General features: G+C 67.8%; 95 protein-coding genes and 4 tRNA genes (1 of these 99 running past the window's edge). 65 read left to right on the top strand and 34 right to left on the bottom strand.

Translation table 11 applies throughout. The features are described 5' to 3' along the window. From ACTCB7_RS02425 to ACTCB7_RS02415, 3 genes are all read right to left on the bottom strand, one after another. Positions 1 to 290 carry the beginning of an OmpA/MotB family protein gene (locus ACTCB7_RS02425; RefSeq protein WP_463005424.1) on the bottom strand. 352 nt of this gene lie to the left of the window's left edge, so only the first 290 of its 642 coding nucleotides appear in the window; it begins with the start codon at positions 288 to 290; its stop codon lies off the left edge, out of view. After that, complete coding sequence (locus ACTCB7_RS02420) at positions 283 to 1104, bottom strand: motility protein A (protein WP_463005423.1); 822 nt, start codon at positions 1102 to 1104, stop codon at positions 283 to 285. The genes ACTCB7_RS02425 and ACTCB7_RS02420 overlap by 8 nt, the downstream gene beginning before the upstream one ends. 83 nt (positions 1105 to 1187) lie before the next feature. Beyond that, positions 1188 to 1943 (bottom strand): glycerophosphodiester phosphodiesterase family protein, encoded by a 756-nt coding sequence (locus ACTCB7_RS02415; RefSeq protein ID WP_463005422.1) that lies wholly within the window; start codon positions 1941 to 1943, stop codon positions 1188 to 1190. Positions 1944 to 2033: 90 nt separating this feature from the next. Here ACTCB7_RS02415 and ACTCB7_RS02410 point away from each other — a divergent pair, with 90 nt between their 5' ends. Beyond that, the gene (locus ACTCB7_RS02410; RefSeq protein ID WP_463005421.1) at positions 2034 to 2606 is read left to right on the top strand and encodes a hypothetical protein; all 573 of its coding nucleotides are present in this window, start codon (positions 2034 to 2036) and stop codon (positions 2604 to 2606) included. 19 nt (positions 2607 to 2625) lie between these two features. Here ACTCB7_RS02410 and kduD read toward each other — a convergent pair whose 3' ends face one another. Further along, positions 2626 to 3384, bottom strand: coding sequence for a 2-dehydro-3-deoxy-D-gluconate 5-dehydrogenase KduD (gene kduD / locus ACTCB7_RS02405; protein ID WP_463005420.1), 759 nt, complete (start codon positions 3382 to 3384; stop codon positions 2626 to 2628). A gap of 145 nt (positions 3385 to 3529) precedes the next feature. Between kduD and ACTCB7_RS02400 the strand changes: the two genes are divergently transcribed. Beyond that, entirely contained in the window at positions 3530 to 4507 is a 978-nt protein-coding gene (locus ACTCB7_RS02400) for an NADPH:quinone reductase (protein WP_463005419.1), read from the top strand. Between the two features lie 111 nt (positions 4508 to 4618). On the opposite strand, the gene ACTCB7_RS02395 is transcribed toward ACTCB7_RS02400, so the two are convergent. From ACTCB7_RS02395 to betI, 4 genes are all read right to left on the bottom strand, one after another. Further along, complete coding sequence (locus tag ACTCB7_RS02395; RefSeq protein ID WP_463005418.1) at positions 4619 to 7069, bottom strand: acyl-CoA dehydrogenase; 2451 nt, start codon at positions 7067 to 7069, stop codon at positions 4619 to 4621. A 153-nt stretch (positions 7070 to 7222) separates the two neighbouring features. After that, positions 7223 to 8914, bottom strand: coding sequence for a choline dehydrogenase (betA, locus tag ACTCB7_RS02390; RefSeq protein ID WP_463005417.1), 1692 nt, complete (start codon positions 8912 to 8914; stop codon positions 7223 to 7225). Positions 8915 to 8989: 75 nt separating this feature from the next. After that, positions 8990 to 10459: a betaine-aldehyde dehydrogenase gene (gene betB / locus ACTCB7_RS02385; RefSeq protein ID WP_463005416.1), complete on the bottom strand. Its 1470-nt coding sequence runs from the start codon at positions 10457 to 10459 to the stop codon at positions 8990 to 8992. Positions 10460 to 10507: 48 nt separating this feature from the next. Further along, a complete protein-coding gene (gene betI / locus ACTCB7_RS02380; protein ID WP_463005415.1) occupies positions 10508 to 11107 on the bottom strand; it encodes a transcriptional regulator BetI in 600 nt (199 codons plus the stop codon). 212 nt (positions 11108 to 11319) lie between these two features. Between betI and ACTCB7_RS02375 the strand changes: the two genes are divergently transcribed. The 6 genes from ACTCB7_RS02375 to folE all read left to right on the top strand — a co-directional run bounded on the left by ACTCB7_RS02375 (position 11320) and on the right by folE (position 13755). Continuing rightward, entirely contained in the window at positions 11320 to 12273 is a 954-nt protein-coding gene (locus ACTCB7_RS02375) for a choline ABC transporter substrate-binding protein (protein WP_463005414.1), read from the top strand. A 91-nt stretch (positions 12274 to 12364) separates the two neighbouring features. Then, positions 12365 to 12441 (top strand) — tRNA-Met (locus tag ACTCB7_RS02370). Positions 12442 to 12578: 137 nt separating this feature from the next. Beyond that, a tRNA-Asn gene (locus ACTCB7_RS02365) sits at positions 12579 to 12654 on the top strand. 70 nt (positions 12655 to 12724) lie between these two features. Beyond that, positions 12725 to 12800: transfer RNA gene (locus ACTCB7_RS02360), tRNA-Asn, on the top strand. 28 nt (positions 12801 to 12828) lie between these two features. After that, positions 12829 to 12904 (top strand) — tRNA-Asn (locus ACTCB7_RS02355). Between the two features lie 188 nt (positions 12905 to 13092). Then, positions 13093 to 13755 (top strand): GTP cyclohydrolase I FolE, encoded by a 663-nt coding sequence (gene folE, locus ACTCB7_RS02350; protein ID WP_463005413.1) that lies wholly within the window; start codon positions 13093 to 13095, stop codon positions 13753 to 13755. Between the two features lie 65 nt (positions 13756 to 13820). Here the strand turns inward: folE and ligB are convergent, their stop codons facing one another. After that, positions 13821 to 15551: an NAD-dependent DNA ligase LigB gene (gene ligB / locus ACTCB7_RS02345; RefSeq protein ID WP_463005412.1), complete on the bottom strand. Its 1731-nt coding sequence runs from the start codon at positions 15549 to 15551 to the stop codon at positions 13821 to 13823. A gap of 94 nt (positions 15552 to 15645) precedes the next feature. Next, the gene (locus ACTCB7_RS02340) at positions 15646 to 17700 is read right to left on the bottom strand and encodes a carboxy terminal-processing peptidase (protein ID WP_463005411.1); all 2055 of its coding nucleotides are present in this window, start codon (positions 17698 to 17700) and stop codon (positions 15646 to 15648) included. A 124-nt stretch (positions 17701 to 17824) separates the two neighbouring features. On the opposite strand from ACTCB7_RS02340, the gene ACTCB7_RS02335 reads away from it, so the two are divergent. Continuing rightward, positions 17825 to 19123: a M18 family aminopeptidase gene (locus ACTCB7_RS02335; protein WP_463005410.1), complete on the top strand. Its 1299-nt coding sequence runs from the start codon at positions 17825 to 17827 to the stop codon at positions 19121 to 19123. A 100-nt stretch (positions 19124 to 19223) separates the two neighbouring features. On the opposite strand, the gene rne is transcribed toward ACTCB7_RS02335, so the two are convergent. Further along, a complete protein-coding gene (gene rne / locus ACTCB7_RS02330; protein WP_463005409.1) occupies positions 19224 to 22451 on the bottom strand; it encodes a ribonuclease E in 3228 nt (1075 codons plus the stop codon). A gap of 693 nt (positions 22452 to 23144) precedes the next feature. On the opposite strand from rne, the gene ACTCB7_RS02325 reads away from it, so the two are divergent. The 3 genes from ACTCB7_RS02325 to sppA are packed head-to-tail and all read left to right on the top strand — an operon-like array spanning position 23145 to position 25851. After that, positions 23145 to 24101, top strand: coding sequence for an RluA family pseudouridine synthase (locus ACTCB7_RS02325; protein ID WP_463005408.1), 957 nt, complete (start codon positions 23145 to 23147; stop codon positions 24099 to 24101). Next, positions 24098 to 24769, top strand: a complete 672-nt coding sequence (locus ACTCB7_RS02320; protein ID WP_463005407.1) for an HAD-IA family hydrolase — start codon at positions 24098 to 24100, stop codon at positions 24767 to 24769. Before ACTCB7_RS02325 ends, ACTCB7_RS02320 begins: the two co-directional genes overlap by 4 nt. A gap of 23 nt (positions 24770 to 24792) precedes the next feature. Beyond that, positions 24793 to 25851 carry a signal peptide peptidase SppA gene (gene sppA / locus ACTCB7_RS02315; RefSeq protein WP_463005406.1) on the top strand — a complete coding sequence of 353 codons (1059 nt, stop codon included), beginning with the start codon at positions 24793 to 24795 and terminating at the stop codon, positions 25849 to 25851. Positions 25852 to 25870: 19 nt separating this feature from the next. Here the strand turns inward: sppA and ACTCB7_RS02310 are convergent, their stop codons facing one another. Continuing rightward, positions 25871 to 26455, bottom strand: a complete 585-nt coding sequence (locus ACTCB7_RS02310) for a Maf family protein (RefSeq protein ID WP_463005405.1) — start codon at positions 26453 to 26455, stop codon at positions 25871 to 25873. A 116-nt stretch (positions 26456 to 26571) separates the two neighbouring features. On the opposite strand from ACTCB7_RS02310, the gene ACTCB7_RS02305 reads away from it, so the two are divergent. The 16 genes from ACTCB7_RS02305 (at position 26572) to ACTCB7_RS02230 (ending at position 40323) form a co-directional block, all read left to right on the top strand. Further along, positions 26572 to 27099, top strand: coding sequence for a YceD family protein (locus ACTCB7_RS02305; protein WP_224414738.1), 528 nt, complete (start codon positions 26572 to 26574; stop codon positions 27097 to 27099). Between the two features lie 31 nt (positions 27100 to 27130). Continuing rightward, positions 27131 to 27301 carry a 50S ribosomal protein L32 gene (gene rpmF / locus ACTCB7_RS02300; RefSeq protein ID WP_163650092.1) on the top strand — a complete coding sequence of 57 codons (171 nt, stop codon included), beginning with the start codon at positions 27131 to 27133 and terminating at the stop codon, positions 27299 to 27301. A gap of 36 nt (positions 27302 to 27337) precedes the next feature. After that, positions 27338 to 28429, top strand: a complete 1092-nt coding sequence (gene plsX, locus ACTCB7_RS02295; protein WP_463005404.1) for a phosphate acyltransferase PlsX — start codon at positions 27338 to 27340, stop codon at positions 28427 to 28429. Between the two features lie 5 nt (positions 28430 to 28434). Then, positions 28435 to 29400: an ACP S-malonyltransferase gene (fabD, locus tag ACTCB7_RS02290; protein WP_463005403.1), complete on the top strand. Its 966-nt coding sequence runs from the start codon at positions 28435 to 28437 to the stop codon at positions 29398 to 29400. A 14-nt stretch (positions 29401 to 29414) separates the two neighbouring features. After that, on the top strand, positions 29415 to 30158 hold the full coding sequence (gene fabG, locus ACTCB7_RS02285; protein WP_463005402.1) for a 3-oxoacyl-ACP reductase FabG: 744 nt from the start codon (positions 29415 to 29417) through the stop codon (positions 30156 to 30158). Positions 30159 to 30257: 99 nt separating this feature from the next. After that, a complete protein-coding gene (gene acpP, locus ACTCB7_RS02280; protein ID WP_031383713.1) occupies positions 30258 to 30491 on the top strand; it encodes an acyl carrier protein in 234 nt (77 codons plus the stop codon). Between the two features lie 171 nt (positions 30492 to 30662). Continuing rightward, positions 30663 to 31901 (top strand): beta-ketoacyl-ACP synthase II, encoded by a 1239-nt coding sequence (fabF, locus tag ACTCB7_RS02275; RefSeq protein WP_463005401.1) that lies wholly within the window; start codon positions 30663 to 30665, stop codon positions 31899 to 31901. Positions 31902 to 31906: 5 nt separating this feature from the next. Beyond that, positions 31907 to 32716, top strand: coding sequence for an aminodeoxychorismate lyase (gene pabC / locus ACTCB7_RS02270; protein ID WP_463005400.1), 810 nt, complete (start codon positions 31907 to 31909; stop codon positions 32714 to 32716). Positions 32717 to 32770: 54 nt separating this feature from the next. After that, positions 32771 to 33772 (top strand): endolytic transglycosylase MltG, encoded by a 1002-nt coding sequence (gene mltG / locus ACTCB7_RS02265; RefSeq protein ID WP_463005399.1) that lies wholly within the window; start codon positions 32771 to 32773, stop codon positions 33770 to 33772. Positions 33773 to 33786: 14 nt separating this feature from the next. Further along, the gene (tmk, locus tag ACTCB7_RS02260; protein WP_463005398.1) at positions 33787 to 34431 is read left to right on the top strand and encodes a dTMP kinase; all 645 of its coding nucleotides are present in this window, start codon (positions 33787 to 33789) and stop codon (positions 34429 to 34431) included. Next, on the top strand, positions 34419 to 35405 hold the full coding sequence (locus ACTCB7_RS02255; protein ID WP_463005397.1) for a DNA polymerase III subunit delta': 987 nt from the start codon (positions 34419 to 34421) through the stop codon (positions 35403 to 35405). The genes tmk and ACTCB7_RS02255 overlap by 13 nt, the downstream gene beginning before the upstream one ends. Positions 35406 to 35427: 22 nt before the next feature. Beyond that, entirely contained in the window at positions 35428 to 35763 is a 336-nt protein-coding gene (locus tag ACTCB7_RS02250; protein WP_463005396.1) for a PilZ domain-containing protein, read from the top strand. A gap of 43 nt (positions 35764 to 35806) precedes the next feature. Continuing rightward, on the top strand, positions 35807 to 36634 hold the full coding sequence (locus tag ACTCB7_RS02245; RefSeq protein ID WP_463005395.1) for a TatD family hydrolase: 828 nt from the start codon (positions 35807 to 35809) through the stop codon (positions 36632 to 36634). Positions 36635 to 36658: 24 nt separating this feature from the next. Continuing rightward, on the top strand, positions 36659 to 37228 hold the full coding sequence (locus ACTCB7_RS02240; RefSeq protein WP_463005394.1) for a DUF1285 domain-containing protein: 570 nt from the start codon (positions 36659 to 36661) through the stop codon (positions 37226 to 37228). Continuing rightward, positions 37228 to 39432, top strand: a complete 2205-nt coding sequence (locus tag ACTCB7_RS02235; protein ID WP_463005512.1) for an ATP-dependent helicase — start codon at positions 37228 to 37230, stop codon at positions 39430 to 39432. The genes ACTCB7_RS02240 and ACTCB7_RS02235 overlap by 1 nt, the downstream gene beginning before the upstream one ends. A gap of 66 nt (positions 39433 to 39498) precedes the next feature. Beyond that, positions 39499 to 40323: a sulfurtransferase gene (locus tag ACTCB7_RS02230; protein ID WP_463005393.1), complete on the top strand. Its 825-nt coding sequence runs from the start codon at positions 39499 to 39501 to the stop codon at positions 40321 to 40323. A 140-nt stretch (positions 40324 to 40463) separates the two neighbouring features. Here ACTCB7_RS02230 and ACTCB7_RS02225 read toward each other — a convergent pair whose 3' ends face one another. Next, the gene (locus ACTCB7_RS02225; protein ID WP_463005511.1) at positions 40464 to 42107 is read right to left on the bottom strand and encodes an electron transfer flavoprotein-ubiquinone oxidoreductase; all 1644 of its coding nucleotides are present in this window, start codon (positions 42105 to 42107) and stop codon (positions 40464 to 40466) included. A gap of 323 nt (positions 42108 to 42430) precedes the next feature. Here ACTCB7_RS02225 and ACTCB7_RS02220 point away from each other — a divergent pair, with 323 nt between their 5' ends. The 8 genes from ACTCB7_RS02220 (at position 42431) to ACTCB7_RS02185 (ending at position 49432) form a co-directional block, all read left to right on the top strand. Further along, positions 42431 to 43180, top strand: coding sequence for an electron transfer flavoprotein subunit beta/FixA family protein (locus ACTCB7_RS02220; RefSeq protein WP_463005392.1), 750 nt, complete (start codon positions 42431 to 42433; stop codon positions 43178 to 43180). 14 nt (positions 43181 to 43194) lie between these two features. Further along, positions 43195 to 44121 (top strand): electron transfer flavoprotein subunit alpha/FixB family protein, encoded by a 927-nt coding sequence (locus ACTCB7_RS02215; protein WP_463005391.1) that lies wholly within the window; start codon positions 43195 to 43197, stop codon positions 44119 to 44121. A 152-nt stretch (positions 44122 to 44273) separates the two neighbouring features. Next, positions 44274 to 45110 (top strand): DUF3450 domain-containing protein, encoded by an 837-nt coding sequence (locus tag ACTCB7_RS02210; RefSeq protein WP_463005390.1) that lies wholly within the window; start codon positions 44274 to 44276, stop codon positions 45108 to 45110. After that, the gene (locus ACTCB7_RS02205) at positions 45107 to 46519 is read left to right on the top strand and encodes a MotA/TolQ/ExbB proton channel family protein (RefSeq protein WP_463005389.1); all 1413 of its coding nucleotides are present in this window, start codon (positions 45107 to 45109) and stop codon (positions 46517 to 46519) included. The genes ACTCB7_RS02210 and ACTCB7_RS02205 overlap by 4 nt, the downstream gene beginning before the upstream one ends. After that, a complete protein-coding gene (locus ACTCB7_RS02200; RefSeq protein WP_463005388.1) occupies positions 46503 to 47036 on the top strand; it encodes a MotA/TolQ/ExbB proton channel family protein in 534 nt (177 codons plus the stop codon). Before ACTCB7_RS02205 ends, ACTCB7_RS02200 begins: the two co-directional genes overlap by 17 nt. Further along, complete coding sequence (locus ACTCB7_RS02195) at positions 47029 to 47433, top strand: ExbD/TolR family protein (protein WP_463005387.1); 405 nt, start codon at positions 47029 to 47031, stop codon at positions 47431 to 47433. The genes ACTCB7_RS02200 and ACTCB7_RS02195 overlap by 8 nt, the downstream gene beginning before the upstream one ends. Further along, positions 47433 to 48194 (top strand): energy transducer TonB, encoded by a 762-nt coding sequence (locus tag ACTCB7_RS02190; protein ID WP_463005386.1) that lies wholly within the window; start codon positions 47433 to 47435, stop codon positions 48192 to 48194. Before ACTCB7_RS02195 ends, ACTCB7_RS02190 begins: the two co-directional genes overlap by 1 nt. Before the next feature lie 8 nt (positions 48195 to 48202). Beyond that, a complete protein-coding gene (locus ACTCB7_RS02185) occupies positions 48203 to 49432 on the top strand; it encodes a tetratricopeptide repeat protein (RefSeq protein ID WP_463005385.1) in 1230 nt (409 codons plus the stop codon). 7 nt (positions 49433 to 49439) lie between these two features. On the opposite strand, the gene xthA is transcribed toward ACTCB7_RS02185, so the two are convergent. Beyond that, on the bottom strand, positions 49440 to 50255 hold the full coding sequence (gene xthA, locus ACTCB7_RS02180) for an exodeoxyribonuclease III (RefSeq protein ID WP_463005384.1): 816 nt from the start codon (positions 50253 to 50255) through the stop codon (positions 49440 to 49442). Next, positions 50255 to 50494: a hypothetical protein gene (locus tag ACTCB7_RS02175; protein WP_463005383.1), complete on the bottom strand. Its 240-nt coding sequence runs from the start codon at positions 50492 to 50494 to the stop codon at positions 50255 to 50257. Before ACTCB7_RS02175 ends, xthA begins: the two co-directional genes overlap by 1 nt. Before the next feature lie 144 nt (positions 50495 to 50638). Between ACTCB7_RS02175 and rhlB the strand changes: the two genes are divergently transcribed. Further along, on the top strand, positions 50639 to 51913 hold the full coding sequence (gene rhlB, locus ACTCB7_RS02170; RefSeq protein WP_163650114.1) for an ATP-dependent RNA helicase RhlB: 1275 nt from the start codon (positions 50639 to 50641) through the stop codon (positions 51911 to 51913). Positions 51914 to 52055: 142 nt separating this feature from the next. Next, entirely contained in the window at positions 52056 to 54197 is a 2142-nt protein-coding gene (dinG, locus tag ACTCB7_RS02165; RefSeq protein WP_463005382.1) for an ATP-dependent DNA helicase DinG, read from the top strand. 71 nt (positions 54198 to 54268) lie between these two features. On the opposite strand, the gene ACTCB7_RS02160 is transcribed toward dinG, so the two are convergent. After that, positions 54269 to 55348, bottom strand: a complete 1080-nt coding sequence (locus ACTCB7_RS02160) for a 3-deoxy-7-phosphoheptulonate synthase (RefSeq protein WP_463005381.1) — start codon at positions 55346 to 55348, stop codon at positions 54269 to 54271. Between the two features lie 271 nt (positions 55349 to 55619). On the opposite strand from ACTCB7_RS02160, the gene rpoE reads away from it, so the two are divergent. From rpoE to pdxJ, 10 genes are all read left to right on the top strand, one after another. Next, complete coding sequence (rpoE, locus tag ACTCB7_RS02155) at positions 55620 to 56225, top strand: RNA polymerase sigma factor RpoE (protein WP_463005380.1); 606 nt, start codon at positions 55620 to 55622, stop codon at positions 56223 to 56225. 181 nt (positions 56226 to 56406) lie between these two features. Beyond that, positions 56407 to 57111 carry a sigma-E factor negative regulatory protein gene (locus tag ACTCB7_RS02150; RefSeq protein WP_463005379.1) on the top strand — a complete coding sequence of 235 codons (705 nt, stop codon included), beginning with the start codon at positions 56407 to 56409 and terminating at the stop codon, positions 57109 to 57111. Next, the gene (locus tag ACTCB7_RS02145; protein ID WP_463005378.1) at positions 57111 to 58082 is read left to right on the top strand and encodes a MucB/RseB C-terminal domain-containing protein; all 972 of its coding nucleotides are present in this window, start codon (positions 57111 to 57113) and stop codon (positions 58080 to 58082) included. The genes ACTCB7_RS02150 and ACTCB7_RS02145 overlap by 1 nt, the downstream gene beginning before the upstream one ends. A 397-nt stretch (positions 58083 to 58479) precedes the next feature. Next, complete coding sequence (locus ACTCB7_RS02140) at positions 58480 to 59910, top strand: DegQ family serine endoprotease (RefSeq protein ID WP_463005377.1); 1431 nt, start codon at positions 58480 to 58482, stop codon at positions 59908 to 59910. A gap of 196 nt (positions 59911 to 60106) precedes the next feature. Further along, a complete protein-coding gene (gene lepA, locus ACTCB7_RS02135; protein WP_463005376.1) occupies positions 60107 to 61924 on the top strand; it encodes a translation elongation factor 4 in 1818 nt (605 codons plus the stop codon). 14 nt (positions 61925 to 61938) lie between these two features. Further along, positions 61939 to 62742 (top strand): signal peptidase I, encoded by an 804-nt coding sequence (gene lepB, locus ACTCB7_RS02130; RefSeq protein ID WP_463005375.1) that lies wholly within the window; start codon positions 61939 to 61941, stop codon positions 62740 to 62742. A gap of 43 nt (positions 62743 to 62785) precedes the next feature. Continuing rightward, on the top strand, positions 62786 to 63475 hold the full coding sequence (gene rnc / locus ACTCB7_RS02125; protein ID WP_463005374.1) for a ribonuclease III: 690 nt from the start codon (positions 62786 to 62788) through the stop codon (positions 63473 to 63475). Then, complete coding sequence (gene era / locus ACTCB7_RS02120; RefSeq protein WP_463005373.1) at positions 63472 to 64371, top strand: GTPase Era; 900 nt, start codon at positions 63472 to 63474, stop codon at positions 64369 to 64371. The genes rnc and era overlap by 4 nt, the downstream gene beginning before the upstream one ends. 152 nt (positions 64372 to 64523) lie before the next feature. Beyond that, positions 64524 to 65237, top strand: a complete 714-nt coding sequence (gene recO / locus ACTCB7_RS02115; protein ID WP_463005372.1) for a DNA repair protein RecO — start codon at positions 64524 to 64526, stop codon at positions 65235 to 65237. A gap of 62 nt (positions 65238 to 65299) precedes the next feature. After that, positions 65300 to 66094, top strand: coding sequence for a pyridoxine 5'-phosphate synthase (gene pdxJ, locus ACTCB7_RS02110; RefSeq protein WP_463005371.1), 795 nt, complete (start codon positions 65300 to 65302; stop codon positions 66092 to 66094). Here pdxJ and ACTCB7_RS02105 read toward each other — a convergent pair whose 3' ends face one another. Then, positions 66095 to 68755, bottom strand: a complete 2661-nt coding sequence (locus ACTCB7_RS02105) for an ATP-binding protein (RefSeq protein ID WP_463005370.1) — start codon at positions 68753 to 68755, stop codon at positions 66095 to 66097. Positions 68756 to 68916: 161 nt separating this feature from the next. On the opposite strand from ACTCB7_RS02105, the gene cysM reads away from it, so the two are divergent. From cysM to ppc, 5 genes are read left to right on the top strand one after another with little or no spacing between them, the layout of a single operon-like run. Further along, on the top strand, positions 68917 to 69813 hold the full coding sequence (gene cysM, locus ACTCB7_RS02100; RefSeq protein ID WP_463005369.1) for a cysteine synthase CysM: 897 nt from the start codon (positions 68917 to 68919) through the stop codon (positions 69811 to 69813). A gap of 1 nt (position 69814) precedes the next feature. Further along, positions 69815 to 71182: a TRAM domain-containing protein gene (locus ACTCB7_RS02095; RefSeq protein ID WP_463005368.1), complete on the top strand. Its 1368-nt coding sequence runs from the start codon at positions 69815 to 69817 to the stop codon at positions 71180 to 71182. Between the two features lie 54 nt (positions 71183 to 71236). Further along, a complete protein-coding gene (gene relA, locus ACTCB7_RS02090) occupies positions 71237 to 73498 on the top strand; it encodes a GTP diphosphokinase (RefSeq protein ID WP_463005367.1) in 2262 nt (753 codons plus the stop codon). Further along, positions 73495 to 74349 carry a nucleoside triphosphate pyrophosphohydrolase gene (mazG, locus tag ACTCB7_RS02085; RefSeq protein WP_224414765.1) on the top strand — a complete coding sequence of 285 codons (855 nt, stop codon included), beginning with the start codon at positions 73495 to 73497 and terminating at the stop codon, positions 74347 to 74349. The genes relA and mazG overlap by 4 nt, the downstream gene beginning before the upstream one ends. Further along, positions 74342 to 76990 (top strand): phosphoenolpyruvate carboxylase, encoded by a 2649-nt coding sequence (gene ppc, locus ACTCB7_RS02080; protein WP_463005366.1) that lies wholly within the window; start codon positions 74342 to 74344, stop codon positions 76988 to 76990. The genes mazG and ppc overlap by 8 nt, the downstream gene beginning before the upstream one ends. Positions 76991 to 77183: 193 nt before the next feature. Here ppc and ACTCB7_RS02075 read toward each other — a convergent pair whose 3' ends face one another. From ACTCB7_RS02075 to ACTCB7_RS02065, 3 genes are all read right to left on the bottom strand, one after another. Further along, positions 77184 to 78071 carry a ketopantoate reductase family protein gene (locus ACTCB7_RS02075; RefSeq protein WP_463005365.1) on the bottom strand — a complete coding sequence of 296 codons (888 nt, stop codon included), beginning with the start codon at positions 78069 to 78071 and terminating at the stop codon, positions 77184 to 77186. Beyond that, positions 78068 to 80134: a DNA topoisomerase III gene (locus ACTCB7_RS02070; RefSeq protein ID WP_463005364.1), complete on the bottom strand. Its 2067-nt coding sequence runs from the start codon at positions 80132 to 80134 to the stop codon at positions 78068 to 78070. Before ACTCB7_RS02070 ends, ACTCB7_RS02075 begins: the two co-directional genes overlap by 4 nt. Positions 80135 to 80228: 94 nt before the next feature. Next, entirely contained in the window at positions 80229 to 82136 is a 1908-nt protein-coding gene (locus tag ACTCB7_RS02065; protein WP_224414769.1) for a hypothetical protein, read from the bottom strand. Positions 82137 to 82269: 133 nt separating this feature from the next. On the opposite strand from ACTCB7_RS02065, the gene ACTCB7_RS02060 reads away from it, so the two are divergent. Beyond that, entirely contained in the window at positions 82270 to 84096 is a 1827-nt protein-coding gene (locus ACTCB7_RS02060) for an SEC-C domain-containing protein (protein ID WP_224414770.1), read from the top strand. Here ACTCB7_RS02060 and ACTCB7_RS02055 read toward each other — a convergent pair whose 3' ends face one another. Beyond that, the gene (locus ACTCB7_RS02055) at positions 84097 to 85464 is read right to left on the bottom strand and encodes an AmpG family muropeptide MFS transporter (protein ID WP_224414771.1); all 1368 of its coding nucleotides are present in this window, start codon (positions 85462 to 85464) and stop codon (positions 84097 to 84099) included. Between the two features lie 156 nt (positions 85465 to 85620). On the opposite strand from ACTCB7_RS02055, the gene rfaH reads away from it, so the two are divergent. Continuing rightward, entirely contained in the window at positions 85621 to 86163 is a 543-nt protein-coding gene (gene rfaH, locus ACTCB7_RS02050) for a transcription/translation regulatory transformer protein RfaH (protein WP_163650137.1), read from the top strand. 48 nt (positions 86164 to 86211) lie between these two features. Further along, entirely contained in the window at positions 86212 to 86721 is a 510-nt protein-coding gene (locus tag ACTCB7_RS02045; RefSeq protein ID WP_163650138.1) for an FKBP-type peptidyl-prolyl cis-trans isomerase, read from the top strand. Between the two features lie 235 nt (positions 86722 to 86956). Here ACTCB7_RS02045 and ACTCB7_RS02040 read toward each other — a convergent pair whose 3' ends face one another. The 5 genes from ACTCB7_RS02040 to ACTCB7_RS02020 form a co-directional block, all read right to left on the bottom strand. Beyond that, on the bottom strand, positions 86957 to 88339 hold the full coding sequence (locus ACTCB7_RS02040; RefSeq protein WP_163650139.1) for a putative bifunctional diguanylate cyclase/phosphodiesterase: 1383 nt from the start codon (positions 88337 to 88339) through the stop codon (positions 86957 to 86959). A 93-nt stretch (positions 88340 to 88432) separates the two neighbouring features. After that, positions 88433 to 89020: a lytic transglycosylase domain-containing protein gene (locus ACTCB7_RS02035; protein WP_163650140.1), complete on the bottom strand. Its 588-nt coding sequence runs from the start codon at positions 89018 to 89020 to the stop codon at positions 88433 to 88435. After that, positions 89001 to 90710, bottom strand: a complete 1710-nt coding sequence (locus ACTCB7_RS02030; protein ID WP_463005363.1) for a proline--tRNA ligase — start codon at positions 90708 to 90710, stop codon at positions 89001 to 89003. The genes ACTCB7_RS02035 and ACTCB7_RS02030 overlap by 20 nt, the downstream gene beginning before the upstream one ends. Positions 90711 to 90807: 97 nt before the next feature. Then, positions 90808 to 91719: a carbon-nitrogen hydrolase family protein gene (locus ACTCB7_RS02025; RefSeq protein ID WP_463005362.1), complete on the bottom strand. Its 912-nt coding sequence runs from the start codon at positions 91717 to 91719 to the stop codon at positions 90808 to 90810. Then, on the bottom strand, positions 91716 to 92324 hold the full coding sequence (locus ACTCB7_RS02020) for a GNAT family N-acetyltransferase (protein ID WP_463005361.1): 609 nt from the start codon (positions 92322 to 92324) through the stop codon (positions 91716 to 91718). The genes ACTCB7_RS02025 and ACTCB7_RS02020 overlap by 4 nt, the downstream gene beginning before the upstream one ends. 226 nt (positions 92325 to 92550) lie before the next feature. Here ACTCB7_RS02020 and ACTCB7_RS02015 point away from each other — a divergent pair, with 226 nt between their 5' ends. Then, entirely contained in the window at positions 92551 to 94068 is a 1518-nt protein-coding gene (locus ACTCB7_RS02015; RefSeq protein ID WP_463005360.1) for an acetyl-CoA hydrolase/transferase family protein, read from the top strand. A 79-nt stretch (positions 94069 to 94147) separates the two neighbouring features. Continuing rightward, the gene (locus ACTCB7_RS02010; RefSeq protein WP_463005359.1) at positions 94148 to 95194 is read left to right on the top strand and encodes a zinc-binding metallopeptidase family protein; all 1047 of its coding nucleotides are present in this window, start codon (positions 94148 to 94150) and stop codon (positions 95192 to 95194) included. 20 nt (positions 95195 to 95214) lie between these two features. Here the strand turns inward: ACTCB7_RS02010 and ACTCB7_RS02005 are convergent, their stop codons facing one another. After that, on the bottom strand, positions 95215 to 96204 hold the full coding sequence (locus tag ACTCB7_RS02005) for an alpha-E domain-containing protein (protein WP_463005358.1): 990 nt from the start codon (positions 96202 to 96204) through the stop codon (positions 95215 to 95217). A gap of 5 nt (positions 96205 to 96209) precedes the next feature. Next, positions 96210 to 97664, bottom strand: a complete 1455-nt coding sequence (locus ACTCB7_RS02000) for a circularly permuted type 2 ATP-grasp protein (protein WP_463005357.1) — start codon at positions 97662 to 97664, stop codon at positions 96210 to 96212. Between the two features lie 213 nt (positions 97665 to 97877). Here ACTCB7_RS02000 and ACTCB7_RS01995 point away from each other — a divergent pair, with 213 nt between their 5' ends. From ACTCB7_RS01995 to ACTCB7_RS01985, 3 genes are all read left to right on the top strand, one after another. Next, the gene (locus ACTCB7_RS01995; protein WP_463005356.1) at positions 97878 to 101207 is read left to right on the top strand and encodes a transglutaminase family protein; all 3330 of its coding nucleotides are present in this window, start codon (positions 97878 to 97880) and stop codon (positions 101205 to 101207) included. 131 nt (positions 101208 to 101338) lie between these two features. Next, positions 101339 to 103969 carry a circularly permuted type 2 ATP-grasp protein gene (locus ACTCB7_RS01990; RefSeq protein ID WP_463005355.1) on the top strand — a complete coding sequence of 877 codons (2631 nt, stop codon included), beginning with the start codon at positions 101339 to 101341 and terminating at the stop codon, positions 103967 to 103969. Next, positions 103966 to 104862: a transglutaminase family protein gene (locus ACTCB7_RS01985; RefSeq protein WP_463005354.1), complete on the top strand. Its 897-nt coding sequence runs from the start codon at positions 103966 to 103968 to the stop codon at positions 104860 to 104862. The genes ACTCB7_RS01990 and ACTCB7_RS01985 overlap by 4 nt, the downstream gene beginning before the upstream one ends. Positions 104863 to 104900: 38 nt before the next feature. On the opposite strand, the gene ACTCB7_RS01980 is transcribed toward ACTCB7_RS01985, so the two are convergent. Further along, positions 104901 to 106139 carry a benzoate/H(+) symporter BenE family transporter gene (locus tag ACTCB7_RS01980; protein WP_463005353.1) on the bottom strand — a complete coding sequence of 413 codons (1239 nt, stop codon included), beginning with the start codon at positions 106137 to 106139 and terminating at the stop codon, positions 104901 to 104903. A 112-nt stretch (positions 106140 to 106251) separates the two neighbouring features. Between ACTCB7_RS01980 and ACTCB7_RS01975 the strand changes: the two genes are divergently transcribed. Beyond that, positions 106252 to 106854, top strand: coding sequence for a helix-turn-helix domain-containing protein (locus tag ACTCB7_RS01975; RefSeq protein ID WP_463005352.1), 603 nt, complete (start codon positions 106252 to 106254; stop codon positions 106852 to 106854). Here the strand turns inward: ACTCB7_RS01975 and ACTCB7_RS01970 are convergent. Both ACTCB7_RS01970 and ACTCB7_RS01965 read right to left on the bottom strand, forming a co-directional pair. After that, positions 106851 to 107774: a diguanylate cyclase gene (locus ACTCB7_RS01970; protein ID WP_224421162.1), complete on the bottom strand. Its 924-nt coding sequence runs from the start codon at positions 107772 to 107774 to the stop codon at positions 106851 to 106853. The genes ACTCB7_RS01975 and ACTCB7_RS01970 overlap by 4 nt on opposite strands. A gap of 108 nt (positions 107775 to 107882) precedes the next feature. Next, positions 107883 to 108785 carry an NAD(P)-dependent oxidoreductase gene (locus ACTCB7_RS01965; RefSeq protein ID WP_463005351.1) on the bottom strand — a complete coding sequence of 301 codons (903 nt, stop codon included), beginning with the start codon at positions 108783 to 108785 and terminating at the stop codon, positions 107883 to 107885. 136 nt (positions 108786 to 108921) lie between these two features. On the opposite strand from ACTCB7_RS01965, the gene trxC reads away from it, so the two are divergent. Both trxC and ACTCB7_RS01955 read left to right on the top strand, forming a co-directional pair. Beyond that, positions 108922 to 109356, top strand: a complete 435-nt coding sequence (gene trxC / locus ACTCB7_RS01960) for a thioredoxin TrxC (protein ID WP_463005350.1) — start codon at positions 108922 to 108924, stop codon at positions 109354 to 109356. Positions 109357 to 109372: 16 nt separating this feature from the next. Beyond that, positions 109373 to 109936, top strand: a complete 564-nt coding sequence (locus ACTCB7_RS01955; RefSeq protein WP_463005349.1) for an O-acetyl-ADP-ribose deacetylase — start codon at positions 109373 to 109375, stop codon at positions 109934 to 109936. Positions 109937 to 110027: 91 nt separating this feature from the next. On the opposite strand, the gene ACTCB7_RS01950 is transcribed toward ACTCB7_RS01955, so the two are convergent. Together ACTCB7_RS01950 and ACTCB7_RS01945 are read right to left on the bottom strand one after the other, a co-directional pair. Further along, positions 110028 to 110615 carry an NAD(P)H-dependent oxidoreductase gene (locus tag ACTCB7_RS01950; RefSeq protein WP_463005348.1) on the bottom strand — a complete coding sequence of 196 codons (588 nt, stop codon included), beginning with the start codon at positions 110613 to 110615 and terminating at the stop codon, positions 110028 to 110030. Positions 110616 to 110743: 128 nt separating this feature from the next. Further along, a complete protein-coding gene (locus ACTCB7_RS01945) occupies positions 110744 to 111292 on the bottom strand; it encodes a thioredoxin family protein (protein ID WP_463005347.1) in 549 nt (182 codons plus the stop codon). Between the two features lie 269 nt (positions 111293 to 111561). Between ACTCB7_RS01945 and ACTCB7_RS01940 the strand changes: the two genes are divergently transcribed. Further along, complete coding sequence (locus ACTCB7_RS01940; protein ID WP_463005346.1) at positions 111562 to 113766, top strand: OsmC domain/YcaO domain-containing protein; 2205 nt, start codon at positions 111562 to 111564, stop codon at positions 113764 to 113766. 63 nt (positions 113767 to 113829) lie between these two features. Here ACTCB7_RS01940 and ACTCB7_RS01935 read toward each other — a convergent pair whose 3' ends face one another. Beyond that, positions 113830 to 114312, bottom strand: a complete 483-nt coding sequence (locus tag ACTCB7_RS01935) for a hypothetical protein (protein ID WP_463005345.1) — start codon at positions 114310 to 114312, stop codon at positions 113830 to 113832. Positions 114313 to 114422 lie beyond the last annotated feature (110 nt).

The raw sequence follows: 114422 nt of genomic DNA, 5'->3' as shown, positions 1-114422 counted from the left end.
ATGCGCAGGTTGAGCCCCGCATCGCTGCGCGACACGCTGACACCATCGAGCCGGGGCAGCAGGCCGGTGAGGTCGGGCTGCGTCCCCGTGGCACGGGCCGGGACGGCGACGGCCGCCATGGATGTGGGAGCCGCCGCCGTCTCCGCGGTGGGATCGGTCAGGGTCAGCAGCAGCACGAACAACGTGATGAGCAGCGTCAGCACGTCGAGATAGCTCAGCAGCCAGCTTTCACCGTCCTCGCCCGATGCCTTGCCCTGCCCGGGCAGCAGGTTGTCGTGCCCGTCACCCATGCGAGCCGTCCTGCATGGGGTCGATAGCGGGTGCCGGTTCGCCGTCGTCGCGAATCTCGTCCTGATGATCGGCCATGAAGGAGTTAAGGGTCTCCTCGATGAAGGAAGGCAGGCGCCGCCGCGAAATCAGCGAAACCCCTTCGAGCACCATGTTCATGGCGATCAGGCGTTCCTCGGTGCGGCGTTCGAGCTTCACGGCGATCGGCTTGAACACCAGATTGGCCAGCAGGATGCCGTAGAAGGTGGTCAGCAGCGCCACCGCCATGCGCGGGCCGATATCCGCCAGGCTGCCGCCGTCCATGACCTCGAGCATGTTGACCAGCCCCACCAGGGTACCGAGCATGCCGAAGGCCGGCGCATAGGCGGCCATGGTGCGAAAGATCTGCGCCTCGGCATGTTCCCGTGCCTTGAGGCGCGCGATGCGCCAGCGCAGCAGGTCGAGAATCTCTTCCTCCTTGGTATTGGCGATGACCAGCTGGATGCCGCTGCGCAGGAAGGGGTTGCGGGTCTTTTCCAGCGCGCGCTCCACGGCCCGGACGTCACCCTTGAACCACAGCCGCGCCATGTCCACCAGTTCCTGGATGTCATCGCGGACATGGCTGTCCTCGCGGCGAAAGACCAGGCCCACCAGGCGCACGACGCGTACCACCTCCTTCAGGGGATAGCTGATGAAGGTCGCCGCCATCGTGCCGGTCAGCACGATGGCCAGGCCGGGCAGGTTGAGAAAGCTGTCGGGAGACTCGGCCGTGAGAAACAGCACGCTGGCCAGCAACAGACAGCTGACCACCATGCCGATCAGCGTGGAGGGGTTCATCGGGGCTCCTTGGATGACGATCGTTTATCGTTCTATCGGCTTCGGCCCCGAAAAGTTGAGGAGAGCCGGCCGCGGGCCCGCGATCACTTGATGTCAGTCAATTTTTTCGGGTCATCGCTGATCAGCGAGTCGGCGCCCCAGGCATACAGGCGTCGGGCGACGTGCGGGTCGTTGACCGTGTAGGCGACCAGCCGGCAGGGGCTCGCGGCCACGGCACGGGCCTGTTGCTCGCGCAGGCGTCGCCAGTCCAGATGCAGGCTGAAGGCGTCGAGCGCACGGATGTCCTCCCGCCAGCTACGGGGCAGGCGCTTGGCGATGAGGCCCAGGCGCAGCTGGTGCGGATCGGGTCGATGACGGCGCAGGGCGTGCAGCGCCCGACGATCGAAGGAAGAGGCCAGCCAGCGCGAGGGCGGCAAACAGCGTTCGACCGGCGGCAGCACCGCGTCCACCAGGGCGGCCGGATCGCGCCCCCGGTTGACCTTGAATTCCAGGTTGAGGCCCAGCTCGAGCGAGACGATCAGGTCAAGCATCGCCTCGAGGGTGGCCATCCGCTCGCCGTTGAACTCGGCGGAGAACCAGCCGCCCACGTCGAGTCGTCGGGCGGTGGCCAGGCTCAGCCCGGCCAGGCGCCCCCGTTCGCCAGTGCAGCGCTTGATTCCGGCGTCGTGCCAGATCACCGGTGTGCCGTCGCCAAGCAATTGAACGTCGAGCTCGACCCAGCGGCAGCCGGCGGCATGGGCGGCGCGAACGGCGGCCAGGGTGTTTTCCGGCGCGTGGGCCGACAGGCCGCGATGAGCCATGACGGGCGGTAGTTCGTCGGGCGGCGGAGCGGGTGGCATGCGGGTTCCTCGGGCGGGAGCGGAAAGCGTGGGGCGGCGCCGGCCGGTATGCTAGTCTGCCCCGCCGATCATCTCGCGAATGGAGAGCCCATGAAAGTCGTGAACGTGAACGATGCCCGGCAGCGCGAGGCCTGTCTGGCGCGCCTGTGTGCCGAAGTCTATGGCCGCGACGCCGGCCTCGTGCCGCTGGCGAGCTTCGCCGGCACCCTGGGCGTGCTGGTGCGCCAGGACGCGGCGCGTATCCTGGCGCTGACCGACGACGACGGCCGCCCGGCGGCACTGGCGCTGCTGGTATCCGATGCCCGCGGCGAGAGCATGGAACTGGCGCTGCTCGGCGTTCTGCCCGAGACGCCGGTCGAGAACGCTGCCGAACGCCTGGTGGCGGAGCTCGCCACGCGGGCGCCGCTGCGCGTCAACGCGGTCGACGCCGACCAGGAAACCATGTTCCACCGCGCCGGCATCGAGCGCTGGCTGAGCGGGCCGGAGGGCCAGCGCATCGGGCTGGCACCCCGCCACCCGGAAGCCGGTCCCGACACGCTGCCCGTGAGCCTGAATTTCGACGTCAACGCCGTGGTGCAGTCCTTCAAGCAGGACCGCGAGCTGTTCGACGGCTACAAGGCGCGCTTCGTGCGCGGCCTGGAGCAGTTTCCCGCGCAGCTGTGAACCCGGCCGCGGCGCGGGGTCAGCGCGCCAGCCAGCCGCCGTCCACCGCCAGCGCATGACCGTGGACGTAATCGGCGGCCGACGAGGCGAGAAAGACCGCGGCGCCGGCGATGTCCTCCGGTTCTCCCCAGCGCTCGGCGGGGATGCGCGCCAGCAGCTCGGCGTTGCGCTGCGGATCATCGCGCAGCGCCTGGGTGTTGTCGGTGGCCATGTAGCCCGGGGCGATGGCGTTGACGTTGATGCCGTGGGCGGCCCATTCGTTGGCCATCAGCCGGGTGAGGCCGAGCAGGCCGCTCTTGCTGGCGGTGTAGGAAGGCACCCGAATGCCGCCCTGAAAGGAGAGCAGGGAGGCGACGTTGATGATCTTGCCGCGGGCGCCGCGCTCGATCAGGTGACGCGCGACGTGCTGGGCTAGGAAGAAGGCGGCCTTGAGGTTCACATCGATGACCGCGTCCCAGTCCGCTTCGCTGAACTCGATGGCCGGGGCGCGGCGAATCAGACCGGCGTTGTTGACGAGGATGTCGAGCTGGCCCGCCGCGGCGACGGCGTCCTCGACGATGGCGGCCGGGGGTGTCTCGCCGAGCGCGGCGGTGACGCTGTGGTAGCGGCGTCCCTGCGCTTCGACGGCTTCCCGGGTGGTAGTGTCGTCGCTGCGATTGACGCCGACGATGTCGGCGCCGGCCTCGGCCAGGGCGACGGCCATGGCGCGGCCGAGCCCCTTGTTGCAGCCGGTGACCAGGGCGGTTCGCCCGGCGAGCGAGAAACGGGTCAGGGACATGAAGACTCCTTGTCGGCAATCCGTGGTTGCGGGTGTTCCCAGCGTAGGCGATGCCACGGCGCTTGCCGAACCGCGGGGACTGGCCTTGATCGGCGGACGCTTGTAAGGTGAGCCGACTCCGTCAGTTGAACAAGGATTGCCGGCCATGGCCAAACGTATCCAGTTTTCCCGCACCGGTGGCCCCGAGGTGCTCGAGCTCGTCGACGTGACACCCGCCGCTCCCGGACCGGGTGAAGTGCGCGTCGCCAACCGGGCGATCGGCCTGAACTTCATCGATATCTACTTCCGTACCGGCCTCTATCCGGCGCCGGGCCTGCCTTCCGGGCTGGGCACCGAGGGGGCCGGCGTGGTGGACGCCGTCGGCGAGGGTGTGACCCACCTCAAGCCGGGCGATCGCGTCGCCTATGCCCAGGGACCGCTGGGCGCCTATGCCGAGCAGCATGTGCTGCCCGCCGATAAGGTCGTGGTGCTGCCCGACGGCATCGATTTCGAGACCGCCGCGGCGTCGATGCTCAAGGGGCTGACCGTGCAGTACCTGCTGCGCCAGACCCATCGGGTCGAGGCGGGCGAGACGATCCTCTTCCACGCCGCGGCCGGCGGGGTCGGCTCGATCGCCTGCCAGTGGGCCAGGGCGCTGGGCGCCAAGCTGATCGGCACTGTCAGCTCGCCGGAGAAGGCCGAGCTGGCGAAGAAGAACGGCGCCTGGGCGACCATCGACTATACCCGCGAGAACGTGGTCGAGCTGGTGCGCGAGCTGACCGGCGGCGAGATGGTGCCGGTGGTCTACGACTCGGTGGGCAAGGACACTTGGGAGACCTCGCTGGACTGCCTGAGCAAGCGTGGCCTGATGGTCAGCTTCGGCAATGCCTCGGGGCCGGTGGAGGGCGTCAACATCGGCATCCTCAACCAGAAGGGATCGCTGTTCGTGACCCGCCCCAGCCTCAACGGCTACGCCGATACCCGCGAGCGCTTCGAGATGATGTGCCGCGACCTGTTCGAGATGCTCGAGAGTGGCAAGGTCAAGGTGGACATCGGCCAGCGCTATCCGCTTGACAAGGCGGGCGAGGCCCAGGAAGCCCTGGCCTCGCGGCGCACCACCGGTTCGACCGTCCTGCTGACCTGAGGCCGGCCGGCACCGGGCTGGATGTCGGTGCCGGTTTCCTTCCGGGCATCAAAAGCGCCCTGCCCGTCGTTGCGACGGGCAGGGCGCTTGCGTATCGCGATGTTGCGGCGTCTATGCCGCGTCGTGGTGGGTTGCCTGCGACGGCTGGCTGGCGAAGGCGTCGAACGCGAAATCGTCAACGGTAAGCATGTCCAGCACTTCGGCCTCGAAGGCGCTCAGGAAGGCGGCATCCTCCTCGCCGATCAGCCCGGCGGCGAGCGCCGCCTCGGTGCGCTGCTCGGGGTGCAGGGCGTCGGCGGGCAGCTCGCCGCCGGCATAGGCCTTGTTGATGGTGCGATACAGCGGCTCGGCCCGCGGGTAGTCGGCCAGCAGGGCGTTGTAGCGGGCCAGGGGGTTGTCGACGTCGCCTTCCGCCTGGGTATTCCAGGTGCCGGCCAGCAGCTTGTCGCGCAGCGGCGTGGCGGTGGAAATGGCGTGGGCGATCTCCCGGGTGAGGGAGTCCTCGGGGGCCTTCCAGCGCCGCCCGAGCGGCATGATGATGGCCGACAGGCTGCGTCCCAGGGCCCGGTTGGGCAGGTTGTCGAAGAGCTCGACGAAGGCCTGCTCGGTGCGGTGGAGCAGGGTGCGGCAGCTGTAATGAAGCAGCGCCGCTTCATGCTCGACACTGGTGTCGTCGTGCCACTGCTTGAGCACCATCGACAGCAGATAGAGATTGGCGAGCACATCGCCGAGTCGGGCCGAGAGCATCTCGCGCTTCTTGAGGCTCGAGCCCAGGCTGGCCATGGCGGCATCGGCGCACAGTCCGAAGCCGGCGGAGAGGCGGCTGACCTCACGGGCATAGGGGGCGGCCAGCTCGTCGAAGGGCACCCGGGACTTGCCGAGGCCCAGCGCCTGGGTGAAAGCACGGGCGGCGTTGCCGGCAATCAGCCCGGCATGCCCGAAGAAGGCCCGGTCGAAGGCATCGAGGTCGTCGTTGTCGGCGGCGGCGAGCTCCTCGAGCACGTAGGGGTGACAGCGGATGGCGCCCTGGCCGAAGACCATCAGATTGCGGGTCATGATGTTGGCGCCCTCGACGGTGATCGACACCGGCACGGCGCTCCAGGCGAGCCCCAGGTAGTTGCGCGGTCCCAGCGTCACCGCCTTGCCGCCGTGGACGTCCATGGCGTCGGCAAGGATGCGCCGCTGGAACTCGGTCAGCTGGCTCTTGAGGATCGCCGAGGGGACCGCCGGCTTGACGCCGTGATCGATCAGGTTGGCGGTCTGATACACCGCGGCCTGGGCGATGTAGGCATGCGCCGTCAGGCGAGCCAGGGCTTCCTGCACGCCTTCCATCTCGGCGACCGGCAGGTTGAACTGGCGGCGAATGCGGGTGAACCCGCCGGACCAGCCGGCGGCGTAGCGGCCGACCCCGGCGGCGCCGGAGGGCAGCGTGATGCAGCGGCCCACCGACAGGCACTCGACCAGCATCCGCCAGCCCTGGCCGGCCATCGACGGGCCACCGATGATGCAGTCGAGCGGCACGAAGACGTTGCGGCCGACGATCGGCCCGTTCATGAAGGGGCTGCCGATCGGGTGATGGCGACGGCCGATCTCCATGCCCGGCGTGTCGCGGGGGATCAGTGCGCAGGTGATGCCCAGGTCGCTTTCCTCGCCGAGCAGATGGTCGGGGTCGAACAGCCGGAATGCCAGACCCACCACGGTGGCGATCGGGGCCAGGGTGATCCAGCGTTTCTCGAAGGTCAGCTCGAGCCCCAGCACCTCCTTGCCCTCGACCTCGCGCTTGACCACCACGCCGACGTCGGGCAGCGAGGTGGCGTCCGAGCCGGCACGCGGCCCGGTGAGGCCGAAGCAGGGAATCTCGCGGCCGTCGGCCAGCCGCGGCAGGTAATGGTTCTTCTGTTCCTCGGTGCCGTACTTGAGCAGCAGCTCGCCCGGGCCGAGCGAGTTGGGCACACCTACCGAGATCATCAGCGTTTCGTTGACCACCAGTTTCTGCAGCACCGCCGACTGGGCCTTGGCCGAGAAGCCCAGGCCGCCGTATTCCTCGGGGATGATCATGCCGAAGAAGCGTTCCCGCTTCAGGTAGTCCCAGGCTGCCTCGGGCAGGTCGGCGCGCTCGCGGGCCACATCCCAGCCGTTGCACAGGCCGGCGACCTCCGCGCACTGATGCTCGAGAAAGGCGCGCTCGGCGTCGCTCAGGCCGTCGTCACGGTAGGCCAGCAGGTGCTGCCAGTCGGGACGCCCGGTGAACAGCTCGCCGTCCCAGGACACGCTGCCGGCTTCCAGGGCCACGCGCTCGGTATCCGAGACGCGCGGCGCCACCCGGCGAAAGCGGGCGAACAGGCGCGGGGTCAGCCAGCGCCGGCGCAGTGCGGGCAAACCGCCGGCGGCGATGACCAGCGTCGCCAGCAGCAGGAGTACAGCGGTGACCGGGGCGCCGAGCACGACCCCCAGCAGGCCGGGTATACCGGTGGCGGCGAGTGCCGCCGGGGCGCCGGCCTCGTGGCGCATGACTTCGATCAGGCCGATGGCGGCCAGCACGATGAGCAGCAATGACAGCATCGAGATTCTCCGAAGCGGACAATGAGGTGATTCGAACGTACGTTTGAATGCTATCAGCCTAGAGGATTTGGTCGGGCCTGACCAGAGCGGCGCGGAACACGACGCCAAAAAAAGCCCCGCGAAGCGGGGCAAACAAGGGGAAAAGGGCTTGAATCAGGCCGGGCGTTCGGGCGCGCGTTGCCGGGCCGGTGCGCCATCGGCGACGTAGTAGGGGGCGTTGCTCTTCGGCAGCGGCTCGCGGCCGCGGATCTTGTCGGCCATCTTCTCGGCCAGCATGATCGTCGGCGCGTTGAGATTGCCGGTGGGAATCACCGGGAACAGCGAGGCGTCGACCACCCGCAGGGCTTCCACGCCGTGAACGCGCCCGGCGCCATCGACCACGCTGTCGTCGCCGGCGCCCATGCGGCAGGTTCCGCAGGGGTGATAGGCGGTCTCGGCATGCTGGCGGACGAAGGCGTCGAGCTCGGCGTCGGACTGCACGTCCGGCCCCGGGGAGATCTCGCGGCCGCGGTATTCGTCCATGGCCGGCTGATTGATGATCTCGCGGGTCAGGCGGATGGCGTCGCGAAACTCTTGCCAGTCCTTCTCGGTGGACATGTAGTTGAACAGGATCGAGGGCGCGGCCGCGGGGTCCAGCGAGGTCAGGCGCACCCGGCCCTCGCTCTCGGAACGCATGGATCCGACGTGGGCCTGGAAACCGTGGGCCTGCACCGCGCTCTTGCCGTTGTAGCTGATGGCGATGGGCAGGAAGTGGTACTGCAGGTTGGGCCACGCCTCCGCGTCGCGGGTGCGGATGAAGCCGGCGGCCTCGAACTGGTTGCTGGCGCCCATGCCGGTGCCGAACAGCATCCATTCGGCGCCGATCTTCGGCTGGTTGTACCACTTCAGCGCCGGGTACAGGGAGATCGGCTTTGTGCACTCGTACTGGATGTACATCTCCAGGTGGTCCTGGAGGTGTGCGCCGACGTTGTCGTTGACCTGAACCGGCGTGATGCCGAACTCGTCGAGCACGTCCTGCGGGCCGATGCCGGAGCGCTGCAGGATCTGCGGCGAGGCGATGGCGCCGGCGCACAGCAGCACCTCGCGGCGCGCCCTGACCTCCCGGGTCTGGCCGCCGCGCGCGTAGCGCACGCCGCTGGCACGCTTGCCCTCGAAGGTGATCACGTCGGTGGTGGCGCGGGTCTCGATGGTCAGGTTGGGCCGCGGCCTGGCGATGTCCAGATAGCCCCGGGCGGTGGAGGCACGCCGGCCGTTCGGGGTCACGAACCGGTCCATGGGGCCGAAGCCTTCCTGCTGGTAGCCGTTGACGTCCTCGGTGGCCGGGTAGCCGGCCTGGATACCCGCCTCGATGAAGGCATGATAGAGGGGGTTGTTGCCTGCCTTCGGAGTGGCGACGCAGACCGGTCCGTCACCGCCGTGGTAGTCGTTGGCGCCGATGTCGCGGGTCTCGGCCTTCCTGAAGTAGGGCAGGCAGTCGGCGTAGGTCCAGTCCTCGAGCCCCTCGCGCCTGGCCCAGTTGTCGTAGTCCAGGGCGTTGCCGCGGATGTAGCACATGCCGTTGATCAGCGACGAGCCGCCCAGGCCCTTGCCGCGGCCGCACTCCATGCGCCGGTTGTCCATGTGGGGTTCGGGGTCGGTCTCGAACGCCCAGTTGTAGCGCTTGCCCTGCAGCGGGTAGGCGAGCGCCGCCGGCATCTGAGTGCGGAAGTCGAAACGGTAGTCCGGGCCGCCGGCTTCCAGCAGCAGCACCTGCACGTCGGGGTCCTCGGTCAGTCGCGTGGCGAGGACGTTGCCGGCGGAGCCGGCGCCGATGATGATGTAGTCGTATTCACGAGCCTGCGTCATGAGCGGCCCTCCTGCGTGAAGTCGGGATCGAAAAGCGGCTGACGACGGGCCGGCCCTCGGGCCGGCCCGGGCAGGTCAGAAGACCGGCGGGAAGGGGCCCATCTCGACCTGGACCGACTTGATCTGGGTGTACTGGTCGAGTGATGACAGGCCGTTCTCGCGACCGATGCCGGACTCCTTGTAGCCGCCCACCGGCATCTCGGCCGGGGAGTCGCCCCAGGTGTTGATCCAGCAGATTCCCGCCTGCAGGCGGTGGATGACGCGATGCGAGCGGTTCAGGCTCTCGCTGAACAGGCCGGCGGCCAGGCCGTAGGTGGTGTCGTTGGCGCGCCGCACGACCTCGTCCTCGTCGTCGAAGACCAGGATCGACATGACCGGGCCGAAGATCTCCTCGCGGACGATGCGCATGTCGTCGCGGCAGTCGGTGAACACCGTGGGGGCCGCCCAGGCGCCGGCGGCGAAGTCGCCGTCGTTCCAGCGCTCCCCGCCGACCAGCACGCGGGCGCCTTCCTGCTTGCCCAGGTCGATGTAGCCCTGGACCTTCTCGAGGTGCTCGAAGCTGACCAGCGGGCCGAAGTTGACGTCCGGGTCGAGCGGGTCGCCGGCGCGGATGCGTTCCACGCGCTCCTTGATGCGGGCCTCGAAGGCGCTCTTGATCGAGCGGTGCACGAAGACGCGGGTGCCGTTGGTGCAGACCTGACCGCTGGAATAGAAGTTGGCGATCATGGCGGCGTCGGCAGCCCGATCCAGGTCGGCGTCGTCGAAGACGATCAGCGGCGACTTGCCGCCCAGCTCCATGGTCACTTCCTTGAGAGTCGAGCCGGCCGCGGCGGACATCACCTTCTTGCCGGTGCCGGCTTCGCCGGTGAAGGTGATCTTGTCGATGTCGGCATGGTGCGTGAGCAGTTCGCCGACGCGTCCGTCGCCGTGGACCACGTTGAACACGCCGTCGGGCAGACCGGCTTCGGTGAAGATCTCGGCCAGCTTCAGGGTGGTCAGCGGCGTGACCTCGCTGGGCTTGAAGACCACGGCGTTGCCGGCGGCCAGCGCGGGTGCGCTCTTCCAGCAGGCGATCTGGATGGGGTAGTTCCAGGCGCCGATGGCCCCGATCACGCCCAGCGGCTCGCGGCGCGTGTAGACGAAGGAGTCTTCGCGCAGCGGGATCTGCGTGCCCTCGATGGCAGGCGCCAGCCCGGCGTAGTACTCCAGCGAGTCGGCGCCGGTGACGATGTCCACCGCCTGGGTCTCGCTGATCGGCTTGCCGGTATCCAAGGTTTCCAGATGCGCCAGCTCGTCGTTGCGCTCACGAAGCAGGGCGACGGCACGCAGCAGGATGCGGCTGCGCTCCATGCCGGTCATTGCCGCCCAGACCTGCTGGCCCCGGCGGGCCGAGGCGACGGCGCGATCGATGTCGTCGCGTGATGCCTGCTGAACGCTGGCCAGCACCTCACCGTTGGCGGGATTGACGGTGTCGAAGGTTTCACCGGAGGTGGCGTCCACGCGACGCCCGTCGATGTAGAGTGGCTGAGTTTCGAGTGTGGCCATGTTGCCTCCGCGAAAAGGAATGAGTGATTCACGCCGCCGAATTCGCCCTCAGGCGGGGCATTCGGCGTGCGCCAGTTGTTCTTCCAGGTAGTCGTAGGCCAGCTGGCGGGCCCGGTCGACGTCCAGACCCTCGGGTGCCAGGGCGCCGCGCAGCCACAGACCGTCGATCATTGCCGCCAGGCCGCGGGCGGCACGGCGGGCCTCGGCGCGCGGCAGGCAGCGTCGGAACTGACAGCAGAGATTCGAGTAGAGCCGCCGGTCGTTGACCCGCTGCAGCCGCTGGAGGTCGTGCTTGTGCATGCTCGAGGCCCAGAAGGCCAGCCAGGTCTTCATCACCGACTGGCTGACCTGACTGCGATCGAAGTTGCCGTCGATGATCGCGCGCAGGTGGGCCGCCGGCGTGTTATCCGCAAGGCGGGCGCGCCGCGTGGCCACGGCGGTGCCCAGGTCGTAGAGGATCTGGCGCATGGTGGCTTCCAGCAGGCCGTCCTTGCCTCCGAAATAGTGGCTGATGATGCCGGCCGAGACACCGGCCTGCCGGGCGATGCGCGCGACGGTGGCGTCCGCCAGACCGACGTCGTCGATGGCCTGCATGGTGGCGTTGATCAACTGCCGCCGGCGTATGGGCTCCATTCCGACCTTGGGCACGAGCCTCCTCCTTACCTGTCGCGAGACGGACGACGTTGAATCGTGATTCGGGCCGTCCACGCCTCATTGGTCTATAGTGTGCAATGTTTTTATTGAACGTTCAATCAACAAAAACTATTGTATAGTGGAATGCGTGGTTGATTATCGCATAATTAATCGTTATCCAACGTGTCGCAAGGCGGCACGCCACTTCGTCCGCAGGAGAAACGTCAATGTACAAGACATCCTCTCTGACTCTGGTCGCCGGCAGTCTGCTGGCTTCGATGGCTCCCCTGGCCGCCGCCGAGGTGCCGGAACAGTGCCGGACGGTACACTTCGCCGAGGTCGGCTGGACCGACATCACCGCGACGACCGCGATGACCAGCGAGGTGCTCGACGGGCTGGGCTATGACGTGACCAGCGATACCGTGTCGGTGCCGATCGCCTACTCCGGGTTGAAGAACGGCGACTTCGACGTCTTCCTCGGCAACTGGATGCCGTCGATGGCCTCGATCAGCGATCCCTACATCGACAAGGGCCAGGTCGATCGGGTCGGCGCCAACCTCGAGGGGGCCAAGTACACGCTGGCCGTGCCGCAGTACGTCTACGATGCCGGCGTGACCTCGGTGGCCGATCTCGACAAGCATGCCGACCAGTTCGGCAAGCGTCTCTACGGGATCGAGGCCGGCAACGACGGCAACATGATCATCCAGGACATGATCGATGACGATGCCTTCGGCCTGGGCGACTGGGAACTCGTCGATTCCTCCGAGGCGGGCATGCTCGCCGAGCTCAAGTCGAAGGTGGGCGACAAGCAGTGGATGGTGTTCCTGGGCTGGGAGCCGCACCCGATGAACACCAACTTCGACATGGCCTACCTGTCCGGCGCCGACGACTACTTCGGCCCCAACTACGGCGGTGCGACGGTCTACACCAACACCCGTGCCGGTTTTGTCGACGATTGCCCCAATGCCGGCCGGCTGCTCAAGAACCTGACGTTCACCCTGGACATGGAGAACGAGGTGATGGGGGCGATCATGGATGACGGCAAGAAGCCGCGTGTCGCGGCCCGCGAGTGGCTCCAGGCCCATCCCGACGTGCTGTCTGACTGGCTCGATGGCGTGACCACCGTTGACGGCGGCGAAGGGCTGCCGGCCGTGAAGAAGGCACTGGGAGTCAAGCAGTAATCCGTGAGCAGGGGTTGCCAAGAGGGCGGCCCCTGTGCATAATTCGCAACCGCTGTACCGGGGCAGAAAGCCTCGGCGCGGTAGGTGACATGGCTACGTAGCTCAGCTGGTTAGAGCACATCACTCATAATGATGGGGTCCCCTGTTCGAATCAGGGCGTAGCCACCAGGATTCCGAAGGCCCAGCGCTTTGCCGCTGGGCGTTTTCGTCAAGGAAAGCCGAGGGTTGCGACGGGCCGGGCGGCGATTACACGCCTTGACGATTGAAAAGGAATCCGTATACTACGTCGCGAGCTCAAGTGATGTTCCCCGATAGCTCAGTTGGTAGAGCAAATGACTGTTAATCATTGGGTCGCAGGTTCGAGTCCTGCTCGGGGAGCCAAGCATCGCAACGTGCACTGTCGAGTCATTCGTCAAGGGCGCGAAAAATAGAGCTTATACATCGACGGTATTCCCCGATAGCTCAGTTGGTAGAGCAAATGACTGTTAATCATTGGGTCGCAGGTTCGAGTCCTGCTCGGGGAGCCAACATCGATGTCCTTCCGTATTCAGGTATTCCCCGATAGCTCAGTTGGTAGAGCAAATGACTGTTAATCATTGGGTCGCAGGTTCGAGTCCTGCTCGGGGAGCCAATCCTTCCGCTGTCTTCCTGATCGCCGGCGTTTCCTGACGGTCGCGTGGCGATAGCCCGTCCGGGCGCGATATTATTTCAGTATCCCTCTGATTTCACGGCCTTTGTTCGTACAGGCAAGCCGATGGGGACCCGTCGTGGACGATCGTGATATGATTCGGCAACCAGGTTGCTCGACAACCTCTGTCCATGGTTTCCGTCCGGCCGGGCGGAAGTCGCAAGCATGAGCGGGATTGCACGAGGATAAGCATGGCATCGACAGCGCCGAGCCGTGAAGAGGCCGAAAACGCCGTCCGGACATTGATACGCTGGGCTGGAGACGACCCGGATCGCGAGGGGCTCGTGGATACCCCCGCTCGGGTGGCGCGGGCCTATGAGGAGTTCTTCGCCGGCTACACCTCCGATCCGGTCGGTGTGCTCGAGCGAACCTTCTCCGAGGTGGAAGGCTACGACGAGATGATCGTCATGAACGACATCCGCTTCGAGAGCCACTGTGAGCATCACATGGCGCCGATCATCGGCAAGGCCCATATCGGTTACATTCCCGATCGTCGGGTGGTGGGCATCTCCAAGCTGGCCCGGTTGGTGGAGATCTATGCCAAACGCCTGCAGATTCAGGAAAAGATGACCGTGCAGATCGCCGACACCCTGCATGAGGTGCTGCAGCCGCAGGGGGTGGCTGTGGTCATCGAGGCGTCTCACCAGTGCATGACGACTCGCGGGATTCACAAGCCCGGGGCCAGCCTGGTGACCAGTCGCATGCTGGGTACCTTCCGCAAGAACCCGGCGACGCGGCGCGAATTCCTGAGGATTCTCCGGCTCTCGGGCGGCGAGGCTCCGGCCATCAGCTGATTCCCGCTTTTGTGGTACCGACGACGCCATGCCGCCCGGCATGGCGTCGTCGTTTCCGAAGGGGTTCAGCGGGCAAGGATACCGCGCTCGACCAGGGTATCCAACAGTCTCCGGGTTCCGGGGTCGTGAAAGAAACGCCACAGCGCGTTGGCGCCCACCTTGCCGACGCCGTCGATGCGTTGCCAGTCGCTGCGGCGGCGGGACGAGAGTCGCTCGAGCCCGGCAAAGTGGCCCTCGTGTTCCAGGGCTACCGGAGTGATGCTCGGCAGGCCCAGGGCGCGCAGCCAGACGGCATCGTCGGCCTGCCGGGCCCGGTCGAACGCGGCCATCCAGTTGGCGGCTCTGGCGGGGCCCACGCCGTCCAGGCGTTTCAGCGCCGGTGCGCGCAGATCCAGCCAGTCCAGCAGCGAGGTGACCAGCCCTGCCTTGACCAGCTGCCGCCAGCGACTTTCGCCGAGCCCGTCGATATCAAGCCCTTCATTGCTGGAGAGCCATTCGAGCCGGGCCAGGAACTGCCGGCGGCAGCCGGGCGCCGGGTTCAGGCAGCTGAAGGCGTCGTAATCCTCGGGGTCGGGGACGTCCACGGTGGGGCGGGGATCGCTGCGCAGGACCACGCTGTCGAGATGCGGAATGGTCAGGCCGGCGAGGGAGACCTGCACCTGATCGCCGGGATGCACGTCCAGCGCCTGCCAGTGCTCGAGCGAGCCCAGGCTGACCCGCGAAATGGTGCGATCGTTTAGAGTGACCGGTGCCAGCGCCACCACGGGGGTGATGCGCCCGGTTCGGCCGATCGAAAAGGTGACGCGCTCGACATCGGCCAGGGTGCGTTGTGCCGGATATTTCCAGGCCAGCGCCCAATCGGGCGGTTCGGGTTGCCAGGTCGCTGCCGCGGGGCGTCGCCCCTGGCGCAGCACGATGCCGTCGCTGGCGAAGGGCAGGGGATGGCGGTACCAGGCCTGGCGCTGCTGTATCACGTCGCGCAGGCTGCGCACCCGGTGAGTATCGCGACTGGCATCGTGAAAGCCCCAGGCCGACAGCTGCTCAAGCCGTGCGGCCATGTCGGCCGGGCCGTTCGGCCAGTCCCATACGAACAGGCCGATGCGCTTCGCCGCCTCGGCATCGAGAGTATCGCGCGCCATCAAACCGCTGATCGCCGCACGGGCACCATCGGTGCCGTCGCGCGACTGCACATGGCCGGGGCGCTTGTCGTAGAGCTCGCCCTGCAGTACCACCCGTGGCGGGGCATCGGGCAGTCGTTCGGGAATTGCCGTGATCCTGCGCGCTCGGGGCAACCAGTTCTGGCCGTGCACCCCGTCGCCCCGGCTGACCGCGGCGGTGAGTCGACCCTGTTCATAAAGCAGGGTGACGGCGACCCCGTCGACCTTGGGCTGGATCCAGAGCTTGTGATCGCGCCGGGCGCGCAGCCATGCGGCGACCGCCTGGCGGGAGTCGGCCTTGTCCAGACCGGTCTGCACGACGGGATGTCGCACCTTGCCGCCGGTCGGGGCGTGAGGGTGCGGTGCCGGGGCGGGAATGTCGAGGCACTGGCGCCAGCGTGCCTGACGACGCCGGGCGGCTTCGTAGACACCGTCCTCGACCAGTCGGGTACCGTGCTGATAGTAGGCGTCGGCCCAGCGCTGGATGCGCGCCGTCAGTCGGGCGAGATCATGCTGCAGCTGTTCGGACGGCCGTTCCGGGCAGGTGTCGGAGGCGCCCTGTGCGGGCGAGACGGCCAGCAGCAGGGCGAGCGTCAGAAGAATGATGAAGGGTGGGTGAGAGTGGCGGCAGGCGGTCATTAACGGCTCCCCCGGCTTGTTCGCGTGGCCGCCGCCCGCCGGGGCGGGCGGCGGCTGTCTTCACCTGGCAGCGACGACCTGACGAGGCGGGGCGTCAGTCCGGCTGGCTGAGTCGGGCGTAATCCAGCACGATCTGCGAGCCTTCGACCACCTGGGCGCGATCGATCGGGGCCGGGTCCTCTTCACCATTATCGCTCGCGTCGGTATTGCGCGCATCGACCCAGTGCTCGAGCGGGTCAAGGCCCAGTGCGCGCCGCCGGCGGTTCTCCAGGGCCAGCTCCTCTTTCTCCTGGGCTTCCATCTCGCGCTTGCGCTGTTCGCGATTGAGGCTGACGCTGGTCTGCTGCTCGCGCAGCTTCTTGATCAGGCTGGCCTGCTGTTCCAGGTAGAGGAAGTTCGGCTCCTGCTCGACGCGCTGGCGGTGGTCTGCCTTGAGCGTGTCGAGATAGGCGCCCGGGTTGCCATAGCGGCGGTACTGCACGGCGCGTACGGTGTCCCAGGGCAGGGCGTTGTCGAGGCTGCTCTCGCCGATGGTCTGCGGGTCGATCAGGCTGGGGAAGCTGATGTCCGGAGTAACCCCCCGCAGCTGGGTGCTCTCGCCCGAGACGCGGTAGAACTTGGCGCGGGTCAGCTTGATCTGCCCGTGGCTCAGATCGCTGAGCGTCTGCACGGTGCCCTTGCCGAAGGTCTGGGTACCGATGATCAGGCCGCGCCCGTAATCCTGAATGGCGCCGGCGAAAATCTCCGAGGCGGAGGCGGAGAGGCGGTTCACCAGCACGCCCAGCGGTCCGTCATAGGCAACGCCACTGTCGGTGTCGCCATACAGGCTGATGCGTCCCCGGGCGTCGCGAACCTGAACGGTGGGGCCGCGGTCGATGAACAGGCCCACCAGTGAGTTGGCTTCCTGGAGGGCCCCGCCGCCATTGTTGCGCAGGTCCAGCAGGATGCCCTCGACGTTCTGGGCCTTGAGCTTCTTGATTTCCTTGGCGACGTCGCGGGTCGAGCTGCGATAGTCCTCTTCCCCGGCCTGCCAGGCATCGAAGTCGACATAGAAGGTAGGGATCTTGATCACGCCGATGCGATGGTCGCCGTCGTCGCGATGCAGGGTCACCACGTCGCTGCTGGCGGCCTGATCTTCGAGCTCGACGGTGTCGCGGACGATCTTCACCACATGCGAGCGAGTCACATCCACCGCCTTGGCGGGAATGACGTCGAGGCGCACCGTGGAGCCCTTCGGCCCACGGATCAGCTCGACCACGTCATCCAGGCGCATGCCCACCACGTTGACCATCTCGCCGCTGTCGCCCTGGCCCACGGCGACGATGCGGTCGGCAGGTTGCAGTACGCCGCTCTTGGCGGCGGGGCCGCCGGGGACCAGGCTGGCCACCTTGACGTATTCACCTTCGGTCTGCAGCAGGGCGCCGATACCCTCGAGCGACAGGCGCATCTGGATGTCGAAGGACTCGCTCTGGCGCGGCGAGAAGTATTCGGTGTGCGGATCCACTGTGCCGGTGACGGCGGCCATGAACAGTTCCAGCACGTCTTCCGGCTTGGTCTGGCTAACCCGCGACAGCTGGCCTTCGTAGCGGTCGTGAAGTGTCTTCTTTACCGCTTCGGGTGACTGGTCGCTGAGGCTCAGTGACAGGGCGGCATTCTTCAGGCGCTTGTGCCACAGGGTGTCGAGTGCGCCCTCGTCGCCGGCCCAGCCGGCCGATTCCCGATCCAGCGCCAGGCGCGCCTGGGACGTGTAGTCGAAGTCGAGGCCGTCGTCGACACGCGCGAGCAGCCATTTCAGACGTGTCTCGACACGCTGCTGGTAGCGGTCGTACAGGGCATAGACGCGCGTCAGCTTGCCCTGGGTGACGGCGTCATCGAGCGAGGTGCGCAGGTCGCTGAAAGCGTCGACATCGCGTTGCAGCAGGTAGGCACGCTGCGAGTCGAGCACGTCGAGAAAGCGGTCGAAGGCGCGCCGCGACCAGGCATCATCGAGCGTGACGTCGGCATAGTGGCCGTATTCCAGTGAGTCCGCGACTTCAATCGACGCCTGGCGCTGGGCATCCGTGGGGGTGGGGCCGGCAAGGGCCGGTACACCCAGCGCGATCAACAGGAAAAAGATCGTCACGCGCTGGATGACTGCAGTCAGGCTCATCGATGAAGCACTCCCGGTTTCATGTACACTCTATTCCCTGGTGACCGGCACGCGGATGCCGCACAAGCCGGTCTGGCATTGTAGCAGCCTGTATCGCCAGACATAGACCCCGACGAGGATGAGCATGCCCCAAGATCCGACCCTGGAACGCCTTCTGACATTCCTGGCCCGCTCGCCGACCCCCTGGCACGCGACCGCCAACATGGCCCGGCGGCTGGAAAGCGCCGGCTATCGTCGTCTCGATGAGACTCAGGTGTGGTCGCTGTCACCGGGTGAGCGGGTGTTCGTCACGCGTAACGACTCGTCATTGATCGCCCTGCAGCTGCCCGAGGGGCGCCTCGAAACGCTGCGCATGATCGGCGCCCACACCGACAGCCCCGGGTTGCGACTAAAGCCCAGTGCGGCGTTGCGCAATCGCGACTGGCTGCAGCTGGGGGTCGAAGTCTACGGCGGGGCGTTGCTGGCACCCTGGTTCGACCGTGACCTGGGGCTTGCCGGGCGCGTGCATGTGCGCCGCGAGGACGGCCGCACCCAGGGCGTACTGATCAACGTGGACCGCCCCGTGGCGACGATTCCGAGTCTGGCCATTCACCTCGATCGCGAAGCCAACAATGGGCGTGCCCTGAACGCACAGACCCAGATGGCGCCGGTGCTGTTGCAGGGCGGTGGCGACTCGGATTTCACGGCGTTGCTCAAGCGCTGGCTCTACGAGCAGCAGGGGCTGGAAAACGTCGAACCGCTGGCCTTCGAGCTGTGCCTCTACGATGTCCAGCCGCCCAGCCGGGTTGGTATCGAGGAGGAGCTGATTGCCGGCGCACGTCTCGATAACCTGCTGTCGTGCTTCTGCGGCCTGGAAGCGCTGCTGGCGGCCGATGGCCGCCAGGGCGCGCTGCTGGTGGCCAACGACCACGAGGAAGTCGGTAGTGCCAGTGCCTGTGGCGCTCAGGGGTCGTTCCTGGCCGATGTGCTGCGTCGCGTCAGCGCCCAGTGCGGCGAGGCCGGCGAGGAAGGGCTGGTTCGGCTGATTCAGGGATCGCGCCTGATCTCCTGCGACAACGCCCACGCGCTGCATCCCAACTTCCCGGACAAGCATGACGCCGCCCACGGTCCGGCGATCAACGGCGGGCCGGTGATCAAGGTCAATGCCAACCAGCGTTATGCCACCACCAGCGAGACGGCGGCGCTGTTCCGTGAACTCTGCCGCGAGGCGGGAGTGCCGGTGCAGAGCTTTGTCACGCGGGCGGACATGGGGTGCGGCAGCACCATCGGGCCGATCACCGCCGGCGAGATCGGCGTGCCCACGCTGGATGTGGGCGTGCCGCAGTGGGCGATGCACTCGATCCGCGAGACGGCCGGTACCCACGATATTGTCTACCTGATTCGCGCACTGACGACCTTCGTCAATCGCTCGCGGCTGAGTTGAGTTGGGCTGAGCCCGGGCCACATCCCGGCCATATAAAGACGCCCGCCATCCTTGCGGATGGCGGGCGTTGTTGCGTTGCCGGGGCAGTTTTGCCCCTGGATCAGCGGTCGCTCTCGGTCTGGCTCGAGGAGGCTTCGGCCGCGCTCGAGGCTTCCTCGGCCTGTGCCGGAGTTTCCTCGGCGGAGGGCTGTTGCTCGCGGCGGCGTTTCTCGCGCGGGTCGTTGTGCGCGCGCCGACGGCGCGGACGACGCTCGGCCTTGGCCGGCGCGGCCGGCTGCTCGGTGGGTGCCGCTTCCGCTTTCTCCGGCTCGCCGGTCTTGTCGGTGCCTGCGGCAGCCTCGGCCCGAGCGGCCTCGCTCGTCTCGGGCTCGGCATGGCTTGCGGCCTGCGGGGTGGCGTCGGCGGACGGGGCCGTCTCGGAGGCGGTCGCTTCAGCCTGATCTGCCGGCGTGTCATCGGTCTGCGGTGTCGAGGCGGTTTCCGGTGCCGGTGCGTCGGAACGAGCCTGGGGCTCGGTGCCGGTGGCTTGCGGTTCCTCCGGAGCGGAGGAGGCCTCGGCGGGAGCTTCGGAGCCGGTGGTCGGCGCGGCGCTCTGGACGGATGCATCGACAGCCGTTTCGGCAGTCGCCTGTTCCTCGTCGCTCCCGGCGGACGCCGGGGATGCCTTGTCGTCACTCCTGGTTGCCGCTTTCGCCTTGTCGCCTTCGCCACGACGCTTGCGCTGGCGGCCTCGGGTGGCCGGCTTGTCGGTGGAGGCCCTGGCAGTATCGTCGCTCGTGTCGTCAGCGGCCGGACCGTCGGTCTGGGACGATGTTTCCTTTTCCGCTTTTGCCGTCGGTGCCGTTTCGCCGGTACTTTCGTTCGCCGCAGCCTTGCTCGGCTCGGCCGCGGTGGCCGGTTCGGCGTTGGCGGTGGCCGACGTCTCGGTGGTCTGCGGCTGGGCGGCTTCGTCTGCTGCCGGCGCCTCGGCCTTCAGACGCTCCTGCTCGGCGACGGACTCGGGGTTGATGGCATGCTGCCGACGGCGCTGGCGCGGATTGTTGCGAGTGCGCTTGGGGCGGCTCTCCGTGCCTTCCGTTGACTCGTCATCGGGCTTGACAGGCTTGCTCGGCTTGGCGGCCTTCTGGGTATCGGCCTTTTCCGGCTTGGCGGACTTTTCCGGCTGACCTGAGGTGTTGCCTTCCGTCTTGTCCTTCGGCGCCTGACGGGAGCCTTTGCGGCCGCTGCCGTCCTTGCCGCTGCCCTGGCGAGCGGATTTGCCGTTCTGGCCGCTTTCGCGCTTGTCGTCGCGGCTTTCATCGCGCGACGGCGCCTCGTCGCGGCGACGGGTGCTTTCGCGACGCTCATCGCTACGCTGGGCGTCGTCACGTCGGACGTCGTCACGTTGGGCATTGCGGCGACGGCCGCCCTCGCGACGCTCGTCACCACGGTTGTCGTCCCGTTCGGCGTCACGACGACCCTCACTGCGCTGGCCTTCCTGGCGACGACGGCGTTGGCCGCCGTTGCCACGGCTCTGCTCGTCACGGGAGCCCGAGCCGGCATGGTTGCCGGAGGCCCGGTCGCCGCCACGCTGGGTGGTTCCGGCGGTTTCCTCTTCCGGCGTGCCGATCAGCTTGCCGAGCCCCTTGAAGAAGCGTGACAGCAGGCCGGTGGGCGCGGGGAGGGTGGCGCTGTCCTGATGGCGCGTCTCGTCCTCGATCGGCTGCTGCAGTGAGGCCGGCGCCGGTGCGTTGTGAGCCACGCTCTTGACCGCCGCCTCGGTGCGCTGGATCGGCTTGGCCAGTGTCAGGTCGGGTTCCTTGCCGACCTCGGTGTCGGTGGAGAGCTCGAAGCTGGACTTGTGCTCGCCTTCCTCGTTGACGTGATCGTCGCGCAGACGCTGCACGTCGTAGTGCGGGGTGTCCATGTCCGGGTTGGGCAGCAGGACGACCCTGACGCCCTGACGCTGTTCGATGTCGGCCAGGGTGGCACGCTTCTCGTTGAGCAGGTAAGTGGCGACGGGGACGGGCAGGATGGCGCGGATCTGCGCGCTGCGCTCCTTCATCGCCTCTTCCTCGATCAGGCGCATGACCGACAGTGACAGCGAGCGGACGTCGCGAATGGTGCCCTGGCCGTCGCAGCGCGGGCAGACCACGCCGCTGGTCTCGCCCAGCGAGGGGCGCAGGCGCTGGCGGGACATTTCCATCAGCCCGAAGCGCGAGATGCGGCCGATCTGCACGCGGGCGCGGTCGATCTTGAGCGCGTCGCGCATGCGGTTCTCGACCTCGCGCTGGTTGCGGGCCGGTGACATGTCGATGAAGTCGATGACCACCAGGCCGCCGATGTCACGCAGGCGCAACTGGCGGGCGATCTCGTCGGCCGCCTCGAGGTTGGTCTGCAGGGCGGTCTCCTCGATGTCGCTGCCGCGAGTGGCGCGCGCCGAGTTGATGTCGATGGAGACCAGCGCCTCGGTGTGGTCGATCACCACGGAGCCGCCGGAGGGCAGCTTGACCTCGCGCTGGTAGGCGGTCTCGATCTGCGACTCGATCTGGAAGCGCGAGAACAGCGGTACGTCATCGGCGTAGAGCTTGATCTTCTGCTGATAGGAGGGCATCACCTGGCGGATGAAGCCCAGTGCCTCCTGATGGACCTCGGGGCTGTCGATCAGCACCTCGCCGATGTCCTGGCGCAGATAGTCGCGCATGGCGCGAATGATCACGTTGGACTCGCGGTAGATCAGGAAGGGGGCGGCGCGCTTGCCGGCTTCCTCGGTGATCGCTTCCCAGACCTGGGCGAGATAGTCGAGGTCCCACTGCAGTTCCTCGGTACTGCGGCCGATCCCGGCGGTGCGCACGATCACGCCCATCTTGTCGGGCAGAGTCAGTGCCGACATCGCTTCCTTGAGCTGGGCGCGCTCTTCGCCCTCGATACGCCGCGAGATGCCGCCCGCACGCGGATTGTTGGGCATGAGGACCAGAAAGCGGCCGGCCAGGCTGATGAAGGTGGTAAGTGCCGCGCCCTTGTTGCCGCGCTCTTCCTTGTCGACCTGGACGATGACTTCCTGTCCCTCCTTGATCACCTCCTTGATGTTGGGGCGACCGGAAGGCTCCTTGGTGAAGTATTCGCGGGAGATTTCCTTGAGCGGCAGGAAGCCGTGGCGTTCGGCGCCGAAATCGACGAAGGCGGCTTCCAGGGAGGGTTCGACGCGGGTGATCTTGCCGCGATAGATGTTGGCCTTCTTCTGTTCTCGAGCGCCGGATTCGATGTCCAGATCGTAGAGGCGCTGTCCATCGACGAGGGCGACGCGCAGCTCTTCGGGCTGGGTCGCGTTGATGAGCATCCGTTTCATGTTGTCTCGCTAGTTGGCTCGCACCGGGAGGCGGGCCTGGGGACAACGCTGCTGAAATGTCGGCGCGGACGGCTCACGGTATTGCGCGGGCGAGTGAAGGCTGACACGAGTCAGGCCGTATCCCGGTCCGCCAGGCGCGTGGTGCTTGTTTCCGCACGTCGATTATCTGACCAGCGATTCCTTTTGCGTCGGCGACGGCGAACCGCTTCGTGCTGTCGTGCTGTGCTCAGCGCATGTCGTGACTGTGGCGCCGGCCCCGGCGGCGCCGGGGCTGGCAAGATCATGTTGAGTACGCGGCGGCGGCAGGACATGTCGCGGCGGGGAGTATCCCCGGCCGGTCCTGCAGACGACCGCCAGACACCTGGCATTGTTCGATTCGCCGACGCCGGCCTCCGGCACGGTGTTTAAGTCCCCGTGGTCTCGATCAGGCATCAGGCGTGATCGGGCCCGGGCGTGGCGTAACGTCGTCTTTCACTTTTCACTGCATGGTGGTGGGGCTATCCCCATCACCGGAATCATGGCTCGGGCCTGCGTACTGGATCGGGCAGGCGCATGAGACGGGCGCTTTTCACCCGTCCGAGCGACTTCGGAATATAACAGTAAAGCCGTATAGCGGCAATTGACGTTGACACCGTCGAGGTGGGTTAGAATGGGGCTTTCGGCCAGCAAGGCCGGAACGAGCAAGGAGAGAGCATGGCCGAAGGGCGCGACATCCAATGGGTCGACATCGGCGAGGCCCACGCCGGGCAACGCATCGACAACTTTCTGCACACGCGCCTGAAGGGGGCGCCGCGGGCCTTGATCTACCGGATCGTCCGCAAGGGCGAGGTGCGCGTCAACAAGAAGCGCGTCAAGGCCGACTACCGGCTGGTGCCCGGCGATCAGGTGCGCATCCCGCCGCTGCGGCTGGCGCCGGAGGAGGCGGTGCGCGAGGTCAGCGACAACCTGCGCAACCTGCTGGCCGGCAGCGTGCTGATCGAGGGGCCGGAGTGGCTGGTGATCAACAAGCCCTCGGGGCTGCCGGTGCACGGCGGCAGCGGGGTGAAAATCGGTCTGATCGAAGCGCTGCGTCAGGTGCGCGAGGATCTCGACTTCCTCGAGCTGGTGCATCGGCTCGACCGCGACACCTCGGGGTGCCTGCTGCTGGCCAAGACGCGCCCCGCGCTGCTGGCGCTCAATACCGCGCTCAAGCAGCACAAGATGGAGAAACGCTACCTGGCGCTGGTGGCCGGGCGCTGGCCGGCGCGTCGGGATTTCGTCAGTGCGCGCCTGGATCGCTACGATGCCGGCAACGGCGAGCGCCGGGTGCGCGTCGACCCGGCCGGCAAGGTGGCGCGGACCCGTTTCGCCGTGCAGGAGACGCTGGCCGGGGTGACCCTGGTCGAGGCCGAACCGGTGACCGGGCGCACTCACCAGATTCGGGTGCATGCCGCTCACGCGGGCCATCCCCTGCTGGGGGACGACAAGTACGGTACCGCGGCGGCACGCCGGCTGGCGGCGGAGCTGAAGCTGCCGCGCCTGTTCCTGCATGCGGCGTCGCTGACCTTTCCCGAGCCCAACAGCGGCCGACCCGTCAGGGTACGGGCGCCGCTGGGTGACGAGCTCGAGGGGGTGCTTGAGCGCGCCCGCGGGCGGGGGATTTCCTCATGACGCCGTCGACCCGAGCGCTTCGCTACCGGCTGGTGATCTTCGACTGGGACGGCACCCTGGTGGATTCCGAGGCGCGGATCGTCAGCTGCATGCAGGCGGCGGCCGAGGAGATCGGCTGGGCGCCGCTGAGTCGCGAGGCCGTGCGCGACATCATCGGGCTGGGGCTGCCCGAGGCGATCGCCCGGTTGTGTCCGGGCATCGACGCCCGGCGGGCGGAGGCCCTGCGGGCCGGCTATGCGCGCCGCTTCGTCGCCGCCGATCAGTCGCCGACCCCCTTCTTCCCGGGGGTCGAGGCGGGCCTGGGGCGGCTGCGTCGGTCCCCGGCGACGCGGCTTGCCGTGGCCACCGGCAAGAGTCGCCGGGGGCTCGATCGGGCACTGGCGACGACCGGCGCCGGCGGCTGGTTCCACGCCACGCGAACCGCCGACGAGACCCGCTCCAAGCCCGACCCGCGGATGCTCGAGGAGCTGCTGATTGAAACCGGCGTCCCGGCGTCGGAGGCGTTGATGATCGGGGATACCGAATACGACATGGTCATGGCCCGCTCACTGGGCATGGATCGTGTGGCGGTGACCTACGGGGTGCATGCGCCGGAGCGCCTGGCGCAGTGTGCCCCGACCTTCACGGCGGACGACTTTGCGGCCGTCATCGATTGGCTCCATGGCTGAGAGCAAAAGCGAGGAGGTGCATGATGGCCGACGAGCGCAATGACGATCCCTGGACCGGTGGGGAGGAAGTGCCGGCCGGTGATGATGCCCGGGCGGATGGGGGCGCAGGAAAGGAGGATGGTGCTGACTGGCGCGAGCGCCGGCAGTGGCAGCAGTGGCGGCTCATGGAGCGCTGGATGGAGGGCGTACTGGTCGAGCAGCGGCGTACGCGGCGCTGGAAGCTGTTCTTCCGCTTCGTGTTCGCCGGGCTGCTGCTGGCACTGGTGTGGGCCGTCTTCCAGGGGGTTCGGCAGGCCGGCGGGCCGGCGCCCTCCGGGCCGCACGTGGCCGTGGTGCGCGTCGAGGGCGCCATCGATGCCGAGGGACGGGCCAGTGCCGAGCGGATCATCGAGGGTGTCCGGCAGGCCTGGCGCAACCCCGACGCCCGCGCCGTGGTGCTCGACATCAACAGTCCCGGCGGCAGTCCGGTGCAGTCGCAGCGCGTCTACGCCGAGCTGCGGCGGCTCGTGGCCCAGGGTGGCAAGCCGGTGGTGGCGGTCATCGAGGACATCGGGGCCAGCGGTGCCTATTACATCGCCTCGGCGGCCGGCACCATCTATGCGTCGCCGGCGAGCCTGGTCGGTTCGATCGGGGTAATCCACGCCGGTTTCGGCCTCCAGGGGGCCATCGACAAGCTGGGGGTGGAGCGGCGCGTCTTCACGTCCGGCGAGAACAAGGACTTCCTGGATCCCTTCGCGCCCGTGACGCCGGAGCAGCGCCAGTTCTGGCAGCAGGTGCTCGACACCACCCACCGGCAGTTCATCGACGCCGTCAAGGCCGGTCGCGGCGATCGCCTGGCCGATGACCCGCGGCTGTTCTCGGGGCTGGTCTGGACCGGCGAGCAGGCCGTGTCGCTGGGGCTGGTGGACGAGCTGGCCAGTCTCGAGCAGCTCGACCGGGAGCGTTTCGACGCTTTGCCGCTGGAGGACTACACGCCGTCACTCGACCCCTTCACGCGGCTGTCGCGTCAGTTCGGCCGAGTCGCCGCCGAGTGGCTGGGGCTGCCCTCGACCCGCTCGCCGGTGCGCTATCAGGCCTACTGAGTGTGGCGAGGCCCGGCCCTCAGTCGGCGAGGGGGTCGAGGCCGGCCTCGCGCAGCAGGGTGCACAGGCGAATCAGGGGCAGGCCGATCAGCGTGTTGGGGTCGTCACCCTCCAGGCGCTCGAACAGCGTGACGCCGAGGCCTTCCATGCGGAAGCTGCCGGCGCTGTCCAGCGGCTGTTCGCGGGCGACGTAGTTGGCGATCTCGCGTTCGCCGAGTCGCCGGAAGACGACGTCGTAGCGTTCGTGGCAGACCCAGTGGCGGCTGGCGCGGGTGTCGATCAGCGCCAGGCCGGTGAGAAAGCGCACGCGGTTGCCCGAGAAGCGGGTCAGGTTGGCCCGGGCGGTGGCCTCGTCGCCGGGCTTGCCGAGGATGTCGCCCTCGAACAGGGCGATCTGGTCGCTGCCGATGACCAGGTGGTCCGCGAAGTCGCGGGCGACCCGCTCGGCCTTGCTCAGGGCCAGGCGATGCACGAGTGCCTCGGGCGGTTCGCCGTCGCGAGGGCGCTCGTCGATGTCGGGGCTCGCCCAGGTGAAGGGCAGGCCGAGGCGCTCGAGCAGCTGGCGGCGCCAGAGGGATCCGGAAGCCAGAACGAGACGGCTCATGACAGTGTCCTCGCGGCGGAAGTGGAGGGCTCAGTCTGCCCCCGTGCTCGCAGGCTGTACAGGGCGTGGCGGTGCGCTTTGACAGGCCCGGGGGGAATCCCTATTATTGCGCGCCTATGATGACCACTAGACTTCCCCTGCACGTCGAGCCCTACCGGCTGGCTGCCGGCGAGCAGACGCTCGAGGGCAGTGTCCCTCTGGATGCCATGACGCGCCTGGCCGAAGAGGCCGGGCCCCAGCAGGGTGACTGCGAGGTTCGCCTTGCCTTCGGTGTCGACCCCCAGGGGCGCCGTTACATCGAGGGGTGGCTGAGCGCCTCGGTGCAGCTCGCCTGCCGGCGCTGCCTGGAGCCGCTGCCGGTGCCGGTCGAGAGCCAGTGGCTGCTGGGCATGGTGAGCAGCGATGCGCTGGCCGCCGAGCTGCCCGGCGACTACGAGCCGGTCCTGGTGGAAAACGAACAGCTCAACCTGCTGCCGGTCATCGAGGACGAACTGATCCTCAGCCTGCCGCAGGTGGTCTATCACGACGAGGCGGCGTGCGCCGTGTCGCGCGACCAGCTGGCCAGCCGTCCCGACACCGAGGATTCGGACGAGACCGCGACAAGCCCCTTCGATGTGCTGCGCACATTGAAGGATAAACACTGAGTATTTCGACACGCTCTCTGGAGTATTACCCATGGCAGTTCAACAGAACCGCAAGACCCGTTCCAAGCGCGGCATGCGCCGCAGCCACGACGCGCTGACCGGCCCGACCCTGTCCCAGGACAAGGAAACCGGTACCACGCATCGTCGTCATCACGTGGCTCCGGACGGCTTCTATCGCGGCCGCAAGGTCGTCGACGCTTGACGCAGCGCTGAGTTCGGGCGACTTCGGCGTCACATCGTGCGTATCGCCATCGACGCCATGGGCGGGGACCTGGGTCCCCGCGCCGTGGTTCGCGGGGCCGCCGAAGCGCTGTGCGCGCATTCCTCGCTGTCCATCCGCCTGTTCGGACCGCAAGCGCGGCTCGAAGAAGAGTTGTCGACACTGCCTCGTCGCTACGGGACGGTGCGTGGCCGCATGAGCGTTCATCATGCGGGCGAGGTGATCGCGCAGTCGGCGCGTCCTTCCCAGGCCCTGCGCACCGGCGGGGGCAGCAGTCTGGCCCGCATGCTCGATGACGTGGCGGCCGGACAGGCCGATGCGGGTGTCAGTGCCGGCAACACCGGTGCCCTGATGGCGCTTTCGCGCCGTGCTTTGGGCATGGTGGCGGGCATTCCGCGACCGGCGATCACCACCGCCATCCCGACTCGCGGGGGCGGTCGCTGCTACATGATCGACCTGGGTGCCAATATCGAGACCACCGCCGAGCGGCTGGTCGATTTCGCGCGCATGGCGGATGTCATGGCGCGGCATGTCGATGGCCTCGAGCACCCGAGGGTGGCCCTGCTCAACGTGGGCGTCGAGGCGACCAAGGGCCCGGCGGTGGTGCGCGAGGCCGACGAGCGACTGCGACGCCTGCCGTCGCTCAACTATATCGGGTTCGTCGAGGGTGACGGCCTGTTCAACGGAGACGCCGACGTGGTGGTCTGCGACGGCTTCGTCGGCAACATCGTGCTCAAGTCCAGCGAAGGGCTGGCGCGCATGCTGGTGGAGCGCTTCCAGACCACCTTCGCCGCCCACTGGGGCAGTCGCCTCGTCACGCTGCTGGCTCGCCCGGCCTTGCTGCGCATCAAGCGTCAGCTGGATCCGGTCCGCTACAATGGCGCCAGCCTTCTGGGCCTGGCGGGCATCGTGGTGAAGAGCCACGGCCGGGCCGATGCCCAGGGGTTCGCGTTTGCCGTCTCCCGTGCGGTGCAGGAGGTGCGCCGTGACCTGCCGTCGCGGCTGGCACAGGCGCTGGGACAGTCCGCTATCCCGTCGGTCGCGTGCGGCCCGCGGGATAGCGGGTTTTCCGCCCGCTCGAGACCCGACGATTTCAATCCTGAAAGGTGAATGCCATGACTCAATCCCTGGCCCTCGTTTTTCCGGGGCAGGGCTCCCAGCACCTGGGCATGCTGAGAGAGCTGGCCGAACGATACAGCGTGGTGCGAACCACCTTCGAGGAGGCGTCCGACGCCCTCGGATACGATCTGTGGCACGTGGCTCAGGAAGGGCCGGAAGAGGCGCTCAACGCCACGGCCTGCACCCAGCCGGCGCTGCTGACATCGAGCGTCGCCATCTGGCGCGTCTGGCAGGAGCTGGAGGGCCCGCGTCCTCTGGTCATGGCCGGGCACAGCCTGGGCGAATACAGCGCGATGGTCTGTGCCGGGGCGCTGGGCTTTGCCGAGGGCGTGAAGCTGGTGCGCCTGCGCGGCGAGGCGATGCAGGAGGCCGTGCCGGCCGGCCGGGGTGCCATGGCGGCGATCCTCGGCCTCGACAACGACGCCGTCGAGCGTGCCTGCCGCGATGCCGCCCAGGGCGAGGTGGTCGCGGCCGTCAACTACAATGCGCCGGGACAGGTGGTGATCGCGGGTGACAAGCCGGCCGTCGAGCGTGCCATCGCCCTGTGCCAGGAGGCCGGCGCCAAGCGGGCGCTGCCCCTGCCGGTGTCGGTGCCGTCGCACTGTGCGCTGATGAAGCCCGCCGCCGAGCGGCTGGCCGCGGCCATGGGCGAGATCGAGATCAAGACGCCGCGCTACACGGTGGTCCAGAACGTCGACGCCCAGGCGCATGCCGACATCGACACCCTGCGCACGCGGCTGATCGAGCAGCTCTATCAGCCGGTGCGCTGGACGGACTGTGTCGAGACCATGCTCGCCCAGGGCGCCGAGGTGTTCATCGAGTGCGGGCCGGGCAAGGTGCTCACCGGGCTCAACAAGCGGGTGGCCCGCGGGGCCAGGGGGCTGGCGGCCAATGATCCCGACAGTCTGGCGTCGGCGCTGACGCTGGCGCGGGAAGCGGCCGGCCAGAACGCCAACGATTGATTCGAGAAGGCTTTATGACCAGCGAACGCAGAATCGCCCTCGTCACCGGTGCCAGTCGCGGCATCGGGCGTGCCATCGCCCACGAGCTGGGGCGTCAGGGGCGCATCGTCATCGGCACGGCGACCAGTGATGCCGGGGCCGAGCGCATCGATGCCGACTTTCGCGAGCAGGGCATCGACGGCGCCGGCCGGCGACTCGATGCCACCGACCCGGCCAGCGTCGAGGCCCTGCTCAAGGCGATCGGCGAGGAGTTCGGGGCGCCGACCATTCTCGTCAACAATGCCGGCATCACCCGTGACAACCTGCTGATGCGCATGAAGGAAGAGGAATGGGATGCGGTGCTCGACACCAATCTCAAGTCCGTGTATCGCGTCACCAAGGCCTGCGTGCGAGGCATGACCAAGGCGCGTTTCGGGCGCATCGTCAACATCAGCTCGGTCGTGGCGACCATGGGCAACCTGGGGCAGACCAACTATGCTGCCGCCAAGGCGGGCATGGAGGGCTTCACCCGGGCTCTGGCGCGGGAAGTCGCCTCGCGCGGCATTACCGTCAATGCCGTGGCGCCCGGCTTCATTGCTACCGACATGACCGAGGCGCTGCCCGAGGAGCAGCACAAGGCGCTGCTGACCCAGATTCCGCTGGCGCGCCTGGGCGCTCCCGAGGAAATTGCCGCGGCGGTGGGGTTTCTGACCAGCGATGCGGCAGGCTATGTCACCGGCGAGACCCTGCAGGTCAACGGTGGCATGAACATGCGTTGAGGCCGTGCTCGACGCCTTGGTTGCGTCGATCTGGGGCCGTCTATAAACTACCCGGCAGTTTCCGGCTGGCGGATATGTACCACTAGGAGTAATCACAGAATGAGCACCATCGAAGAGCGCGTGAAGAAGGTCGTAGCCGAGCGCCTGAACGTCAAGGAAGAGGACATCCAGAACTCGTCATCCTTCACCGAAGATCTCGGCGCCGATTCCCTGGACACCGTCGAGCTGGTGATGGCGCTCGAAGAGGAATTCGATACCGAAATCCCCGACGAGGAAGCGGAAAAGATCACCACGGTACAGGAAGCGATCGACTACGTCGTGGCTCACCAGTAAGCCGACGTGTGACGGCGCTGAACGCCTGTATCCGGGAAGCCGTTCTGGTGACAGAGCGGCTTTCCTTTTTAGGGCGCCAGACCCCATAGCCGGTACGCTTCGGGTATAATGGCGAGCTGCATGGGTGCGCCGCTAGGCAAGCGCCTGACATGGACATCTGGAGGAGAGCTGATGCCTCGTAGAAGGGTCGTGGTGACCGGACTGGGGTTGGTGACACCGGTCGGTAATTCCGTCGAGGAGAGCTGGAGCAACATCCTGGCGGGCAAGAGCGGCATAGCCCCGATCGAGCATTTCGATACCAGTGGTTTCAATACGCGCTTCGGCGGCTCGGTCAAGGGCTTCGATATCAGCCCCTATCTGAACCCCAAGGACGCGCGCAAGATGGATCTGTTCATCCAGTACGGGATCGCGGCGGCCTCGCAGGCGGTCCAGGATGCCGGGCTGGAATGCCGCGAGGACAACGCGCACCGGATCGGGGTGGCAATCGGGTCGGGTATCGGCGGTCTGCCGATGATCGAACACAATCATAACGCCCTGCTCAAGGGCGGGGCGCGGCGTATCTCGCCGTTCTTCGTGCCCGGTTCGATCATCAACATGATCGCCGGCAATCTGGCGATTCGCTACGGCTTCCAGGGCCCAAACATTGCCATTACCACGGCCTGCACCACGGGCACGCACAATATCGGCTACGCGGCACGCACCATCGCCTACGGCGATGCCGACGTGATGGTCTGCGGCGGGGCGGAAATGGCCACCACACCGCTCGGTCTGGGCGGGTTTTCCGCGGCGCGGGCGCTGTCGACACGCAACGATGATCCGGCCGCCGCCAGTCGCCCCTGGGACCGGGATCGCGATGGTTTCGTGCTTTCCGACGGCGCCGGGGTCGTGGTGCTCGAGGACTATGAGCACGCCAAGGCACGGGGCGCGACGATCTACGCCGAGCTGACGGGCTTCGGCATGAGTGATGACGCGCACCACATGACTGCGCCACCCGAGGACGGCCGCGGCGCGGCGGCAGCCATGCGCAACGCGCTGCACGATGCCAGCCTGACGCCGGAGCGGATTCAGTACATCAACGCTCACGGCACCTCCACGCCCACCGGGGATCTGGCCGAGAGTCAGGCCATCGAGCGCGTCCTGGGCGAGGCGGCCCGGCAGGTGGCGGTCAGCTCCACCAAGTCGATGATCGGCCACCTGCTGGGTGCGGCCGGTGCTGTCGAAGCGGTGTTCTGCGTACTGGCGCTGCGCGACCAGGTGGCGCCACCGACCATCAACCTGGACAACCCGCAGGATGGCTGTCGGCTGGACTACGTGCCGCACACGGCCCGTGAAATGCCCATCACGCACACGCTGTCCAACTCGTTCGGCTTCGGCGGGACCAATGGCTCGCTGATCTTCTCGCGCGCCTGAGCCCCATGCAGGACGACGGCGTTCCCTTCGACGATCGCGGGCTGGCCTATGGGGATGGGGTGTTCGAGACCATCCTCGTCCGCGACGGCCGGCCCACGCTCTGGGAAGCGCACTTGGCGCGGCTGCGGCGCGGCTGCGAGCGTCTGGGGATTCCCTGTCCCGAACAGGCCATGCTGGCGGCATTGCCGCCCCGGGCCGGCCCAGGGCTGGCGGTACTCAAGCTGATCGTCACCCGGGGGAGTGGCGGCCGGGGTTACCTGCCGCCCGCCGAACCGGAACCGCGCTATCGCTGGCGGATGACGCCCTTCGCACCACAGGAAATCCGCTGGCGCGAGGGCGTCACGCTCCGCCTCTGCGATCTTCGCCTGGCCAGGCAACCCGCACTGGCCGGCATCAAGCATCTCAACCGCCTCGAGAACGTGCTCGCCCGACGTGAGTGGGACGATCCTGCCATTGCCGAAGGGGTGCTGCTCGACATGGCCGGGCATGTCGTCGAGGCTACCAGCATGAACCTGTTCTGGTGTCGTGAAGGGCGCTGGGAAACCCCTGTTCTGGATGCCTGCGGTGTGGCCGGTACCCTGCGAGAGACGCTCTGTGAACGGCTGCCGATCACATCGGTGGCGGCCGGTGCCGACGCCCTGACGCAGGCCGAGTCGCTGTGGGTCGGCAACTCGGTGCAGGGGCTATGGCCGGTGCGGCGCCTGCTCGATGCCCGGGGTGGCGAACTGCGGGCCTGGCCCGTGGCGCCCAGAGCCGCACGCGTCCTGCAGGATGCCGGGCATGATCTGCTGCGGTATCCTCGCCTCACCGGATGACCGCGGGCGCATGGCGCCCAATCTCTCGTAAGGACACCCTCGTAAGGACACCGCATGCGTTGGTTGAAAATCGTTCTTGCCGCGTTGGCCGTACTGGCGCTCGTGGCCTTCGGCGCCTTCCAGTACTGGCAGTCGCGGCTGGCTCAGCCGGTGGCCATCGAGCAGTCGATGCTCTACGAAGTGCCCCAGGGGGCCGGCTTCGACCGCGTTGTCGATGATCTGGTGAGTCGGGGCGTGCTGGCCGAAGCCTGGCCCTTCAAGCTTGCCCAGCGCCTTCGCCCCTCGGCCTGGCCGGCGCTGCGGGCCGGCGAATTCCGCCTCGAACCCGGGATGAGCAGCCGGGCCGCACTCGAGCGGCTGGGCAGCGATCAGGTGGTCACCTACACGGTGACCTTCCCGGAGGGCTGGACCTTCCGTCAGATCCGCCGGGCGCTGGACGAGGCCGCCAAGCTCAAGCACACCCTCAAGGGAGTCGACGACGGCGAGGTGATGGCCAGTCTGGGCCACCCCGGTCAGCATCCGGAAGGACGCTTCTTCCCCGACACCTACCGCTATCACAAGGGGGTGAGCGACCAGGCGATCCTCGAGCAGGCCTACGCCCGCATGCAGGCTGCCCTGGCCGAAGTCTGGGACGGCCGTGACAAGGATCTGCCGCTGAAATCGCCCTATCAGGCGCTGACCCTGGCCTCGCTGATCGAGCGGGAAACCGGTGTCGACGGCGAGCGTGCCCGGATCGCCGGCGTCTTCGTGCGACGCCTGGAAAAGGGCATGCGGCTGCAGACCGATCCCACCGTCATCTACGGCCTGGGAGACGACTACGACGGCAACATCACGCGTGCCGACCTGCAGCGCAAGACCCCCTACAACACCTACGTCATCGACGGGCTGCCGCCCACCCCCATCGCCATGCCCGGCATGGCCGCGCTGCGTGCGGCCGTGCACCCGGCCGACGGCGACGCCCTGTATTTCGTAGCCAAGGGCGACGGCAGTCACCACTTCTCGGCGACGCTGCGCGAGCACAATGCCGCCGTGCGTCGCTACATTCTCAACCGCTAGACGAGGCGCTGCCCATGCCATCACGCGGACGCTTCATCACCCTCGAAGGGGGGGAGGGGGTCGGCAAGAGCACCAACCTGTCCCTGGTGCGAGATCATCTCGAGTCGCTGGGCATCGAGACGCTCACGACGCGCGAGCCCGGTGGTACGCCGCGGGCCGAGGCGATTCGTGAGCTGCTGCTGGACCCCGACGAGGCGGAAACGCTGGCCGATGATGCCGAACTGCTGCTGATCTTCGCGGCGCGGGCCCAGCACCTGGCGCGCCGGATCCGGCCGGCCTTGGAGCGCGGCGTCTGGGTGGTCTGCGACCGCTTCACCGATGCCACCTATGCCTATCAGGGCTGCGCCCGGGGGCTCGACCGTTCCGACATCGCCACGCTCGAGACCTTCGTGCAGCGGGGGCTGCAGCCCGATCTGACGCTGCTGCTGGACATGCCCGTGGACGCCGCGCGCGAGCGCGTGACGGCACGGGGACAGACGCTCGATCGCTTCGAGCGCGAGCGCGCAGAGTTCTTCGATGCGGTGCGGCAGGGCTATCTCGAACGGGCTGCGGCGGCACCCACGCGCTTCGCGGTGATCGATGCCGCGCGCCCGCTGACGCAGGTGCAGGCCGATATCCGCCACTGTCTCGATGAACGGGTGGCCGCATGGCGGAGCTGACGCCGCTGCCATGGCAGTCCGAGCTCTGGCAGCGCCTGGTCGCACTGCAGTCCACGGATCGGCTGCCCCATGCCCTGCTGATTTCCGGCCCGCACGGGCTGGGCAAGCAGCAACTGGCCGAGGCGCTGGTGGCGCGGACCCTCTGCCAGGCGCCCGGGGATGCGGCCTGCGGCCACTGTCACGGCTGCCGGATGCTGGCTGCCGGCTACCATCCGGATCTGTTGCGGATCAGTCCGGCCGACAATCGACGCCAGATTCGCATCGATCCGATCCGCGAGGTCAATCAGTTCGTCGCCCAGACCGCCCAGCAGGGCGGCTATCGAGTCATCCTGCTGCAGCCTGCCGAGGCGATGAACGTGGCGGCGGCCAATGCGTTGCTCAAGAGTCTCGAGGAACCAGGGTCGCGCACTCTGTTCGTGCTGCTCTCGGATGTGCCGTCGCGAATGCTGGCGACGATCCGTTCGCGCTGCCAGCACTGGACGCTGACGGTGCCGGCCCCGGCGGCCTGTCTCCCCTGGCTGTCCGAGGCGCTGGGGGATGAACGCGAGGCGGTGTTCTGGCTGCGCGTGGCCGGCGGGCTGCCGCTGCTGGCGCGCGAGCTGGCAAGCGGGGAGGCCCGCCAGCTGCGTCAGACGTTACAGGAGCTCTTCGACGCCCTGGTGCGTGGCGCCGAGCCGGTCGCCGAGGCCGCCCGACTCGACCGCCAGGCGGTCGAGCGCATCCTGTGGTACGGTATCGCCTGGCTGGAAGACCTGATTCGGCTGGGGTTGTCCGGCGACACCGGGCAGGTTCGCAATTCCGATCTGCTGCCGCTCTACCGCCAGGCGATCAAGAACGGTCGGGTGCGCGACTGGTTCCGGCTGCTCGATTACGCCCGCGAGCAGCAGCGGTTGCTGGTGGCCGGCGGCAATCCCAATCCCCAGCTGGTGCTCGAGGCCTGGCTGGTGCGCTGGTCGGCGTTGCTGCGTTCCTGAGCGGGCAGGCAAGGAGGATGTCATGGCGGAACAGAAAGCGCTCTCGCTGACCTTCAAGGATCACCGCACGCTGCTGTCGGCGTACATGCCGGCGCTGGAGCGGGGCGGTATCTTCGTGCCGACGCAGGATGCCTACTCGCTGGGCCAGCCCGTGTATCTGCTGCTGACGCTGCCCGGCGAGAGCGAGCGCCTGCCGGTGAGCGGCGATGTGGTCTGGATCTCCCCACCGGGTGTCTCGGGGCGCCGCATTCCCGGCATCGGCGTGCATTTCGGCGCCAATGACCAGCGGGTCCGTGACCGGATCGAGAACCACCTGGCCGGGTTGCTCGACAAGGGCTCGCCCACCTTCACCTTCTGAGCCTTCATTCTTCTTCTTTCACGTCAGTCACGAGCTTTCCTGCATGTTTGTCGATTCCCACTGCCATCTGGATCGTCTGGATCTTTCCGCCCACGACGGTGACCTGAATGCCGCTCTCGATGCCGCCCGTCGGCGCGAGGTTCGCCAGTTTCTGGCGATCGCCGTCACCTTGGAAGACGTGCCCGGCCTGGCGGCGATTGCCCGCGAGCACGACGACGTGGTGATCTCCGCCGGCGTGCATCCGCTCCACGAGGTCTCCGACGAGCCGGATGTGGAGGCCATCAAGGCGTGTGCCGAGCGTCATGCAGCGGTGGCGATCGGCGAGACCGGCCTCGACTACCATTATCAGGGCGTCGCGCCCGCGTTGCAGCGCAGCCGTTTTGTCAATCACCTGATCGCCGCCCGGGAGCTGGAACTGCCCGTGATCATCCATACCCGCGAGGCCCGGGAGGACACCCTGGCGTTGATCGCCGAGCATGTGGATCCGGCCGTCGGTGGCGTGTTGCACTGTTTCACCGAAGACCTCGACATGGCACGGGAAGCGGTACGCCACGGCTTTTTGATCTCGTTGTCGGGCATCGTCACCTTCCGCAATGCCGCGACGATCCGTGAGCTGGCTCGGGCCATTCCGCTGGATCGGCTGCTGATCGAGACCGATAGCCCCTATCTGGCCCCGGTCCCGCACCGCGGCAAGCCCAACGAGCCGCAATGGGTCGTCGAGGTGGCCGAGTGCATCGCCGCCGAGCGCGGGATCAGTGTCGACGAAGTGGCGATGCAGACGACCGCCAACTTCTATCGGCTGTTCCGTGAAGCGCTTCCGCAGGCGCCCGAGGACCTGCGACAGTCACTGGAAGAGGCCGGATGGCGCTGAGCCGGCGGCCCGGGAGAGGAGGTCATGGTGCTGGAAGGGTTGATCGGTCATGTCGAGCCGGCGATGGTGGATCCCGGCCGGCTGCCGCCGCTGGAAACCTGGACACCGCCGCTGAGTGGTGACATGGCGCTGACCATCGCCGCCGATGGGCGCTGGTACCACGAAGGTCGGGCGATGACGCGCCCGCGTCTGGTGCGCCTGCTGTCGACCATCCTGCGCCGCGAGGCCGACGGAGAGTATTACCTTGTCTCGCCGGTGGAAAAGTGGCGTGTCCGGGTCGAGGATCGCCCCCTGCTGATCGTCGATGCCGACCGCGAAGCCGATGCGCCGGACGGCGGCTGGCGCCTGACGACCAATCTGGGCGATGCGCTCGCACTGGGGGCCGAGCATCGCCTCGCCCTGAGCCCGATGCCCGGCGGCGACGTCGTTCCCGAGGTCCCGGTGCGTCACGGCCTGGCCGCCCGGCTCAATCGCAATGTCTACTACCGGCTGCTTGATGTAGCCGAGAGCCGTCGAGTGGAGGGCGCCGAGGAGTGGGGTCTGGTCAGCGATGGCGTGTGGCAGCCGCTGGGCCGGCTGGAGCCCGACGCTTGATGACACTGACCGACGAGCAGCGTGCCGTCGTCGAGCACGGCGACGGTCATGCCCGTGTCGCCGCGGTGGCCGGCGCCGGCAAGACCACCACGATGGTCGCCCGGGTGCTGGCCCTGCTCGAACGGGGCGTGCCGCCGCGTCGGTTGCTGGTGCTGATGTTCAACCGCGCGGCCCGCGAGGACTTCGCCGCCAAGCTCGAGGCCCTGGCGCCTGCGGACCTGGTGCTGCCCGACGTGCGCACCTTCCATTCCATCGGCCATCGGCTGACCCGCAGTCTGGTGAGCTGGGGGCGACTGGCGCCGCGCGAGCTGCTCACCGCGGACTGGCAGCGCGAGCGGTTGTTGCGCCAGGCTACCCAGCAGGTGCTGGGCGAGGCCGATACCTCGACCCGCGAGGCGGCGCTCGAGCCCGACCGGCTCGAGGCTCTCGGTCACTTTTGCGAGATGGTCAAGGCCGAGCTGGTTGCGCCGCAGGTGCTTTACGAGCGCATGGATCTGGGGGAGGGGACGGCGCATTTCGTGGCTGCCTTCGATGCCATGGAGTCGCTGCTCGAGGCTCATGGCCGCATGACCTACGCCGACCTGCTGTATCGGCCGTTGCGCTGTCTGTCCCGGGACGCCGATGCCCGGGCACGGGTCCAGGGGTTCCTCGATCACGTCATCATCGACGAGTACCAGGACATCAACGAGGCCCAGCAGCGCCTGTTGGCCCTGCTGGCGGGAAAGCGCGCCGCGGTGATGGCGGTCGGCGACGCCAACCAGTGCATCTACGAATGGCGCGGTGCGCGCCCCGACTACATGCTCGAGCGCTTTGCCGCCACCTTCGGCGCTGCCCGCGACTACCCGTTGTCGGTGACCTTCCGCCACGGCCATGCCCTGGCGCTGGCCGCCAACCATGCCATCCGCGGTAACCGGCGGCGTCCCGACCAGCTGTGCCTGGCGGCACCGACCAACCCTGATACCCGCATCGAGCAGGGTCAGGGAGCCGCGCCGCTGCTGCAGGCGCTGACGGCCTGGCAACAGCAGGGGCGGCTCGCCGACTGTGCGGTACTGGTGCGTAGCTGGACGCTTTCCGTCCCCGTGCAGCTGCAGTTGCTGCGCGCGGGGATTCCCTTTCGGCTGGCCCGGGAGGATCGCTTTGTCTTTCGCCTGCCGCTGGTCCAGGCGCTGGCCGGCTACCTGCAACTGGCGCGCGAGCCCCGGCGCCTGCAGGATCCCGCGCACCTGCTGCTGCTGTTCTCGCAGCCCACGCCCTTCGTCGCCCGCGAAAGACTGGAAGCGGTGACGCGGCAGCTGGCCGAGACCCAGCGCTGGCCGATGCGGCAGGACCCCTTGCTGGAAGGGCTCAAGCCGGTCCAGCGGCGCAACCTCAAGCGCCGCTGGGAACTGCTCTGCGAACTGCCGCGCCTGGGCGGGCTGCCGGCCGCGCGGCTGCTGGAGCACGTGGTGGAGCGCCTGGACGCCGACAAGGTGCTCAAGCGCGCCGCCGCCCGTCGGGAAAAGGGCGAGGAGGACGTGCGCCTGCTGGACGTGCTGATCGAACAGGCCGAGGAGATGGCCCAGGCGCCCGATGATTTTCTCGAGCTGCTGGGCAGTCGCCCGGATACCCGGCACGACGGGGTCAGCGGCGACGAGGGTGTCCTGATCACCACCGTGCACGGTGCCAAGGGGCTGGAGTGGCCGCTGGTCGCGCTGTGGGGACTCAACGAGGAAGACTTTCCCCATTATTCCCGGGACAACCCGCTGGATGACGAACGCCTCGAGGAGGAGCGGCGCCTCTTCTACGTGGCGGCGACCCGGGCTCGTGAGCAGCTGCTGATGCTGCATGACGGCGGCACGCACCGACCCAGCCGCTTTCTGCAGGAGACCGCTTGGGCCGATTGCATGCAGGTCGCCCACGCCCTGGAGGTCCCGAGCGACGCGCCGCTCGCGGTGGCCGAGCCCGAGTTGGTGGCGCGTTACCTCAAGGCGGTGGGGCGCGAGGATATCGACCCGCCGATTTCGCGTGGTGCGCCCGTCGAGCCTGGCGGCGGAACGGACGATTACCGGGTCGGGCAGCGGGTGCATCATGCCGTTTTCGGCGGTGGCGAGATTCTGGTCATCGAAGGCAAGCCCGCCGACCCGGTGCTCGATATCCGTTTCGACCAGGCCGGGCGGCGGCGTCTCATCGCCCGGCGTGCTCCGCTGGAAAGCGCGGAGCCATAGACGGTGGCTTGCGGCCGCCACACAAGGCACGTATACACGGACAAACGGACAAGAGGAGGGCGGGAGATGTCGCTGCAAACGCTGGTGGATGCCACCACGGTACGGGATTGGCTGACGCAGGACCGGTCGGTGCTGCTTCTCGATTGCCGAGCCCGTCTGGGCGACCCCGATGCCGGCCGACGGCTCTGGCGGGAAGGCCATCTGCCCGGCAGTCGGCATCTCGATCTCGATACGGACCTGGCCGACCCGCCCGGTGAGGGCGGTCGCCATCCGCTGCCCGAGCCGGGGCGCTTCACCGCCACGCTGCACCGGTTGGGCATCACGCCGGCGGTGCCGGTGATCGTCTACGACGATGCCGGTGGCCAGCTGGCGGCGGCGCGGGCCTGGTGGCTGCTACACGTCTGGGCGGGGCACCCCGACGTGCGCGTGCTCGACGGCGGGGTCGCCGCCTGGCAGGACGCGGGAGGCGCGCTCGAGAGCGGCGAGCCGGTTGCGCCGGTGGCCGCCTCGAACTGGTCCCCGACCTTCGACGACACGGCATGGATCAGCGCCGACACCGTGGCGAAGGGCGAGCTGGCCCTGGTCGACGCCCGTGGGCGGGAGCGTTTTCGTGGCGACGCCGAGCCGATCGATCCCGTCGCCGGGCATATTCCCGGGGCGGCTTGTCGCCCCAGCAGTGACAACCTCGACGAGAGCGGGCGTTTCAAGACGCCGGCGCAGCTCGATGCCGAGCTGCCGCCGAGCGAGGCTAGCTATTGCGGGTCCGGCGTCACCGCCTGCCACAATATCCTGGCCTATGCCATTGCCGGCCGGACACTGCCGAAGCTCTACGCCGGTTCCTGGAGCCACTGGATCCGCGATCCCGCCCGACCCGTTGCCACCGGCGAGTGAGCCCGGACTGAGTCCGGGAGCGGTAAGCCATAAGCTTGAAGCGGGAAGAAAAACCGCCCCGCGCATCTGCCGCGGGGCGGTTGGCTTTATGCGGGCTTGGGGCTTCGAATCCCGCCCCTCTCACCTCACTCCCCTCACATTTACATGTTCGGGTAGTTCGGCCCACCCCCGCCCTCCGGCGCCACCCAGGTGATGTTCTGCGCCGGGTCCTTGATGTCGCAGGTCTTGCAGTGGATGCAGTTCTGGAAGTTGATCTGGAACCGCGGCTGGCCGTCATCGTCCTCGACCACCTCGTAGACGCCCACCGGGCAGTAGCGCTGCGCCGGCTCGGCATACCTGGGCAGGTTGTCGCGGATCGGCACCTCGGGATCGGTGAGCTTCAGGTGACAGGGCTGGTCCTCCTCGTGGTTGGTGTTGGAAAGGAACACCGAGGAGGGCTTGTCGAAGGACAGCTTGCCGTCCGGTTTCGGATAGTCGATCGGTTGCGCCTGGTCGACGGTCTCGAGCCGGGCGTGATCCGGCGTGGTGTCGTGGACCCGCGGCAGGCGACCGCCCAGCCACTGGTCGAGGACATTGTAGGCGCCGCCCAGCACATTGCCGTACTTGTGGATCGCCGGGCCGAAGCTGGCGCTTTCCTCGAGTTCGGCGTAGGCCCAGCTCGCCTGCCAGGCCTCGGTGAAGGCGGTGAGTTCGCGGCCGCCCTCGTCGCCCTCGGCGAGGGCGGCGAAGACCGTCTCCGCGGCCACCAGGCCCGACTTCATGGCGGTGTGAATGCCCTTGATCTTGGCGAAGTTGAGGGTGCCGGCGTCGCAGCCGATCAGCAGACCGCCCGGGAAAGTCATCTTCGGCAGGCAGTTGAAGCCGCCCTTGGCGATGGCGCGGGCACCGTAGGCGACCCGCGAGCCGCCTTCCAGGTAGCGCTTGAGCAGCGGGTGATGCTTCAGGCGCTGAAATTCGTCGAACGGCGACAGGTAAGGATTGGTATAGGCGAGATCGACGATCAGGCCCACCACCACCTGCTGATTCTCGGCGTGGTAGAGGAAGAACCCGCCCTGGGTGTCGTCGGGCAGCGGCCAGCCGGAGCCGTGAAGCACCAGCCCGGGCTCGTGGACCTCCGCCGGCACGTCCCAGAGTTCCTTCAGGCCGATGCCGTAGTGCTGCGGGTCCTTGCCCGCGGCCAGGTCGAAGCGCTCGATCAGCCGCTTGCCGAGATGACCCCGCGCGCCCTCGGCGAACAGCGTGTACTTGGCGCGCAGTTCCATGCCCGGCATGTGGCCGTCCTTGGGCTCGCCGTCGGCGCCCACGCCCATGTCGCCGGTGATGATGCCGCGCACCGTGCCGTCCTCGGCGTGGAGCACTTCCTGGGCGGCGAAGCCCGGGAACACCTCGACACCCAGCGCCTCGGCCTGCTCGCCGAGCCAGCGGCACAGGTTGCCGGCGCTGATCACGTAGTTGGTGCGGCCCTGGCCGACGTTGTGCATGCTCCTGGGCACCAGGGCGTCGGGCAGCTTCCAGGTCTTCTCGGCATCCTTGAGCAGATGGACCTCGTCGCGGGTGGCCGGGGTGGTCAGCGGCGCGCCGCGCTCGGCCCAGTCGGGGAACAGCTCGTCGAGCGCGCGGGGCTCGAGGATGGCGCCGGAGAGGATGTGCGCCCCGACCTCGGAGCCCTTCTCGACCACGCAGACCGTCAGTTCGCGTTCGGCCGCCTGGGCCTGCTGCATCAGACGGCAGGCGGCGGACAGGCCGGCGGGGCCGGCGCCGACGATCACCACGTCGAAATCCATGTATTCGCGTTCCACGGCTATCTCCTCGGTCAGGGCAGTGGCGGGCGGCCATGCCGATCTTCGGCACGCGAAAGGCGTCACCGAAAATCATCGTGTCGCTGAATTTTCGGAGCCCTTACTATAATTAAAACGATCGTTTGCTTCTAGCGGGAATTGGTGCTAGTCATATTCCACTATCGCAGGGGGTACAGGCCCGCGGTACGGGCGATGCACCGCCATCTTGGGCGGTACTCAAACCTGTGGCACACTACAGTTTTGGCCGGTTTCCCTATCAAACGCTTGCATGAATTAATGCCTTCCGGTTCTAACCCAGCGAGGACGCCATGAAAGTACTCGTCGCGGTCAAACGCGTCATCGATTACAACGTCAAGATCCGCGTCAAGGCGGATCACTCCGACGTCGACCTGACCAACGTCAAGATGGCCATGAATCCGTTCTGCGAGATCGCCGTAGAAGAGGCGGTGCGGCTCAAGGAACGCGGGATCGCCACCGAGATCGTCGCCGTCACCGTCGGCCCCAAGGCCGCCCAGGAACAGCTGCGCACCGCCCTGGCGCTGGGCGCCGATCGGGCCATCCATGTCACTACCGACGAGCGGGTCGAGTCGCTGGCGGTGGCCAAGCTGCTCAAGCAGGTGGTCGACGCCGAACAGCCCGGGCTGGTGATCCTCGGCAAGCAGGCGATCGACACCGACAACAACCAGACCGGCCAGATGCTCGCCGCGCTGACCGGCATGGGGCAGGGCACCTTCGCCTCGAAGGTCGACGTCAAGGAAGGCACGGTGGACGTCACCCGCGAGATCGACGGCGGCCTGCAGACCGTTGCGCTCACGCTGCCGGCGGTGGTCACCACCGACCTGCGCTTGAACGAGCCGCGCTACGCCAAGCTGCCGGACATCATGAAGGCCAAGAAGAAGCCGCTCGAGACCACGACCCCCGAGGAGCTCGGCGTCGACATCGTCCCGCGCACCACCCAGCTCAAGGTCGAGACGCCGGCCGAGCGCAAGGGCGGCATCAAGGTGGGCTCGGTGGACGAGCTGGTCGACAAGCTGAAGAACGAAGCCAAAGTCCTTTGAAAGGAGCTGATCTCATGAGCATTCTGGTCCTCGCCGAACATCACGACGGTCAGCTCGCCGGCGCCACCGCCCATGTGGTCGCCGCCGCGAAGGCGATCGGAGGCGATATCGATGTGCTGGTCGCCGGCGAGAACGTCGCCGCCGTGGCCGAATCGGCCGCCAGGCTCGACGGCGTCAGCCGGGTGCGCATCGCCGACGCTGCCGTCTATGCCCACCAGCTCGCCGAGCCGCTGGCCGACCTGCTGGTCACCCTCGCCGACGACTACTCGCACGTGCTGGCCGCCGCCTCCACCACCGGCAAGAACGTCCTGCCGCGGCTCGCCGCGCTCAAGGACGTCGCCGCGCTCTCCGATATCCTCAGCGTCGAGAGTGCCGATACCTTCAAGCGGCCGATCTATGCCGGCAACGCCATCGCCACCGTGCAGTCGGCCGACCCGCTCAAGGTGATCACCGTGCGCACCACCGCCTTCGACGCCGTGGGCGAGACCGGGTCGGCGAGCGTCGAGGCCATTGACGGAGCGGTCGACAATACTCTCTCATCCTTCGTCGACGAGCAGCTCGAGCAGAGCGAGCGCCCCGAGCTGGGTGCCGCCCGGGTGGTGATCTCCGGCGGCCGCGGCATGGGCAACGGCGAGAACTTCCAGCTGCTCGAGGGCATCGCCGACAAGCTGGGCGCGGCCATCGGCGCCTCGCGGGCGGCGGTGGATGCCGGCTTCGTGCCCAACGACATGCAGGTCGGCCAGACCGGCAAGATCGTCGCCCCGGAGCTGTACATCGCCGTGGGCATCAGCGGCGCCATCCAGCACCTGGCGGGCATGAAGGACTCCAAGGTGATCGTGGCGATCAACAAGGACGAGGAGGCCCCGATCTTCCAGGTGGCGGATTACGGCCTGGTGGGTGACCTGTTCGAGGTGCTGCCGGAGCTCGAGAGCAAGCTCTAGGCACGGGGTGTCGTGACTGTTCGATCAGGGCCGGCTCATGGAGCCGGCCCTGGTGCGTTCTGGCACTCAATTGTCAGTTGATAATGGTTCTGTTTTGCATTAGCGTGTCGAGCATTTCCGGCCTGTGCCGGGCCAACGGATGGAGCAGTACAGTGGACAAGGTCGGCATGATGATGGCCTGCCTGCTCGTCGCGGCAGGAGTCGCGGGAGCCGGGTTTGCCGAGGCGGCGTCGCTGCACGAGACGGCGGTCGAGGCCCAGCGGCGCCAGGCGAACCTGCAGGAGAAAATTGATGCAGCGGATGACCGGACGCGCCAGGCTCTGCGTGAACTGCGTCGCGCCCGGCGCGAGGCGAGCCGGCTCGAGGCGTATGACGACGAACTCGCGCGTCAGGTCGAGCGTCAGGCTCAGGCCATCGGCAAGCGTGAGCGAGCGGTATCACAACTGGCCGATGCCGGCGAGCGCCTGCCGGTGCTGACCCGGCGGCTGGTCGGTCGGTTGCAGGCGCTGGTCGAGGCCGACATGCCGTTCCTGCGCGACGAGCGCCAGGCCCGCATCGACAGCCTGCAGCAGATGCTCGACGGCGGCGAACTGTCTGCTGCCGACAAGCTGGACCGGGTACTCGCCGCCTGGCGCACTGAACTGGAGTATGGGCGCGAGGTGGATGCCTGGCACGGGCGTCTCTACCAGCCCGAACAGGCCGGCAACGGGGCTTCGGGTGAGTCGCGGGCCGTCGACTACCTGCGTGTGGGCCGGCTGGGCTGGTACTACCTGACGCCGAATGGAGAGCAGGGCGGTGTGTGGCAGGCCGATGCGCACCGCTGGCAGCCGCTGGATGGCGACGCGCGGCGCGAGGTTCGCAAGGGGCTGCGCATCGCCCGCGAAGAGCGTGCGCCGGCGATGCTCGACCTGCCGTTGTCCGTCTCGCCGGAAGCCCCCTCGCAGGCGGCCTCAGGGGCGTCTCGAGAGCAAACGGAGGGCGACTCATGAAACCCTTACTGATGATCGCCCTCACGGGGCTTTCCCTGTCGTCGCTGGCGCTACCGTCGCTGGCTCAATCGCAGCAGGACGGCGCCGATGCCGGAGCGTCCGACGGCGACACTCGCCCCTCGATGGCCCGGGTGCTCGAGGACTTTCGCGCCGACAGCCGGGCCGCCGAAGCCCGGGACCGCCGGCGTCTCACCGAGTTGCTCGATGATCGCCAGGCGCTCGACGAGGCGCTGACTGACGCTCGAGCGCGGCTGAACGCGGCTCAGTCGCGCCGCGACACCCTCGAGGCACGACGCGACGACCAGCAGAAGCGCCTCGACGAACTGCACCGGAAGGCGCAGTCGCAGACCGGCGGGCTGGACGGCGTGCAGGGCGTGATCCGCCAGCGTATCGGCGAACTGCGCGATGATCTGGGCGGTAGCTGGCTGACGGTGGGTGACGATGCCAGCCTGCCCCGGCGACCCGATGACGAGGCGCTGCTCGATCTCGACCGGCTCGAGGCGCTGGGGGACAGCCTGGCGCGCCTCACCGCCGAGAGCGGTCGTGTGGTGCGTTTCGAGACGCCGGTGGCCGGCCGCGATGGGACGGTCGCACCCCGCGAGGTCATGCGCCTGGGTGCCTTCACGGCGTTCAGCGACGGCCAGTTGCTGCGCTCGCCGGGTGATGACGGCGGGCTGGCAACGACCGATCACACCCCCGATGAGGTCAGCGACGCGCTGAGCGCCTATCAGCAGGGGAAGAGCGGGCGGGTGGCCATCGACCCGACCCGGGGCGAGGTGCTCGAGGCGCTGTCGCGACGTCCGAGCCTGTGGCAGCGCTTCCAGCAGGGCGGCTACGTCGGCTATGTGATCGTGGGGCTCGGTGCCCTCGGCCTGCTGGCGGCATTGGCCCAGTACACCTACCTGCTGCGGGTGTCGCTGCGACTGCGGCGCCAGCTCCGGAATATCGCCGCATTGCGTGACGACAACCCGCTGGGACGGGTGCTCCAGCGCTTCCAGGCGCTGGGTGAAGGCCATGCCCCGGAAGCGCTCGAGGCGCGTCTCGACGAGGCGCTGCTCGCCGAGCAGCCGCGTCTCGAGCGTGGGCAGCCGCTGGTCAAGCTGCTGGCGGCGGTGGCGCCGCTGTTGGGGCTGCTGGGCACGGTGACCGGGATGATCGTCACCTTCCAGTCGATCACGGTATTCGGCACCGGCGATCCGCAATTGATGGCCGGTGGCATCAGCCAGGCGCTGGTGACCACCGTGCTGGGCCTGATCACCGCCGTGCCGCTGCTGTTCGCGCAGACTGCGCTGTCGAGTCGCAGCCGCACGCTGATCGGCGTGCTCGAGGGCCAGGCCAGCGCGGTGCTCGCCGAGCATCTGGAATCCCGTCAGGCAACCGGGGAGAGCGGGTATGTGGGTACCGATTGATCCCCTCGACCGGCTGTTCGAGGCCGGCGGCACGGTGCTGGAGCTGATCGCGGTGGTCGCCATGGCGCTGTTTGCGCTGGCGTTGGAGCGCGGTCTCTACTGGCGATTCACTCACCGCCATGCCCGTCGTGAACTGATCAAACGCTGGATCGCCCGTCGCGATCACGTCAGCTGGAGCGCATTGACGCTGCGCGAGGTCTGGACCCGCGAACTGATCGCCCGGCTGCGCCGGCCGCTGCCGTGGCTCAAGCTGCTGGTGGCGCTGTGCCCCCTGCTGGGCCTGCTGGGCACCGTGACCGGGATGATCCAGGTGTTCGACAGCCTGGCGCTGACCCAAGCCGGTCAGGCGCGGGCGATGGCCGACGGTGTGGCCCGGGCGACGCTGCCGACACTGACCGGCATGGCCGTGGCGGTGGTGGGGCTGTTGTTCGTCACCCGCCTGGAACAGGTTATTCGGCGCGAGGACCAGCGGTTGCATGACCGCATGGCGCGGGCCGTGGAGGAACGTCATGCGTAGACGCCGGAGGGTACGCGACGACGAAACCGCCGAAATCAACCTGACGCCGATGCTCGACGTCGTCTTCATCATGCTGATCTTCTTCATCGTCACCACCAGCTTCATCAAGGAGAGCGGGGTGGAGGTCGAGCGCCCCGAGTCCTCCACGGCGACGGCGCGGCCCGAGGCCCGGGTGATGGTGGCGATCACCCCGCAGGGAGCAGTATGGGTCGACGGCGAGCCGGTGGATCTCCACCGGGTCGGCAGCAAGGTGGCCGGTCTGGTCGACGACGATGGCGCCGTGGTGATCCAGGCCGATCGCAACGCTACCACCGGCCTGCTGATCGAGGTGATGGACCGTCTTCGCCAGGCCGGGGTCGACAACCTGGCGGTTGCGGCGACACGGAGCGGCTCCTGATGCGTCATCTGGCAGGTGCCTTGGGGGGCGCCGTGCTGGCGCTGGTGCTGCTGACGTTGCTGGCGCTGCTGGTCGCCCCGCCGGTCGACGAGCGGCCCGAGGCCGAGATGTCGGCGCCGGTGGCGCTGGTCGAGGCGCCGTCGCAGCCAGCCCCGCAGGAGGCCTCCGCGGCCCGTCGGACGACGCCCCGTCCGCCCGCGGCTATGCCGTCGCCACCGCCCCCGGCGGCGATCCCTTCGCCGAGTCCGACCCGGCCGATAGCGATGCCGGCGCCCGACCTGCCGACACCGCAGGCACCGGCGGTGCCCCTCGATCGCCAGCTGCCGGAGCTGGCCACGCAGCAGCCCAGGCCGCAGCCAGCACCGACACCCAAGCCGCAGCCGGAGCCGACGCCCAGTCTCGATCCGCCGTCCCGGGCCGCCGAGGCCCCGGTTAGTGACGCGACCCGCGACGCACCCTCTGAAGACGCCAATCAGGCAGCGGCCAATCAGGGGGTGGTGAGTGCGCCCCGGCCGACCCGGCGGGTGCCGCCGACGTATCCGTCCCGGGCCCAGCGTCGGGGCATCGAGGGCTACGTCGAGGTGCGCTTCACGATCCGCCCGGACGGCAGCGTCGATCGCGACTCGCTGCGCGTGGTCGATGCCGACCCGCGGCATGTCTTCGATCGGGCGGCGTTGCGGGCGATCGCGAACTGGGAGTTCCCGCGTGCCTCGCAGCCACGCGAGGCGCGCCAGCGTCTGGTATTCCGGCTCAGGGGGTGACGACGATCATGCAATCCCGACGGTTTCGCATCGCCGGCTGGCTCGGCGTGTGGTTGATGGCGCTATCCGGCCCCGTCGAGGCCGCGCCGGCACTGCGTCCCGATATGGTGACCAGCCTCCAGCGCCTGCAGGCGCGTCTCGAGGGTGATGATCCGGCGGCGCTCGCTCGCGACGCCGAGGCTGCTGCGGAGCGACTGGCAGGGGGTAATGCCGCCGATCGCTGGGCGCGGGCGCTGTTCCTGCAGATGGCGGCGACGGCTCAGGCGGAGCAGGGCGAGGATGCGCGTGCCGCGGATCTGTTTGCCGAGGCACGCGGCATCGATGGCATCGAATCGCGCTATCGGCGCCGCTGGTTGCATCAGGAGGCCCGGTTGCGCCTGCGTGCCGGCCAGACCCGGCAGGGCGCCGATCTGCTGGAACGCTGGCTCGCGAGCGGCAAGGGAGACGCCGACGATGACTGGCTGATGGCGCAGGCGCGGGCCCAGCTCGACCAGTGGGCGGCCGCCGCGCAGTGGGTCGACCGGGCGCGGCACGCTTCCGAGGCCATTCCGTCGCGCTGGCAGTCATTCGCCGCCGCCGTCTATCAGCGGGCGGGGCGCGACGCTGCGGCGCTGGATGTGCTTGATGCCTGGCTGGCCGGTGACGACGTGCCGGCCGAAACCTGGCGACGGGCCGCCGGGCTTGTCCAACGGCTCGGTCAGCCCGGGCGTGCGGCGGCGATCTGGGAGGCTGGCTGGCGACGCGGCGCGCTGTCCGGCAAGGACGACCTGCGCCAGCTCATCGAACTGCACTTGGCGGGAGGAACGCCGGCCCGTGCCGCGGAGCGCCTCGCTGCGGCGCTCGAGCAGGGCCGCCTTGCCGACGATCTCGACAATCGCCGGCTGCTCGCCCGGGCCTGGAGTGCCGCACGCGCCCGCGACAAGGCTCTGGCCGCCTGGCGGGCGGTGGCCGAGCGCAGCGGGAAGGCGGATGACTGGCGTCGCCTGGGCGAGCTGGCCTACGGTTGGGGGCGCTGGCAGACGGCGGTGGCTGCCCTGCGTCAAGCGCGCGAGGCCGGCGAGGCCACGCCGCGCGACTGGTTGCTCGAGGGCGTGGCGGCCTTCGAGCAGGGCGACGCTGCCGCGGCGCGGCGGGCGTTCCGGGCCGCCCGGGAGGCCGGTGCCGCTCGGGCCGCGGCCTGGCTGGCGGCACTCGATGACGGGCAGGTCCCGATGCCCGCCGGGGCGGGCGAGCGCTGAGGCAGGCTCAGAGGTCGAGCTCGAGCCATACCGGCGCGTGGTCGGAGGGCTTTTCCATGGCACGCAGCGGGTAGTCGATGCCCGCGGCCTTGACCCGTTCGGCCAGCGGTGCGGTGACCAGGATGTAGTCGATGCGCAGGCCGCGCTTGGGGTCGCGATCGAAGCCCTTCGAGCGGTAGTCGAACCAGCTGAAGGTGTCGGCATCATCAGGGTGGCAGAGCCGGTAGCCGTCGATCAGCCCCCAGTCCTTGAGGCGCGCGAGCCATTCGCGCTCGACCGGCTGGAAGCTGGTCTTGCCCTCGCGCAGCCAGCGCTTGCGGTTGGGCTCGCCGATGCCGATGTCGATGTCTTCCGGCGAGATGTTGAAATCGCCCATCACCGCGAGCCGCTGGTCGGGGCGGTAGTCGCGCTCGAGCATCTCGCTCAGGCGGGCGTAGAAGGCGCGCTTGTGAGGAAACTTGGTTGGATGGTCGACGTTCTCGCCCTGGGGGAAGTAGCCGTTCCACACGGTCAGTGGCTCACCGTCGCCATCGCTCAGGCGGGCGCCGATCAGGCGCCGCTGGGCATCGTCGCCGTCATCGGGCAGGCCGTAGAAGACCGCCTCGGGGGCCTGGCGGGTGAGCAGGGCGACCCCGTAGTGGCCCTTCTGGCCGTGATAGTGGACGTGATAGCCCATGGCCTGCACGGTCTCGAGCGGAAACGCGTCGTCGTGGACCTTGGTTTCCTGCAGGCCGATGACATCGGGGGCGTGACTGTCGATCAGCGCCTGCAGCTGATGCAGGCGGGCACGGATGCCGTTGATGTTGAAGGAAACCAGACGCATCAGGCATCGTCTCCCGGCGACTCCTTGCCGCTGTGCAGCGAGAGCGTGGTGGCCTGCTGCTGGCGCGCCAGCTTGCGGGCGGCCTGCTGCTTGCGCTGCTGGCGCTTCTTCTGCAGGTAGCGACGCGACGAGGTGATCTCGTCGGGATTGTCGTGGCGCCACTGGCGATAATCCTTGCGCCGGCCGGTGCGGATCGTCACCTTGTCGGCCAGCGAGCGGGTCTTCTTCTTGCGTGTCATGGGGAAAACGTCCTGAATCGGTTCTGCGCCTAGTCTACCAGCTTGCCGGCGCACGGCGTCACCCGTGCAAGCCCTGGTCGACAAGGACTGGTACAATGGCGCGATGATAGACACCTTCAACGCAACCGGAACAACCGCAAGCCTATGAGTGAGTCGGAAAAGACAGCCGCCCCGGCCGAGAATCGCAAGCCCAAGCGTCGGCGCCGCAAGCCGCGCAAGAAGCCGTCGAGCTGGGATCTGCGCCAGTTTCAGGTGCCGCCGATGGCCGGCAAGTGGCGCTTCCACGACTTCGATCTGCCGCTGCCGCTGATGCGGGCCATCCATGCCCTCGGGTTCGAGTACTGCACGCCGATCCAGGCCGAGGCGCTGATTCACACCCTGCTGGGCGGTGACGTGGTGGGCAAGGCCCAGACCGGCACCGGCAAGACGGCCGCCTTCTTGATCTCGATCCTCGCCTACTTCCTCGAGGAGGACGCGCCGGACGGCCAGAAGCCCGGGGCGCCGCGGGCGCTGATCGTGGCGCCGACCCGCGAGCTGGCGCTGCAGATCGAGAAGGACGCCAAGGCGCTGGCCCGCTTCACGTCGCTCAACGTCGCCAGCGTGGTCGGCGGCATGGACTACCAGAAGCAGCGTGACCAGCTCGGCAAGAAGCTCGACATCCTGGTCGCCACCCCCGGGCGCCTGCTGGACTTCCAGCAGAAGCGCGACGTGGACCTCAGCCAGACCGAGGTGCTGGTACTCGACGAGGCGGACCGCATGCTGTCCATGGGGTTCATCCCGGACGTCAAGCGCATCATCCGCCACACGCCGAAGAAGGAGGAGCGTCAGACCTTCCTGTTCTCGGCCACCTTCACCCAGGACATCCTCAACCTGGCCGAGCAGTGGACCTGGAATCCGGCGCATGTCGAGATCGAGGTCACCGTCGACAACGCCGCCAACATCGACCAGCGGGTCTATCTGGTCAGCGACGCCGACAAGCAGCGGCTGCTGGTCAATCTGCTCAAGCAGGAGAGCTTCGAGCGGGTGATGGTCTTCGGCAACCGTCGCGATCTGGTGCGCAAGCTCGACGATCTGCTGCGCAAGGCCGACATCAACGTGGCCATGCTTTCCGGCGACGTGCCGCAGAATCAGCGCATCCAGACCCTCGAGCGTTTCCGTGAGGGCGAGCTGACGGTGCTGGTGGCCACCGACGTGGCCGGCCGCGGGATTCATATCGATGATGTCAGCCATGTCATCAACTACACCCTGCCGGAAGACCCCGAGGACTACGTGCACCGCATCGGCCGTACCGGTCGTGCCGGCGCCAAGGGCGTGTCGATCAGCTTCGTGGGCGAGGAAGACGCCTTCTCGCTGCCCGAGATCGAGCGTTTCATCAATGACAAGCTGCCCTGCGAGCATCCGCCCGAAGGACTGCTTTAACGGCAGCTGTAAGCTATAAGCTGCAAGCCTTGAGTATAAAAGGCTTGCAGCTTTGGCGGGGCCGCCCATGGAGCCAGGTTGGGCTCAGCTGGAATGGTTTTCTCTTACCGCTTGCGGCGCAAGGCTTACCGTTAGGACGCTTATGCTAGACGAAGCCCTCAAGGGCGAGATCCAGGAAGCCTATCGCCGCGTGCTCGAGGGGCTCGACCTGACCCCGCGCTACGGCCAGCGGCTGATGATCGCTGAGATCGCCCGCACACTGGGCGGCATCGAGGTGGACGATGCCGGTCAGCGCATTTCCAACGAGCATGTCTGTGTGCTCGAGGCCGGGACGGGCACGGGCAAGACGCTGGCCTACCTGCTGGCCGCGCTGCCGGTCGCCCGCGCGCATGGCAAGCGGCTGGTCGTCGCCACCGCGACGGTCGCGCTGCAGGAGCAGGTGCTGCATCAGGATCTGCCGGCGCTTCAGGCCCACAGCGGCCTGACGTTCGACTATGCGCTGGCCAAGGGGCGCGGGCGCTACCTGTGCGTGGCCAAGCTCGATCAGCTGCTTGACGGGGGTGAGGAGAATTCCACCCTGTCGCTGTTCGATCCGGCGGACAGTGCCGCCCACGGCGATGACTTTCAAGCGCTGGTCAATGAACTTGCCGATGCCTATGGCAACGGCCGTTGGGAAGGCGATCGCGACAGCTGGCCCGAGGCGATCGAGCCGACCGACTGGCGGCGCCTGACCACCGATCATCGCCAGTGCACCAATCGCCGCTGCGGCCATTTCGGGGCCTGCGCCTTCTTTCGCGCCCGGCGGCGGCTGGATCAGGCCGACGTGATCGTCGCCAATCACGATCTCGTGCTGGCTGACCTCTCGCTCGGCGGCGGGGTGGTGCTGCCGTCGCCGAAGGACTGCATCTACATCTTCGACGAGGGGCATCACCTGCCCGACAAGGCCCTGGAGCACTTCCACCACCGCTTTGGCGTCAATGCCACGTTGCGCTGGCTGCGTACTCTCAAGAAATCGCTGACCGAGCTCAATGCCGCTCTGGGTGGGCAGCCGACCCTGGCGCGTATCCTGGCCGGTTTCCCCGAGCTCATTGCCGCCCTGGAGCCGCGCCTCGGCGAGGCCTTTTCGCTGGGGCACCAGCTGGCCGACCTTCCGGAAGGCTCCGGCGGCGAGACTCGCCACCATCGTTTCCCGCGGGGACAGGCGCCGGAGGCGCTGCGCGAGCTGGCAGCGGCGCTGGTGACGCCGTTCGCCGAGCTGTCGCGTCAGCTCGAGACCATGAGCGATATCCTGCGCGAAAGCCTGGATCCGGAAAAATCCACGGGGCTGCCCCGCGAGCAGGCCGAAAGCTGGCTGCCGCTGGTAGCCCTGCTTCACGGCCGTGCCCTGGAGGCCCATGCCCTGTGGCAGGCCATGGCGGAGACGGACCCCGAGGGCGAGCCGCCGCGGGCGCGCTGGCTGACGTTCGAGGCGCCGGGCGGCGACAGCGAGCTGACCTATGCGGCCAGTCCGGTATCGGCCGCCGAGACCTTGGCGCGTCATCTCTGGGGCAGCTGCCACGGTGCGGTGGTGACCTCGGCGACGCTGACCGCGCTGGGGCGCTTCGAACGGATACAGGAGCGCGCAGGGCTGGCCAATCGCTATCGCTATCAGCGCCTGCCCAGCCCCTTCGATTATTCCCGGGCGGTACTCAGCGTGCCCGAGGCGGCGGCCGATCCGGCCGACCGCGAGGCACACGAGAAAGCCATCATCGACTTCGTCGCCACGCTGGCGCCTGACGAGGCGGTGCTCATGCTGTTCTCCTCGCGGGCCCAGCTGCGTGCCGTCGAGAAGGCGTTGCCGAGTGCATTGCGCGAGCGAATTCTGGCCCAGGATCGCCTGCCCAAGCGCGAACTGCTGGATCGGCATCGCAAGCGGGTCGATGCCGGGGAGGGGAGTATCATCTTCGGTCTGGCCAGTTTCGCCGAGGGCATCGACCTGCCGGGGCACTACCTGACCCATGTGGTGATCACGCGATTGCCGTTCGCCGTGCCCGACGACCCGGTGGGGGCGACCTTGGCGGAGTGGATCGAGAGCCGCGGCGGCAACCCCTTCATGCGCATCGCCGTGCCGGATGCCTCGATCAAGCTGGTCCAGGCCTGCGGCCGGCTGATTCGCAAGGAGGCCGACGAGGGGCGTATCACGCTGCTCGATCGGCGGGTGCTGACCCGGCGCTACGGCCGTGCGCTGCTCGACTCGCTGCCGCCGTTTCGCCGCGAGATCGACGGCGTCGCCGCGACGGCCTGAGCGGCCTCTGGACGATGTGGAAGAAAGGACTCCGGGCCCGTCGCTGACGGGCCCGGAACTAGGCGCTGAACTCAGGCGGCGCGCCGACGCGCGGCGAGTGCCGGCTTGAGCTTCTCGGCCATGCGGTGCAGGGCTTCCTCGGTGGTCGGCCAGTCGATGCAGGCATCGGTGATCGACACGCCGTACTCGAGCTGGCTGCGATCCTCGGGGATCTTCTGGTTGCCCCAGGCGAGGTTGGATTCGACCATCAGGCCCATGATCGACCGGTTGCCTTCCAGAATCTGATTGGTGACGTTATCCATGACCAGTGGCTGCAGGGCCGGGTCCTTGTTGGAGTTGGCGTGGGAGCAGTCGATCATGATGTTCGGCTTGACCCCGGCACCGCTCAGTTCCTGCTCGGCCAGCGCCACGCTGACGCTGTCATAGTTGGGCTTGCCGTTGCCGCCGCGCAGCACCACGTGCCCGTAGGCATTGCCGCGTGTGCGAATGATCGCGACCTGGCCGGCCTGGTCGATGCCCAGGAAGTTGTGTGGATGGGCCACCGACTTGAGGGCGTTGACGGCGACGTCGAGGCTGCCGTCGGTGCCGTTCTTGAAGCCCACCGGGCAGGAGAGCCCCGAGGCCATTTCGCGGTGCGTCTGCGACTCGGTGGTACGCGCACCGATCGCCGACCAGCTGATGCAGTCCTGCAGGTACTGCGGCGAGATCGGGTCGAGGGCTTCGGTGGCCAGCGGCAGCCCCATCTCGGCCAGCTCCACCAGCAGGCGGCGGGCGATATGCAGGCCTTCCTCGATCTCGAAGGAGTCATTGATGTGAGGATCGTTGATCAGGCCCTTCCAGCCGACGGTGGTCCGCGGCTTCTCGAAGTAGACGCGCATCACCACGTAGAGGCTGTCGCTGACGCTGTCCGCCAGCTGGCGCAGCCGGCGCGCATAGTCACGGGCGGCGTCGACATCGTGGATAGAGCAGGGGCCGATCACGACCAGCAGGCGCGGATCGTCACCGTCGAGAATCCGCTGGATGGTGTGACGCCCTTCGATCACGGTCCGCTCGGCGCTTTCCGACAGCGGAATTTCCTGCTTGAGGGCTTCGGGTGTGATCAGGACGTCCTGGGAAAGAACGTTGAGGTTGTTGACCTGCTGTTCCGACATTCAGCTACCTGTGAATCGCATGGGGGAGAATCCCGTTACTATCGCCCGCGAGGGGCGAAAAAATCAATTGTGACGCCGCTTTTTGGCCCGGTGCGTCAAGCCAGGCACATGCTGCCGGTTGATGCCGTAGCCATAAACAGGAACACTTAGCACAAAACGTTCGTCAGCCAGGGCTCAGCTTGCATTCATGAATCTCCACCGTGTCACGCCGCGAAGGCGCTTCTGTTCGCCTGTCCGTCTGGTCTTTCCCGTTTGCCGGGAGACGTACTGAATGGGCGCGCGGGAAACCGATCAGCAACTCGTCGAACGCGCCCAGCGGGGCGATACCCGAGCCTTCGATCTGCTGGTCAAGAAATACCAGCACAAGATTCTCGGTCTGATCGGGCGTTACGTGCACGATCATGCCGAGGTCCAGGACGTCGCTCAGGAGGCGTTCATCAAGGCCTACCGCGCCCTGGGCAACTTCCGTTCCGAGAGCGCCTTCTATACCTGGATGTATCGCATCGCCATCAACACGGCCAAGAACTATCTGGTTTCCAAGGGGCGGCGCCCGCCGGGCAGCGACCTGGATATCAATGACGCCGAGGTGGTGGATCACAGCGGGCGGCTCTCCGACATCGAGACGCCGGAGGCGGCGATGGCCCGCGACCAGCTCGAGGCGGCGGTCTTCGAGGCGATCGAGCAGCTGCCGGAGGATCTGCGCACGGCGATCACGTTGCGCGAGATGGACGGGCTTTCCTACGAGGATATCGCTAACATCATGCAGTGCCCGGTGGGCACCGTGCGGTCGCGTATCTTCCGGGCGCGCGAGGCGGTGGACAAGCATATCCAGCCGCTGTTGAGCCAGTCACGGCAACAGGATCCGATTCACGAGTGATGCGCATCAAGAAAATTGGCCCTGTGACTGAACTGTCCGGCCGTTCCGGCGTCACACGGGGTGTCGCATCCTTGGGTGCGAAGGAACTGACGGGGCGCCGCAAACGGGCGCAGGATGATGGGAATGTCGTGTCGAGCCGGGGCGGTCGCGGTTGCCGCTCCATCGACTGTGAGGGTGTAAAATGAACGACAATCTACGCGAATCGCTGTCCGCGCTGATGGACAACGAAGGGGATGAACTCGAGCTGCGGCGCGTGCTCAAGTCGCTCGATGATGCGGGCGACCAGAGTGCCGATGCCTGGCGGCGCTATCATCTGGCGCGCAGTCTCATGAACCGGGACCGGGATGTCGATGTCACCACCGATCTCTCGGCAGGCATCATGGCACGAATCGAGCGGGAGCCGCGTCCCGAGGTGCAGGATGCCACCGCTCCCCGGCGTCATGGCGGGCTTTCCTTCGCCGGCAGCGCCGCCATCGCGGCCACGGTATCGCTGATGGTCATTACCGGGGTGCAGGTCTACAACGGCATGGATCCGGCCGGCGCGCCGGCCATGACCGCCGAGTCCGGCGCATCGACGGCGAGCGGCGGCAGTGCCGTCTCGAATCTTCCGCGCCTTCAGGGTGGCGGTGCCGAGCCGGTCAGCCTGCCGCGCTACTCCTCGCTGGTCAGCGATGGCGGTGGCAGCGGCCTGATGACGGTCGGTGCCAACGTCGAGACGCCGATGTTCCTGGCACCCGACTCGCAATCGCCGAGTCTCGACTTCGAACAGGCCCAGTTGTTGCAGGGCTACCTGGATCGCCACGCCCAGGGCGCGGCCTATCGCTCCGGCGAAACCTGGATGCCATTGCTGCGTGCATCGGCGCAGGACTCCCTGGGTGTGCGTTGATGCCGACTCGCTGGATCGCGCTGGCCGCGCCGTTGCTGTGGCTGTGGGGCGCCGGGCCGGCCCGGGCTGACGCCTCGGCTGCCACGGGGCTCGACTGCCTGCAGTTGACTGATGCCTCGACCCCGGACACGCCACGCGACTGGCTGGAACGCAGCCTGTGGGCCAGCCATTGCTACGAATTCCGGGCCCGTGCGGTGCGCATCAGCGGTGACGGCGTGCGGACCCTGGCGCTGTCTCACGACGTCGAGAACGGCGTGGAACGTGAAATCGCTAGCTATCTCGACGGGCCGCCGGTGGTCTATGAGCGGCGTGGACGTGTCGGTCGGGGCAGCCCGGCGGAAGCCATCGGTACCGGGCGGGCAGCACCGGCGGCGATTCTCGCGCGGCTCGATGGTCATTATCAGCTGACCCTGGACGGGGCGTCCCGCGTGGCCGGGCGCGACGTGGTCCGGCTGAATATCGAGTCGCAGGACAACCTCCGCTACGGGCATCGGTTATGGCTCGACAAGCGCACCGGTCTGCCCCTCAAGCAGGTCATGGTGGGGCTCGATGGCCGCGTCCTGGAAACCTTCCAGATGACCGAACTGGGTGAACCGTCGCTGTATGACGGCACCATCGATTTCGAGCCGCTGGCGACGCAGCCTTCGTCTCCCTGGGCAGCCCGTTGGCTGCCCACCGGCTATCATGCTCTGCCGCTGCCCAATGATTTCGGGGTGCGTTCCGCGCCGGTAGCCCATCGCCTCTACAGCGACGGCTTGTCCAGTTTCAGCCTCTTCATCGAGCCTGTGCAGCGTCGGCAGCGGATACTGCGTGCCGGCATGCACCGGCTGGGTATTACCCATGCGGCGGTTCGCCATGTCCGCCTCGGCGAACGGGTCTTCCAGATTGTGGCGATCGGCGAGGTGCCGCCCATGGCCCTGGCTCGCGTCGTGGAAGGGATGGAGTATCGGCCGCCCGTCGGCGCGCGTTAGTGTGTTGTCCCTCCGCCTTGCGTTCCGGCTTGTTCGAGCCGTGACCCGTCATGCCCGGCCCGCCTTCGGCGGGCCTTTTTCGTTTCGGCCCTGGCAGGAATGTCGGGCCATGAGGTGTTGTCCGATCGCGACAATTTCATCGAGTCGGCTGAACTCTTTGCGGTGAGGTGACTCAAACTCGTCGAGTGCCTGGTCGTCGGTCGGCGATGAAAGGTGCTCACCGACAAATAACCGCGTTTCGCGATGGAGCTTCTTTTCGCGGGCGGTGTCGCCGGATGTCGAAGGATGTGACGGTGGCGGTTTTCGTGCTGATGGTGTTCTCGTCGACCGCGCGTTTTTCGATGTTTCCGGAGTCCGCCGGGCGGAATGACTCCCAGACAGCAAGCAGGAGTTCTCAATGCAACGCATCACACGACAGGTCTCCATGTGGCTGATGCTCGTGCTCGCCGCGTTCGCCGTGCAGGCGGCACAAGCGCGCGAGTTGCCGGACTTTACCGAGCTGGTGAAGCAGGCGGCGCCGGGGGTGGTGAATATCTCGACAACCCAGGAGGTTCAGCGTCGCAACATGGGCCCCTGGGGCGGATCCAACCAGGATGTTCCGGAAATCTTCCGGCATTTCTTCGGTGACCAGACCCCGTTCGGGCCGGGACAACAGGGCAATAACAGTGGCACCGAAGAGCGTCATTCGCTGGGGTCCGGTTTCATCATCAGCAAGGACGGCTATATCCTGACCAATGCGCATGTCGTCGACGGGGCCGACAAGATCGTGGTGCGTCTCAATGATCGCCGCGAACTCAAGGCCAAGCTGGTCGGTGCCGACAAGAAGACCGATGTGGCGCTGCTCAAGGTCGATGCCAAGGATCTGCCGACGCTCAATATCGGCAATTCCGATGACCTCGAGGTCGGTGAATGGGTGGCCGCCATCGGCTCGCCGTTCGGCTTCGATCATTCGGTGACGTCGGGCATCGTCAGCGCCATCGATCGTACCCTGCCGACCGATACCTACGTGCCGTTCATCCAGACCGATGTGGCGATCAACCCCGGCAACTCCGGCGGCCCGCTGTTCAATCTCGACGGCAAGGTCGTGGGTATCAACTCGCAGATCTTCACCCGCAGCGGCGGCTTCATGGGGCTGTCCTTCGCGATTCCGATCAATGTGGCGATGGATATCGCCGACCAGCTCAAGGCGACCGGTCACGTCAGCCGTGGCTGGCTGGGCGTGGTGATCCAGCCGGTATCCCGGGATTTGGCCGAGTCCTTCGGCATGAAAGATTCGCACGGGGCCCTGATCGCCGAGGTGGCGGACGAATCGCCGGCGGCCAAGGCCGGTCTGCAGGCCGGTGACATCATCCTCGGTGTGAACGGGGACGCGGTCGATCAGTCCAGCAAGTTGCCGCGGCTGATCGGCAAGGTGGCGCCGGGCGAGACGGTATCGCTCAAGTTGCTGCGCAACGGCAAGGAGCGGACCCAGAAGGTGACCGTCGGTGACTGGCCGGAAAGCGATCAGCAGGCGATGCAGGGGCAGCCGGGCAACGATTCGCAGACCCGCCTGGGCGTGGCGGTCAGCGATCTCGACAGCCGCCAGCTAGAGCGCCTGGGCCTCGACCACGGCGTGCGCATCGTGCAGGTCGATCCGAGTGGTGCCGCTGCCGCCGCGGGCATTCAGAGCGGTGACATCATCGTCTCGGTGGCTCAGAAGCCGATCGACTCCGCCAATCAGCTGGCTTCGGCGATCGCATCGGTCAAGGGCAACAGTGTGGTGCCGGTGCGGTTGATCCGCGACGGCCACTCGCTGTTCGTGGCGCTGCGTCTGGGTGGTGGCGAGTAACACTGCCAGTGGCGTCAGGCATGTCGGCGGCGGGGCCTTTGGGCCCCGTCGTCGTGTTCATCTCCGGCGCCGGCGCGTCGCTGTCCATGCCGCGGGCTTGTCGGTACAATGCCCGCCAATCGATTACGTTACTCGATCGTTCGTCGTTCGCCAGCCGACGCGGCGAGATCGTGTACACAACACCGGACAGGCGTCAATGAGCAGCAACGACAATCGCAAGGTCATCAACAACATACGAAATTTTTCGATTATTGCGCACATCGACCACGGCAAGTCGACCCTGGCCGATCGCATCATACAGCTCTGCGGCGGGCTGACCGAGCGCGAGCTCAAGGAGCAGGTGCTCGACTCGATGGATCTTGAGCGCGAGCGCGGCATCACCATCAAGGCCCAGTCCGTGACGCTGGACTACCACGCCGATGACGGCGAGGTCTATCAACTCAACTTCATCGATACCCCGGGGCACGTCGACTTCTCCTACGAGGTCTCGCGGTCGCTCTACGCCTGCGAAGGCGCGCTGCTGGTGGTGGATGCCGCCCAGGGCGTCGAGGCCCAGTCGGTAGCCAACTGCTACACGGCGATCGCCCAGGATCTGGAAGTGCTGCCGGTGCTCAACAAGATCGACCTGCCCCAGGCCGATCCGGACCGCGTGGCCCAGGAGGTCGAGGAGATCATCGGCCTGGATGCCGCCGATGCCTGCCAGGTCTCGGCCAAGACCGGCATCGGCATGGAGGGGCTGCTGGAGCGTCTGGTTCGCGACATTCCACCGCCCAGAGGAGATGCCGAAAAGCCGCTGCAGGCGCTGATCATCGACTCCTGGTTCGACAACTACCTGGGCGTGGTGTCGCTGATTCGCCTGTTCGACGGCACGCTGCGCAAGGGTGACAAGATCCGCATGACCTCCACGGGACGCGACTGGGACGTCACCGAGGTGGGTATCTTCACCCCCAAGCGCAAGCAGACCGGTATCCTGCGCGCCGGTGAGGTGGGCTTCGTGGTGGCCGGGATCAAGGACATCCACGGTGCCCCGGTGGGCGACACCATCACCCACGCCAGGACACCGGATACGCCGCGCCTGCCCGGGTTCCAGAAGGTCAAGCCGCAGGTCTACGCGGGCATGTTCCCGGTCAGCTCCGACGACTACGAGGAATTTCGCGACGCCCTCGAGAAGCTGGCGCTCAACGATGCTTCGCTGGATTACGAACCGGAGAACTCCGACGCTCTGGGCTTCGGCTTCCGCGTCGGTTTCCTCGGTACGCTGCACATGGAGATCATCCAGGAGCGACTCGAGCGCGAGTACAACCTCGACCTGCTGACCACTGCGCCGACGGTGGTCTACGAGCTGGTGCTGAAGAACGAGGATGTGCTCTATGTTTCCAACCCCTCGAAGCTGCCGGATCTGGCCAACGTCGAGGAGATGCGCGAGCCGATCGTCAAGGCCAGCATCCTGGTACCTCAGGAGTTCGTGGGCAACGTGATCGCCGAGTGCGAGCAGCGCCGCGGCGTACAGCAGGACATGCAGTTCCTCGGCAATCAGATCCAGCTCACCTACGAGTTGCCGATGAGCGAGGTGGTGATGGATTTCTTCGACCGCCTCAAGTCGGTCTCCCGCGGCTATGCCTCGCTCGACTACGGCTTCGTGCGTTTCCAGGCGGCCAAGCTGGTGCGTCTCGACGTGCTGATCAACGGCGACAAGGTTGACGCCCTGGCAGCGATCGTGCATCGCGATCATGCCCAGGGGCGCGGCCGGGCACTGGTCGAGAAAATGAAGGAACTGATTCCCCGGCAGATGTTCGATGTGGCGATTCAGGCCACCATCGGCAGCCAGGTCGTGGCCCGCTCCACGGTCAAGGCGCTGCGCAAGAACGTGACCGCCAAGTGCTATGGCGGGGATGTGACGCGCAAGAAGAAGCTGCTCGAGAAGCAGAAGGCCGGCAAGAAGCGCATGAAGCAGGTGGGGCGCGTCGAGATCCCCCAGGATGCCTTCCTCGCCGTACTCAAGGTCAATGACTAGGAACTGAAAGAGACATGGATTTTTCGCTGCTGCTGGTGGTGGCCGTGGCCGTCACCGGACTGGTCTGGTTGCTGGATGTGGTCTGGTGGCGGCGCCGCCGTCGGGCGCGGCTGGTCGCCGCCGAGGCCGGCGAGGCGGTGACGCTCGATGACACGGCGCGCCGCAAGCTGACGCGCGAGCCCTGGCCGGTCGACTATGCCCGGTCGTTCTTCCCCGTCCTGCTGGTCGTGCTGCTGCTGCGCAGCTTCCTCGTCGAGCCGTTCCAGATTCCCTCCGGCTCAATGCGTCCCACGCTCGAAGTGGGGGACTTCATCCTGGTCAACAAGTTCACCTACGGGTTGCGCCTGCCGGTGGTGAACACCAAGGTGCTCGACCTGGGCGAGCCCGAGCGTGGTGACGTGATGGTGTTCCGCTTTCCGGAAGACCCCTCGGTGGACTTCATCAAGCGTGTCGTGGGGCTGCCCGGCGACCGGATCCGCTACGAGGGCAAGCAGCTCTACGTCAACGGCAAGCCGGTGCCCAAGGAGGTGGCGGATCGCAACCCCGAGACCGCGCCGGGCGAGGTGCGCTTCAAGGAGTGGCTGGGCGAACACGAGCATGCCATCTACAACAACCCGCGGGACCCGGGGCCGCAGATGCGCGAGGTGGTGGTGCCGCCGGGCCACTATTTCATGATGGGCGACAACCGCGACCATTCCAACGACAGTCGCTACTGGGGCTTCGTGCCGGAAGAGAATATCGTCGGCAAGGCCTTTGCCGTATGGATGCACTGGGATGGCGGACTGCCCAGCTTCAGCTCGGTGCGCCTGATTCCATGAGCCGGATACCCACCATTCAAGAGAATTCGAGAGCGGACGTTTCGTGACTACCTCGCAACAAGCCTTCAGCCGCCGCATCGGTCATGACTTTCGTGATCCGGCGCTGCTGGAACTGGCCCTGACGCATCGCAGCTACGGTGGCGACAACAACGAACGCCTGGAATTTCTGGGGGATTCCATCGTCAATTTCGTGATCGGGGAGGCGCTTTTCCAGCGTTTTCCCCAGGCCCGTGAAGGCCAGCTGTCGCGTCTGCGCGCGCGTCTGGTCAAGGGCCAGACACTGGCGGAACTGGCCCGGGAGTTCGAGCTCGGCGAGCAGCTCAGGCTCGGATCGGGCGAACTGAAAAGCGGTGGATTCCGGCGTGAATCGATCCTTGCCGATGCCATGGAGGCCGTGATCGGCGCCATCTATCTGGATGCCGGGATGGATGCGGTCAAGGCGCGCATCCTCGCCTGGTACGGCACACGGCTCGAGTCGATCAATCTGCACGATACCCAGAAGGACCCCAAGACGCGGCTTCAGGAGTTCCTGCAGTCCCGCCAGTCACCGCTGCCGCGCTACGAGGTGGTGTCGGTGGAAGGCGAGGCGCATGCGCAGACCTTCACCGTCGAGTGCCACGTGGCGATGCTCGACGAACATACTCTGGGTGTCGGCTCCAGCCGCCGGCATGCCGAACAGCAGGCGGCCGAGCAGGCCTTGCACCGGCTCGAGCCGCGAGGAGGGCGCTCATGACCCAACGCTGTGGTTTCGTGGCCATTGTCGGCCGGCCCAACGTCGGCAAGTCGACCCTGATGAACCGCATCCTCGGGCAGAAGGTCTCGATCACCTCGCGTCGTCCGCAGACCACGCGCCACCAGGTGATGGGGATCAAGACCGAGGACGAGACGCAGTTCATCTATGTCGACACCCCGGGTATGCACATCCAGTCCCGGGATCGCAACAAGGCCATCAATCGCTTCATGAACCAGGCGGCGACCCAGGCCCTGCGCGATATCGATTGCGTGGTCTTCCTGGTCGACCGCACTCGCTGGACCGAAGAAGACGACGTGGTGCTCGACAAGCTGACCCATGTGCGGGCGCCGGTGATTCTCGCGGTCAACAAGGTTGACTGGCTCAAGGACAAGAGCACGCTGCTGCCGTGGCTGGAGTCGCTGCAGGCCAAGCGCGAGTTCGCCGCCATCCTGCCGATTTCCGCCAAGCACGGCACCAATGTCCCCGAGCTCGAGGCCGAGGTGGCCCAGTATCTGCCCGAGGGGATCCACTACTTTCCCGAGGATCAGATCACCGATCGCAGCCAGCGCTTCCTGGCCGCCGAACTGGTGCGCGAGAAGGTCATGCGCCAGCTCGGCGACGAGCTGCCCTACCAGATGACGGTCGAGATCGAGGAGTTCCGTGACGAGGGGCGTGTCATTCACATCAGTGCGCTGATGCTGGTTGAGCGCCCCGGGCAGAAGAAGATCCTGATCGGCGAGAACGGCGAACGGATCAAGAAGATCGGCCGCGAGGCACGGCTCGAGATGGAGCGGGCCCTCGGGGCCAAGGTGATGCTCAACCTCTGGGTCAAGGTCAAGCGTGGCTGGTCGGACGATGATCGGGCCCTGAAGAGCCTGGGCTACGACCTGGACTGACGCCGGCGATACCTGCCTGCGCTCGATCAATGCTGTGTTGAAGAGCGGTTCAAAATGCTCATTTACCCCTGTGTAAACTCCGCATTCTCACCGCTCTTCGCCTTGCCTGATCGTCGCTCGGCGAGGTCTCGTCCGGCGTCAGGGAGGCAGTCATGATCCCTCAGCCGGCCTATCTGCTGCACAAGCGGCCCTACCGCGAGACCAGCGCCCTGGTCGAGCTGATCACGCTCGAGCACGGCCGGGTGCGTGCCGTGGCCCAGGGTGTGCAGCGGGCCGGCAGCAAGTCGCGTGGGCGCCTGCAGCCCTTCGCGCCGCTACATGTCACCTGGCAGGGCGATCGTGAACTCAAGCGGCTGCGGCTGCTCGAGTCGCGAGGGTCGGTATCGCTGCTGGCCGGCGAGGGCCTACTGTGCGGCCTGTACGCTAACGAGCTGCTGACCCGGCTGTTGCCGCCCTTGCTGCCGGTTCCGGATGTCTTCGCCTACTACACGGCGGCACTCGACGCGCTGACCATGCCGGCGCAGCGCGCCGGCGCCCTGCGTCGGCTGGAGCTCAGCCTCCTCGAGGCGCTCGACAGCGAACCGGTCTTCCTCGATTGTCGGGATCAGGCCCTGGACCCCCAGGCCCGCTACGTCTATCGCCCCGAGCTTCGCCGCTTCTCGTCGACCGAAGAAGGGTGGGGCATGGAGGGGCGGGCCCTGCGGCTGCTGGCTGCGGGCGACTGGGAGCGTCCGGGGCTGGCCCGGGTCGCCAGGACGTTGACGCGTGCCGCACTGGATACGCTGCTGGGCGAGCGCCCGCTGCGCTCGCGGGAACTGATGCGCGCGCTGGTGGCACGGCGCCGCGGCGAGCGGCGCGAGGTGTAAGCCACCGCCGGTAGGCGCTAAGATGCCCCTCCATCCCTGCGGCTTATCCAAGGAGTACCCCCATGCAGCCTCCCCGCATCCTGCTCGGCGTCAACATCGACCATGTGGCGACCCTGCGCCAGGCGCGCGGTACCCGTTATCCCGATCCGGTCCAGGCCGCGCTGCTGGCCGAGGAGGCCGGTGCCGATGGCATCACGCTGCACCTGCGCGAGGATCGTCGGCACATTCAGGAGCACGACGTGCTGCGCCTGGCCGAGGTCGTCAACACGCGCATCAACCTGGAGATGGCGGTCACCGCGGAGATGGTCGCCTTCGCCGAGCGCGTCAAGCCGGCGAACGTCTGCCTGGTCCCGGAAAAGCGCGAGGAGCTGACCACCGAAGGCGGGCTGGACGTGGTCGGCGGCCGGGCCGCGATCGCGTCGGCCTGCGAGCGTCTGGCCGCCGCGGGTTGCGAGGTGTCGCTGTTCATCGACCCCGAGCCCGAGCAGATTCGTGCCGCCCACGAGGTCGGTGCACCGGTCATCGAACTGCACACCGGTGCCTATGCCGAGGCCCGGGGCGAGACTGCCCGCATCGAACACGCCCGGGTGGCCGCCGCGGCGGAACTGGCCCAGGAGCTGGGGCTGACGGTCAATGCGGGACATGGCCTGCACTACCACAATGTCGAGCCCATCGCCGCGATTCCCGGCATTCATGAACTCAATATCGGCCACGCGATCATCGCTCGCGCCCTGTTCGTGGGGCTCAAGGAGGCGGTTGCCGAGATGAAGCGGCTGGTCGTGGCGGGCTATGAAGCCGGTTTCGTGGCCGCCCTCGACGGTCATGAACATGACCACGGCCACGACGAGCACGACTAGTCAGTCGTCGGTGCCTGGCGCGACCGGGCGAGTCTGCGCGGTTTGCCAGGCACGCAGTCGTTGCAGGGCATTGAGCAGGGTCTCGTAGATGTCCGCCACGCTGGCGATGCCCTGGGCGCGCAGGCGTGACTCGAGGGTCTCGGCGACCAGGGCCAGCTGCGGCACGCCACAGTAGCGGCAGGCACCATTGAGATGGTGCACGGCGTCGAGGAAGGCAGTGTCGTCGCCGCTTTCGTAGGTGCGTCGCAGTTCGGCCTCGGTCGCGTCGAGACTTTCCAGCAGCGTCGCCAGCATCCGTTCGGCCAGTTCCGGGCGCCCCCCCGCCAGCGTGATGCCGAGCTCGGCATCGACGACCGGAAGCTCGTCGTCGTCGGCCGCCGTGTCGCGCCGGGCAGGCGTCGCGGCGGCATCGGGCGCAGGAGGGAGGGCCAGGTAATCGTCCAGCACGCGGTCCAGGGCCTGCTCGTCGAGCGGCTTGATCAGTACTGCCTGCATCCCCGACGCCAGCAGCGAGCGGATGTCCGCGGGGCGGGCGTGGGCGGTAAGGGCGATGACCGGGCAGTGGCGCCATGGACCGCCGAGCCGGCGCAGCGCGGTCGTGGTCGCGATGCCGTCCATGCCCGACATGCGAATATCCATCAGTACCAGGTCGGCGCTCTGCCGGCGCGCCAGGGCCAGTGCCGCCTCGCCGCTGTCGGCACAGAATATGTTCTCGATGCCGCGCTGGCGCAGCAATTCGCTGACCAGCAGGCGGTTGGAGGCAATATCGTCGACGATCATCACGCAGGCCCCCTGGGGCGAGGGCGCCTCGTCCGCGGCATGGGCAGCCAGGGAGAGAGAACCGGCCGGCAGCAGTTCGCTCAGCGCGACGGCCAGGCGTGCACGGGTCAGGGGTTTGCTGAACCAGCGAATGGTGTCGGGCAGGCCGCCGGTCTCCGACTCCCGGGGTTCGCACTTGCCCAGTACCAGTACGGGGCAGGGCAGCCGTCCCAGACGTGCCCGGGTCACGGGATCGATGCCCGCTGACACCGCCTCGATCACCAGGTCCGTGCCCGCCGGCAGTGACTCGGCCGTCGGCGACGCATCACGCATCACCACCTCGGCACCGGCCTGACGCAGCAGGTGAGCGAGGGCGCGGCGGCTGGGGGTGTGCGGCTCGACGAGTACCAGGCACCGCCCGCTCAGGTCGAGCGCCGTGCCGCGTTCGCCGGCAGATTCCACCACGTCCAGCGGCAATGTCACGTGGAAGGTGGTGCCGCCTCCGGGCGTGCCGTCGGCGCGAATCTCGCCGTCCATCTGATCGAGCAGCTTCTTGCAGATCATCAGCCCGAGACCGGTGCCGCCGGGGTGACTCAGGCGGGTGGCCTCGGATTGCACGAACGGCTGGAACAGCTGGTCCCGAATCTCCTCGGCCAGGCCGACGCCGGTGTCGCTGACGCGAATGCCCAGCACGACCCGGCTGCCGTATTCCGCCTCGACCTGAACGCGCACCAGAACCTCGCCGCGATCGGTGAACTTGACGGCATTGTGGACCAGGTTGGTGAGGATCTGCTTGATCCGCAGCGGATCGCCCGACAGTGTTGTCGGGACGTCGTCATAGACCAGCCCCAGCATCTCGAGTCCCTTGCCCTGGGCGGCGGGGGCCTGCAGGAGCAGGACCTCGTCGATCACCTCGGCAATGTCCAGGCCGGCGGTATCGAGCGCCAGCTTGCCGGCCTCGAGCTTGGAAAAATCCAGAATGCCGTTGACCAGCGACAGCAGATTGTCGGCCGCGAGGGTGACATTTTCCAGCCACTCCTGCTGGCGGGCGTCCAGCGGACTGCGCTCGAGCAGGCGGCAGAAACCGATGATGCCGTTGAGCGGGGTGCGGATCTCGTGACTGACATTGGCGAGAAACTCCGATTTCACGCGACTGGCATCCAGTGCCTGCTGGCGGGCGTTCTCGAGTTCGGCGTTCTGGCGCTCGATGGTCTGCAGCGAGGCGCGCAGTTCCGTGGTCACCGGCGTGTCGGCCGGGTGGCTTGAGGCCAGCGTGTCGGCGAGCCCGTTGATGGCAAGGGACAGCAGCGCCAGTTCGTGGGGGCCTTCGTTGGGCAGGCGGGCGCTGGTGTCGCCGGCCCGTAGCCGCTCCAGAACATGGCGTTGTTCTGCGATGGTCGCCAGGGCACGACGCGGCACCAGCAGCGCGATGAGGCCCAGTACCAGCATGGCCAGGGTCAGTGCGACCGCCCAGCCGGCCAGCTGGCGATAGCGCGGCAGGCTCAGGGCGCCGTCGTCGAGAGTCACGTCCAGCCAGGCGGGGGGAGCGACATTGCCTTCGGCAGGCAGCGGCACGATCACGTGTGCCCGGCCGTCGCGCCGGGTCAGGGCCGCCCGGCCAGGAGGTGGGGTGTTCGTCGCGGCAGTATCGCGCCAGTGCACCGCGTCTACATCCGTCAGTCGGGCCAGCCGGTCCAGCAGCGCTGCCGGTGGCGCCGCCGTTGCCGTGTCTCGGGTCTCGGCGAGGAAGGGCGCGAGCACCCTGACCCCGTCCTCGATGCGCGTCACCAGCGCTTCGCGGCGCTGGCGGTCGTCCGCGGCGAACTGCCAGCCGCCCAGCGCCAGCATCAGTAGCCAGGGAATGACCAGCAAGGCCAGCAGCAGGCGCAACCACAGGGTCATGGGGCGAGATTCCGAAGACGCGACATGGGCTGACAGTATGCCACAGACCGGCCCCCCCGCCTGTCCACCACCGGGCGGCGACGATATAATGCGGCCAGTTCTTATTCACCGTTCGGGCGCTCGCCGAATGACAGCTCGCCCCGGCGCAGAAGGAAACCGTCATGCACTTTCCCACCCTCGAGGATGTCGTCGGCAACACGCCGCTGGTCCGCCTGCAGCGTATCGGAGCCGGTCGCAACAACACGCTGCTGGCCAAGCTGGAGGGCAACAACCCGGCGGGCTCGGTCAAGGACCGTGCGGCCCTGTCGATGATTCGTGAAGCCGAGGCCCGGGACGAGATCGCCCCGGGCGACACCCTGATCGAGGCCACCTCGGGCAACACCGGCATCGCCCTGGCGATGGCCGCCGCCATCAAGGGCTATCGCATGGTGCTGATCATGCCCGACAGCGCCTCCAGCGAGCGCAAGCAGGCCATGGCGGCCTACGGCGCGACGCTGATCACGGTCACCGGCGAACAGGGCATGGAAGGCGCCCGCGACCTGGCCGACGAGATGGTCGCCCGGGGCGAGGGCAAGCCGCTCAACCAGTTCGCCAACCCGGACAACCCGCTGGCGCACTACCGCACCACAGGGCCGGAGCTCTGGGAGCAGACCGCCGGCAGCATCACCCATTTCGTCAGCTCGATGGGCACCACCGGCACGATCATGGGGGTGTCGCGCTATCTCAAGGAGCGCAATCCGCAGATCCGGATCGTCGGCCTGCAGCCCGAGGATGGTGCCAGCATCGCCGGCATCCGCCGCTGGCCACAGGCCTACCTGCCGAGCATCTTCGAGGCCTCGCGCGTCGATGACGTGCTCGACATCGGCCAGCACGAGGCCGAGGAACACATGCGTCGTCTGGCGCGCGAGGAAGGCATCCTCGCCGGCGTTTCCTCGGGCGGCGCGCTGGCCGGCGCGCTGCGCGTCGCCGAGCAGGTCGAGAATGCGGTGATCGTGTTCATCGTCTGCGACCGGGGCGACCGCTACCTGTCCACGGGCCTGTTCGCCCCCGAGGTCTGACATGAGCCGACTGGGCGAGCGGCGCACGCCGCGCAAGGCGCAGCGGAACCGTCAGGATGCCGTGGCACCGTGCGGGGCTGACGAGGCCGGCGGGGTGGTGGAGATCGAACGCCTCTCGCATGACGGCCGCGGCGTGGCGCGCGACGCGGCCGGCAAGACCCTTTTCGTCAGTGATGCCCTGCCCGGTGAGCGGGTGATGGTGGCGGTGCACACCACGCGCAAGCGCTACGACGAGGCGCATGTGCGCGAGCGGCTGACCACGGCGACGACGCGGGTGGCGCCCGTCTGCGCGGTCTACGGCAGCTGCGGCGGCTGCGATCTGCAGCATCTGGCCGTCGAGGCCCAGCGCGAGCACAAGCGCGAGGTGCTGGCCGACCAGCTGCGTCGCCAGGGTGTCGACGCGCCCGAGTCCATCGAGCTGCTGGCGGCTGAGCCACTGGGCTATCGGCGCCGGGCTCGGCTCGGTGTACGTCGTGACAATGCCGGCGACGTGCATCTCGGGTTCCGGGCCCGCGGCAGCCACCACCTGATCGACGTCGATGACTGCCCGGTGCTGATGCCCGAACTGGCGGCCCTGATCGCGCCGCTGCGGGCCTTGCTGCCGACCCTGGCGGCGCCGCGGCATGTCGGCCATCTGGAACTGGTCGCTGGTGAGACGGAGCAGGTCGTCGTGGTACGCCAGCTTCGCGAGCAGGCCGAGGACGCCCGGCGCTGGCAGGACTGGGGCGAGGCCAACGGCGTGGCGGTCGCCTGGCTGGTGGGCCGCGAGCAGCCGGCCTGGCGCTGGCTCGGCAAGCCCGGAACGCTGCGCTATACCCTGAAGGGAGGGGCCCGCGACGTCACCTTGGATTTCGCACCGGGCGACTTTCTGCAGGTCAACGCCGGCGTCAACCAGCAGCTGGTTCAGCGGGCGCTGGCGTGGCTGGCGCCGTCGGGTGGTGAGCGTGTCCACGATCTGTTCGCCGGTATCGGCAATTTTACCCTGTCGCTGGCGACCCGGGTCGGCGAGGTGATGGCGCTGGAGGGCAGCGCCGCGATGGTGCAGCGCCTGCAGGCCAATGCACTGGCCAACGGCCTGGGCAATGTCACGGCGCGGGCCCACGATCTCGGCGTTGCCCCGGACTGGCGAGACGCCCCCGACATCGTGGTGCTGGATCCGCCCCGCGAAGGCGCCGAGGCGGCCTGTGACGCCCTGGCGTCGTCGGCGGTGCCGCGCGTGCTCTACGTGGCCTGCGATCCGGCGACCCTGGCCCGCGATGCGGCGCGTCTGGTGCATGGCGGCTACCGGCTGCGGCGCGCCGCCGTGGCCGACATGTTCACGCAGACCGCCCATCTCGAATCGATGCTGCTGTTCGAACGCGCAGGATGAGCGGATGGGGCGATATCGCCACATCGAACAATAGGAAGAGGCACCCAGACAATCATGGTCAAGGTTCGCGAAGATCAACCCCTCGACGGCGACGGGCAGGTCGATATCGACCGCTGGCTGGCGCGTCTGCAGGACGACGTCACCCTGCGCGACGTGGACGAGCTCAAGTCGGCCTGCGAGCTGTCCCGGCGCCGCGCCCGCGAGACGGAAAAGCCCCACAAGGCGTGGCTGGAAGACGGCTCCAGCTTCCGCACCGGGCTGGAGATGGCGGACATCCTCGGTGAGCTGCGCCTCGATCAGGAGGCGCTGGAAGCCGCCGTGCTCTATCGCGCCGTGCGCGAGGGGCAGATCGGCCTGGCGGCGATCGAGAAGCGCTTCGGCCACGGCGTGGCCCGGCTGATCGACGGCGTGCTCAACATGGCCGCGATCAGCCAGCAGCAGACCCCCAGCCACGGCATGTCCCAGCACAACCAGCAGGAGAACCTGCGCAAGATGCTGGTGACCATGATCGATGATGTGCGGGTGGCGCTGATCAAGATCGCCGAGCGTACCTGCGCCCTGCGCCAGGTGCGTGACGCCCCGCGCGAGAAGCAGCTCAGCGTGGCTCGCGAGGTGTTCGACATCTATGCGCCGCTGGCCCACCGCCTGGGCATCGGTCATCTCAAGTGGGAGCTCGAGGACCTGTCGTTTCGCTACCTGCACGAGGACGACTACAAGACCATCGCCCGGCTGCTGGCCGAAAAGCGCGTGGATCGCGACCACTACATTCAGGATGTGGTCGCCACGCTCAAGCAATTGCTCGAGCAGAACCATATCCATCGCTACGAGGTCAGCGGCCGCGCCAAGCATATCTATTCCATCTGGCGCAAGATGAAGCGCAAGCACATCGACTTCTCGCAGGTCTACGATGTGCGCGCGGTGCGCATCCTGGTGCCCGAGGTGGCCGACTGCTATACCGCGCTGGGCATCGTGCACTCGCGCTGGCACCACGTGCCCAACGAGTTCGACGACTACATCGCCAACCCCAAGAAGAACGGCTACCAGTCGCTGCATACCGCGCTCATCGGCCCCGAGAACAAGGTGCTGGAGATCCAGATTCGCACCTTTGCCATGCACGAGGAGGCCGAGCTCGGGGTCTGCGCCCACTGGCGCTACAAGGGCCACGACGTGGGCGGCAAGAGCCGCAGCTACGAGGAGAAGATCGCCTGGTTGCGTCAGGTGCTGGAATGGCAGGACGAGGTGGGCGATCTCGGCGACCTGCGCGAAGGGCTGTCCAGCGACGTGGCGCCGGATCGCATCTACGTGTTCACCCCCGACGGGCATGTCATCGATCTGCCACGGATTGCCACGCCGATCGACTTCGCCTACCGCGTGCATACCGAGATCGGCCATCGCTGCCGGGGCGCCAAGGTCGACGGCCGCATCGTGCCGCTGACCTATCGGTTGAAGACCGGCCAGCAGGTCGAGATCCTCACCGCCACCCGGGGCGGACCCAGCCGCGACTGGATCAATCCCAGTCTGGGGTATGTGAAGACCTCCCGGGCTCGGTCCAAGATCCAGTCCTGGTTCAAGCATCAGGCGCGTGAACAGAATCTCGAGGAAGGCAAGGCGCTGTTCGAGAAGGAGTTTCGGCGGCTGGATCTCGAGGGCCTGGATCTCGCCACCCTGGCCGGCGCGGTCAATTACACGTCGCCCGACGACATGTATGCGGCCATCGGCGCCGGCGACCTGCGCATCGGCCAGGTGCTGCACCAGGCCCAGCAGCTGTTCGGCGACACCGATGACGAGGAGCAGCTCGACCGCCTGCTGGCCAAGCCCCGGCGCACGGCGAAGGGCCCCGGCGACGGCATCACCGTGCTCGGCGTGGGCAACCTAAAGACCTCCATGGCCAACTGCTGCCACCCGGTCCCCGGCGAGCAGATCATCGGCTACATCACCCAGGGGCGTGGCGTGACCATCCACCGCCAGGACTGCCCCAACATTCTCCAGTTGCGCAGCGAGGAGCCGGGGCGCATCGTCGATGTGGAATGGGGGGATCAGGCACGGACCCAGTACCCGGTGGACATCGAGATCGAGGCCTGGGACCGCTCCGGGCTGCTGCGTGACGTGACGAATGTGCTCAGTCACGATCGGGTCAACGTGCTCGGCGTCAATACCCGTACCAACAAGGACGACAATACCGCCCGGCTGCACATCACGCTCGAGGTCGACGGTCTGGAATCGCTGGGGCGGATCTTCTCGCGCATCCAGCAGCTGCCCAACGTCATCGACGTCAAGCGCCTGCGCAACGGGGCCGGCAAGGGAGGGCGGGCATGAGCGATCGCCGTCATACCCTCGACGACCTGCTGACCCTGATGGCGGTGCTGCGCGACCCGGTGCAGGGTTGCCCCTGGGACGTGACGCAGACCTGGGAGACGATCGTCCCTCATACCCTTGAGGAAGCCTATGAGGTCGCCGACGCCATCGAGCGCCGCGCCTATGACGAACTGCCCGGCGAGCTGGGCGACCTGCTGTTCCAGGTGGTCTACTACAGCCGGTTCGCCGAGGAGGAGGGGCGTTTCGACTTCCATGACGTGATCGATGCCCTGACCGCCAAGATGCTGGCGCGTCATCCGCATGTCTTCCCCGACGGCACCCTGGCGTCACGCCGCGAGGGCGTGAGTGCGGCCGAGGTCGAGGAGCGCCAGGTCAAGTCCCGCTGGGAGGCACTGAAGGCTGACGAGCGCCGCGAGCGGGCCGCCGTCTCGGTGCTCGACGACGTGCCGCGCAACCTGCCGGCGCTGTCGCGGGCCGCCAAGCTGAGCAAGCGGGCCGCCCGCGTGGGATTCGACTGGCCCGACGAGCGGGGCGTGCTGGCCAAGATCCGCGAGGAACTCGGCGAGGTCGAAGACGCACTGGAAGCGGGCGAGACCGAGGAGGCCCGTGCGGAGGTCGGTGACCTGCTGTTCGCCGTGGTCAACCTGGCGCGACGACTGGGCGCCGACCCGGAGCAGGCCCTGCGTACCACCAATGCCAAGTTCGAGCGCCGCTTCCGGCATGTCGAGCGGGCGCTGGCCGCCGACGGCCGGCAGCCTCAGGACGTCTCCCTGGCGGAGATGGACCGGCACTGGAACGAGGCCAAGCGGCGGGAACATCCTTACCCCGAGGAGAGCAACAACAATGAGTGATGATCTGCACGAATCGTTGCGCGACAACGTTCGCATCCTGGGTGACAGCCTGGGACACACCATCGCCGACGACCTCGGCGACGGGTTCGTCGACAAGATCGAGGCGATCCGCGGGCTGGCCAAGCGGGGGCGCCAGGGGGAGGGCGGCTCGCAGCGCGAACTGATCGAATACCTGCGCGCGTTGCCCGACCAGGACCTGCTGCCGGTGACCCGTGCCTTCAACCAGTTTCTCAACCTGGCCAACATCGCCGAGCAGCACTATCGCGCCCGGTTCCGCCGTGTCGAGGATTACAAGCCGGGATCCCAGCCGGTGCTCGGCGAGCTGTTCGAGCGCATCGGGCGCTCCGGCTACTCGCCGCGCCAGCTGATCGAGACGCTCGCCGGCATGCGCGTCGAGCTGGTGCTGACCGCGCACCCCACCGAGGTCATCCGGCGTACCCTGATCCAGAAGTACGACGCCATCGACGACTGCCTGACGGCGATGGAAGGCGCGGTCGACTATCCCGAGAAGGCCACCCGGGTTCAGGGGCGTCTTCAGGAACTGATCAGCCAGGCCTGGCACACCGACGAGATTCGCCACGAGCGGCCGACGCCGGTCGACGAGGCCAAGTGGGGCTTCGCGGTGATCGAGAACTCGCTGTGGCAGGCGGTGCCCGACTTCCACCGCGATCTCGACAACCTGCTGCTGGATGCCGCCGGGGAGCGGCTGCCGCTGGATGCCTCGCCGCTGCGCTTTGCCTCGTGGATGGGTGGCGACCGTGACGGCAATCCCAACGTCACCGCCAGGGTCACCCGCGAGGTGCTGCTGCTCGGGCGCTGGATGGCCGCGGACCTGTATCTGCGCGATCTGGAACAGCTCAAGTCCGAACTGTCGATGTGGAAGGCCAACAGCGCCCTCAAGGCCGAGGTCGGCGATGAGCCCGAGCCCTATCGGGCGCTGATCCGGCGGTTGCTGGCGCGAGTCGAGGCCACTCGCGACTGGGCCAAGGCGTGTCTCGACGGGCGCAGCTTCGAGGGCGGGCCGATCATCGAAACCCGCGATCAGCTCTATGCGCCGTTGCTGACTTGCTACCGCTCGCTGTGCGACGTGGGACTGGACACCATCGCCAACGGCGCGTTGCTCGATACCCTGCGGCGGGTGGCGGTGTTCGGCGTGTCGCTGACCAAGCTGGATATTCGCCAGGAGTCCAGCCGCCACACACAGATGCTCGACGAACTGACCCGCTACCTGGGGGTTGGCGACTATCAGGCCTGGGACGAGGCGCAGCGTCAGGCATTCCTGCTCGAGGAACTGGCCTCGCCGCGGCCCCTGATCCCGCGGCGCTGGGACTGCTCCACCGAGGCGCGGGAGGTCATCGATACCTTCCGGGTGATCGCCCAGGAACATCGCGAGGCGCTGGGGACCTATATCATCTCGATGGCCGGCCAGCCCTCGGATGTGCTGGCGGTGGCGCTGCTGATGAAGGAGGTGGGCGGTGACGTGCGGTTGCCCATCGCACCGCTGTTCGAGACGCTCGACGACCTGGACCGCGCCGGCGAGGTGATCGACCGGCTGCTGTCACTGCCCGGCTACCGCGAGATGGCCGGCGACAGCCAGGAAGTGATGATCGGCTACTCGGATTCGGCCAAGGATGCCGGTCAGCTGGCCGCCGCCTGGGCCCAGTACCGGGCCCAGGAGACGCTGGTCGAGATATGTCGTCGCCATGGCGTCGACCTGACCCTGTTCCACGGTCGTGGCGGCACCGTCGGCCGTGGCGGCGGCCCGGCGCATGCGGCCATCCTCTCGCAGCCGCCGGGGTCGGTGAACGGCAGCCTCCGGGTCACCGAACAGGGCGAGATGATTCGCTTCAAGTTCGGCCAGCCCGACATCGCCCTGCGCTCGATGGAGATCTACGCCTGCGCGGTGCTCGAGGCCACGCTGCTGCCGCCGCCGTCCCCCGAACCCGAGTGGCGCGAGGAGATGGACCGGCTGGCCGAGATCGCCCACGGCGCCTATGTCGGCGTGGTGCGCGAGGACCCGGATTTCGTTCCCTATTTCCGCGCCGTGACCCCTGAAGGGGCGCTGGGTCGCCTGCCCCTGGGCTCGCGACCGGCCAAGCGACGTTCGGAAGGCGGGGTGGAGTCGCTGCGGGCGATCCCCTGGATCTTCGCCTGGACCCAGACGCGATTGATGCTGCCGGCCTGGCTGGGCAGCGGCGAGGCCTTCGCACGGCGTCTGGAAGAGCCCGACGGCCTCGAGCGGCTGCGCGAGATGCGCCATCGCTGGCCGTTCTTCGGCACCTATCTGGACATGCTGGAGATGCTGCTGGCCAAGGCCGACCTGGGGATCGCCGCCTACTACGAGCAGCGCCTGGTCGATGAGCCGGCGCTTCAGCAGTTGGGCAGTGCCCTGCGTGAACGACTCGAGCGTCTGCACGGTGTGCTGCTGTCGATTCTCGATCAGCAGGAGCTGCTCGAGGGCACGCCACTGATCCGTCAGGCGATCGACGTGCGCAACCCCTACATCGACCCGCTGCATGGACTGCAGGCCGAACTGCTGCAGCGCAACCGGGATGCCGATGGGGCGATCAGCCCGGCGTTGTCCCGGGCGTTGATGGTGACCATGGCAGGCATCGCCGCAGGACTGCGCAACACCGGCTGATACGGTGTCGGTGAGCTCAGGCGGAAACGGGGCCGGGATACATCCCGGCCCCGCTTGCGTCGGGCCATCGCTTGTCCGGCCACGCTTGCCGACTCTTTATACCGTTATCTATGAAGCTTTTCCAGATAGCTATATTGGTGGCTGCTTCGAGCTTTCAGCCACATGGCTTTCGTTATCAGGCCTGTCGTCGGTGCTATTGCGGGGTGTCGTGCCAGAGTCGCTCCAGAGTCGGCGCGTGCAGGGCGTGGCGTCGTGCGGCCTCGAGCAGCGGGCCGAGAATGGCATCCCGCTCGGTACGCCGCCCGGCCAGCACGTCCTGCAGCATCGAGGCGCGATTGCCCGCCGTGGCCTCGATAACGCCCTGGACATGGGCTTGCCAGCCGATTTCCGGTGGTTCGACCTGCTCGGCGGCCATGATGGCCGCCACGTCGTCAACGATCGCCTCGACGTGGGGCTGGTACGCCGGGTCGCGCAGTTCACCGTTGCGAATGCGGTGAATCGCCACCAGCGGGTTGATCGCGGCGTTGACGGCGAGCTTGTGCCACAGTCGGCGGCGGATATCGTCGCAGGCTCGTGTCTCGATGCCGGCGGCGGTCAGCTCGGCGGCGATGGAGATTGCCAGCTCCCGGTACCGGCCCTCGAGATGGCCCAGGTGGGTCAGACCGTGGCCGGCATGCACCACCTCGTTCTCGCCTTGCGTGTAGGCGCCTTCGCTGGTCACCGCGCAGAGGGCCGGGCCGGTCCAGCGCCGGGTCGCCAGCGGCTGGGCCTGAAAGCCATTCTGCCAAAGCACCAGGGGCGTGTCGGGAGCGACCCGGGCGACCAGTTCGTCGAGCGCTGCCGCCACCGCGTGGCTCTTGGTGGTGACGTGGATCAGCGACGGTTGACTGGGGGCCTCGGCGAGGGTGAGGCGTGCCACATGGTATCGGTTGGTTTGTCCTTCAGGGGTCGTCATGACCAGGGGATCCGCACTGGCTCGGCGTCCGATCAGGATAGGCGGCTGCCGCTCGGTCAGGCGTGCCGCCAGCAGCCGGCCGAGGGCGCCGGCGCCGATTATCAGCCAGTGTGGGGCGGTCGTCATGTGTCGTCTCCCTGCCGGGTGGCGCGGCGCGTTCCGCGCCGTGTGGATTTGCCGGGCGTGTCACTGCTGCCGGATTGAATGGAGCGCCGACGGCGCGACGACGCTTTTGCTTTCTTTGAGGCCGGCTTTCCGGAGGACTGCTTACCGGAGGACTGCTTACCGGAGGACTGCTTACCGGAGGACTGCTTACCGGAGGCCGGCTTCCTAGAGGTCGGCTTTTTCGGGGCCGGTCCCAGGCCGCGGGTCTCGCCGAGGGCCTGGCGCATGCGGCCGGCATCGGCGGCGGCCAGTAGCTCGCGCAGGTCCGCGAGCAGCCCGTCGAGAAAAGGCTGGTAGGCCTCGCCGGCCTCGGCGATGGCGCGCAGGCGCTGCTCCCAGAGGGCGGTGCGCTCGGGTCGTGTCGCCGCGTCGGGCAGGGCCCGGATCAACGCGTGCCCGGTGGCGGTAGCACGCAGGTTGCCGCTCTGGCGCACCAGGTAGCCGCGCTTGAGCAGGGTCTCGATGACCGCGGCGCGGGTCGCCTCGGTGCCCAGGCCGTCGGTGTCGCGCAGGGTGCGCTTGACCGCCGGTTCCTCGACGTAGCGGGCGATGTTCATCATCGCCTTGATCAGGCTGGCGTCGGTGAACGGTTCCGGGGGCCGGGTCAGCTTGTCGTCGATGCCGGCGTCGGCCACCGTGACCGGCTCGCCCTCGGTCAACGGCGGCAGGGGCGGGGCCTCGTCGCGGCTGGTGAACAGCGGCTTCCAGCCGGCAACCAGGATCTCGCGGCCCTGGGCGCGGAAGGTCTCGTCGAGGATCGTGAACTCAGCCTTGACCTCGCGGGTTTCGAGCATCGGGTAGAACTGGGCGATGACGTTGCGGGCGATCAGCCGATAGATCGCCGCTTCCGGCTGCGACAGGCGCTCGGGCACGAAGGGCTTGCCGGTCGGCGCCAGGGCATGGTGCGCGCCGACCCTGGCATCGTCGAAGGCCCGCGGGCGCCGTGTGAAGTCGGCACCGGTCAGCCAGCCGCGCAGGGCCTCGTCGCCGGCCCCGGCGCGTTCGAGCAGGGCGCCCATGCCGGCGCGATGGTCTTCGGGCAGGTAGCGACAGTCCGAGCGCGGGTAGGTAATCAGCTGATGGCGTTCGTAGAGCGCCTGACAGATATCCAGCACCTGCTGGGCGGAGAAGCGGTGGCGGCGGGCGGCGTCGACCTGCAGCGCCGACAGTGAATAGGGCAGGGGCGCGTTCTGGCGCTTGCGTCGGGCGTCCAGCTGAGTCAGTCGCCCCTCGGCACCGGGCAGGTGTGCCAGCAGCGCTTCGGCCGGGGCCCGGGCGAGCAGGCGTCCCTGGTCATCGAGCGGATGATGCTCTTGTGGCTGCCACCAGGCACGCAGCTCGCCGGCGGCTACCGACAGGTCGGCCCACAGCACATGATACGGACGCGGCTCGAAGCGGGCGATGTCGATGTCGCGGCGTGCCACCAGCCCGAGTACCGGCGTCTGCACGCGGCCCACGGACAGCACGCCGTCGTGGCCGGCCTGGCGGCCGGTCAGGGTCCAGGCGCGGGACAGGTTGATGCCATAGAGCCAGTCGGCCCGCGAGCGCGCCCGGGCCGCCTCGTAGAGTGGCTGATAGCGGCGGTTGTCCTGCAGCGTGTCCAGCGCGCGGGTCACCGCCGGCCGGTTGAGGTCGCTGATCAGCAGCCGCGCCACCGGTCCGCGCCAGCCGAGATGCTCGATGACCTCCTGCACCAGCAACTGGCCTTCCCGGTCCGGATCGCCGGCATGCACGAGGCTGTCGGCGCGCTTGATCAGCTCGCGCAGTACCTTGAGCTGGCCGCGGGCCTTGTGGCGCGGCACCAGTCGCCAACGCTCGGGGACGATCGGCAGGTGGTCGAGTCGCCACTGCTTGTAGCGCGGGTCGTAGGCATCCGGCGGGGCCGGCTCCAGCAGGTGGCCGAGACACCAGCTGACCCAGGTATCGCCGACCTCGAGGGCGCCGTCCCGGCGCTGCGTCCGTCCGGGCAGGGCATCGGCAATGGCGCGGGCCAGGCTGGGCTTTTCGGCGATGATCAGGCGCATGGTGGTGAGTCCGGCACCGTGTGGCTGGATGGGCGTCCAGTATGCCCGAGCCGGCAGGACGATTCATCCCTGCGGGCGGCTTCCCTCGTGCCCCTCAGCCGAGAGCGCGCTTGGCCTGGACCAGCGCCCGGTACCAGTCGCGGCGCGGCGGACCGATCGCCAGCGGGCGTTGGCTCAGGAAACTCACGCCCCGGTTGTCGGTATGCGCATGGCTGGCCTGGTAGTTGACCAGCATGTCGAGGGTCTGCTCGCGTGCACCGTAATGCTCGATCAAGAAGCGTCGGGCAGCGGGGTCCAGATCGACCCGATAGTGACGCACCAGAGCCAGCGCCAGGGATTCGGCGGTATGCGCCAGGTTGACCTCGATTTCCTTGACCATGGCGGCCCCCAGCGCGGCCTTGGCGGCAGCCGACAGGTTGGGTTCCAGCTGGCCGAAGTCGGCGGCGTTGGAGCCGTTGATGGCGCGCTGGACCTCCGGGCGCGAAAGCTGGATGTGCGGCTCCAGGGCCAGCGCGATCTCGATCGCCAGGCGCTTGGCGGCGTCCACGCCGACGGCGAGCAGGGTGTCGCGTTCCAGCTGTTGCGTGCGCGATGGCCGCGGCATCTCGATGCCGGCTTCCTTCAGGTGCCGGGCGAGGTGCTTGCAGACCTCGGCCTTGGCGGCATCGTCCAGGGCGATGATGTGCTCGCGGATGCGCAGGCCGCGTCGCCCCGGGCCCAGCCGCAGACGGGTGTCCTGGTCGCCCAGACGGTTGCTGATGCGCTCCCAGCGTTCGGAACGCTTGATCAGCTGGGCGTGGCTGCGGCCGACCGCTTCATACGCGTTGTAGGCCGACTTGTAGAGACGGATGGCGTTGGTCAGCAGGTCAGCCTTCTGACGCAGCTGGCTGCGCCGGTCACTCTGGCCGCGAGCCACCACCGGCGCCAGGTGATGGATCTGTTCGGCCAGCGCGTCCATGGCCTGCAGCGAGCGCTCCTGGAGCACTTCGGCGCGCAGTCCGGCGGCGGCATGCTCGACCAGCGTACCGGACTGTTCGGCCAGATAGGCGGTAAGGGCCTTGAGGCGCGACAGGGCGGTGGCCTGGGCGATCCGGTAGCGGGCGCGGGCCTCCTCGAGGTTGTCCAGGGCCTGGGCGAGCCGCCAGCGTCCCTTGTATTCGAAGGTCAGCATGGGGATCTGGCGTCCGCTGATCAGCTCGAAGGCGAGAATCAGCATCTCTTCGACATCCTGCAGCGTCATCAGCAGTTCGTTGTCCTGCTCGATGGCGGCTAGCACGCGCTCGATGAAGTTGGTGTCGCGCGGTACGCCCAGCCGCAGGTCGGGGGCGCGGCCCTCGAAGCGCTCGCGCAGCAGCGTGGTGGCGGCCGGCGCGAGTTCGGCGATCGCGGCGAACTGCGGCTCCAGGCCGTCGCGGTAGCGTGCCACCAGGTCGCGAATGCGGGCATGCAGCCCGGCGCGGCGGTAGATGTCGATCTGGGTGATGATGCGGGCACTGTCGCGATCGTCGAGCAGCTCGATGGCGGCCAGCTCGACCCCTTCGGGGGAGAGATCCTGCTTGCGCAGCAGCATGGCGGCGGCTTCGCGGCGGCGGGCGTCGCCCTCGAGACTCTCGACGATCAGATTGCGGGTCGCCAGCAGCAGTTCCGGCAGGCTCTTGATGACACGCTCGACCTTGCGGGCGGTGCGCTCCGCACGTCGTCCCCCGGTGAGGTTGTGCACCAGGTTGGCGATGATACCCGCCGCACCGGTGATCACCGTGTAGGAGATGAAGAAGATGTAGTTGTCGGCGGTGGGGGCCTTGCCGTAGCCCAGCAGGTAACCGCCCCAGGCGCCGAGCAGGGTCACCGGGCCGGCGGTCCACAGGATCTGCAGCAGGCTGACCGTCCAGGGAACCTTCTCCACGGCGGCCGTGATGCGCCGGATCTCGTCGCGTCCTTCGCGCTCCAGCCGCACCTGCGGGGTTTCGTGGGGGGATTGATCACGACGGAACGGCAGGCGCAACGCGAAGAGTCCTCGAACGGGGGCAGACCGGAACAGGGCGCTACCCTAGCACCGCCGGCGTGCGCGCGCCAGCGGTGGTGAGCCGGCTGCGCGGGGCATGCTAGACTGAGCGGATTTTCCGAGGAGGGTTGCAATGCTGGCGATGTGGGTAGAGCAGCTGCTGGGGTACGCCGGGGGCGCCCTGTCGGCGATCCGGGCGGATGAACACTATCCCTCGCTGATGGCCTGGGCCCGTGAGGAGGGTGTCAGGTATCTGGGCGGCAACATCGCCCAGGCGCAGGCGCTGGCGCCGGAATTGTGGAACCAGACGCCGCTGGTGCGGCTGGACTTCGCCTGTGAACCGCTGGCCCGGCCGGGGCGCAACGAGCCCTGCTGGTGCGACTCGGGACGCAAGACAAAGCACTGCTGCGGCGCCGTGACCCTGCCGGGCGCGGTACCGCCGCACCTGATGTGGATGCTGTCGCTGCGCGACTGGAAGGGCGATACCCTCAAGGCGGCGCTGGAGAGCGGCCGGGCCCCCGCCCAGGCATTGCTGGAAGCCGGACTGATCGCCGCCGAGGGCGGCCAGCGCGGCCGTGCCCAGCAGATTCTCGAGACCCTCTTCCAGGCCGCCGACTGGGATCAGCTGCCCGAACAGGCCGAACCGGCCTTCGAGCTGTTGATCGAGCTCTACCAGGAGCGGGGCTTCAACCGCAAGCGCGCGGCACTGCTGGACGCCATTCTCGAGCGGGGGCCGCTGTTCCTGCGCGGCGTGGCGCTGGAGCGGTTGTGCCTGATGCATCTGGACAGCGACGATCTGGCCAGCGCCCGCGAGGCCTTCGTGCGGGCCCAGCAGACCCTGCCCGATTCGCCGACCCTGGCCTATATCGAGGCCATGCTGTTGTTGCATGAGGGACACCCGCAGGAGGCCCGCGAGCGGGCACGCTTCTGGTTCCGTCGCCTGGCGCGCCAGGGGGATATGGACGCCGAGCAGCTGCAGTTCCTGGCCGATCTGGCCGACAATCCCGGCGCGACCCTGGCCGAGCAGATGGTCAATTCCGAGGAGGCGCTGGCCGAGCCCCTGATGGGGCTGCAGGCGCTCCTCGAGGCGTTGCCCACTGCGCCGCGGCTGCATTTCGAGGTCGGAGAGGCGGGTATCGAATACCAGTCGACGGCCCGCGAGGATACCTTCTTCGCCGCCTGGCGCGAGGTGTTCGGGGTCGATGTGGACGAGGAGGCGGCTCTGGGCTTCCAGGCGGACCCCTGGCCGCAGGCCGCTGACTGGCTCAACGCCCTGTGCGCCCATCCCGAATGGCTGGACTCGCCGGCCGTGGTGCAGACCCTGAGCATGGCCCTGGCCAGCCGTTTTGGTAGCCTGCCGTGGATGGCGGAGAGCTTCTTCGCGCCGCTGGCGGTGCGCTTCGAGCGCTGGCTGGAGCAGATCGAGAGCCACGGTGCGCCCTTCGTCTGGGACGTGGCCGACAACGCCGTGCTGCTGCGTGCCGGGCTCGCGCTGGTGGTGGGCATGGAGCGTGGCGATCGGCAGCGGTCCCGGCGGCTGGCCGAGCGCCTGCTGGTGCTCGACGAGAACGACAGCCTGGGGCTGCGCGAACTGGTGCTGGACCAGCTGCTGCGCGAGGGCCGCGATAGCGAGGCGCTGGCCCTCAGCGACCAGCCGACGGGAGAAGAGGAAGCGCCGCTGCTCGGTGTGCTGATGGGGCGGGTTCTGGCGCTGTACCGGCTGGAGCGCTTCGATGCCGCCGAGGAGGCGCTGGAGGCGGTCGATGCCCTCAACGCCCATGTCGTCGCCATGCTGTGTGCCGACAATCCCCGGCCGGTGCCGCTGGCCGTGGAAGTGCCCGAGCCCGGCACCAAGGCCGAGGCCTGGCAGTATCGTGCGTTGATGCGCGATCAGTGGGTGGCCACCCGCGGCGCGCTCAAGTGGCTCGACGAGCAGCGCCGGCGGCTGGCCGACCGCTGATCAGCGGTCGGCCTCGGCGGTTGGCGAGGGGATCAGTCGGGGATCGCGGCCCAGCCACCAGGCCAGGGCGATCGCCGGCAGGCCGATCAGGGTGGACCACAGGAAGAAGACCATGTATCCCTGGCTGGCCACCACCATCCCGGAAAAGCCGCCGATGAACTTTCCCGGCAGGGTCATCAGCGACGAGAACAGCGCGTACTGGGTGGCCGTGTAGGCCCGTGAGGTGAGGCTCGATAGAAAGGCGATGAACACCGTGCTGGCCAGCCCGTTGGCCAGGTTGTCGCCCATGATGGTTACCACCAGCATGGGCAGCTGGGCCCCCAGGCTGGCCAGGGTGGCGAACAGCAGGTTGGTGGCTGCGGCGAGCACGGCACCGGCCAGCAGCATCCGGGCGATGCCGTAGCGCACCACCAGCAGCCCGCCGATTACCCCGCCGGCGATACTCATGGCGATGCCGAACACCTTGGTCACGTTGGCGATCTCGGCCAGCGAGAAGCCCAGGTCGATGTACAGCGGGTTGGCCATGGCTGCCATCGACAGGTCGCTCAGGCGAAACAGTCCGATCAGTGCCAGCAGCCCGACGGCTTGCCGCCCGTAGCGCGTGAAGAAGTCGGTGAAGGGGCAGACCACCGCGCCCACCACCCAGGCCCCGAAGCGCCGCCAGCGCCGGGGACGATGCCGCTGCGCGTGAAGAAAGCGGCGCACGCGGGGCTCGTGCTGCCAGGGAACGCCGAGTGTCGAACGCGGCGGCTCGGGGCGCGACAGCACCGTCAGCATGCCCACGCCGACCAGCCCGGCCATGGTCAGATAGGCGGCCTGCCAGGACACCAGGTCGGCAATGTAGAGGGCACCGGCGCCGGCGGCCAGCAGGCCGCCGCGATAACCGATGATGTAGGTCGAGGCCATGGCCGCCTGGATGCGCTCTTCGGCGGACTCGATGCGAAAGGCGTCGATGACGATGTCCTGGGTGGCCGAGCCGAAGGCCACCAGCAGGGCGAAGACGGCGACCTGCGCCAGGTCCTGGCGCGGGTCGAGGCCGGACAGCGCCGCCAGTGCTCCGGCGATCACCAGCTGGGCGAGCAGCATCCAGCTGCGCCGCTGGCCCAGTCGGCGGGTCAGGATCGGCAAGGGGAGTCGGTCGATGACCGGCGCCCAGAACAGCTTGATCGAATAGAGCATGCCGATCCACGAGAAGAAGCCGATCGCCGCGACCTCGACCCCGGCATCGCGCAGCCACGCGGTCAGCGTCGAGAAGACCAGCAAAAACGGCAGGCCGGCCGCAAAACCGAGAAACAGCATGGCGACGACAGGGGCGCGGCGGTAGACGCTCAGGGCCTGACGCCAGGAGCGGCGGGGGGAGTCGGGCATGATCGGTCTCCTGCCGGACGGGCGATGCCGGTGGCGATCGCTGCCGTCATCGATGTTAGGATGAAGGGGTGGCGGCAAGCGGCTAACTTACGCGGTTCCCCGTCGTCGAATCAATGCCGCTGCGCGACGCATCCCAGCCACGGTGTCAGGAGCAAGATGAGCGAATCCAACAGCGTTTCCGCGGATATCGATACCCGGGCCATTCCTCACTGGTACCTGATTCAGTGCAAGGGCGGGGAATCGTTTCGTGCCACCGAAAATCTGGCCAACCAGGGCTACGAGATCTTTCATCCGGTGCTGCAGGTCCAGAAGAAGCGCCGGGGCCGGTTGTGCTGGGTCGATGAGCCGCTGTTTCCCTATTACCTGTTCATCCGGCTCGACCGGTTGGCCAGCAACTGGCGGCCGATCCGCTCCACCCGGGGCGTGCTGCGTCTGGTGACGTTCGGCGACCAGCCCCTGCCGGTCGACGACGCCCTGGTCGATGCGTTGCGCCACAACGCCGCCGCCACGGCGGACGAGCGTGAAATCAACGTCTATTTTCGGGCCGGCGACGTCGTGGAAATCTGCGAGGGGCCGTTCCGGCAGTTGCAGGCGGTCTTCGAGCGCCGCAAGGGCGAGGAACGCGCCATCGTGCTGCTCAACCTTCTGCACGGCCAGCAGGCCGTGGACTTGCCCATCTCGCAACTGCGCCGCTCCTGACAGCCCGAGTCCGACCTTCCTCTTTTCCCTGCCTGACCGGAGGCTTTCATGTCCATTACCGCCCAGCAGGTGGTGACCCTGCACTACACCCTGCGCAATGCCGACGGCGAGATGCTCGATGACTCGCGGCGGCGCGAGTCGCCGCTGGAGTACCTGCATGGCCACGACAACATCGTGGCCGGTCTCGAGCGGGCGCTCGACGGCCACGCGGCCGGCGACCGCCTGACGGTGACGCTGGCGCCCGCCGATGCCTATGGCCTGCGTGACGAGGCGCGGGTGCAGACAGTGGCGCGCAGCGCCTTCGGCGGCGTCGAGGCGCTGGCGCCGGGCATGCGCTTTCAGGCCCAGGGGCCGGACGGCCCGCGGGTGGTGACGATCGTCGATGTCGATGACAGCCGGGTGACCGTGGATGCCAACCATCCGTTGGCTGGGCAGACCCTGAGCTACAGTGTCGAGATTCTCGAGGTACGCGAGGCGACCCGGGCCGAGCTGGCCAAGGGGCACCCGCTGGCGCCGGATGTCGAGGCATCGCAGGTCGAGGACAAGAAGTTCGGATGACCCCGGCGACAAGCCCGCCGCCATGTTGTGCCCGGCTCTTGACTCAGGTCAGAAAGCCGGACGCGGTGCTGCGCTACAGTGCGAGGTGTCGGGTCACGCGGTCGCCCCGGTTCATCGGGCCGCCCGCGTTGATCGATAGATGTCGTCAGGGAGGGGCAATTGCCCCGCTATCGCCGGCCTTCGGGCCGGCTTTTTTTCGTCGGTGCCTTTTGTCGCCCATCCGCCAGTGCCCGTGTCAGGCCGGCGTGGCGAGCAGGGGGCTCTCCCGATAGCGATCCAGCCAGGCGAGCACCGCATCGGCCTCGAGGCCGGACGAGATCAGGTAGCCCTGGGCCTGGTCGCAGCCGGCGGCGGCCAGCCGGTTCAGGTGCTGCGATGTTTCCACGCCCTCGGCGATGACGCTCAACCCGAAGCGGTGGGCCAGGGCGATGCTGGCATCGACGATCATTGCGTCCTCGGGCTGCTCGAGCATACCCATCACGAATGACTTGTCGATCTTGAGCACATCGAGCGGCAGCTGGCGCAGCTGGGTCAGCGACGAATAACCGGTGCCGAAGTCGTCGATGGCGATCTGGATGCCCTGGCGCCGCCATTCGGCGAGCCCGCGGGCCGTGAGTTCCGGGTCATGCATCATCGACTGCTCGGTGATCTCCACCATCAGCTGGTGCGGGTCGACACCGCGGTCGGCCAGCCAGGCCGAGACCAGCGTGCCGAAGCCGGTGCGCTCCAGGTTGAGCGCCGAGAGATTGACGGCGATGGTCTGGGGATTCTGCCGGGCCTGCCACTCCGCCATCTGGGCGATGACATGCTGGAGCAGCCACTCGCCCAGCAGCGTCATGTGGCCGGAGGCCGCGGCCAGCGGCAGAAACTCGTCCGGCTGCAGCAGGCCGAGCTGCGGGTGCTGCCACTGCATGAGGGCCTCGAAACCGGTCACGCTCCCATCACGAATACGGATCTTGGGCTGGTAGACGACTCGCAGCTGCTGTTCGCGTACCGCCATGACCATGTCGCGGAGCAGCTGACGTTCGCGCTCGTGGAGGCGGTCCAGCCCGCATTCATAGGCGTGATAGCCGTCGTGCGACTGCCGGGCCAGCGACAGGGCGATGCCCGAGCGGCGCAGCAGGTGGCGGCTCTCCTGGCCGTGTTCGGGGTAGCGCAGGTCCGACACCGACAGCGAGGGGATCAGCGACGTGCCCTCCAGCTCGAGGGGCTGGTCGATCGTCTCGCGCCAGCGGTCGTTGCCGAGGGTGGCTTCGGTGATCATCAGGAATTCGTCGCCGCCCAGCCGGTAGACCCGGCCGTCGTGCAGGCTCAGTTGCTGAAGGCGCCGGGCCAGAGAGACCAGCAGTTCATCGCCGATGGCGTGCCCCAGGCGTTCGTTGATGGCCTTGATATTGTTGACGCTCAGGCGGATCAGCGAGAACGGCCGACGTGCGTCGATCAGCCGGTCGATTTCGGCCAGGGCCGCGCGATGCGTGCCGACTCCGGTCAGGACATCGATGTCCAGGGCCGGCAGCCGAGGCGCCGATGCCGGCAATAGGCGTTCGGCGCTGCGGCGGGTGAGTTGCGAGGTGCCCAGTAGCAGCCGGGCGGTTGCGTGTTTCAGCAGGGCGATCACGAGCCGGTTTCCTGTGGGGTGAAGGCCGACGAGTCAGCGGACGGTTCTCGAACTTGGGCAGCGAAAAACGGCGAGGGTTCGCTCGGGACCGGCTCAGCGGCGCTCGGTCAGCCACCAGTGGCGCTGCCAGGCGCGCATGACCCGCTCCGGATAATCCGTGCGACCCCGGGAGCCGTGATAGCGGGCCAGTGCCCGGGTGAGATCACCGCCCTCCTGACGCAAATAGTAGGCGAGAATGGTGCAGCCGTAGCGCAGGTTGGTGGCAGGGTCGAACAGGTCATCGTCGGCTCGCCCCAGCACGCGCTTCCAGAATGGCATCACCTGCATGAGGCCCCGGGCGCCCGCGGGCGATTCGGCGTCGGCGCGAAAACCGCTTTCCACCTGGATCACGGCGAGGATGATCCGCGGATCGAGGCCGGCCAGGCGAGCCTCCGCCCGGACCCGCCGCAACAGGGCGCGACGGCGGTGCGCGTCCGGCAGGCGCGAAGCCAGGCGTGGTGCCAGGGCGGCGACCCAGGCATCCGCCGCGGCCGATGGTGTGGCGGTCCGGGTCGCGTCCAGGGTGCGCTGCAAAGGAGCGGGCGCTGCCGGTGCCCCTTCCGCCGCCGAAGCGGTCGCGGAAGGCACTAGGCTCAGCGCCAGCAGCAGACCGGCAAGGCGCTCAGTCGGCCAGCCGCTCACGCAGGAAGTCGACCACGCTGTCGGCGGGAATCATGGTGTTGTCCGCGTCGCGGCGGCCCTTGTATTCCAGCTCGTTGTTGTCGAGGCCGCGGTCCCCGATGACGATGCGGTGGGGAATGCCGATCAGCTCCTGATCGTTGAACTTGACGCCGGGGCGCGTGTCGCGGTCGTCGAGCAGCACATCGAACCCCTGGCCGACCAGCATCTCGTAGAGCCGCTCGGCGGTCTCGCGCACGCGCTGTGACTTGTGGGCGTTCATCGGCACCAGTACCACCTCGAACGGGGCGATGGCATTGGGCCAGATGATCCCGGCATCGTCGTGGTTCTGCTCGATCGCCGCGGCGACGATGCGCGTGATGCCGATGCCGTAGCAGCCCATCCACAGGGTAGCCGGCTTGCCGCTCTCGTCGAGCACGGTGGCGTTCATGGCGGTGGAGTACTTGGTGCCCAGCTGGAAGACGTGGCCGACCTCGATGCCGCGCTTGATCGAAAGAGTGCCCTTGCCGTCCGGTGACGCGTCGCCCTCGATGACATTGCGCAGGTCGGCGACGGCAGGCAGGGCCACGTCGCGTTCCCAGTTGATGCCGAAGTAGTGCTTGCCGTCGATGTTGGCGCCGGCGCCGAAGTCGCTCATCATTGCCACGCTGCGGTCGATGATGATCGGCATGTTCAGGTTCACCGGGCCGAGCGAACCGGGCCCGGCGCCCACCACGGCACGGATCTCTTCCTCGCTGGCCATGGTCAGCGGGCTGGCGACCTCGGGCAGGTTCTCGGCCTTGACCTCGTTGAGTTCATGGTCGCCGCGGACCAGCAGGGCGATCAGGCCACCCTCGGCGGCATGCACCATCAGCGTCTTGATGGTTTTCTCGATCGGCAGGTCATGCTGCTCGACCAGCGCAGCGATGGTCTTGGCGTCCGGCGTGTCGACCAGGCGCAGCTCCTCGGTGGGGGCGGGGCGCTCGCCCTGGGGCGCCAGCGCCTCGGCCTTTTCCATGTTGGCGGCGTAGTCGGACTCGGTGGAGAAGACGATGTCGTCCTCGCCGGAGTCGGCCAGCACGTGGAATTCGTGGGAGCCGGTACCGCCGATGGCGCCGTTGTCGGCGATCACCGGGCGGAAGTCCAGCCCCAGGCGGGTGAAGATGCGCATATAGGCGTCATACATCACCTGGTAGCCGTCTTTCAGTGAGGCCTCGTCGACATGGAAGGAGTAGGCATCCTTCATGATGAACTCGCGCGAGCGCATCACGCCGAAGCGCGGACGGATCTCGTCGCGGAACTTGGTCTGGATCTGATAGAAATTGGTCGGCAGCTGCTTGTAGCTGGCGATCTCGCGGCGCACCAGGTCGGTGATCACCTCTTCATGAGTCGGGCCGACGCAGTAGTCGCGCTCGTGGCGGTCCTTGAGGCGCAGCAGTTCCGGGCCGTACTGCTCCCAGCGGCCCGATTCCTGCCACAGCTCGGCCGGTTGCACGGCGGGCATCAGCACTTCCTGGGCGCCGGCGCGGTCCATCTCCTCGCGGACGATGCGCTCGACCTTGCGCAGCGTGCGTAGCCCCACGGGCAGCCAGGTGTACAGCCCCGAGGTCAGCCGACGGATCATGCCGGCGCGCAGCATCAGCTGGTGACTGACGATTTCGGCGTCGGCGGGAACTTCCTTGAGAGTGGCGATCAACAGTTGACTGGCGCGCATGGGTCCGGCGTTTCCTTCAGTGACTCGTTAAAGGGCCTGGTTCGGCGATTCGAGGCATTGTACGGGCAAGCCGAGGGCGCGGCAAAAATCCGTGCTGTCAGCGCAGGCGCACGGTTTCGATCGGCGTTTCCAGGCGTGTCATCTGGCGCTGCCAGTCGGCGTGGTTGTCGACCTGGCCGGTCTCGCGCAGTGCGGCGATGGCATCGAGGTCGAGGTGCGCGAACTGCCAGCCGGGGGTGTCGTCGTGGGCGCGGGTCAGCACACCATCGGGCGGGAAGCCATGGTCGCAGGGCGTGTAGACCGCGGCCCGGCCGATATTGATGTCCACCGCCGGCGACCACAGGGCCTCGCCACTGGTCGGCGAGTGGATCACCGCCACCTGCTGCTCGATGGCGCGCGCCTGGGCGCACCAGCGAACGCGGTGGTAGCCGGCCTCGGTGTCGGTACAGCTGGGCACCAGCAGCAGCTCCGCGCCGGCCTCGACCAGGCGGCGGGCAAGGAGCGGAAACTCGCTGTCGTAGCAGATCAACACGCCCAGGCGCCCGGCCGGCGTGTCGAAGACCTTGAGTCCGCCGCCGTGGTCGGGGTCGCCGGGCGTGATGCCCCAGGGGCCGCGCTCGAAACGGGTCATGAGCTGCTTGTCCTGAAAGTCGGCATGGCCGGGGGTGAGCAGCCAGGCGCGATTGACATAGCGCTCCGGCGCGATGCGCCAGGGCATCGACGGAGCGAGCAGGGTGACGCCGTGGCGTTCCACCAGCGCCCGCCAGGTGGCGAGCGCCTCCTCGCGCAACGCCTGCAGGGCCTCGCGCTGGGCGAGCAGGTCGTCGCGCACGGGGGCGGGCAGCAGCGAGGCGAGCTCCATGCCGCCATACTCGGGCAGCACCAGCAGCTCGGCGCCGTGGTTCACGGCGTTCTGGACCCAGCGCTCGGCCTTGGCATGGAACTCGCCCATGTCGCGGAAGGCTTCGATCGGGTACTGGGCCGTGGCGACCCGGCACAAGCGGTTCATGGGCGATCCTCCGGGGTCAGGTCGCGCAGCCAGAAGACCAGCGGCTTGGCGGTTTCCTCGGCCTCGCCGACATCCTTCCAGGCAAAGCGGGCGGTGAGCTCGGGGTGGCGACGATAGCCGCGCCCCTGCCAGAAGCCGTGCAACGGCTGGTAGTCGACGGGGCGGGCTGGATGATCGTCGGGGCGCTCGACGGCGCAGAAGGCGACGCGCTCGAATTCCTGCGCGGCGGCATGGGCTTCGCGGGCCTTCATGAACGCCTTGCCGATCCCGCGACCGCGATAGGCGGGCAACAGCACCGATTCGCCGTAATAGAAGATGCGTTGTGGATCGAGCCCGGCCGCCGTGAAGGGGTGGCGGAAGGACTCGCACTCCTCGGCCAGCGGCATGCCGGTGGCAGCGCCGACCAGCGTGTCGTCATCGAAGGCGAGCACGAAAAGACTGGCCGGACACTCGGCATAGCGAGCCAGGTAGTCGGCCTCGTAGGCCAGGTCGCCGTCGTAGAGGTAGGGAAAGTCGCGGAATACGCGGATGCGCAGATTCGCCAGCGCCTCCAGGCGAGGGGCGATGTCGCCGCCCTGGCATGAAGTCAGCGTGATGTCGGCCATGCTCGACCCTCCTGAGTTGCTCGGGCGACGGTAGCAGGAACGTCGCAAATCGCCAATGCCGGCGGGCCGAGGGGGACCTGCCCGGCGAGATCCAATATCGCTTCTTTAGACCAAGGTCTTACTACCAAGGGATTGGCGACGCCTTGTTAGCATGCAATGCTTTTGCGCCATCCGATTGTCGACACTCTTGTGTCGCGCCTTCCTTGCCATAGCCGGAGAGTTCAGCATGACCGTAGCCAGTATCGGGGCCCGTTGCCGCCTGCCGGGTTGGGAGTCACTCAAGCGCAGCGCCGAGGAGGCCGCCGCCCTGATCGACAACGGCATGACGGTTGGCATGAGCGGTTTCACCCGTGCCGGCGAAGCCAAGGCGGTGCCGCTGGCGCTGGCCGAGCGGGCGCGTCGCGATCCGCTGTCGATCACCCTGATGACCGGCGCCTCGCTGGGCAACGACCTCGACAAGCAATTGACCGAGGCCAAGGCGCTCTCCCGACGCATGCCGTTTCAGGTCGATGCCACGCTGCGTCGGGCGATCAACAACGGTGAGGTGATGTTCATCGACCAGCACCTCTCGGAAACCGTCGAACTGCTGCGCAACCATCAGCTTCAGGACCTGGATGTGGCAGTGGTCGAGGCCGCGGCGATCACCGAGGACGGCGGCATCGTGCCCACCACCTCGGTGGGCAACTCGGCCAGCTACGCGATTCTCGCCAAGCAGGTGATCATCGAGCTCAACCTCTCGGCCCCCGCCGAGCTCGAGGGGCTGCACGACATCTACATTCCGCAGATGCGTCCCAACCGCACGCCGATCCCGGTGGTGGCACCCGACTCGCGGATCGGCACGCCCTATATCCCCATCGACCCGAGCAAGATCGCCGCCATCGTGGTGACCGAGGGCCGCGACAGCCCGTCCACCGTGCTGCCGCCGGATGTCGACACGCAGCGCATCGCCGACCACCTGATGGCGTTCTTCGCCGCCGAGGTGGAGGCGGGGCGCCTGTCCCGCTCGCTGCTGCCACTTCAGGCGGGCATCGGCACCATGGCCAACGCGGTGATGACCGGCCTGGCCAACGGCCCCTTCGAGCACCTGACCATGTACTCCGAGGTGCTGCAGGATTCCACCTTCGACCTGTTCGATGCCGGCAAGCTCGACTACGCTTCCGGCTGTTCGATCACCCTGTCCGAAGCGCGTGGCGATGCGGTCTGGCGCAATCTCGACAAGTACCGCGACCGGCTGATCCTGCGTCCCCAGGAGCTGTCCAACCATCCCGGCATCGTGCGGCGGCTGGGCGTGATCGCCGTCAACACGGCGCTGGAGGCGGACATCTACGGCAACGTCAACTCCACCCATGTCTGCGGCACGCGGATGATGAACGGCATCGGCGGCTCCGGCGACTTCGCCCGCAACGCCCAGCTGGCGGTGTTCATCACCAAGTCGCTGGCCAAGGGTGGCGATGTGTCGAGCCTGGTGCCGTTCGTCAGCCATGTCGACCACACCGAGCATGACGTCGACATCCTGGTCACCGAGCACGGCCTGGCGGACCTGCGCGGTCTGGCCCCTCGCGAGCGGGCACCGCTGATCATCGAGAACTGTGCCGACCCGGCCTACCGGCCGGCGCTGCGTCGCTACTTCGAGGCGGCCTGCCGGCGGGGCGGCCATACGCCGCACTGCCTGGAGCAGGCGCTCGGCTGGCATCAGGCCATGGAACGCGACGGCCACATGCGCACCCTGCGCGACGACGGCTGAGCCTCGAGGCGCCGATTGCCAGATGCGCCGCGAGCGACTATCCAGAAAGAGCACGGGGTCGCGCCAACGGGAGATCGGCATGAAAACCTATGAGTGTGTCTGCGGGGCCAGGCTGTTCTTTGACAATACCCACTGCCTGGCCTGCGGCCACGAGGTTGGCTGGTGCCCCGATTGCGCTCGCATCAGTGCGCTCGATTCCCTGGCGGAGGGCGGCTACCGTTGCCTGAACGACGACTGCGGTGCGGCACTGCTCAAGTGCCGCAACTATGCCGACCACGACGTCTGCAACCGGCTGGTGACCATCGTCGACGGCCGGGCCGAGGCGCTGTGCGACTGCTGTCGCTACAATGACGTGGTGCCCGACCTGTCGGTCGAGGGGCACCGCGAGCGCTGGGCGGCGCTCGAGGCGGCCAAGCGGCGACTGTTCTATACCCTCGACCTGCTGGCGCTGCCGCATGGTACCGCCGAGGAGGGCTTCGATCCGCCGCTGAGCTTCTCGTTCATGGCCGATGCCCTGCCGGATGCCGGTCTCTGGCGCTCCACGGCGGGCAATGAACGGGTCTATACCGGGCATGCCGAGGGCCACATCACCATCAACGTCAAGGAAGCCGACGCTGTCGAACGCGAGCGGCTGCGCGTTGACATGAACGAGTCCCACCGCACGCTGATCGGTCATTTCCGCCACGAGATCGGCCACTACTACTGGGATCTGCTGGTCAGGGGGCGTGACGAGGATGCTTTCCGTGAGGTGTTCGGCGATCACGACTCACCGACCTACGGCGAGGCACTGGAACACTACTACGAAGCGGGGCCGCCCGCCGGCTGGCCGGCGGATTTCGTCTCCGCCTATGCCACCATGCATCCGTGGGAGGATTTCGCCGAAACCTTCGCCTTCTACCTGGATATCGTCTCGGTACTCGATACGGCCCATCATCTGGGTTTCTCGGGGATCGATCACGACGCCAGCCTGCCGCGCATGCTCTCGGCCTTTCAGCAGGTGGGGCTCGCCGCCAACGAGCTCAATCGCGAGATGGGGTTGACCGACCTGGTGCCCGAGGTCGTCACGGCCGCTATCCAGACCAAGCTGAGCTATGTGCATGGGCTGGTACGATCCGCAGCCCACTAACGAGTCGGTAACGGGTCGGCTCAGTCCGCGCGGGCGTGGCTCTGGGCCGAGGTCGCCCTGGCGTGTGGTGTATCCTCCGGATGGGCAAAGTAGGTCGCGGCGATGGCGTCATGCAGGGTATTGAAGCCGATCTGCAGCTCATCGATGAAGGCGTGCAGCTCGTCGGGTGAGCGGGCCAGGGCCTGCATGTCGGCCTCGAGCGCGTCGGCACGGACCAGTGCCGCCGCCGCCAGGGCGCGGTCGTGGCGGGGCAGCGACTGCAGCTCCCAGGCCAGCGCCTCGAGGCTTCTCGCCACCGCCCGCGGGAAGTGCTGGTCCTGGAGCAGGAAACGCAGTACGTCGGGCCCGCGGACCCGCAGGCGAACCTGCTGGCGGTACATCTGATAGGCGGTCAGCGACTTGAGCACGCTCATCCACTGCAGATTCTCGAAGGGGCGCAGCTCTTCGGGGTCCTTGGGCAGCAGGTTGCCCGAGCGCACGTCGAGGATGCGGGTGGTCATGTCGGCGCGCTCGAGATGGCGGCCGATCTCGATGAAGGTGCGCGCCGCCGAATGACTCAGGGTGCCCTCGATCAGCCCGGTGAGCGTCTGGCAGCCGCGGATCAGGCGCTTGAGGAAGCCGTCGCGACGCCGCGGCGCGAGGCCGTGCTCGGCCTGGTCGCGAACCTCCAGATACATCTCGTTGATCTGCTCCCAGATCTCGCGCGAGACCACGTCGCGGGTGGTGCGCAGGTTCTCCCGGGCGCCGGCCAGCGAGGAGAGGATCGAGCCGGGGTTCTCGCGCTCGACGCAGAGAAAGTGCACGACGTTCTTCTCGTTGCGCCGGTCGTGCAGCGTGGCGAAGGTCTCGTCGCTGCCGGTGATGTCGATCAGCGTCGACCAGCCCAGGGCCGTCTGATGGGGCAGGTCGAGCAGCAGGTGGCTGTTCACGCTGACCAGGCGTGCGGTGTCCTCGGCGCGCTCGATGTAGCGTGCCATCCAGTAGAGGTTCTCGGCGACTCGCGACAGCATGGCATTCACTCCCCGTCGGTCTCGACGATCCAGGTGTCCTTGCTACCCCCGCCCTGCGAGGAGTTCACGACCAGCGAATCCTTGACCAGCGCCACCCGGGTCAGTCCACCGGTGGTGACCTGGATGTCGGTGCCGGAAAGAATGAAGGGACGCAGGTCGACGTGACGCGGCTCGGCATGACCGTCGCACAGCGTCGGTGCGGTCGACAGGTTGAGCGTCGGCTGGGCCATGTAGTTGCGCGGGTCGGCCTGGATTCGCTCGGCGAACGCGGCGCGCTGGGTCGGCGTGGCGCGCGGGCCGATCAGCATGCCGTAGCCGCCGGACTCGTTGGCCGGCTTGACCACCAGCTCATCGAGATGGTCGAGCACGTAGCGGCGATCCTTCTCGAACATGCACAGGTAGCTGGGCACGTTGGGCAGGATGGCTTCCTGATCGAGATAGTAGCGAATGATCTTCGGCACGAAGGCGTAGACCACCTTGTCGTCGGCGACGCCGGCGCCGGGGGCATTGGCGAGCGCCACCTTGCCGGCGCGCCAGGCGCGCATCAGCCCCGCGACACCCAGCGTGGACTCGGGATTGAAGACCTCGGGGTCGAGGAACAGGTCGTCGATGCGGCGATAGATCACGTCGACCCGCGTCAGCCCCTCGATGGTGCGCATGTAGACGATGTCGTCGTCATCGACCACCAGGTCCGAGCCCTGGACCAGCTCGACGCCCATCTGCTGGGCCAGGTAGGCATGCTCGTAGTAGGCGGAGTTGTAGATCCCCGGGGTCAGCACCACCACCTGCGGCTCGTCGTGGGGGCGCGGCGAGAGGCTGGCCAGCATGTCGTAGAGCTGGGCGCAGTAGTCGTCGACCGGCAGGATGCGCCCGGTGGCGAAGACCTCGGGCAGCACCCGCTTGGTGACGTTGCGGTTCTCGAGCATGTAGGAGACCCCGGAGGGCACCCGCAGGTTGTCCTCGAGCACGTAGAGGGTGCCGTCGGCGTCGCGGACCAGGTCCGAGCCGCAGATGTGCGCCCAGACGTGGTGGGGCGGGTCGATGCCGCGGCATTGCGGGCGGAAGTTGACCGACTGGGCCAGGACCTCGGCGGGCAGCACCTTGTCCCTGACGATGCGCTGGTCATGGTAGAGGTCGTCGATGAACAGGTTGAGCGCCTCGACGCGCTGCTTGAGCCCCGCCTCGGTGCGCCGCCACTCGTCGGCGGGGATGATCCGCGGGACGATGTCGAACGGCCAGGCGCGATCGATCATGCTGCCCTCGGAGTACACGGTGAAGGTGATGCCCATGGTCTGGATGGCGATCTCGGCGGCGGCCTTGCGCTCCGAGAGGTCCTGCGGCGTGAAGCCGGCGAGGATGTCGCAGAGTTCCCGGGCCGCGGGGCGGGGCTGGCCGGGGGCCGCCAGGAGCTCGTCGTAGAAACCGTTGCTGCGGTAGTTCTGCCAATCGATGAGACTCATGGGCGTTACCTCGGCAGGCGACCGGCAAGCGGGTCGCGATTTCGGTCCGTTACACGCCGCGGGGGCCTTTTTAAAGCTATACCAGTTTGTGAGTGACCGCCTCTCGCCAAGCGTTGATACACGATGTTGCAGGTTGTGCTGGGCGCGGCCCCGGCCGATAGTGAAGGGCATCCGCCGGTCATACCGGTATCCGTCGCGCCAACGGGGGCCGCCATGACGATTCGCGTCGCCTTGCAGCACCACACCCGCTATCACTTCGATCGCCCGGTCAACCTCTCGCCGCATCTGATCCGCCTGAGACCCGCACCGCATTGCCGGACGCCGATCGAGGCCTATTCGCTGACGATCGACGGCGGTCCCCATTTCCTCAACTGGCAGCAGGACCCCTTCGGCAACTTCATCGCCCGTGCGGTGTTCCCCGAAAAGCTCACGCAGCTGACGGTCGACATCGAACTCATCGCGCCGATGACCGTGATCAACCCCTTCGACTTCTTCGTCGAGCCCTACGCCGAGACGTTTCCCTTCGCCTATCCCGAGGGGCTGGCCAAGGAGCTGGCGCCCTATCTCGAGGTGCGCGAGGCGGGCGAGCGGCTGCGTGACTGGCTGAGCCGCGTAGCGCCGGGAGAACGCCGCTCGGTCGATTTCCTGGTCGACCTCAACCAGCGGCTGCAGCACGACATCGCTTACCTGGTGCGCATGGAGCCCGGGGTGCAGAGCTGCGAGGAGACGCTCGCCAGCGGCAGCGGCTCGTGTCGTGACAGCGCCTGGCTGCTGGTGCAGATCCTGCGCCACCTGGGGCTGGCGGCGCGCTTCGTGTCCGGCTACCTGATCCAGCTGGCCGCCGACGTCAAGGCGCTCGACGGCCCGTCGGGCACCGAGGTCGACTTCACCGACCTGCATGCCTGGACCGAGGTGTTCATTCCCGGGGCCGGCTGGGTGGGGCTGGACCCGACCTCGGGGCTGCTGGCCGGGGAGGGGCACATCCCGCTGGCGGCGACGCCGGAGCCGTCCAGTGCGGCGCCGATCAGCGGCTTCTCCGACGAGTGCGAGGTCGAGTTCGACTTCACCATGCACGTCGAACGCATCCACGAGGACCCGCGGGTCACCCGGCCCTACAGCGAGACGCAGTGGGCCGAGATCATGGCGCTCGGCGAGGCCGTCGACGCGCGTCTCGCGGCCGGCGACGTGCGCCTGACCCTGGGCGGCGAGCCGACCTTCGTGTCGATCGACGACATGGACGGCGAGGAGTGGAACACCGCCGCCCTGGGGCCCCACAAGCGCCGGCTGGCCGGGGACCTGCTCAAGCGCCTGCGCCGACGCTTCGCCACGGGCGGGCTGCTGCACACCCATCAGGGCAAGTGGTATCCGGGGGAGTCGCTGCCGCGCTGGGCGCTGGCCTGCTACTGGCGACGCGACGGCGTGCCGCTGTGGCGCGACGAGGCGCTGCTCGCCGACGACCGCCAGGCGGGACGCTACACGATCGACGACGCCCGGCGCTTCGCCGAGGCCCTGACGCGGCGCCTGGGGCTCGACCCCCGCCATCTGATCCCCGGTTACGAGGACGCCTACTACTACCTGTGGCGCGAGCGCACCCTGCCGGTCAACGTCGACCCGCGCGACTACGATCTCGATGATGACGAGGAGCGGCGCCGGCTGGGCCAGTTGCTCGAGCGGGGGCTGGGCGAGGCCACCGGCTTCGCCCTGCCGCTGCGCCATGCCCGGGGGCGCGCCCATGCCTGGCAGAGCGGCCACTGGCCGCTCAGGCGCGATCATCTCTATCTGATCCCCGGCGATTCGCCGATGGGCCTGCGCCTGCCGCTGAGCGCGCTGCCGTGGGTCGAGCGCCCGGACCAGCCCCATCCGCAGTCGCTGTTCGAGTTCCGCCAGGCGCTCGGCGATGTCCACGGCGAGGTGATGCGTCGCTACAGCGAGCTGCGCGAGCGCCAGGCCGGCGATGCCGGCCACGGCCTGCACCACGAGCCCGGCGGCGAGGCGTGGCAGGACCAGGCGCCGCCCGCCGAGGATCGCGACGACGCGGTGATTCATACCAGTCTGTGCGTCGAGCCGCGCGACGGCCGGGTGCACGTGTTCATGCCGCCGCTGACGCGGCTCGAGCACTACCTCGACCTGGTGGCGAGCATCGAGGATACCGCCGCCAAGCTTGCCATGCCGGTGATCGTCGAGGGCTACCCGCCGCCGGCCGATCCGCGCCTGGCGAAGTTCCTGATCACCCCCGACCCCGGGGTGATCGAGGTCAACATCATGCCGGCCGAGGACTGGCCCTCGCTGGTCGCCCATACCGAGACCCTCTACGAGGAGGCCCGGCAGGCCCGGTTGGGCACCGAGAAGTTCATGCTCGACGGCCGTCACACCGGCACCGGCGGCGGCAATCACGTCACCCTGGGCGGCGCGACGCCCGCCGATTCGCCGTTCCTGCGCCGTCCCGACCTGCTGGGCAGCCTGCTCACCTACTGGCAGCACCATCCCAGCCTGTCGTACCTGTTCTCGGGACTGTTCATCGGCCCCACCAGCCAGGCGCCGCGAGTCGACGAAGCGCGCCACGAGGCGCTCTACGAGCTGGAGATCGCGCTCTCGCAGATGCCCGAGGGCGAGGTGCCCCAGCCGTGGCTGGTCGATCGCCTGCTGCGCCACCTGCTCACCGACATCACCGGCAACACCCATCGCGCCGAGTTCTGCATCGACAAGCTCTATTCGCCGGACAGCGAGACCGGCCGCCTGGGGCTGGTCGAGCTGCGCGCCTTCGAGATGCCGCCCCATGCCCGCATGAGCCTGATCCAGATGCTGCTGATCCGTGCCCTGGTGGCGCGCTGCTGGGAGCGCCCGTATCGCGGCAAGCTGGTGCGCTGGGGTACGGCGCTGCACGACCGCTGGTTGCTCCCGCACTGCCTGTGGAATGACCTCGGCGACGTGCTCGACGATCTGCGGCGTCATGGTTTCGACTTCCGGCCGGAATGGTTCGCGCCGTTCCTGGAATTCCGCTTCCCGGTGCACGGCCGCGTGGCCTATCGCGACGTCCGGCTCGAGCTGCGCCAGGCGATCGAACCCTGGCACGTGCTCGGCGAGGAGAGCGCCGGAGGCGGCACCGCGCGCTATGTCGACTCCTCGGTAGAACGCCTGCAGGTCCGCGTCGAGGGCATGAGCGGCGATCGCTACGCGGTCACCTGCAACGGCCGTCGGGTGCCGCTGACGGCCACCGGCCGGGTCGGCGAGGCGGTCGCCGGGGTGCGCTTTCGGGCCTGGCAACCACCGTCGGCGCTGCATCCGCGGATTCCGGTGCATGCGCCGCTGGTCTTCGACGTCGTCGATACCTGGAATGCGCGCTCGGTGGGCGGCTGTACCTATCATGTCTCGCACCCGGCCGGACGCAATTACGAGACTTTTCCGATCAACGCCAACGAGGCCGAGGCGCGGCGTCTGGCGCGTTTCTGGGCCGACGGCCATACTCAGGGAACCATGAGCGCACCGTCCGAGACGCCAAGCCTGGAGATGCCCATGACCCTGGACCTGCGGCACAGGTCGTGAACGGCCGGGCCGGGAGCCGGGAGCGTCGAGGTACGACATATGTCGTCGTGCCGGCGCGTAGATCGACGCTTTGCCGGACGGCAAACGCGGTATCATGACGTCGGCTTTCATCACCTCACGGGCCTCTCTCGATGCTGGGTCACGATGTTCCCGGTCTGCCGGATGCCGCGCGACTGCGCGATGCCCTCGCGCTCGATGCGCCGCTGTCGCCCGAGACGGCGCAGGCGCTCGAGGCGTTCCTCGGCGATTACCCCCTCGGCACGGGCCATGACGTCCTGCTAGATAGTGAAGGGCGCCTGCGCCCGCACTGGCGCGGGCTGCTCGAGGCGCTGGCGTCGCTCGGCGAGGCGGGGCTCGCCGAGCGCTCCGATGAGGTCCAGCGCCTGCTCTACGAGAACGGCGTCACCTTCAACGTCCACGACGACGCGCGCGGCCGCCTGCGTACCTGGCGGGTCGACCCGCTGCCGCTGGCGATCGACCCCGCGACCTGGCGCGAACTCGAGGCCGGCCTGACCCAGCGCAGCCGGCTGCTCGATGCGCTGTTCGCCGACCTCTACGGGCCGCGTCGGCTGATCGACGAGGGCGTGCTGCCGCCTGAACTGATCTTCGAGCATCCCGGCTTTCTGCTGGCCTGCGACCGGGGGGGCGAGCTTGCCGGCGAGCCTGCCGGCACGCCGTCGGGGCTGATCTTCCACGGCATCGATCTGGTGCTCGACACCGAGGGCCGCTGGCGGGTGATCGCCGACCGGGTCCAGGCGCCGTCGGGCGCCGGCTACGCCCTGGAAAACCGCATCATCCTTGCCCGCGCCATGCCCAACCTCTATCGCGAGGCGCCGCTGCGTCGCCTGGCCGGGTTCCTCGAGGCCGAGCATCGCACCCTGGCGTCGCTGTCGCCCCTGCATCGCGATCAGCCCCACGTGGTGCTGCTGACGCCAGGACCGGACAATGACAGCTACTTCGAGCATGCCTACCTGGCCAACTACATGAACCTCCCGCTGGTCGAGAGCCTGGATCTGGTGGTGCGCGACGAACGGGTGTGGATGCGCACCCTGGGCGGGCTCAAGCCGGTCGACGTGATCCTGCGCCGGCTCGAGGATGCCTGGTGCGATCCGCTGGAGCTGCGCGGCGACTCGCTGATCGGCGTGCCCGGCCTGGTGCAGGCGGCGCGCAGCGGCGGCATCGCGCTGTCCAATCCACTGGGGGTGAGCGTGCTCGAGCATCCCGGGCTCGCGCCGTACCTGCCGGCGCTCTGCCAGCGCCTGCTCGGCGAGCCGCTCGCGCTGGCCTCCCCGGAAAGCTGGTGGTGTGGCGACCCGGCCTCGCTGGAGACGGTGCTCGCCGAGTTCGACGCCCTGGTGGTCCGCGGCATCGAGCCGGGCGCCCGGCTCGTCGAGGTGTCGAGCCTGAGCCGGGACCAGGCGCAGGCACTGCGCAGGGCGGTGATCGCGCGGCCGACCCGCTACGTGGCCCAGCGGCCGATCATGCCCGCCACCGCACCGGTCTACGACGATGCCGAGCACCGCCTGCATCCCGCGCCGTTCAACCTGCGTGCCTTCGTGACCCGCGAGCCGGGCGAGCGCGACGGCGACTGGGACTACCGGGCGATGCCGGGCGGGCTCGCCTGGGTCGGCAGCCCCGGGACGCCGTCGCTGGCCAGCGAGGTGGTCAAGGATGTCTGGGTGCTGGCCGAGAAGCCGCAGCCGCACGTCAGTCTGCTGCGTCAGGCCGCCGGACCGATCGTGGTCACCCGCGATGGCGTCGATCTGCCGAGCCGGGTCGCCGACAGCCTGTTCTGGCTGGGACGCTACGGCGAGCGTCTCGACGTGCGCGCGCGGCTGTTGCGCGAGGCCCTGCTGCGTCTGCTCGAGCAGGACCAGCAGGAGTATGCCGACATCAGCCTCGCCGACCTGTTCGAGGCATTGACGCTGAAGTGGCCCGCGGCGGCCGCCGCCGAGCGACGCTTCGGCGACCTGCGTGCGACCCTGCTGACGCTCCTCGAGGACGACCAGCCGGCGGGGCTGCCGGCCTGCTTCCAGCCGATGCTGCGCAACTGCCGGGCGGTGCGCGACCATCTGGGAGACGACGCCTGGCGCGTGCTCAACCATCTGCGCCGCCACATCAATGCGCTGTCGCCGGTGCCCTCGGCGAGCGCCGGACGGCGCGCCTGCGAGGAGGTCGTCACCCAGCTGTCGGCCTTCTTCGGGCTATGCAACGAGACCATGCCGCACCACTTCGGCTGGCGTTTCATGGATATCGGACGTTTCATCGAGCGTGTGCTGCACACCCTGGAGCTGCTGCAGCTGGCGCTGATCGAGGCCCGCGAGCCGGGCGTGGCACTGTGGGAGGTGGTACTGGCCACCACCGATAACGTCACCGCCTATCGCCGGCGCTACCGCAGCGAACTGCATCCCACGGCGATTCTCGATCTGCTGCTGTTCGACGAGGGCAACCCGCGTTCGGTGGGCTACATGCTCAAGCGGCTGTGTCGCCAGATCGAACGCCTGCCACAGAGCGAGGCATCGGGCACGCCGTATCGGCGCCGGGAGCAGCGGCTGATCCTCCAGGCCTCGAGCACGCTGCAGCTGGCCGATATCGACATGCTCTCTCATGTCCACGAGTCGGCCGAGGCCCGCGAGGCCCTGGCGGCGCTGTTCGAGGCGCTGCTCGAGCCGCTGGAGAAGCTCTCCGACGCCATCGCCCACAGCCACTTCAGCCACGTCGAGGCGCCGCGCCAGCTGATCAGGATGCAGGTGCAGCCGTGATCTACCGTTTGCGCCACACCACCCGCTACACCTACAGCGCACCGGTGACGCTATGCCACAACGAGGCGCGCATGCTCCCGCGCGAGCTGCCCTGGCAGCGCTGCGAGGACTCGCAGGTGGATATCGATCCGCGCCCGGCGGTGCGCAGCGAGCGCAGTGACTTCTTCGGCAACCGGGTGATGTACTTCGCGATCCAGGATATCCACTCGAGCCTCGAGGTCACCGTGCGGACCCGGCTCGAGACCCTGTCGCGACCGCCACTGCCGACGGTGATGGCCGGCGACTGGCAGGATTGCCGCGACGCTCTCGCCCGGGCCGCCGAGCGCCGCTGCCTGCAGGCTCGCCAGTTCCGCCTCGATTCACCGTTCATCCGCCGGCATCCGCGGCTGGCGGGGTACGCCGCACCCAGCTTCCCGGCCGGGCGCTCGCTGCTCGACGCGGTGATCGACCTGAATCGCCGAATCCACGAGGACTTCACCTACGACGCGACGTTCACCACGCTGGCCACGCCGCTCATGGACGTGCTCGACGAGCGGCGCGGCGTCTGCCAGGACTTCGCTCATCTGGCGATCGGCTGCCTGCGCTCGCAGGGGCTGGCGGCACGCTATGTCAGCGGCTACCTGGAAACGCTGCCGCCGCCCGGGCAGGCCAGACTGGTGGGCGCCGACGCGTCGCACGCCTGGCTGGCGGTATTCCTGCCGGGCTGGGGCTGGCTGGAAATCGACCCCACCAACGGCAGCGTGCCCGGCGAGCAGCACATCGTCGTCGGCTGGGGGCGCGACTATGCCGACGTGCCGCCGCTCAACGGGGTGATGAGCGGCGGTGGCGAGCATACGCTCGACGTGGCGGTCGACGTGATTCCCGACGACGAGACGTCGCGGCGCACGGCCTGAGCAGCTTCCGGTGGACGGCAAGAGTCTCGGGAGACCGGCTAGCCGCGCTGAACGGCGCCATCTTCGGTGGGTTCCGCATCGCTGCTCGCCTCCTCTCGGTTCGCCGCTCGGGGCCGCCGGTGCAGGGCGAGTACCGCCAAGCCCCCCAGCAGCCCCCAGAACGCCGCGCCCACACCCAGCAGCGTGACGCCGGAGGCGGTCAGCAGGAAGGTCACCACCGCCGCCTCGCGTTCACTGGCGTCGTCCAGTGCCTGGTGCAGGCTGTTGCCGATCGTCGAGAGCAGGGCGAGGCCGGCGACGGCGGCGATCAGCGGCTGGGGCAGGGCGTCGAACAGCGTGCCGATCGAGCCGCCGAACACCCCGGCGAGCAGGTAGAATCCCCCCGCGGCGGCGGCGGCCGTGTAGCGCCGTGCCGGGTCGGGGTGCGCCTCCGGCCCCATGCAGATTGCCGCGGTGATCGCCGCCAGGCACACCGAGAAGCCGCCGAACGGCGCCAGCACCAGGGTGGCGAGCCCGGTCCAGATCATCAGTGGCGAGACCGGCGCGGTGTAGCCCGCGGCGCGCAGGGTCGCCACACCCGGGGCGTTCTGCGAGGCCATGCTGACCACGAACAGCGGGATCCCCACGCCGATCAGTGCCGCCGGCGAGAACGCCGGCATGATGAATGTCGGCGCGACGAAGCGCAGTGCGGTGCGCTGTGTCTCGATATCGCCGGCGGCCCAGGCCACCCCCAGGCCGACCGCCAGTACCAGCAGGATAGTGTAACGGGGCAGCCAGCGCTTGCCGATCAGGTAGGCGGCGCACATCGCCCCGACCAGCGGAAAGTCGACGCGCAGGGCGGCGAAGGCATCGATCCCGAAACGCAGCAATACGCCGGCCAGCATGGCCGCGGCGATCGACGGCGGAATGCGCTGCATGAGACGTGCGAACAGCCCGGTGACTCCGCAGAGCAGCACCAGCGCGGCCGAGAACAGGAACACGCCGATTGCCTCGGGCAGGCTGTAGCCGGGCAGACTGGTGGCGAGCAGAGCCGCGCCGGGGGTCGACCAGGCGGTGAGTATTGGCTGGCGATAGTAGAGCGACAGGCCCAGAGAGGTAACGCCCATACCCAGTCCCAGCATGCTCAGCCAGGCGCCGATCTGCGCCGGGCCGGCGCCGGCAGCTTCTGCCGCCTGGAAGATGATCACCGCCGAGCTGGTATAGCCGACCAGGACCGCCACGAAGCCGGCGACGAGTGCCGACGGGGAGAGGTCACGCAGCACGGAAGGGACAGGCATGGGTGTCTCCAGCGTTCACTTGTGCGCTATAACGCACGGTGCGGCGACGATAGCATCGTGCGCCATCGCGTACAATGACAGCCCACGGGTACCGACCGACGAGGAGTTTCACGTGTCCGATCCGACCCCCCACATCGCGGCGACGTTGAAGACCCTGCGCCAGGCGCGGGGCTGGAGCCTGACTCGTGCCGCCGGCGCGACCGGTGTCAGCAAGGCCATGCTGGGGCAGATCGAGCGGGGCGAATCGAGCCCCACGGTGGCCACGCTGTGGAAGATCGCGACCGGTTTCGAGGTCCCGCTGTCCGCCTTTCTGGTGGAGGCCGCGGCGCCACCGGTCGAGCCGCGGGCGGTGTTCAGCGACAGCGCCGGCATGCACGTGCGCGTGCTGATTCCCTTCGAGCCGCGCTGGCGCCTGGAGATGTTCGCCATCGACCTGGAGCCCGGTGCCTGCAGCGAATCGAGCCCGCATGGCCCGGGGGTGGTGGAGCATGTGATCGTGATCGAGGGCGCGCTCGAGGTGGCCGAGGCCGGGCGCTGGCAGTCGGCGCAGGCGGGTGACGTCGTCCGGCTCGACGCGGCGCAGGCGCATGCCTACCGCAATCCGCACGCGACGAGGGCGCGCTTTCACAATCTGGTGAACTACCCGACCGGTACCCGACCGGGGCGTGAGGCGGGATCGACCGGCGGCGGCAAGGCGATGGCCGGTGCGCCCTAGGATGTCATCTCGGCCGATTCCTTGATCCCGGCGCCGACATGCCGGCCGATGGTGCAGTTGCGTCCGGCGGCCTTGCAGGCGTAGAGCGCCTCGTCGGCGCAGGCCAGCAGGCTCTCCAGATCGATCGGGGTACCGGGGGGTGCGGTGGCCACGCCGATGCTGACGGTGACCACCTTCGCGGTCGGCGACCAGGCGTGGGGGATGCCGACGGCCTGCAGCATGCTGCGCATGCCCTCGGCGAGCCGAGTGGCCTCGTCGAGCTGGTTGTCGAGCAGGACCACCAGGAATTCCTCGCCGCCCAGGCGCACCACGATGTCGGTCTCGCGCCGGAAGGTGTCGCGCAGGACATTGGCGATTTCCCTGAGGCATTCGTCGCCCGCCGGGTGGCCGTAATGGTCGTTGTACTGCTTGAAGTGGTCGACATCGATCATCAAGGCCGACAGCGGGGTCATGCGGCGCCGGCTCAGCGGCAGGGCGATCTCCAGGCGCTGTTCCAGCAGCCGGCGGTTGCCCAGGCCGGTCAGGGGGTCGTTGAGGGTCTGGGCGTGGAGCTGCTGGTTCTTGTCATGCAGGGCGTGGAGCAGCTTGGCGATTTCCCGGGCGAGATAGCCGATATCGTCGCGGCGCCGGTACAGGTGGCTGGGCGGCGATTCCGGGCTCCCCGTCTGCTGGGCCCGCACGTAGGCGACCAGCTCATTGAGCGGGCGAATGAGCTGGCGGCGTATCGCCAGCAGGCTGAGCACCAGAAAGGCAATCAGCAGCAGCACGAGCAGCTCGGGACGATAGTGCACGATCAGGGCATCGAAGCGCGGCAGATCCTCGGCACGGGCCAGCAGCCACAGCCCCGTTCCGCCAAGCAGGAACAGGCTGCCGAAAGTGCTCAGCAGGCGAAGGGGCAGGCGTTGTCGACGGTCAGGCATCACGTCTCGCTTGGGAGGGTTCAGGGAAATTCTACTCCCGCGACCGGCGCCGCGGGAGACCACAGGCCGGCCGTGAGAGGAAGATCACGTGTGACATGACGACGCGTATTATGACGCGCTTTCGGTGGCAGGCGAGCCCCCGGCATAACGCAGAATCAACGTCGCCGGGTCGGCATCGGCAAAGCCCTGGCCGGCATGCTGGCGCAGCAGCTGATCGGCCAGGCCGGTCATCGGCGTGGCACTGGCGCAGCGGCGGCCCTGCTCGACGGCCATGTCCAGGTCCTTGAGCAGGGTGCGCACGTGCCAGGCCGGTGCTTCGAAGGTCCCGGCGGCCATGCGCGGGGCCAGGATGCGAAACGGCGTCGAGTCCGCGAAGCCGCCGGCCAGCGCCTCGGGGAGGCGCTCGGCATCGACGCCGCTGGCGCGGGCCAGGGCCATCATTTCGGCGACGACCAGTGCGTTGCAGCCGACGATCATCTGGTTGCAGACCTTGGTGACCTGCCCGCTGCCCACCGGTCCCATGCGTGTCACCCGGGCGGCGAGCGGGTCGAACACCGGTGCCAGGGACTCGATGCGCCCGGCATCGCCGCCGCACATGATGGCCAGGGTGCCGGCCTCGGCGCCGGCCACGCCGCCCGAGACCGGGGCGTCGACCCAGGCCGTGCCGCAGATCTCGTTCAGGCGGCGGGCGAACTCGCGGGTCGCCTGCGGGTCACTGCTGGAGAAGTCGATCAGGGTCTGGTCGGCCCGGGCGCGGGCTGCCACGCCGTCTTCGCCGAATACCACGTCCTCGACGACGGCGGTGTTGGCCAAGCACAGCATCACTACATCCACGCCGTCGACCAGTTCCCCCAGCGTGGCGGCCACGTCGGCACCGTCCGCGGACAGCGCCTCGGCCTTGGCCGGCGTCCGGTTCCAGACACTCACCGCGAAGCCGGCCTCCAGCAGGCGGCGTACCATCGGATCTCCCATGAGACCGATTCCCACGAATCCCAGGCGTTGTCGAGGCATTGTTCTTCTCCAGGCGGTAACGAACGGAAAAACGATGCTACTGGTCACCGATGATGCAGGGAAGTGGTGCGTAGCCCTTGATCGAAGCGGATTTTCGCGCCATATCTGGGAATGGATACCGATTCGGGAGACGGCAATGACCGATGTGATTCAGCTGGCCTGTCCTCACTGCCTGGCGATCAACCGCGTGACAGCCGGACGGCTGGGCGACGGCCCCCAGTGCGGTCGCTGCAAGCGACGCCTGTTCACGGGCGAGGTCGTGGAACTCACCGAAGAGAACTATTCGGCGCTGGTCGAGCGCAGCGAGCTGCCCGTGGTGGTGGACTTCTGGGCCGCCTGGTGCGGCCCCTGCAAGATGATGGCGCCGGTCTTCGCGCAGACCGCAGAGGCGCTCGAGCCACGCCTGCGCTTCGCCAAGCTCGATACCGAGGCTCAGCCACGGCTGGCCGGGCGCTTCGGCATCCGCAGCATTCCCACGCTGATCGTCTTTCGCGAGGGGCGCGAAATCGCCCGCCAGTCCGGCGCGCTGCCGGGGCCGCAGCTCAAGCAGTGGCTCGAGCAAGTGACGTGAACACCAGGGAGGAACCATGACATCGATGTCCAGCGAATGCCGCGTCCGCGTGACAACGGGCGACATCACCCGGCTCGAGGTGGATGCCATTGTCAATGCCGCTAACCACTCGCTGATGGGGGGTGGCGGCGTGGACGGCGCCATCCACCGGGCCGCCGGCCCCGAACTCAAGCAGGCCTGTCGGCGCCTGCGCGAAACCGACTGGCCCGATGGCCTGCCGGATGGCGAAGTGGCGTTGACCGGCGGCTTCAACCTGCCGGCGCGTTACGTCATCCATACTGTCGGCCCGGTCTATGCGAAGACGAAGGACAAGTCGCACCTGCTCGCCAACTGCTACCGCAACGCCCTGGCACTGGCCGACGATCATGACTGCCGCAGCATTGCCTTCCCGGCGATCTCTACCGGGGCCTATGGCTATCCGTTCGACGAGGCGGCCCGCGTGGTGCTCGACGTGCTGGCCGAGGCGCCGTCCGGGGATGCGCTTGAGGTGATTCTGTGCTTCTTCAACGAAAGGGACGCCGGGGCCTTCGAGGCGATCTGCGCGGAGAGCGGCTTTCCGGTATGCGGTGCGCACGATTGAGTGGCGTCACCCAGAGCGATGCGCCACGGGGCACCTGGCGGGGCTGTTGATCGAGTGTGGCCACAGGAAGAGGAGCGTGCGGTCCGGCAAGTCAGCGTGCCCAGCGGCCCATCTCGTGCAGGCGTTCGAACCAGGCGCGCAGGGCGCGTTCGCCGAGCGACTCGACCTGGCCGATGAGGGTGGCCTCGATCGGGGCGATGCCCACGAAACCGAGAATGTTGCGTTCCAGCGATTTGACGCTGTGGGCGCGATAGAAGTGTTCATAGACCAGTGCCGGCATGCCCATGGTCACCACGACCCGGGCCGAGCGCCCCGATAGCCCCTTGGCCGCGAACGGTGACGTGGCGCCGGGCGTGAAGGCGAACCCCGGGCGGGCCACCTGCTCGAGGAAGCCCTTGAACAGCGCCGGCATGTCGCCCAGCCACAGCGGAAAGAACAGCACGAGATGCTCGGCCCAGGCGATGGCGGTCTGTGCTTCGCGCAGCGCCTCCGGCAGCGGTTCATTTTCCCAGGCACGGCGGCTGCGCAGCAGTGGAAAGTCCAGCGTGCCGACATCGATCACGCGCACGCTGTGCCCGGTCGCTTCCGCGCCTTCCAGATAGTGCTGCGCCAGCGCATGGCACAGGTGCGGTTCGCTGGCGTCGGGGTGGCCCTGGAGGATGAGGATGCGTCGGGACATGGGTGCCGCCTCGGATGCCGGGGTCTGTCAACGAGCGTAGTCCAGCGACCGGCGGCGAGTCGGCGCATTTGACTGATGCCGGACGCATGACGCCTCTGGTTCGCTATAGGCGTCACGCCCGGCGTCGATCACTTCCACTTGATGTTGCAGCCGATCGCCGGCACCTGATTTTCGTCCGGTGTGCGTCCGGCCAGCACCGCGTCCGCCGCGGCCCGCAGATCCTTGCCGGTCACCGGCGTGTCCTTGCTCGGGCGGCTGTCATCGAACTGGCCGCGGTAGGCCAGCTTGTGCTCGCGGTCGAAAAGAAAGAAGTCCGGCGTGCAGGCGGCACCGAAGGCGCACGCCACTTCCTGGCTCTCGTCCACCAGGTAGGGGAAGGTGTATTCCCGGTGGCGGATCTCCTCGCACATCTTCGCCGGGCTGTCGTCCGGCTGGCTGTGGAAGTCGTTGCTGTTGATCGCCACCACCGCGAGACCGCGTTCCTGATACTCGCGGCCGAACGCGGAGAAAGCGTCGGCGATGTGCTTGACGAACGGGCAGTGGTTGCAGATGAAGGCCACCAGTACCGGCTGGCCGGCCAGCTCGTCGCTGGCGACTTCCTCGCCCTCGGCATCCGGCAGCCGGAAGGCCGGCATCGGCGAGCCCAGATCGATCATGTTGGATGGCGTGAGTGCCATGCGAAACCTCCTCTTCTCGAGTCTCGACCCCGTGGGCGGCCGCGGGGCGTGAAGGTTCCAGTGTAGGCGTTATGGCGGTGTCACGCTCAAGGGGAGGGATGGGAATCAAGCACTTGGCGGGGCCCGTGGCCGAGGCCCGCTCCCCGCCGGGCGGTGCCCGCCGGGATTGGCGATTTTTCAACCACCGGCCCAAGACGACACCCCCGAAAAACTGGATAATGGCGCCCATTCGCCTGCGGGCGCCTCCAGTCACCAATCCGGCTTTTTTCATGGAAATCAAGGTCAATTACCTCGAAAACCTGCGTCAGGAAGCGAAGTTCGACGATTTCAGTGTCATCACCGACCAGCCGATCCGCTACAAGGGCGACGGCTCCGCGCCGGGGCCGTTCGACTACTTCCTGGCCTCGTCGGCACTGTGCGCCGCCTACTTCGTGCGGGTGTACTGCAACGCGCGGGACATCCCCACCGAGAATATCCGGCTGTCGCAGAACAACATCGTCGACCCGGAGAACCGCTACAACCAGATCTTCCGCATCCAGGTCGAGCTGCCCAACGACCTGTCCGAGAAGGACCGCACCGGCATCCTGCGCTCCATCGAGCGCTGCTCGGTCAAGCGGGTGATCCAGAACAACCCCGAGTTCCAGATCGAGGTGGTCGACAACATCGACGAGGACGCCCAGGCGCTGCTGATGGGCGGCACCGTCGAGGGCGACGAGACCTGGATCGAGGGCAAGGACCTGCCGCTGGAGCGGACCATCGCCAACATGACCGGCATCCTCGAGGAGCTGGGCATGAAGATCGAGATCGCCTCGTGGCGCAACATCGTGCCCAACGTCTGGTCGCTGCACATCCGTGATGCCCACTCCAACATGTGCTTCACCAACGGCAAGGGCGCCACCAAGGAAGCCGCGCTGTGCTCGGCGCTGGGCGAGTTCATCGAGCGCCTTTCCTGCAACTTCTTCTACAACGACCAGTTCTTCGGCGAGGCCATCGCCGACAGCCACTTCGTTCACTACCCGAACGAGAGGTGGTTCCAGCCGGGGCCGAACGACGAGCTGCCGGACGGCATCCTCGACGACCACTGCCGGGCGATCTACGATCCGGACGGCGAGCTGCGCGGCTCGCACCTGATCGACACCAACTCCGGCCGGGTGGAGCGGGGCATCGTCTCGCTGCCGTTCGTGCGCCGCTCGGATGGCGAGACGGTGTACTTCCCCTCCAACCTGATCGAGAACCTCTACCTCAGCAATGGCATGAGCGCCGGCAACACCCTGGCCGAAGCCGAGGTGCAGTGTCTTTCCGAGATCTTCGAGCGGGCGGTGAAGCGCGAGATCATCGAGCAGGAACTCGCGCTGCCCGATGTGCCCGAGTCCGTGCTGGCGAAATATCCCGGCATCCAGGAGGGCGTCGCCGCGCTCGAGGCCCGGGGCTTCCCGGTGCTGGTCAAGGATGCCTCGCTGGGCGGGCGCTATCCGGTGATGTGCGTGACGCTGATGAACCCGCGTACCGGCGGCGTCTTCGCCTCGTTCGGCGCGCATCCTTCCTTTGAAGTGGCGCTGGAGCGCAGCCTCACCGAGCTGCTGCAGGGGCGCAGCTTCGAGGGCATGGACGACCTGCCGCCGCCCACCTTCAGCTCGCTGGCGGTCACCGAGCCGAACAACTTCGTCGAGCACTTCATCGACTCGTCCGGGGTGATTTCCTGGCGCTTCTTCAGCGACCGCGCCGACTACGCGTTCCGCGAGTGGGACTTTTCCGGCAGCACCGAGGCGGAGGCCGAACGGCTCTACGGCCTGCTGGCCGAGCAGGGACTCGAGGCTTACGTGATGGTCCACGAGGACCTGGGCGCGCCGGTGTGCCGCATCCTGGTGCCGGGCTATTCCGAGGTGTACCCGGTGGAGGACCTGGTGTGGGACAACACCAACATGGCCCTGACCTTCCGCGAGGACATTCTCGGCCTGCACGCCCTGGACGACGATCGGCTGGCCGATCTGCTCGAGCGGCTGGAGGAGAGCCAGCTCGACGAGCAGATGAAGATCGTCACGCTGATCGGCATCGAGTTCGACGACAATACCGTGTGGTCCGAGCTGACCATCCTCGAGCTCAAGCTGCTGATCGAGCTGGCGCTGGGGCAGCACGAGGCGGCGCTGGAGCGCGTCGAGATGTTCCTGCAGTTCAATGACAACACCCTCGAGCGCGAGCGGTTCTACCGTGCCATGCAGGCGGTGCTGGAGATCGTGCTCGACGACGAGCTCGAGCTGGATGACTTCCGCCGCAACCTCGGGCGCATGTTCGGCGAGGAGACCCTGGATGCCGTGATCGGTTCGGTGACCGGCGAGGTCCGCTTCCACGGCCTGACGCCCACCAGCCTGGGGCTGGAGGGCATCGACCGGCACCAGCGGCTGATCGAGAGCTATCGCAAGCTGCACGCCCACCGCGCGGCCCGGGCGGAACGACAGGCGACGACGTCGGCCTGAGCGCGTTCAGCGAAAGGTGCATCGCGTCCGGCCGTATCGGCGGCCGGACGCAACATGTGGCAATCAGTCGTGATTGCCGCCTCCGTGTCCGTTGTCGCCTCCGCCATTCATGCCGCCGCCATGGCCGCTGTCTCCCGCGCCATTCATGCCGCCATCGTGGCCCATGCCCCCCTTGTCGGCTCCGTGATTCTGGCCTTTGCTCCAGCCCTTGCCCTGCGGCTCGGGCAGCGTGACGCCCTGTTTCCTGGCGCGTTCCTGCATCAGCCGGTGATGTTCTTCGCGAAGACGTTGCCGCTCCGTAGCGCCCTGGGCGTCATGCATCTGCTGCTGGTACTGCTGGCGTTCCTCGCGGGACATGATCTGCCAGCCATAGATCGACTGCCCGTCCGGGTCGCGATCCTGTAGCCGGGTCTGGTCACGATCACGAAGCTGATCCTGGTCCTGGGTGGCGTCGGTCTTGTGAATGCGGTCCTGATCGCGATCCCGGTCCTGATCCTGCGCAAGTACCGGTGAGGCGAGGGCGGCTGCCAGAAGGGCGATGAACAAGGTTCTCATGGACCTGAATCCGTGATGCCGGCGTCGACACTTTCCCTATCGCCGTCAGCGAGCATTTTTTGACCTCCGATTCCGTCTCAACCGCCGAATGCATCTCTGCC

This window comes from Modicisalibacter sp. (genome assembly GCF_055145905.1).
This window is presented reverse-complemented; position numbering and strand designations above follow the sequence as displayed.

Bases quoted from the DNA above. Each gene is read 5' to 3' on its own strand.
- ACTCB7_RS02420 (WP_463005423.1), bottom strand. From the start codon at position 1,104: ATGAACCCCTCCACGCTGATCGGCATGGTGGTCAGCTGTCTGTTGCTG.
- ACTCB7_RS02415 (WP_463005422.1), bottom strand. From the start codon at position 1,943: ATGCCACCCGCTCCGCCGCCCGACGAACTACCGCCCGTCATGGCTCAT.
- ACTCB7_RS02410 (WP_463005421.1), top strand. From the start codon at position 2,034: ATGAAAGTCGTGAACGTGAACGATGCCCGGCAGCGCGAGGCCTGTCTG.
- kduD (WP_463005420.1), bottom strand. From the start codon at position 3,384: ATGTCCCTGACCCGTTTCTCGCTCGCCGGGCGAACCGCCCTGGTCACC.
- ACTCB7_RS02400 (WP_463005419.1), top strand. From the start codon at position 3,530: ATGGCCAAACGTATCCAGTTTTCCCGCACCGGTGGCCCCGAGGTGCTC.
- ACTCB7_RS02395 (WP_463005418.1), bottom strand. From the start codon at position 7,069: ATGCTGTCATTGCTGCTCATCGTGCTGGCCGCCATCGGCCTGATCGAA.
- betA (WP_463005417.1), bottom strand. From the start codon at position 8,914: ATGACGCAGGCTCGTGAATACGACTACATCATCATCGGCGCCGGCTCC.
- betB (WP_463005416.1), bottom strand. From the start codon at position 10,459: ATGGCCACACTCGAAACTCAGCCACTCTACATCGACGGGCGTCGCGTG.
- ACTCB7_RS02375 (WP_463005414.1), top strand. From the start codon at position 11,320: ATGTACAAGACATCCTCTCTGACTCTGGTCGCCGGCAGTCTGCTGGCT.
- folE (WP_463005413.1), top strand. From the start codon at position 13,093: ATGGTTTCCGTCCGGCCGGGCGGAAGTCGCAAGCATGAGCGGGATTGC.
- ligB (WP_463005412.1), bottom strand. From the start codon at position 15,551: ATGACCGCCTGCCGCCACTCTCACCCACCCTTCATCATTCTTCTGACG.
- ACTCB7_RS02340 (WP_463005411.1), bottom strand. From the start codon at position 17,700: ATGAGCCTGACTGCAGTCATCCAGCGCGTGACGATCTTTTTCCTGTTG.
- ACTCB7_RS02335 (WP_463005410.1), top strand. From the start codon at position 17,825: ATGCCCCAAGATCCGACCCTGGAACGCCTTCTGACATTCCTGGCCCGC.
- rne (WP_463005409.1), bottom strand. From the start codon at position 22,451: ATGAAACGGATGCTCATCAACGCGACCCAGCCCGAAGAGCTGCGCGTC.
- ACTCB7_RS02325 (WP_463005408.1), top strand. From the start codon at position 23,145: ATGGCCGAAGGGCGCGACATCCAATGGGTCGACATCGGCGAGGCCCAC.
- ACTCB7_RS02320 (WP_463005407.1), top strand. From the start codon at position 24,098: ATGACGCCGTCGACCCGAGCGCTTCGCTACCGGCTGGTGATCTTCGAC.
- sppA (WP_463005406.1), top strand. From the start codon at position 24,793: ATGGCCGACGAGCGCAATGACGATCCCTGGACCGGTGGGGAGGAAGTG.
- ACTCB7_RS02310 (WP_463005405.1), bottom strand. From the start codon at position 26,455: ATGAGCCGTCTCGTTCTGGCTTCCGGATCCCTCTGGCGCCGCCAGCTG.
- ACTCB7_RS02305 (WP_224414738.1), top strand. From the start codon at position 26,572: ATGATGACCACTAGACTTCCCCTGCACGTCGAGCCCTACCGGCTGGCT.
- rpmF (WP_163650092.1), top strand. From the start codon at position 27,131: ATGGCAGTTCAACAGAACCGCAAGACCCGTTCCAAGCGCGGCATGCGC.
- fabD (WP_463005403.1), top strand. From the start codon at position 28,435: ATGACTCAATCCCTGGCCCTCGTTTTTCCGGGGCAGGGCTCCCAGCAC.
- fabG (WP_463005402.1), top strand. From the start codon at position 29,415: ATGACCAGCGAACGCAGAATCGCCCTCGTCACCGGTGCCAGTCGCGGC.
- acpP (WP_031383713.1), top strand. From the start codon at position 30,258: ATGAGCACCATCGAAGAGCGCGTGAAGAAGGTCGTAGCCGAGCGCCTG.
- fabF (WP_463005401.1), top strand. From the start codon at position 30,663: ATGCCTCGTAGAAGGGTCGTGGTGACCGGACTGGGGTTGGTGACACCG.
- pabC (WP_463005400.1), top strand. From the start codon at position 31,907: ATGCAGGACGACGGCGTTCCCTTCGACGATCGCGGGCTGGCCTATGGG.
- mltG (WP_463005399.1), top strand. From the start codon at position 32,771: ATGCGTTGGTTGAAAATCGTTCTTGCCGCGTTGGCCGTACTGGCGCTC.
- tmk (WP_463005398.1), top strand. From the start codon at position 33,787: ATGCCATCACGCGGACGCTTCATCACCCTCGAAGGGGGGGAGGGGGTC.
- ACTCB7_RS02255 (WP_463005397.1), top strand. From the start codon at position 34,419: ATGGCGGAGCTGACGCCGCTGCCATGGCAGTCCGAGCTCTGGCAGCGC.
- ACTCB7_RS02250 (WP_463005396.1), top strand. From the start codon at position 35,428: ATGGCGGAACAGAAAGCGCTCTCGCTGACCTTCAAGGATCACCGCACG.
- ACTCB7_RS02245 (WP_463005395.1), top strand. From the start codon at position 35,807: ATGTTTGTCGATTCCCACTGCCATCTGGATCGTCTGGATCTTTCCGCC.
- ACTCB7_RS02240 (WP_463005394.1), top strand. From the start codon at position 36,659: ATGGTGCTGGAAGGGTTGATCGGTCATGTCGAGCCGGCGATGGTGGAT.
- ACTCB7_RS02235 (WP_463005512.1), top strand. From the start codon at position 37,228: ATGACACTGACCGACGAGCAGCGTGCCGTCGTCGAGCACGGCGACGGT.
- ACTCB7_RS02230 (WP_463005393.1), top strand. From the start codon at position 39,499: ATGTCGCTGCAAACGCTGGTGGATGCCACCACGGTACGGGATTGGCTG.
- ACTCB7_RS02225 (WP_463005511.1), bottom strand. From the start codon at position 42,107: ATGGATTTCGACGTGGTGATCGTCGGCGCCGGCCCCGCCGGCCTGTCC.
- ACTCB7_RS02220 (WP_463005392.1), top strand. From the start codon at position 42,431: ATGAAAGTACTCGTCGCGGTCAAACGCGTCATCGATTACAACGTCAAG.
- ACTCB7_RS02215 (WP_463005391.1), top strand. From the start codon at position 43,195: ATGAGCATTCTGGTCCTCGCCGAACATCACGACGGTCAGCTCGCCGGC.
- ACTCB7_RS02205 (WP_463005389.1), top strand. From the start codon at position 45,107: ATGAAACCCTTACTGATGATCGCCCTCACGGGGCTTTCCCTGTCGTCG.
- ACTCB7_RS02200 (WP_463005388.1), top strand. From the start codon at position 46,503: ATGTGGGTACCGATTGATCCCCTCGACCGGCTGTTCGAGGCCGGCGGC.
- ACTCB7_RS02195 (WP_463005387.1), top strand. From the start codon at position 47,029: ATGCGTAGACGCCGGAGGGTACGCGACGACGAAACCGCCGAAATCAAC.
- ACTCB7_RS02190 (WP_463005386.1), top strand. From the start codon at position 47,433: ATGCGTCATCTGGCAGGTGCCTTGGGGGGCGCCGTGCTGGCGCTGGTG.
- ACTCB7_RS02185 (WP_463005385.1), top strand. From the start codon at position 48,203: ATGCAATCCCGACGGTTTCGCATCGCCGGCTGGCTCGGCGTGTGGTTG.
- xthA (WP_463005384.1), bottom strand. From the start codon at position 50,255: ATGCGTCTGGTTTCCTTCAACATCAACGGCATCCGTGCCCGCCTGCAT.
- ACTCB7_RS02175 (WP_463005383.1), bottom strand. From the start codon at position 50,494: ATGACACGCAAGAAGAAGACCCGCTCGCTGGCCGACAAGGTGACGATC.
- rhlB (WP_163650114.1), top strand. From the start codon at position 50,639: ATGAGTGAGTCGGAAAAGACAGCCGCCCCGGCCGAGAATCGCAAGCCC.
- dinG (WP_463005382.1), top strand. From the start codon at position 52,056: ATGCTAGACGAAGCCCTCAAGGGCGAGATCCAGGAAGCCTATCGCCGC.
- ACTCB7_RS02160 (WP_463005381.1), bottom strand. From the start codon at position 55,348: ATGTCGGAACAGCAGGTCAACAACCTCAACGTTCTTTCCCAGGACGTC.
- rpoE (WP_463005380.1), top strand. From the start codon at position 55,620: ATGGGCGCGCGGGAAACCGATCAGCAACTCGTCGAACGCGCCCAGCGG.
- ACTCB7_RS02150 (WP_463005379.1), top strand. From the start codon at position 56,407: ATGAACGACAATCTACGCGAATCGCTGTCCGCGCTGATGGACAACGAA.
- ACTCB7_RS02145 (WP_463005378.1), top strand. From the start codon at position 57,111: ATGCCGACTCGCTGGATCGCGCTGGCCGCGCCGTTGCTGTGGCTGTGG.
- ACTCB7_RS02140 (WP_463005377.1), top strand. From the start codon at position 58,480: ATGCAACGCATCACACGACAGGTCTCCATGTGGCTGATGCTCGTGCTC.
- lepA (WP_463005376.1), top strand. From the start codon at position 60,107: ATGAGCAGCAACGACAATCGCAAGGTCATCAACAACATACGAAATTTT.
- lepB (WP_463005375.1), top strand. From the start codon at position 61,939: ATGGATTTTTCGCTGCTGCTGGTGGTGGCCGTGGCCGTCACCGGACTG.
- era (WP_463005373.1), top strand. From the start codon at position 63,472: ATGACCCAACGCTGTGGTTTCGTGGCCATTGTCGGCCGGCCCAACGTC.
- recO (WP_463005372.1), top strand. From the start codon at position 64,524: ATGATCCCTCAGCCGGCCTATCTGCTGCACAAGCGGCCCTACCGCGAG.
- pdxJ (WP_463005371.1), top strand. From the start codon at position 65,300: ATGCAGCCTCCCCGCATCCTGCTCGGCGTCAACATCGACCATGTGGCG.
- ACTCB7_RS02105 (WP_463005370.1), bottom strand. From the start codon at position 68,755: ATGACCCTGTGGTTGCGCCTGCTGCTGGCCTTGCTGGTCATTCCCTGG.
- cysM (WP_463005369.1), top strand. From the start codon at position 68,917: ATGCACTTTCCCACCCTCGAGGATGTCGTCGGCAACACGCCGCTGGTC.
- ACTCB7_RS02095 (WP_463005368.1), top strand. From the start codon at position 69,815: ATGAGCCGACTGGGCGAGCGGCGCACGCCGCGCAAGGCGCAGCGGAAC.
- relA (WP_463005367.1), top strand. From the start codon at position 71,237: ATGGTCAAGGTTCGCGAAGATCAACCCCTCGACGGCGACGGGCAGGTC.
- mazG (WP_224414765.1), top strand. From the start codon at position 73,495: ATGAGCGATCGCCGTCATACCCTCGACGACCTGCTGACCCTGATGGCG.
- ppc (WP_463005366.1), top strand. From the start codon at position 74,342: ATGAGTGATGATCTGCACGAATCGTTGCGCGACAACGTTCGCATCCTG.
- ACTCB7_RS02075 (WP_463005365.1), bottom strand. From the start codon at position 78,071: ATGACGACCGCCCCACACTGGCTGATAATCGGCGCCGGCGCCCTCGGC.
- ACTCB7_RS02070 (WP_463005364.1), bottom strand. From the start codon at position 80,134: ATGCGCCTGATCATCGCCGAAAAGCCCAGCCTGGCCCGCGCCATTGCC.
- ACTCB7_RS02060 (WP_224414770.1), top strand. From the start codon at position 82,270: ATGCTGGCGATGTGGGTAGAGCAGCTGCTGGGGTACGCCGGGGGCGCC.
- ACTCB7_RS02055 (WP_224414771.1), bottom strand. From the start codon at position 85,464: ATGCCCGACTCCCCCCGCCGCTCCTGGCGTCAGGCCCTGAGCGTCTAC.
- rfaH (WP_163650137.1), top strand. From the start codon at position 85,621: ATGAGCGAATCCAACAGCGTTTCCGCGGATATCGATACCCGGGCCATT.
- ACTCB7_RS02045 (WP_163650138.1), top strand. From the start codon at position 86,212: ATGTCCATTACCGCCCAGCAGGTGGTGACCCTGCACTACACCCTGCGC.
- ACTCB7_RS02030 (WP_463005363.1), bottom strand. From the start codon at position 90,710: ATGCGCGCCAGTCAACTGTTGATCGCCACTCTCAAGGAAGTTCCCGCC.
- ACTCB7_RS02025 (WP_463005362.1), bottom strand. From the start codon at position 91,719: ATGAACCGCTTGTGCCGGGTCGCCACGGCCCAGTACCCGATCGAAGCC.
- ACTCB7_RS02020 (WP_463005361.1), bottom strand. From the start codon at position 92,324: ATGGCCGACATCACGCTGACTTCATGCCAGGGCGGCGACATCGCCCCT.
- ACTCB7_RS02015 (WP_463005360.1), top strand. From the start codon at position 92,551: ATGACCGTAGCCAGTATCGGGGCCCGTTGCCGCCTGCCGGGTTGGGAG.
- ACTCB7_RS02010 (WP_463005359.1), top strand. From the start codon at position 94,148: ATGAAAACCTATGAGTGTGTCTGCGGGGCCAGGCTGTTCTTTGACAAT.
- ACTCB7_RS02005 (WP_463005358.1), bottom strand. From the start codon at position 96,204: ATGCTGTCGCGAGTCGCCGAGAACCTCTACTGGATGGCACGCTACATC.
- ACTCB7_RS02000 (WP_463005357.1), bottom strand. From the start codon at position 97,664: ATGAGTCTCATCGATTGGCAGAACTACCGCAGCAACGGTTTCTACGAC.
- ACTCB7_RS01995 (WP_463005356.1), top strand. From the start codon at position 97,878: ATGACGATTCGCGTCGCCTTGCAGCACCACACCCGCTATCACTTCGAT.
- ACTCB7_RS01990 (WP_463005355.1), top strand. From the start codon at position 101,339: ATGCTGGGTCACGATGTTCCCGGTCTGCCGGATGCCGCGCGACTGCGC.
- ACTCB7_RS01980 (WP_463005353.1), bottom strand. From the start codon at position 106,139: ATGCCTGTCCCTTCCGTGCTGCGTGACCTCTCCCCGTCGGCACTCGTC.
- ACTCB7_RS01970 (WP_224421162.1), bottom strand. From the start codon at position 107,774: ATGCCTGACCGTCGACAACGCCTGCCCCTTCGCCTGCTGAGCACTTTC.
- ACTCB7_RS01965 (WP_463005351.1), bottom strand. From the start codon at position 108,785: ATGCCTCGACAACGCCTGGGATTCGTGGGAATCGGTCTCATGGGAGAT.
- trxC (WP_463005350.1), top strand. From the start codon at position 108,922: ATGACCGATGTGATTCAGCTGGCCTGTCCTCACTGCCTGGCGATCAAC.
- ACTCB7_RS01955 (WP_463005349.1), top strand. From the start codon at position 109,373: ATGACATCGATGTCCAGCGAATGCCGCGTCCGCGTGACAACGGGCGAC.
- ACTCB7_RS01950 (WP_463005348.1), bottom strand. From the start codon at position 110,615: ATGTCCCGACGCATCCTCATCCTCCAGGGCCACCCCGACGCCAGCGAA.
- ACTCB7_RS01945 (WP_463005347.1), bottom strand. From the start codon at position 111,292: ATGGCACTCACGCCATCCAACATGATCGATCTGGGCTCGCCGATGCCG.
- ACTCB7_RS01940 (WP_463005346.1), top strand. From the start codon at position 111,562: ATGGAAATCAAGGTCAATTACCTCGAAAACCTGCGTCAGGAAGCGAAG.